This is a genomic window from Sinorhizobium fredii USDA 205, from assembly GCF_001461695.1.
In the GTDB taxonomy this organism is placed as follows: Bacteria; Pseudomonadota; Alphaproteobacteria; order Rhizobiales; family Rhizobiaceae; genus Sinorhizobium; species Sinorhizobium fredii.
In genome coordinates this window covers 57,672-160,086 of the sequence record NZ_AUTC01000066.1, presented here as the reverse complement: position 1 = coordinate 160,086, position 102,415 = coordinate 57,672, and the positions used below count along the sequence as shown (strand labels likewise).

The window sequence follows — 102,415 nt, the reverse complement described above, 5'->3', positions numbered from 1 at the left end:
TAGGTCAGATGCTGATCCATCATGCCGGTGGCGAGCACGAAGGTCCGGTCGACGGTCGACCCTTGAGACTTATGGATGGTCGCAGCATAGCCATGATCGATATTGCGATAGCTGTCCTCGCTGATGACAACATCCCGGCCGTTGTCAAGGCGCACCGTCAGCAGCGCACAGCCGCGTTTGTCGCCGGTCGAAACGACCGTGCCGAGCATGCCATTCTTGACGTATTGGGGCCCAAGCCGCCGTGCCCGCGGTTCGATGAAGCGGGCGTTTTCGAGGAAGATGATCCGGTCGCCGGCGGCGAACTCACGAGACCCACGCGCCGTCTGGAATTCCCGCGCAGCAGTCAGTGCGCCCTCGTCGATCATGACCTTGCGCAGGGATTCGTTGAGCTTCCGAACATCCTGGTTGGTGTGGGCGAGAACAAGCAGCTCTTCGCCGCGAAGCCGGCCCGGATGTTCGCCCGCGGCGGATTTCTGAAGCAGGTCACGGCGGGCATCGGTCCAATCGGAAACGATGCGGTCGACGATCTCGGCACGGGTTTCGGTCTCTACAATGTGGCCCTGCTGCGCGTAGGCATCAAGGCCCTCTTCGACTTTGCCGCGGGCGAAGAGACGGGATGCATCGCGCGCCCACTGCTCGCGCTGGCGGCGCACACCGGCAAGTTCCGCGAACCCGATCCGCTCGGTGATCGCCCGGAAGGCCGCGCCCGCCTGGATAGGCTGCAGCTGCATGGCGTCACCGACCAGAACAACCTTCGCCTGCGCCTCTTGGGCGATCTTCAGGACGCGGGCCATCTGCTGGGAGGAGATCATGCCGGCCTCGTCGATCACCAGCACATCGCCCCGATCGAGCTGTTCACGCCCCCCGGCCCACGCCAGTTCCCAGGAAGCCAGCGTGCGCGACCTGATGCCGGAACTGTCCTCCAACCCTTCGGCCGCCTTGCCGGCAAGCGCCGCACCGATCACCCGCCGGTCCTCGCTTTCCCAGGCGACGCGCGCGGCAGCAAGCAGGGTCGACTTACCCGCGCCGGCAAGACCGACCACAGCGGCCATGCCACTGTCGCCGGTGACGTGACGGACGGCATCGACCTGTTCCGCGTGAAGCTTGAATGGCTCTTCCGGATCGGCCGTTTCGACGTTTCGGATTGCAGCCGCAACTTGTTTCGTGGAGACGCCAAAGCCCTTGCGCTCCGACAGGGCCTGCGCCGACTGCGCCATGTCATATTCGATGCGCAGGATCTCTCGCGTGGTGAAGACCGCCGGCTCCGACGCCCTGCCAGTCTGCGCGTCAACCTCCTGCGGCTTCAGCAGCACCAGATCGTCCGAGGCCATAAGCCGCGCGCGGATATTGACGAAGTCCACTGGATCGTCGACGTAGCGATGCAGCGCCTTGGCGATATCCCTCTCTTCGAAGGTGGAGCGTTCGCTGCCGAGCTGCTTCAGCAGAAGCTCGGGATCGGCGATCAGCCGGTCGGCCATCTCCTGTCGGCGCGCAAGATCGGCCGGCGCGAAATACATTTCGACGCCCTTGCGCGCGAGCGCCGCCTTCTCCGGCCCGAGATGTTTCTGTGCGATGCCGTGAAGGCCCTGCTCGGCATAGGAGCGGCCGTCGAGCCGGATCTCATGCCCGGCAAGCGCAAGATGCCGATTGGCGGTTTCCGCCCAGGCGATCTTCCATGCCTTCATGGTTTCCTTATCGCCGGCCCAGAGCTGGTAGACGATCTTTCCGTTCGGCCGGTCCGGCGTGACGACACGCAACGGCTCGCCGTCTTCGCCAAGCACCGCCACCTTCTTCGGCCCGAACCCCTCCTCCGTCAGGGGCCTGAGCGTCGTCATCAAATGGATATGCGGATTGCCGTCCTTGTCGTGATAGACCCAGTCCGCGACCATGCCTTTGGACGTCAAATTGTCCCGGATGAACTCGCGCACCAGGGCGATGTTCTCCGCCCGGGTCAGTTCTTCGGGCAGCGCGATGATCAGCTCCCGGGCAAGCTGCGCGTCCGCTCGTGTCTCGTGAGACTCCACCGCATTCCAGAGCGCCTCGCTCGCCTTGGCGACGGATTGTCGGTCGATCGCCGCCTTCAGCCAGCCCGGGATCTGGTCCGGCAGCGCCAGTTCCTCATGCACCAGTTCAGAGGCCCCACCCCTGTAGCTGAAGGACGTGCCGGCTTGCTCGTCCATCATCCGGGCGCGATGGCGATAGGCGGCGGCCGAGACGATGCTTCGCCCCGCTCCCCTGCTGATCACCTGCGCTCTGACGAACATGATCGCCACGACCGTCTCCAGACCTCTCCGAGCACGTCGCGCCAGCGACGTATATTGCGCCCTCAAACCGATCGGACCGAAGGGCCGATACCGCTTCTCCGGAAGACGGCCATCGGCCGGCTTTCCGGCTGCGACGTTTTCGGGATGATACACACTAGCCTAGTTTACTATCATTTTCCAGATAGTATAATCGACGCCGATCAGATTGCTCGAACAGGAAAGGACATACCCGAATGGCCGCAAAATCATCGATTTCCGATATCGACGCCCAGATCGAAAAGCTGCGCGAGCGCAGACGAACGCTGATAGTAAAATCCGCCGAACGGTTTGCACGCGCCGCGACAAAATCAGGTTTGGCGGAGATGGAGATCGCCGACGAGGAGCTCGACGCGGTCTTCGAAGAGATCGCCGCGCGATTTCGCAAAGGGGAAAAGAAGGGGACTGCTGGCGCAACTGCTTCGCCGCGTCGACCGCCAAATGGCGGGTCTGGAACGACGGCGGAGGTTTCTCATGACGGCTGATCGCAAAAAGGAGGCCCGCGAGAAATTCCTGCTTGGCGGCATCGTCGTCAGGGCGGGACTGTCGAACGCCGACCGGGCGTTTCTGCTCGGCGGCCTCATCGAACTGGCAAGCGTCGCGCCCGGCTCTGCCGAGCATCGGCGGCTGCGCGATATCGGCGAGGAAGCCTTCAAGGCTCCCGCGCTGGATGCGGGATCATCCGGCATCGCGGAGGCGCCGGAATGGCACTGAAGGCAAAACCGCATCCGAGCCTGTTGCTCGTTCTGGTGCCCGTCGCCGTCACCGCCTTTGCCGTCTATGTCGTCGGCTGGCGCTGGCAGGCTCTTGCCGAAGGCATGTCGGGGAAAACGCAATACTGGTTCCTGCGGGTCTCGCCGGTGCCGGCGCTTTTGTTCGGGCCGCTCGCCGGCCTCTTGGCCGTTTGGGCCTTGCCATTGCACCGGCGAAGGCCGGTCGCGATGGCAGGCCTCGCCTGTTTTCTGACGGTCGCCGGCTTCTACGCGGTCCGTGAATTCGGCCGGCTCGCCCCATCCGTGGAGAGCGGCGCGCTATCATGGGACCGGGCACTGTCCTATCTCGACATGGTCGCTGTCGTCGGCGCGGTCGTAGGCTTCATCGCGGTGGCGATCGCCGCGCGTATTTCCACCGTCGTGTCCGAACCGGTGAAGCGCGCCAAGCTCGGAACCTTCGGGGACGCGGACTGGCTGCCGATGTCGGCGGCGGGAAAGCTGTTTCCGCCGGACGGCGAGATCGTGGTCGGCGAGCGCTACCGCGTCGACAAGGACATCGTCCATGAACTGCCCTTCGATCCGAACGATCCTGCCGCATGGGGGAAAGGCGGCAAGACCCCGTTGCTGACCTACCGCCAAGACTTCGATTCCACGCATATGCTCTTCTTTGCCGGGTCGGGTGGATACAAGACGACGAGCAATGTGGTGCCGACGGCGCTGCGTTATACCGGGCCGCTGATCTGCCTCGATCCTTCCACCGAGGTCGCGCCCATGGTGGTCGAGCACCGAACCCGCGTGCTCGGCCGCGAGGTGATGGTGCTTGATCCGACGAACCCGATCATGGGCTTCAACGTGCTCGATGGCATCGAGCACTCACGGCAAAAGGAAGAGGACATCGTCGGCATTGCCCACATGCTTTTGTCGGAAAGTATACGCTTCGAAAGCTCGACCGGCTCCTATTTCCAAAACCAGGCGCACAATCTCCTGACCGGCCTGCTCACCCATGTGATGCTGTCGCCCGAATATGCCGGCCGGCGAAACTTACGCAGTCTCCGGCAGATCGTGTCCGAGCCGGAGCCCTCGGTGCTGGCGATGCTGCGCGACATTCAGGAGCATTCCGCGTCCGCGTTCATCCGCGAGACGCTCGGCGTCTTCACCAACATGACCGAGCAGACCTTCTCCGGCGTCTATTCGACGGCGTCGAAAGACACACAATGGCTCTCGCTCGACAGCTACGCCGCGCTCGTCTGCGGTAATGCGTTCAAGTCGAGCGATATCGTCTCGGGCAACAAGGACGTGTTCCTCAACATCCCGGCATCGATCCTGCGCTCCTATCCGGGGATCGGCCGCGTCATCATCGGCTCGCTGATCAACGCCATGGTCCAGGCCGATGGCGGCTTCAAGCGCCGGGCGCTGTTCATGCTCGATGAGGTCGATCTCCTCGGCTACATGCGGGTACTCGAGGAGGCGCGCGATCGCGGCCGCAAGTACGGCATTTCCATGATGCTGATGTACCAGTCGGTCGGCCAGTTGGAGCGGCATTTCGGGAAGGATGGCGCGACGTCGTGGATCGACGGCTGCGCCTTCGCCTCCTATGCCGCGATCAAGGCGCTCGACACGGCGCGCAATGTTTCGGCGCAGTGCGGCGAGATGACGGTGGAGGTGAAGGGAAGCTCCCGCAACATCGGCTGGGACACGAAGAACAGCGCATCGCGCAAATCCGAGAGCGTCAACTTCCAACGCCGGCCGCTGATCATGCCGCACGAGATCACCCAATCGATGCGAAAAGACGAGCAGATCATCATCGTTCAGGGCCACAGCCCGATCCGCTGCGGTCGGGCAATCTACTTCCGGCGGAAGGACATGAACGAGGCCGCGAAGGCCAATCGCTTCGTCAAGCCGATCCCGTGATGAGCCGCCAGCCTCACATTGGGAGAAGCCCTATCGATCGGAACGGCGATACCGGGCGAACGGGTCCTCCGCGCCAGGCGGCGTGAACCAGTCGAGGAAAATCGTATAGCCGATCGCAAAGGCAACGAGCCCGAGCGCCATCAGACCGAACGCCCAGAAGGGCATGCCGTTCGCCGCTTCGGGATGGGCGTAGACGACGATCGACATCGGCACCATGACGATCGCCGTGAGCATCATGAAACCTGTGAACGGGCGGAACATGCAAAGGATATAGAAGGCGAGATACCACGCGCTGTAAACCGCCGCCCTGACGACGCCGAAGGCGATCGCGAACGGAAGCCTGACGATGAACCGAAGCGCGCGGAAAGTTCCGCTTCGGATCGTCGCGCCGGTTTCGCGTTGAGCGCTTTGAGGCTCTATCGACATGACGGGCTCCTCGGCGAGAGACTGTCAGGTTCCTGAGAGTCTATTCGCACCGTGGGATCAAAGCAAGAACATGATCGATGTCATTCACGCAACCGACGGGGAGCGCAAAGGGTATTCCCTTTGCTATGAGGCGGCCGGTCGATCCGGCCGGATTATTCCGCGAGAGGGGGCGTGACCGGAGGCGGAGACCTTTTTGCGGGCTCCGTGAGCGAAGCGAATAGCACCCGGTCGGCCGTCGGCCGGCTCGCCCAAACAACGATCTTCAGCCTCGACGATCGATCACGAAAATGAATCGGAGGAGGCCGACCGATTCATAAGTGTCGTTGGACGCGAAAGCCGGGACGGGCGATTCTTACGCCATGCTCACTCAGCCCTATCAGCTCTACATCGAACGCACGGATGCGACGAAAAACATGGCGCGCTTCTACGCGCTCGCGATCGAACCGACGCTGTTCGGTACGCCCTGCCTCACGCGGCGTTGGGGACGCATCGGGACAGTCGGACAGGCCATGGTGCATCACTTCGACAAGGAAGAGGATGCTGTCCGCTTGTTCCTCGATCTGCTGCGGACCAAACGGGCGCGCGGCTATCGACCGAACACACGTGTTCGGCGTGAACACATGGCCCGCGGGTTGCCCGCGGCGAGCGTACCGGATCCCTACCGGTGATCACTGGTACGAAGCGGAGCCCCGGGTCGACGCGCCGGTCGATCCGGCGTGCCGGCCCAGGCGCGAGGGCAAACGCCCCCCTCAGAAGGGCGGAGCGGCGTCGATGGCGCCCTCCTGTTCGGCGATCGCCGCCGCCAGTTCGGCCCCAGCCAGTTCCAGCTCCACTTCGATCTGGCGGCGTTCGGCGGGGTCTGCGTTCCTGAGCTCGGCGCGCAGTTCTTCAACCTGAATTTCGAGTGCAATCGTCATCGTCGTCATCTCCTTGGATAGTGTGAAAGATGACGCCCGGGGTCGTGAGGATCGGGCCGGGTCAAGGATCGCGTGAGCGACCGCCGGAGGCGGCGAGCGGAGGAACCGATTTTCTGACGGTGCCCTTCAGGGCACCGGCTGAAAATTGGAGGGGCCGCGATGTCCTTGAGGCGGCGCGATGCTCACGGCAGACTTGGCTATCTGAGCAGACAGGCTTTCCTCTCATGTGGCACGGCAGGAGGAGCAAAAGCGGGCTCGATGCCCGTTTTTGCTCCCGATGCTGCGCGAAACGATGAAGCCGGCCCCGATTGCTCGGGGCCGCTCGCTTGGCTCGTCAGTTCGGATTGTTCCAGAGGATCACCTTCTTGCTCGGATCGCCGCCGGGTGCCGGTGCCAGGTTGCCGAAGATCACGCCGATCTCGGGGGCCTCCAGCTTCACCGAGAGGTATTCCTCGCCGGTCTGGCGGGCGATGCGGTTCCAACCCGCGCCGATCTCGAAGCCGGTCTTGCGGTGGATGACGCGGTAATCGGGGGCTTCTTCGCTCGACTTGCTTGCGTTCGGGACGATGGCGATCGGGGCGTTGACCCGGATGGTGGCGAAGACGCCTTCGAGGATGCCGTCGGTCTTCTGCGTCAGGGTTGCGATCGTGGTGGCCATGGTACTGTCTCCTTCGGTTGCTCGGGACCATTCCCGATGGCGCGCGAAGAGACGGCCGACCTGCTGCGGTCAGCTCGGCCGAAATTTTTGCAAAATTCTATTTTCCGCCGAGAGAAAAGAACCGAAATCGAATTTTGCAAAAATTTCGGCCGAGTCTTACCCCTTTAGGGGTTGGCCGCAAAAGCAGGCGGTCGTCTATACGAGCGACATAAAACGGGAATGGTTCGGGGCAACTGAAGGACGCGACAAACCATCATAGCCGCCCGGCCCAGCGCTGCGGGGTATCGGCCGCGCATCCCTTGAACGTTTTGCCTCCAAGCCAGTCAATCGGGTACCCTCGCCCGCTCCCAACTACAGCAGGCACACGTCCCCTGTCGATATCATCCCTTTGTTGATCCGAGAGGTGGACACGGGGACGGTATGCCGCCTGCAGACCGTGCGGCAATACCGGGTGAAGCTGATCGCGTGGGCATCAGATGAGTGATCTTTCCCCCACTCGTCCGTCCGCGCCCGGCCATCTGAGCCGTCGGTGTTCGCCAGGCACATCGCCACGGGCAAGCGCGCCATCCGAGCGATCGGAGCCGGCTTGGTCAGCGGAACCAAGCCCGTCGGAGATCACGAGACAACTGGATCCGAGCAAGTGACGAACGGAATGCCATAGAGTGCGACATTCTGATCCTGGGAAACGAAATGCGCTCCCTCCGCCATGGCCTGCGCCACGAGAAGATGATCGAAGGGATCGCGGTGATGAAGCGGAAGAGCCGTAAGAGCGATAAGATGCGCATTTGTAATATCCAGCCGGTCGAATCCCTGACCCGGCAAGATCGCAAGAATCTCTTCTATATCGGCATCAAGTTTGCCAATCCGCAGCTTCACGGTGATTTCCCAAAGGGAGACGGCACTGACGAGGACGTCGTTCTCAGGATCGCCGATAAGGCCTCGCGCATGATTCCCCAGCTTCTCGTCGTCGTTCAGCCACCACAACAAGGCATGCGTATCGAGCAGCAGCCTCACGTCCCATCTTCCATGGACTTTAGAACATCCTCCGGCAGGCTGTCGAAGTCATCGGCAACTTTGATCTTTCCGCGCAATGCACCTGGTTTCCGTATGACGACGTCTGACGACGGCGGTCCGATTTCCGCAACGACCTTATGATGGGACGTCAGGACGAACCTCTGCCCGTCTTCGACCTGCTTGAGGAAGGACGTCAGGTTGCCGCGAAATTCCCGCACGCCGACGCGGCGGGGAGTTGATGTCTGCTGCCGGGATTGAGGCATGGCGAGGCTCCGTTTCAGTGGGAAATGTGTACACAATTTTCAAGAAATGCAAGCATCGCCTTAGCCATGTGGGGAAATGGCGCCTTAAGCGCCATCCCCCGCAGCCTGCCAGACCGGGATGCCGAGTCGGCGAGCTTTGTCAGCGAGATTGCCGGTGATGCCGGAGCCGGGGAAGATGATGACGCCTGATGGCATGACCGACACCATGTCGTCGTTGCGGCGGAAAGGTGCCGCCTTGGCGTGCTTCGTCCAGTTCGGCTTGAAGGCGATCTGCGTCACCTTTCGCGCCTCGGCCCAGCAGGCGGCGATACGTTCGGCTCCCTTCGGCGAGCCGCCATGCAACAGCACCATATCGGGATATTTGGCGAGAGCCTGATCGAGTTTCGCCCAGATCCGTTCGTGATCGTTGTAATCGATGCCGCCGCCGAAGGCGATCTTGGTGCCGGCCGGGATCAGCACCTCGGTCTCGGCGCGGCGGCGGGCGGACAGGAAATCTCTGGAGTCGATCATCGCCGCGGTCATATTGGCATGGCTGACCTTCGAGCCGGTGCGCGGGCGCCATGCCGATCCGGTCTGGGCTTCGAAGAGATCGGCGGCATAGTCACGCATGAACTCGAAGGCATTGCGGCGCTCGAGGAGCGTGATCCCCTCGGCGATGTGACGCTCGAGCTCGACGCTTTTCACCTCCGAGCCGTCCTGCTCGCTCTGTCCGCTTCGCTGCGCATCCTCATTGCGCTGAAGCTCGCGCTGAATGCGCTCGCCGGCGCGGTGGAAGAGGTTGACCGTCGACCAGAGCAGATCTTCGAGATCGGGCTCCAACCGCGTGTCGCCGAGCATCTCGAACATGGCGTCGAACATCGCGGCCAGCGCCGACTGGACCACTGGCTCCTCGGGCAACGGCCGCGGGTCTGGTTCGTCATGGAAGGGGCGATGGCCATAGATCTGCATCTCGTAGATGAAGCGGTCGGTCGGGGAAGAGGCGTGGTGGGGTTCGAAGGCGTCGTCGATGGGAAGGGACAGGTTCATGATGGTCTCCGTCGGTTTGGGCCGCGCCTCTCGCGGCCTGACGGCGATCCCTTCCATGCGGCGGGCAGACCGGAACCGCGGCGTGCCTCACGCCGCGGCCCAGCGAAGCGCCGGGCGGCTGAGGGAGGGTTTCTTGGCCCGCGAGGAGCGCCGGCTTCAGCATCGGCCCGAAAAGTGGGAACCGGTTTTCGGAACAGCCGATGCGCCAAGGAAGTGCCGGCGCGGGGAAGAAACCCGACCGACCCGCTGAAGGCCCGACAGCCGTCTGGTAAGGGTCGCCTCTCGGCAGGCCCGCGGGCGCGCGCCTACCCGAACGGCGACCAGCATGGACCGGCCTTCCCTGCCACGGCGCGCCCTCTCCCGCCTTTCCGTCCAGCAGCATCAGGTGGGCAGGAAGGCCTGGGCATCTTCCGGCGCGAGCTGGGCTCTCAGATGCCCAGTGAGCCGGTCGGGTCCGAGCCGGCGCAGATCCTCGTTGAAGTCGCCGAGTTCGGGGGTGAGCACGAGCGGCAGGATCCCGAGCGCCTGCGCGCGGCGGCTCAATCCCTCGATGCCATGCCGGCCGGCCGCATCGGCATCGGCAGCGATGTAGAGCCGCTGACAACCATGGGGCAGCCGAAAGGCGGAAAGGTGATTGGCGGTCAGCGTCGCGGCCATCGGCATGCCCGGCATCACGTGCGCGAGCGACAAGATGCTTTCGAGCCCTTCGCCCGCGACTATCACCGGCACGGGCGCATTACCGGGAAAACGGAAGCGCACGGCATTTCCGAGCAGCCCGCCGAGCGCGCGGCGGGGATCGTTCACCTTCGCCTTTCCGTCGCCCCCCGGATCGAGCCAGGTGCGATGCACACCGGTGATCGCGCCTGAGGGATCGGTCACGGCTGCGATCAGCGCCGGATAGCTCAACGTCCTGCCGGTCACGAGGTCCCGGTAAAAGCACGAGGGATGGAAACGGAGCGCCTGGTGCTGAGCTGCCCGCAGGATGCCCCGCTGGCGCAAATAGCTGTCGGCCAGTGAACGGCCAAGCGGCTTCGTCATCCGGAACAAGCGTCTTGCGCGTTCGCCTGCCGGTCTATCGACCGGCGGATCGGTGTGGGCGTCGCCCCTGCGGGACGACGCCGGATGGGGAAGGCTTAGGAAACGCCGCACCTCGTCTGCGACATCACGGAAGTCCACCAACCCGCAGGTTTCTCGAACGAGGTCGAGCAGATCGCCATATTGAGAGGTTGCTGCATCTGTCCACCGCCCAGCACGCGGGCCGGAGAGATGGACATAGAGCGACTTGCCCTTGCTGTTGGCGACGTCGCCGACAATCCAGTAGTTGCCGGCCCGATGGCCGGCGGAGAGGTAATGACGGCAGACCGCCTCGGCGTCGCGCGCGAGACGATCGGCCAATTGAGAAGCGGACAGCATGGCGATCATACCGGTCCAGTGACATCGACGATCGGATGCCGTTCGATGAGGCGAGCGACGATCGCCGATCCTTCCTCGGACGTCGGAATGAAGAACCTGAGCTTCCAGGCGATCATCTCTGAGAACAGACCCACGGATTTGAGCCTGTCCCGCATCCCGTCGGTGAAGCCATTGAGTTCGACACGATAGTCGTTCATCACCCGAACCCGGCGCAACGTCATATCCCCTGCGAGGGCAACGACCGAGGAGCCGCCGAGAAGCGATTGCCAGACCTGGTCGGCGTTGATGACCTCCGTCTGATCGAGCCCGAAATTCCGGCAAAGTCGGGAAAGGCCCTCCGAAGAGATCAAGCGGCCGACGATCCGCTCGCCCTCGTCGGTCTCCAGACGATAGACGCGGCAGAAATCCTGCGGCAGCAATTTCCAGATCGGCAATAGTAGACCGGAGACGACATGCATGGTCGTGATGGAAAACTCCGGGAGATTGGCCACTTCGGCATCCCATGCGGCTGAGAAGATCTGCTCGTCCGCTTCCTCCCAGTTCGTTTCTTCGAGCTGGCGCACCTCAAACCGGATTTCGTCCATCGGCCGGATGAGCGCGACGCGCGGCTGGACTGAACCGTCATCAAGCATGACCGAGCGGGTCGGAACCTGCACGGCCGGGCGGCCGGACTTGCCGTTGACCATCAGCTTGACACGTGGGTCACGGCCCACAAGTTTCAGGGCGTCGGCCAGCAGCAGCGGCGTATTGCGATCCATGCGCTCGATCGTCAGCAGATGCGACTGCGCGCCTGTGACCGGGTGGGTATAGACGAGTTGCCTAGCCTTCACCGTCATACGGTCCGCTGTCAGCGTCTCCAGCCCCTTGTCATAGACACCGGCGGCGATTGCGCCCTCGATCCGGGCAGCCAGCAACTGTTCGAAGGCGTCGAACAACAGGTTCTGCATAGCAACCGTCAGCGCCAGCATGCGGTTGAGGAAGGTGTGGATCGGCGGCAGTTCGTCCTTGAGACCACCTTCCTCGGCGGTCAATGAAAGGCCCGTAATCGTCTCGAATTTTTCCAGCGAGCAGCCATCGATCCCGCTACGGTGGATGAGCTTGTAGAACTGCCTGAGCGCGTCGCGGGCGTACTGGGATTCAAGATTGTCCTCGCTCCTGAACATCCCCTGCCCGCCGGTCTGGCGCTGACCCCGGGTAATCGCGCCGAGTGTGTCGAGGCGCCGCGCAATCGTTGACAGGAAGCGGCGTTCCGCCTTGACGTTGGTGGCGATCATGCGGAAGCGCGGCGGCTGTGCCTGGTTGGTGCGATGACTGCGCCCGAGACCCTGGATCGCCACATCGGCCCGCCAGCCGGCTTCAAGAAGATTGTGCAGACGCAGGCGTTGGTTCTTCGCGCCGAGATCAGCATGATAGGAGCGTCCCGTGCCGCCGGCTTCGCTGAAGATCAGGATCGGCTTTTCGTCATCCATGAAGGCGCGGGTCTCGTCGAGATTGGCGCTGCCCGGCCGACTTTCGACGGCGAAGCGGGCGATCGAGCCGCCGTCGTCGCGGCGGACAATCCGGCGCGTGCGCCCGGTGATCTCGGCAACGCGATCCGTCCCAAAATGCTGGACGATCTGGTCCAGCGCGGTCGGGATCGCCGGCAGGCTGCCGAGCCGTTCGAGCAACGCGTCACGGCGCACGACTGCTTCGCGGCACAGGACCGGGTTGCCCGCGGCGTCATAGACCGGCCGCGACAGGAGGTTGCCTTCGGCGTCGGAATATTCCTCGAAGAGCTGGGTCGGGAAGGAATGGTTGAGATATTCCGCGACGATCTCGCGCGGCGTGACGTCGACCTGAACGTCGCCCCACTCTTCGGTCGGGATCTCGGCGAGCCGGCGCTCGGTGAGCGATTGGCCGGTGGAGATGATCTGGACGATCGCCGCGTGGCCCTCCTCCACATCTTTGTCGATCGCGTTGATCAAGGCCGGTGTCTTCATCGAGGTCAAGAGGTGATTGAAGAAGCGCTGCTTCGAGCTCTCGAAGGCGGACCGGGCGGCGGCTTTGGCGTTTTTATTGAGCGTTCCCTTGCTGCTGATAATACCGCAGGCTTCGAGCGCTTCGTTGAGATTGTTGTGGATGATCTGGAAGGCCTCGGCATAGGAATCGTAGATGCGGACCTGTTCCTTGGTCAGTTCATGTTCGAGGATGTCATATTCCACACCTTCGAACGACAAGGACCTTGATGCGTAGAGCCCCATCGCCTTGAGGTCGCGGGCAAGCACTTCCATCGTCGCAACTCCGCCGTCTTCGATCGCAGCGATGAATTCGGATCGGGTCGAGAAAGGAAAGTCGGCGCTGCCCCAGAGGCCGAGGCGTTCGGCATAGGCGAGTGACTCAACCTCGGACGCACCGGTTGCGGAGACATAGACGACGCGGGCATCGGGCAGAGCGCGCTGCAGGCGCAGACCGGCGCGGCCCTGTTGCGAGGCGGCCTTTTCGCCACGCTCGGACTTGCCGCCGGCGGCATTCGCCATAGCGTGGCCTTCATCGAAGATGATGACGCCGTCGAAATCGTTTCCCAGCCAATCGACGATCTGCTGGACGCGCGATTGCTTGCCTTCGCGCTCGTCGGTGCGCAGCGTGGCAAACGTCACGAAGAGGATGCCCTCCTCGAGCTTGATCGCCTCCCCCTGCCGGAAGCGCGACAGCGGTGTGACCAGCAGCTTCTCCTGACCGAGCGCGCTCCAGTCGCGCTGTGCATCCTCGATCAGGGTTTCGGACTTCGAAATCCACAAATGGCGACGACGGCCCTGAAGCCAGTTATCCAATATGATGCCAGCAGCCTGGCGGCCTTTGCCGGCACCCGTGCCATCGCCCAGAAACCAGCCACGGCGAAAGCGAACAGCACCTTCGGTCTCGGGCGTGACAGCCTTGAGATTGTCGAAGCTGGCATCAACGGACCAGTGGCCGGCGAGATAGCCGGAATGAGCCTCGCCGGCATAGATCACGCTTTCAAGCTGGGCGTCGGACAGATCGCCATCGGTGATGATGCGCTTCGGCAGGTGCGGCCGATAGCTCGGCTTGGGCGGCGCGACCGATGCCATGGCGACGGATTCGACCAGTTTGTCCGGGTGGGGCTTTGCGTCCGGGATATGGATCGCCTGCAAGCGATAGGGTTCGTAGATGCCGTCGGCGACGTCGACGCGGGTGTTCGGCGCTGCATCGCGCAGTTCGTAGTCGAGCTCGACAACCTCGTCGTCGATACGGAGGGGCGGCGGGGATGTCGGTTGCTGTGCACGAACAGCCGGAGTTGTCCGACTTGCCGGAGCGATCACCGCTGCGGGACGGAAGGTGTCGGCGGCCTTGCGGGCGGCCATTTTCGCTGCGCAGGCGCGTACGATTCCATTGGAAAGCGCGCCGATCGAGTTGGGCGCGGTCGAGGGCGAGCGGGGCGGAAGGCCCGATATCCATGAAAGTAATGTTTCCAGATCGGGAGCGACACCGTGCGAGGCGATGAGGCTCTTGGGATCGGCGGCGGCGATCTTGTCGATCACCGTCAGCCGCGTCTCCATCGTCGTGCCGTGCCGGGCATAGACAGAGCCATCGATCGCGGCGCTGAACAGAACCGTGCCGCGCTCTTGCAGGCGGACGAAGGCGTCGTGCCATTTGGGATTGTCGGGTGAAAGGCTGGAACCGGTGATCGCCACTAGCCGGCCGCCAGGGGCAAGCCGCGCGAAGGCGGAGGCAAGATGACGCCATGCGGCGTCGGCCATGCGCCCTTCGACATGAACGCCGGCAGAAAACGGCGGGTTCATCAAGACGACCGTCGGACGAACCGAACGGTCGAGATAGTCATCGATGTGGGCGGCGTCGTGTTGCGACACCACCGAGCCTAAGAAGAGTTGCTCCAGCAGACCGTGGCGAACCGGCGCATATTCGTTGAGAGAAAGGCGCGCATGCGCGAGTTCGCCGAAGATCGCCATGAGGCCGGTTCCGGCAGACGGTTCGAGCACGGTATCGTCCGCCTTGAGGCCTGCGGCGTGGGCCGCGATAAGGCCAAGCGGCAGTGGGGTGGAAAACTGCTGGAGCTGCTGGCTTTCCTCGGAGCGGCGCGTATGGGTCGGAATGAGCGACGCGACCTTGGTCAGCATCGCCAGCGCCGCCTTGGGCACGTTCGTGCGAGCGGAAATCGCCGCGCCGAACTTGCGCAGAAACAGGACCTGCGCGACCTCGGTCGCTTCATAGGCGTCTTTCCATGCCCAGAAACCTTCGGCGTCGGAACCGCCGAAAGTGTCCGTGAGGATGGCGCGCAAATCGGCTGCGCCGATGGACTGCCCGCGTTCGAGAAACGGCAAAAGCTGATGGCCGGCGAGGAGAATTTTTCCTGCACGGCCGGCACGGTCGGCGGGAGCGAGCGACGTAGCGGCCGCGTTCGCGGCGCGGGAAGAGGTCACGTTCATGGGAAATCCTGTCGAGAGCCGGAAAGACCGGCCCGCCCGGACGCTCTCCAAACCCCGGCAGGCCGCCCCTTTCCCGCCCCTCTCTCCCTCCCGGGCGGACGGCGGCCAGCGCCCGGCTTTCAGCCGGGTGCGAGCTTCAGGTTGCCGAAGGCCGCAATGCCGGCGACCGACATCTCATGCAGAACGGCCTTGCCACCAGCGGCAATCCAGTCTGCGGCCTCCTCTGCGCTAAGCTGATGCACGTGAACAGAATGGCGCTCGGCAGTCGCGCGCTGTCGCTCGAAGGCTTCCTGATCCTCGAAGGCGTAGAGCGTGTCTCCCGGGCCGTCCCAATAGACGAGGGCAAAGCGGACAGGCCGTACGACCTCTGAGCGGAAGTTCAGAAAGACCGGCGCGGCGGCCGAGCGGGGGCGGTCGATTGCAGGCATGGTCATGATGCTCTCCTGAAAACGCGGCAAGGCCCGGCGCTCCGTTCGGAGCACCGGACCTGGTTGGAAACAGAAACGTGGAATCGACAGCGTTCGGCCCCGACGGGTCAGGGCGGGCCGGAGGCGACGCCGTCGGTAAGAACCTCGCCGGTGTGGCTTCGAGGAGCTTCAGGGCGGCCGTCGACAGCGACGTACTCGATCGTGAGGTGAGGGAACCCCTTGCCGTCCGGCGCCACATGGTCGTTCGGGCCTTCAACTCCGATGACGATCCCAGGGACCCGGGACGGGACGAGGCTCTCTCCCTCGCTCGCTTTGGTGGGCCCTCCCCCAATGCGGCCCTCCTCTCACCCCTCCGGGCGGCGCGTCCGACCGCAATGGATCGCGGCACCGCCAGGCCGAATGGCTCTTGCGTAGCCCCCGGAAGCAGGTTAATCGACGTGTTGTAATGTTATTACATACCAAATCGCCGGACACGATCCGAACCGGATAACCGAAAGGCTCCAAAGAATGCAGAAGACCATCAAAAAACTCGGCTACGCACTCAGTGTTTCCTCAGCGCTTCTTTTCGCGGGACAGGCTCTTTCCGAGGGGACGTCGGGCGCCCAAACATCATCCGGGCACGATCACGCCCAGAGCCATTCCCATGATGCGAAAGGATCCGTGTACGAAGGGTATTTCGAGGACGATCAGGTAAAGCCGCGCGCGCTTTCGGACTGGGAAGGCGATTGGCAGTCCGTCTATCCCTATCTGGTCGATGGCACGCTGGACCCGGTCTTGGCGGACAAGGCAAAGCACGGCGACAAGAGCGCCGGCGAATATCGCGCCTATTACGACGCTGGATATAAAACCGGCATCGATCGGATCGCCATCGAGGGCAGCAACGTCACGTTCTTCCGCGGAAAAGAGTCTATCAGCGGAAACTATGAAACGGACGGCCATGAAATCCTCACCTACAAGAAGGGCAATCGGGGTGTCCGCTACGTCTTCAAGAAGACCGGTGGTGATGGTACCGCTCCGCAGTTCATCCAGTTCAGTGACCACATCATCACGCCCGAGAAGGCGGGCCATTACCACCTCTATTGGGGCAATGACCGTGCCGCCCTGCTGAAGGAAGTCACCAACTGGCCGACCTACTATCCGTCACACCTGAACGGCAAACAGATCGTCGACGAAATGCTAGCTCATTGAACCTACCCGAAACGTCGGCTGACGGGCTGGAGTGCCCAGATGCCTGAGTTCCCCGGCGCGGGCGAGGAACCGATCCTGATCGGCCTCGCCACGCCGAACGCGGACCGGGGAAGTCGTCATCGACGACGCCGTTCACCCCGCCCATTGGTTCCAACCAAGCTGCGTTCCCCCGGCGCGCGCCGACGGCAGTCTCCGCGACCGTCGCGACCAGAGCCCGAAGGGCGCACGGGTTTTTACTGTCTGTTTTTTGATAGTAAGATGGACGCTACCCGTGTACGTTCGGCCGGAGCAAGAGGAGAACCAAGGTGCGTAACTTCACGATCGGCGATCAGACAGTGGGAGAATCCTCGCCGGAGTTTCGGGCGCTGCTTCCGCACGCCTACGAGCAAAGGCTTCGCCCGATGTGCATGTGCAAGGAGCCCCCGGTTGCGATGTATATCGCGCGCCTGGAGGATCAGTATCTCATCAAACGCATGCCGCTTTCGGGGCGCGACCACGATCCTGCGTGCCCCTCCTATGAGCCTCCCTACGAGCTATCCGGCCTCGGCCCCCTGATCGGCAATGCGATCCGGATCGATGCCGGCGGCAAGGCAGACCTGAAGCTCGATTTTTCCCTGACAAAACGCGGGCCACGATCGGCGCCCGGCGCACCGGCTGAAGCAGCGGAGCCGGGCATACGCAGCGAGCCCAAGAAACTGTCGCTCAGGGCGATGCTGCATTATCTCTGGGAGGCCGGCGAACTGACGGAATGGCGCTCGACGTGGACGGGCCGGCGCGGCTGGGGCCGGGTGCGCACGAGCCTCATCAATGCCGCCTCGCAGATGACCGCAAGGGGCGGTCCGTTGAGCGACATGCTCTTCGTTCCTGAGGTGTTTCATCCGGACGACAAGGACGGGATCGCTGCCCGGCGCGCCGCCGCACTCAAGAGCATACAGGCGACAGGTTCGGGACTGCGAAAACTCATGATGATCGTGGCCGAGGTGAAGGAGTTTTCCGCAGCCCGCGAGGGGCACAAGATAGTCGTACGGCACCTGCCCTTCCCGCTGATGATCGAGAATGGCGCATGGAGGCGACTCGCAGCGCGCTATGAGACCGAACTGGAACTGTGGCACTCGAGCGAGGCATTGCATCTGATCGTCATCGCCACCTTCGGCGTCTCGACCGCCGGCATCGCGTCGGTCGAGGAGGTCGCCCTGATGGTGGTCAACGAGCATTGGCTGCCGTTCGAGGACATCCACGAGCTACGGCTCTTGGAAAAGCTCAGCCACCTCAAGCGAAAGAGCGTCAAGGGCCTGCGTTTCAACCTACCTCGCGACGCGCCGATCGTATCGGCGACATTGCCGGAACAGAAGCCCGCCCCTGTCGCGATGTTCATCATCCCGGCAAGCGCCGGAGATGAATACGAGCAGGCACTCACCAATATGATCGACGCGAGACCGGAGATTGTGCCTTGGGTCTGGAGGGTGGCCGAGGGCGAGATGCCGCGACTTCCTTGATACGGGAACACGGAGCTGCGGGGCGTTGACAGGGCGAGACGAATAAGAACACCTGCGGCATTGACACCTATCCGTCTTTTTCAATCGGACCATCGTGAAGCCTGAAAAGAAACCGTTCGTCGTCGAGATCAAAAATCGGCGTCGCCTGTCCCGAAAAGAACATTCGATCTGGGGAAAAATCGACCTGAAAGCCGCTGGCGATCAGGTCGACGCCGAGCAGACAGCCGGTGAGAGTGATTTGGCAATGTCCATGCGGCCGTCCGAGGCTGCGACGGATCAGAACGCCACCGACATCAGCGCCTGATCGCATCGTAGACCAGCTTCGGTACCACCCATCCGTTCACGTAGAAATATCGCTTCGCCCGGAGACGCGCGATATAGGCGTCTTGCTCCTTGTGGGAGGCAAGACGGTTGAAGTGTGTCCGGGAATAATCGATCATTCCATTCCCTTCAGTCAGTTCCAACGGACCTTCCGCGGCCAAGGCTTGGATGTGGGATTGGAGCGTTCTGACAACGCCGTCGTAGCGGTACTTCTTAGCCAGGGCGGCCTTCAGCCGGCCCGACTGCATCGGAGAGAGTCCATCGGTGGTGAACATCAGGTATCTCCTCGATTCTCGGCGCGCGAACGATTCCGGGGAACTGACCTCGGCCAACGTCTCGGCGCATCTGGGTGGTTGCAAGCGATTAGCTCGGGCCGGCAGCTTCGCCTGGCCGGAAAATCACAGGCGCCGGAAAGTGTTGCGCGTAATGACATCCTGCCGTCGGCGCTTCACCGTCGCGATCACGTCTTGAAGGAAATCGTCCGGCTCCCCGTTGCGGTAAGGCCCGCTCTCCGACCAGACCAGCGTGTCCACCATTGCCGGGATGAAGTGGAAGTCGAACGTGAGGCCATCTCGCTCCAGGACGCCGGAAAGGTCGGCATACGCGTCGAGCGCAAGGGGCACGATCTCTGCGGCGCGGGATCTCATGGCCTGCCATCCGACCGCGTCCCAGACCTTGGACATCTGGACGATCCTGTCCGAGACGGGCCGGCGACCCTCGTGCAGCCCCCGGAAATACAGCATGGCTTCCCATATACAGAGAGCAGCCCGACCTCTCTTGCGGTGAACAGACGATCTGCATCGTCGCCGGCAGGAGCACGCAGACCGTCACTCGGCGCGAGCGACGATAGGGAAAGCTCGAGGGCCCGATCCTGCTGCCGGAAACGGGCCAACAAATCCTCGCTGCTGGTATGATGGATAGCCTTGGCGGTGATCAGCGAAACGCTGGCGCCGAAGGTTTCCGGGCGTTGCGAGGGGTGGTTCGTCCACTGGATCACCACCACTTCGCGCAGCCTCACTGACCGCGCCACGATGGCCTGCACCACGAACTGCCACGGGAATTCGCTCAAGTCGATGTCGACTGACGCTTCCGTATCGACGTTGCCGGACAGGGCTGGCAGAAGGGCTATGATGCGGCTGGCAATGAAGATGTTGAGCGCACTGTCGACGTGTGGCGCCGATGCGCGAAAGGCTTCGATTAGTTCGTGTCGCGTCACGCGGATCGGATTTGTCGCTCCGAAATCGGTGAACAGGACAAGGCCCGCTTCTGTTTCGCTGCATTCGAGCATATTGGTCAGAACCAGCATTTCGAGCGGTGTGATGTCGGCCAATGGGATGGGCGGGTGGCAGATGATCCTGGCTTCGATATTGGTCATGGCATTGCCTTTCGGTGAAATGCGAAAAGCCCGGCGCAATGGCCGGGCGATGAAAGGGATGGATGAGAGGCGCGAGCGAAGAATCCGCAGTCAGGCTGCGCTTTCCAGTAGCTTCCTCGCCTTGCCCTCCAGTTCGAGCCGCGTGTCCTGATGGGCTTTTCCGCGGGCAAGTGCCGTGATGCCCTGGACAAAATCGAAGATGCTCTCCGGTGGCCTCCCTTCTTCGGAAAGCACCGTCTCGATGATCTTGCCGGTTTCGGCCTTGGAGAAGCCGCGCTTGCGGAGGAAATCCGAGCGATCCTCGTCATTTCGCGCAACGACCCGTTCACGTGCGGCGCGAATGCCGGCGATGAAGGGCGCGGGCGAGGAATTGGCGAAGTTCGTCAACGCCGGGGCGGCTTCATGGGCAAAACGTTGCGCCGCGAACTTCGAGTGCCGGATGGTAATTTCCTCGAAATTTTCGGTGCCCCACAAATTGCGATTGGCACAAACCGCCCGCAGATAGAACGATGCTATGCCGAGTGTCTTGGACCCGACTTCGGAGTTCCAGGCATAGAACCCGCGGAAGTAGAGATCCGGCTCACCGTTCGGCAGGCGACCAGCCTCGATCGGATGCATGTCGTCGACGAGGAACAGAAACACATCGCGGTCGCTGGCATAGAGCGTGGTCGTATCTTTGGTGATATCGACGAACGGATTGTGGGTCATGGTTGACCAATCGAGCACGCCCGGTACCTTCCAGATCGTGTCGCCGGTTCCGTTGCCGGCGATGCTCATCACGGCGGCGACCAGATCTTTATCCCAGATGCGGCCGTATTCGGGGCCAGTCATCGCCCGCAGCTCGACGCGGCCGTCATCCATCTCCAGTGTTTTGACCAGTTCGGAGTTGTGGTTGAGGAGCCCGTGCTGAAGATTGATCGCGGCCAGCGGCGCAGGCAGTTGCCGCATATAGCTCGCAGGCGCTCCGACCAGGCTGCAAAGCTGACCGTAGCTCCAATGCGTCGGTGCAATCGGCTCACGCCCGCCGGGAACAATCAAGGCAAGACGCTCGGCATTGTCACGGGTGGCTTCCACGCGGACCTCCACGCTTTCAACCGTTCGAACACGGGCGCGATCGGTTCTGGCGCTGACCGCGCGATGAAGATCGGAGAGCGACAGATAGCGCTCATCGTCGGGACGCGAGAACCATTCGGATGAGACGCGGCCGATGCGTTCGCCGCGGGAAATATCGACCTTGAAGCCGGACGAGACCGGCCGCGGGCTGGAAATCATGGTGTTCATGCTCAAATCTCCTGAAACGAAGAAGCCCGGCTGATCGCTTTCGCGACAACCGGGCTGGTGGGGTGGATGAAGATGGCTCGCCGCCGAAGCGCCTGTCCGACGCGGCAAGCAGGCGGGACGCTCGGGTGCGCCACCCGAGAGCGGCGCGTATTGGATCTCAATCGATCGCCTGGAATATCTCGGCAGCTTCCGGATGGTCGGCCGAATAGGCGTAGAGACGGCCGTAGCCTTCAGAGAGATGTTCGGACTGATACTTGAAGGAGAGATGGGAGAAGGCGAACAGCGTGGCGATGATGCCGGCGGCCTCGGCGGACACCTCCCCCTGAAATCCGGTAATGTCGCCGATGATCCGAAACCGCGATCTGGATGTCGGAGCGAGAAACAGCGGCTTGCCCTCGTATTCGTAGAAATCCCAGAAGCCGCCGCCATAATCGAGCGGGCTCAGCCGCTCCATCAAGCTATAGACTGCGTTCTCGGCGACGATCATGAGTGAACGACCGAACAGGGTCGGCAGGAATTCCTGACGACGCGCTTCGGGGACGATGGTGGCGCTTTGGGGCGCAATCACGGGTGTCGACATCGATTTACTCTCCAGAGAGGCGACAGGGTTCAGGCCGGACAACCCCCTCTCCATCGCCCGGCCTCAACCCTCCCTGGCCCCTCTCTTCCCTCTCCTGCCGATCCCAGCCGCCCCTTCCCGGCGAGACTGCTCTGTCTCCAACGTTCAGAAATCAGAAAGGCCCGACACAGTGGCCGGGCCTCCAATTGAGCAATGGGTTTGGGAACGATTATTCCGCTGCTTCGAGGCGCTCGCCGTCATGCTCCGCACGATCGACGGATGCCTCTTCGGCATCGGCGCCTTCCGTCAGGAAGGCCGGCAGTTCGACGTGAGCACTTTCCACGGCATTGTCATCGATAATCCCGTCCGCATCCGCCACGGGGGCAGCAGCGGCCTCGGCCGGGATCTCGTCGACCGGGAGCCGCAGCACTTCAGGGAGCCATCCGCTTCCTTCCAGCAGCCGGGCGGCCTCACGCGCCATGTCGGGCTTCTTGAGGTGATCGATGAGTTGCGCCGACTGTTCGCCCTTCGCCTCGCGAACGGCTTGCAGGATATGTGCCTTCGTGACGAGCCCGAGATAGTTGTCTACCGTCGGCGTCCAGCCTGCCTCGACCATGCTGAAGCCGATCGAGTGGGCAAGCTGCTTCGCATGGGCGACTTCCCTCGAGCGCCGGTTCCAGGCTTGGATCGTGGCGTTCAGCGACAGGGAGACGCAATGGGCAAAGAGCGCCATGCGGCTGGCCTCGTCGAGAGCGATCAGATAGTCCCAGACTTCGTCGGCATTGCCGGGAAGATCATGGCCCCAGGACTCCTGCCGCTGTTCGATCTCCTTCGCCCAGACCGTATCGCCGAGCCCCTGCGTCTGGCTGAACGCGGTCTGCTGCGCGGTGATCTCCAGGCACGAGTCCGACCCGTATCTGTAGAAGGTTTTCAGGACGAACACATGCAGGGCCGCGACAAAGGCCATCACCGGATCATTGGCAAGCGCGTTGCGAAGCGCGACAGTACGGGCGGCCGTCAGATCCTCGATGATGCGGTCGGAGAGCGGACGAATCTTCCCGTCATCTTCCTCCGGTTCCTCGATACCCACAGGCTTGCCGTTAATCGAGACCCCGCCTGTTGCAGGAGCAGCAACGACATCGTCACCGCTTTTGCCGTTGTCGTCGCGATCATCGACATCACTGCCGGCCGTCTCGACGACAGGTTCATCTTCGGGCCGGACGAACCCCCGTTCGATCTTCAACTCACCATTGACGGCAAGCGAGATGAAGGCGCCACCGCGGGCGACTTCTTCGGGATCGAAGACATAAGGCCGATCGTTCAGGGCATCCAACGCGTTGCCGAGTTCCTCAAGCCGGGCTTCGGTTTCCTCGGAATAGTCTTCCGCCGCGGCATATTCGGCATCGCGCCTGTCATATTCCGCCTTTAGAGCGTCATGGCGTGCAAGCTCCTCCTCGGTGTACTCCACCCGTTCACCGTAGAAGCGGCGGAGGCCGGAGGTGTGGCCATAATGAAAGTCAAAGGCGGCATTGACCCATTTCCAGCCCTCTTCGGTCTTCAGCGCTTCGGCGTCGGCGGCCAGTTTCTCGAGCACGAGCTGTTCGAGCAGCGCTGGGTCCTGCAGCCACCCGCCATTATCCTGCTCGAACAGGTCGCGCATAACGACACCGCCGGCAGCCTCATAGGCGTCGATGCCGACATAGACGGCGCGTCGATCGGATGCCCGAACCGCGGTTTCGGTCAGCATCCGGCGGATATAGTAGGCGTCCTGATTATGGGACCGCGAGATCGTGTCCCAAACCTGCTCCTGCCGGAGGTGGTCATTGGTGATCGAAAATGCCATGACCTGGCCGAGCTTCATCTCGTCATTGGCATAGAGCTCGAGCAGGCGGGGCGAGACGGCGGCCAGCCGCAGGCGCTGCTTCACCGTCGCTACCGAAATGTGGAAGCGGGCGGCAATCTCTTCCTCGTCGAGCCCCTGCTCGCGCAGCGCCATCATACCGCGAAACTCGTCCAGCGGATGTAGATCGAGGCGCTTGACGTTCTCGGCAAGTGAATCCTCGACTTCGAGAGTTTCGCCTTTGCTGACGATGCAGGGAATTCCGGCGGTTTTGGACAGCTTCTTCTGGTTGACCAGCAATTCCAGCGCGCGGTAGCGACGGCCGCCCGCCGGAATACGATAGATGCCGGTCTCTTTGCCGTCTGCATCGACTTCGGCGCGAACATTGAGGCTGGTCAGAAGTCCGCGATGGGCAATGTCTTCGGCGAGCTCCTCGATCGATACGCCCGCCTTGGTCTTGCGCACGTTCTGCTGGCTGAGAACGAGCTTGTTGAAGGGTATGTCGCGCCCGGCGTTGAGGGTGATTTTCTGGTTGGCCTGTGCCATATCGTTTCTCCGTAGCGGGCTGGCCGGAGCCTCTCTCCGACAACCGCAACCCACCGCGAACGCCCCTTCCCCCTCTCCCTCCTTGCCGGTCCGCAACCTTCACCGTTCCCGAATGGCACCCGCCTCATTGCAAACCGCAGATGACTATCTTCCGCCCCGCCACCGCCATTCCCTATCCTACTCGCGGCCATCGGTCCCAGGGAGTCCGTAGAAGAAGTCAGGGGTATTCGCGCGGGCGGACGAAGAGATTCCAGGACAGGTTCAACGGGATGTCATAGATTCGGGTCGGAGCAGTACGCGCTGCTTTGGGGCGTCGAAACCCTGCTAGCGGTTGGTGCCACCCGAAAGGCGGAATTCTCGACACCCGGGGGCGGCGTGATTACGGCCGTTCAGCGAAAAATCACCGCGGGCGACACCCTCGGCCGCTGCAACCACTTCGCCGTCCCGACCGCGTTTCAACACGTCGACGCCCGTCCGGCCATCCAATCAAGCTTTGCGATGGAGACCTTGAGTTCGCACCCGCGAAAACGCATAGCTGCACTGCACAATAAGTGATAGCCGATCGCACAATCTATGGGCATAGTGCCTATAGCTGATGCAGATTGATGGCTTCTCCTCCCAGTGCCATCGCGTCGGCTGTTCCCCTCTGAAGGTTTAGGTACCTTCACACTTCAACGGGCCTCGGTTTTTCCGGCGGCCCGATTTTTTTATGCACTTTGGCTCAAAGCGTGTCCTGAACCGTCAGAGGTCAGTTCAATCCCAATCGTTGAGCGTCCCAGGAAAGAACCGGAGGAAAGGCGGCGGCCTATTTATGGGAGAACGAGGTGACAGGATAAATTGACTCTGCCGTCTTCGAGCGATGGAGCGGACCGCCTCTTTCACAAAAAACAGACCGCACTGCTGCGTCATTCGTTTACCCGAGCTCATTGTCAAAACGACCCGACGGCCTCCATTATCCGCCGAATTCGCTATAAGGCATGCACTCGACCAAATCAGGGGAGAATTCATGGAAACCGTGGAAATCACTGGCCGCAGCGACTTTGCTCTGTGGGCGATCCAGCGCGCGCAGGAAATCGTGACGGCCCAAGGTGCTGCCTTTGCAATGGCGGCGCGTGACATGAACGAAGAGGCCCTAGTGGAAACCGCGGCCGCGCTTGGCAAGGCCATCAGTGACGCCATGCTCGAAGTTTTCGATGGCTTGATAGGTGAGTGAAGGGCGTGAGGGGGAAAGCGATGCGTCCGTCGCACTGCCGAAGTTTCGATACAAGCTTTGGTGAGTAACGGCTGACAGAGTACAGTATTCACGCTCGAGGTGAGCGACGCTTGGTTTCGAGCTCGTATCCGCCGACGTCCTCGCTCAGCGACGCCAACCGATCGAGTGCCGACGCCCGCTTAGCATCTCGAGCGGCCTTGAATGCCGCAACATCCGTAGCCCGCAAGCGCCGGTGACTGCCCACCTTTTCCGCAGCAAGCTCGCCGGTATCGACCAATCGGACGAGATATTGCCTGGAAACGTTGAGAATGTCCGCTGCGGCCTGCGTCGACAGCATCTCTTCGTCAGGTAGCACCGTCACCGCTCGTCCCTCGGCGAGGAGTTCGGCGGCCCGATACATGACCTCGGCTAAGGCATTAGGAAGTTCCTGGCGCTCGCCATCCACATCAATAACCTGAACGATGCCTTGGCGCTTCTTCGAGTTGGCCAGCAATAGCGATGCGACGCGCGCAGCAGCCGACCTCTCGGGTGCCGGAATGGCATTCGAGGTTTTGGTGGAATTTTTATCCGGCGATGTGCGATGTGATACGGCCATGCCGACAATATGACGCATAAACGCTAAGCGGTCGAAGCTACGGTCATCGTGACGTCGAACATCCGCGATTTCGGCAACCTTCCCGATGGCATTGTTGCCCTGACTCCTGATGAATTCCTTTCGCAAATCTTCGCGAAAAATCCAACGGAGGTACTCGAGGCGATCACAGTTCAAGCGGCTGCGTACCGGCGACCAGCGCTGACCATACGGGAACTGATCGAAAGACTTGCGCTCACGTCACCTGGTTTCGCCGAGCAGGCGCTCGAAGCTCTTGATGACCGCTGATCTTAGTTTGTGACGACCAGGAGCCGGCGCGCCGGCGCTCTACTGGAAATTCCGGCTCTTGATCTTCAGTGTATCGATATGAAGATCCGGTGTGAACATATCCCTCGCCCGAACTCCCGGGACCGGTCGCTCGCGGGAATCGGGGCTCCCGGGAGAACCATGGGCGAATTCGTCGCCGCGGCCGGTCGGCGGCCGGAATGTGCCGTCGCGCTCGGCAAGGCTCGACAGATCAGTCGAGAGATCGAAGAGCTGCTGGGCGACCAGGTGCACCACGTCCCCTTCCCGCTGGATCCTGCCGTTGATTGCCATCATGCTGGCGCCGAGGACTGTCCGGCGCGACCGCTCGAAGAGCTTCGGCCAGACGACGACGTTTGCCACACCGGTCTCGTCCTCGATGGTGATGAACATCACGCCCTTTGCCGACCCTGGTCGCTGTCGCACCAGCACCAGCCCGGCCGCCATCAGCCATTGCCCGTCGCGCGCCGTCATCGCTTCGGCGCAGGTGACGATCCGACGCTTGGCAAGGTCGCTCCGCAGGAAACTCAAGGGATGATGCCGGAGCGTCAGCCCGATATGGCTGTAGTCCTCGACGACGTTGTGGCCTTCGGTCATCTGCCTGAGCTTGACTTCCGGCTCCTGCTGCTCGGCAATTGCCCGAGCCTCCCGTTCGGCCGCCGCCGTGAACAGCGGAAGCGGTTCGTCGCGCAGCGCCTTGATTGCCCAGAGCGCATCACGTCGCTCGAGTCGCAATGACGGCCGGAAGCCATCGGCTTCGGCGAGCTCGACGAGCGAGGCGACCGGCACGCCGCATCGCCGCCACATGTCGTCGACCGATGCGAAGGGCTCGTCAGCACGCGCGACGACGATGCGCGCCGCGTCGGCAATCGCCAGACCGCGCACCAGACGCATGCCGAGCCGGACTGCATGCCCATCACTGCCTGCAATCGGCTCGAGCGTGCAATCCCATCGCGACCGATTGATGCAGACGGGACGGACCTCAACGCCGTGCTTCCTCGCGTCGGCGACGATCTGCGCGGGAGCGTAAAAGCCCATCGGCTGCGAGTTCAGAAGCGCCGCACAGAAGACATCCGGAAAATGGCATTTCACGTAGTTGGAGGCGTAAGCGATCATCGCGAAGGACGCGGCATGGCTCTCGGGGAAGCCGTAGGAGCCGAAGCCTTCTAGCTGCGAAAATGTCTTCTCGGCGAACTCCGGCGAGTAGCCGTTCTTGATCATTCCCGAGACGAGCTTGTCCTTGAAGCGTGAAACGCCGCCCGTGAACTTGAAGGTCGCCATGGATTTCCGGAGTTGGTCGGCTTCGCCGCCCGTGAACCCCGCACAGACCATCGCCACCTTCATTGCCGACTCCTGAAACAGTGGCACGCCCAGCGTCTTATGGAGGACCGCCTCCAATTCGGGTGTCGGGTACTCGACCTTCTCCTTGCCCTCGCGCCGGCGCAGATACGGATGGACCATGTCGCCCTGGATCGGGCCGGGGCGGACGATCGCCACCTGGATGACGAGATCGTAGAAGGTTCTGGGTTTCATGCGGGGCAGCATGGACATCTGGGCGCGGGATTCGATCTGGAAGGTGCCGAGCGTGTCAGCCTTGCGGATCATCGCGTAGGTCGCCGGGTCCTCCTGGGGGATGGTCGCAAGGTCGAGATCCTCATGCTTGTGCTCGTAGATCAGGGCGAAAGCCTTGGCCATGCAGGTCAGCATACCGAGCGCCAGCACGTCGACCTTCATCATTTTGAGCGCTTCGACGTCATCCTTGTCCCATTCGATCACCTGCCGGTCGACCATGGTCGCCGGCTCGATCGGCACGAGATGATCCAACCGGTCGTGGGTCAGGACGAAACCGCCGGGATGCTGGCCAAGATGGCGTGGCGCGCCCATCAGCTGCTGGGCAAGTCGTAGAGTCAAGGCGAGCCGCCGGTCCTCCGGATTGAGGCCGAGGTCGCGGACCTGGCGCTCGCCGACCGTTTCCGACCAGGACCAGATGCCGGACGACAGCGCCTTGATCAGATCCTCCGGCAAACCCAGCGCCTTGCCGACATCGCGGATGGCGCCCTTGGCACGATAGCGCGTGACGGTCGAGCAGAGCGCCGCCTTGTCGTGGCCGTAGGTCTTGTAGATCCACTGGATCACCTCCTCGCGCCTCTCGTGCTCGAAATCGACATCGATATCGGGCGGCTCGTCGCGTTCCTGGGAGACAAAGCGCTCGAACAGGAGATCGTTGGTGTCGGGGTCGATCGAGGTGACGCCGAGCACATAGCAGACGGCGGAATTGGCGGCCGATCCCCTGCCCTGGCATAAAATGCCCTGCGATCGGGCATAGCGGATGATCGAGAAGACGGTCAGGAAGTAGGGCGCATATTTCATCGTCTCGATCAGAGCGAGCTCGTGGCGTATCGTCTTCTCGACATTCGCAGGAAGCCCTTCGGGATAACGTGTCTTGACGCCCTCCCAGGTGTAGTGCTCAAGCGACTGCTGCGCCGTCATCCCCGGGATCAGCGCCTCCTCGGGGTACTGATAGACCAGCTCTTCGAGCGAAAACCTGCAGCGCTCGACGATCTCCATCGTCCGCGCCAGCGCTTCCGGGTAACCAGGAAAAAGTCGAGCCATTTCCTCCGGCGGCTTCAGATAACGGTCGGCATGCCGCTCGCGCTCAAAGCCGACGTCGTCGACGGTGGTTCTGGTGCGGATGCAGGTGACGACATCCTGCAGCTGCCGGCGGCCGGGTTCATGAAACAGCACATCATTGGTCACGACCGTCTTTACCCGGTGCTTAACGGCAAGGTTCGACAGCTGGTGCAGTCGCAGCTGATCGTTGGGGCGCGGCGCAGGCAGAGCGAGACATAGGCGCGATCGCCAAAGACCTCGGCCATCTTCCTGAGCTGCACGGCGCAGACGTCGTCCGGCATGTCCGGCACCAGGATGCCGATCAGACCTTCGGCATAGAGCGCCACGTCGTCCAGATGCAGCACGCACTTTGCCTTCCCGCCCCGGCCCTTGCCCAAGGTCAACAGCCTTGTCAGCCGCGAATAAGCGGCACGATCGGTCGGATAGACGAGAATCGACATGCCGTCGGCCAAATCAAGCCGACAGCCGACAATCAGCCTGAGTCCCGTCGCGCGCGAGGCTTCCAGCGCCCGCACGATGCCTGCCAGGCTGTTGCGGTCGACAATGCCGAGCGCTTCAATGCCCATCAGTTTTGCGGTCGCAAACAGCTCCTCCGCCGAGCTCGCGCCGCGGAGGAACGAGAAATGCGTGGTGACTTGCAGTTCGGCATAGCGCATCAGGCAAACATCCCGTGCAGGAACCACTTATGCGATCCTGTTTCCGCGTCGACGCCGTCGCCGGCTCGGAAAATCCAGAAGCGTTCACCGACATCATCCTCAACGACGAAGTAGTCGCGGACCGCAACCCATTCGGAGCTGCGTTTCCACCACTCGCCAAAGATCCGTTCCGGTCCGTCGGCGCGCTTCACTCGCCGCCGCTTGCCACGCCAGGTGAACGAGACGGGCGGATGGTCCGGCAGAAGCGCGATCACTTCGATCGGTTCGGGACGCGCCAGAAGGCGCGGCGGCCTCGGCCAGTTGAGCGGCCAGGTGGCGCCGTCTTCCGCCGCCGTCGGCGCGATCCGCTGAACGCTGCGCTCGGGGACGTCGCTTGCGACCGGCGCCACGCGGAAACTCCGCTGTCCGCCGCGATTGCCGAGTACATCGATCAGCGGCGTCACGTCGGTTACCTGTTCTTCAATGAGCGACGACGCCGACTGTGCCTCGATCAGCGGCTCGGCAATGATTGCGGCCAGGCTGAGCTTCTCGATGCCGAAGCCGGGCTCGATCCTTTCGATGCGATCGCGGAAGAGCTTTGTCAGCCAGGCGATGTCGCGGACCGGCTTCGCCGTCCCGGCCCGAAGCGCCTGGATGGTGTTGTCGACCCGATGGACAATGAGATCGGCACGCCGCACGCCAAGCCCGCGCTTCACGAGTTCCAGACAGAGCTGCCGCACCAGGCGGCTCACATATTTCTCGATTGTCTCGGGTGCGCCGATCGGCTCGGCAAAGGATTTTTGAACCTCGACGAGGTCGACTGGCCGGATCGGATCGATCGGCTCGGCGACGCGGCCGAACATCTGGTCGAGACGGCGTCCGACCTCCGGACCGAAGCGCAGCGTCAGCGGCGCTCGTGGGATGGCGGCGAGATCGCCGACGGTCGCGAAGCCGAGGGTTCGGAGACTTGCGACGGTTTCCGCCGGCAGCCGCAGCGAGGAGAGCGGCAGCCGATTCACGGCCCTGGCTGTCTCGCCGCGGGGGACGATCACCGTCTCACGACTGGTGGTGCGGGCGATCGCATGCGCCGCACCCCAGGTCTCGGCGATCGCCGCTCGCGCTGCGAGACCCCGGCCGCGCAAGCGATTGACGAGACCCGACAGCATCAGTTCCTCGCCACCCTGGAGATGATCGGCGCCTTCGGTATCCATGATGATACCGTCAGGAGGATCCATGGCAACGACGGGCGAATATTGCGACAAGGCCCAGAGCGTCAGCCGTTCCAGGACTGCGAGGTCGGCCGCCGGATCGGCATCGATCATCACCAGGCCCTGGACCAGTGCCTGCGCCTTGGCGGCCGGCATGCCGATGCGAAGACCGAGTTCAAGAGCTGCCCGATCGGCCGCGGCGATCCATCGCTTCGATCCGCTCCTGGCGATCACCACCAGCGGCGTGTCAGGAGACAGCGAAGGATCGGTCCGTCTGATCCGGTCGGTCGGCAGTGTCGGAAGAAAGACGGATACGACCCTGGCCATCACACGCTCCGATGATGAATTCTCCTCCCTCTCCTGCTCTGACCCGCATCAGCTCCGCCAGCCAGCGCGCCCGACCGACGCCCTGCACAGGCAGAGGCTCGGACGGCAGCACCGAAATCCGCCAGCGGCTTGCCGCGGCCGTCGGCATGCCGAAGTCGGAAGCTTCGGTCTGGCGCCGCCACCGGCGGATCACCAGGCCCAAGGTTCCCGACTTTTCCGCCGCCAGCTGCAGCCGGCGCGATGCCGTCATCGGCAGGCGCACCAGCTCGGCGACGACGGCGCCGAGGCCGCCATAGCGCAAAGCCTCCTCGAAACTTGCGAGCACCGTCTCTTCCTTGTCGCACTCGACGAAAATGACGCGGTCGGGATGAAGCCCGACCTGGGCGAGCGCCGGAAAGAAAAGATCGAAGCGCGTCAGGCACCAGACCACCTTGCCGGTGGTGCGGGCAGCGATGCCGCCGATGAAGAGTGCCGCGGCCGCGCCGTCGACCGCGCCGTTTCCGCCGCCTGCCACTTCGTGCAGCGCGCCAAAGGCGAGCCCACCTCCCGGCAGCTGCGCATCAAGCTCCGGCACCCCAAACGGCAGAACACTACGTTTGCGTGAGCCTGCCCCTTCCAGGCTGGCGATTTTCTCGCGCAACTCGTCGAGAACGGCATTTGAAGTGGCGACGACTGCGGTCATGATCTCCTTTACGGCAACCCGTTTTCGGCTTGAGATGGTGAATTATGTTCTGTATTTGTTCTCAAAGCAAAAATGAGTCAATGCGCATGTGGCGCGCGGAAGTTGAGCGAGAGTGCCCATCGAAGAAATCGGTGAACGGATTCAATTCGATGGCAGGAATGGGAATTTTTTCGCATGCGCCGACGGCAGGCTGTGAACGATCTGGGTCCGAGACTGAGGGATCACCGGGCGCCGGCAATTGATTCACCTGTCGCCCATGTCATCGCCACTGCGCGCTTGAGCGCAAGCTGTTGGGAAAGCATTTGGTGCCGGTGTAAGCTTCGCGGCGATCCGCCGCCGCATGGCGAGGGGCTGCGAGCACATGCAAACGCCGGAGGGTGACAAATGCGGCGCGCACTTCCCATGTCTAGGCGATACAGATGGTCGTGACGAAAGCTAGGCCATGACAAACGACGAAGGGAGCGAGCGGCCGCGCAAGATCGTGCATGTGGATATGGATGCCTTCTACGCGTCGGTCGAACAGCGCGACAATCCCGAGCTACGCGGTCTGCCGGTTGCTGTCGGCTATCCTGCCGCCCGTGGGGTGGTGGCGGCCGCCAGCTACGAGGCACGGAGGTTCGGTGTTCATTCGGCGATGCCTTCGGTGACCGCGAAGCGCAAATGCCCCGACCTCGTCTTCGTCAGGCCGCGGTTCGACGTCTACAAGGCCGTCTCGTTGCAGATTCGCGCGATCTTCGCCGAATACACGCCGATGATCGAGCCACTCTCGCTCGATGAGGCCTACCTCGACGTCACCGAAAACCTGAAGGGCATGGAGATCGCCACCGAGATTGCCGCGGAGATCCGGGCGAAGATCAAGCAGGTCACCGGCCTCAATGCGTCGGCCGGGATTTCCTACAACAAATTCCTCGCCAAGATGGCATCCGACCTCAACAAGCCCAATGGTCAGGCTGTCATTACGCCGAAGAACGGGCCGGCCTTCGTCGAGCAACTCCCCATCAAGAAGTTCCATGGCGTCGGTCCTGCAACCGCCGAAAAGATGCATCGGCTCGGGATCGAGACGGGTGCCGATCTCAAAGAGAAGTCGTTCGAGTTTTTGGTCGAACACTTCGGGAAGTCGGGACCATATTTCTATGGCATCGCCCGCGGCATCGACAATCGCGAGATCAAGCCGAACCGCGTGCGGAAATCCGTCGGCGCGGAAGACACGTTCTCTGAGGACATTCACGCCTTTGAGCCGGCACGCGAAGGCCTTCAGCCGCTGATGGAGAAGGTGTGGGGTTACTGCGAGGCCAATGAGATCGGCGCCAAGACCGTGACGCTCAAGGTCAAATATGCCGACTTCACCCAGATCACTCGCAGCAAGACGGTTGCGGCACCTCTGCAAACAATCAGCAATCTCGAGGAGGTGGTCGGGCTGCTTCTCGCCCCGATCTTCCCGCCGCGCAAGGGAATTCGCCTGCTCGGCGTCTCGCTATCCTCGCTGGAACGGCAGACCTCTGGAGTGGCGCCGCAGTTGCGGCTGGCGCTTTAGACCGCCAGTGTCGCCTGGACAGGATCGGTCGAATGGCGCTTGACCCGGAATGTCCCTGCCCGCAACGGCCGAAGGATTTCCTCCTCGGGCACAGGCCCGTCGAGCCAGGCCATGCGTTGATCGCGTGTCAGCACCGCCATCTGCCGGTCGTGGAACGGCGCGAGATCAGCATTCGCCTCGATCGTCAGAATGGCATAGGCCTCCGGCCAGTCTTCTATCGCCGGCCGCCAGATCCCCGCGAAGTAGAACCAGTCGCCATTGGCGAGCGAGAAGCTGAAGCTCCTATGGCGAAACTCCGAGGCCGGCACCAGGCAGCGGTGGCTCGGAAACGTCCTCCCTTCCGATCGAACGACGTTGACGGCGCGCGCATCGCCGTCGCGGGGGCGCAGCCCCCACGGCAGCTCCACCATCTCCACATCGCCGTCATGGCGCCTTATGATCACACGGCGCTCATCGAGCGGGGCGTCAGAATGGAAAATGGTCGCACTCGTCATAGATGGAACATATCAGGAACACACTTGAGAGGCAATTAGACCTGAGACGGAGGAAGCATGTGCAATGATTATCGGCTGATGGTGGATGTCGCCTCGATCGTCGAGGACTTCGCCGAGCTCAAGATCAAGATCCGCTTCGGTGAAGGCGCGCCAAACCTCGAAGCCCGCGAGGACATCAAGATCACCGATCTCGGCCCAATCGTCAGAACGATCGACGGCGCCCGCGATCAGGCCGAGCTCGTGCAGCGGCGCTGGAGTTGGCCGGGGCCGAACAAGCGTCCGGTATATAATTTCCGGTCGGAGGGCCGGGAATTCAATTCCAATCGCTGCCTGATCATTGCTGACGGATTTTACGAGTTCACAGAACCCACGGATCCGAAGAAGAAGCGCAAGGACAAATGGCTGTTCACCAAGAAGGGCGAGCCGATCTTCTGCATTGCCGGCATCTGGCGCGACACGCCCGAGGTCGGGCAAGCTTTCACAATGCTGACGATGGAACCGGGACCGGACATCGCGCCGTACCACGACCGGCAGATTGTCATTCTGGAGCGTGATGCTTGGGCCAACTGGCTCGATCCGACCATCTCAGCCCAATCGCTGATCAAGCCGCTTGCCGCAGGCACACTGGCAGTGGAACAGGTCGGCTGACCTCGCACAAACTAGCAGTCGCCGCGCGAAGGAGGTCTCCATCACCCGCGGGTAAACCTTGGGTAGGACGATGCATCTCCGCGTCCCCTGCATCAGCTGAACAGCTTCCGCTGCCTGCGGAGGGTTAGACCGCCTTGGTAAAGCACCTGCCGGCCGGTTCGTAAAAAATTGGCCGGCCGATGATCTGCCTGGAGGCCAGAAGCAAATTCCTCAACCTAAGCACGCAGTCATTCTTGCAAAACAAGCTGGAATCAATTGCATTGCAGCTCAGGGGGAGGAAGGGATGCCCTACTTTACAGATAACAATCTCATTCTGAATCTAATTGGCGGGCCTAATACTGGCTTCCGTCCCGGTCAACTGGGCGCACTGCACTCAGCGCTGGCGCATTTTTCCGTTTACGATGAGCCAGCGATCCTTTCCTTACCAACGGGCTACGGTAAGACAGCGCTTCTGATGGCTCTGCCCTTTTTGTTGCGAGCGCGGCGGGTGTTGGTTGTGGAGCCGTCTGACGCCTTGCGCCAGCAGACGACCAGCCACTTCAAGGAGCTGTCCGTCCTTCGTCGGCTTGGCGTCGTCGCGGCGGCGACACCCAACCCGGCGGTGCTCGGTCAAAAAGGCGCACCCCGCGACGCTGACGCGTGGACGAAGGCCGCGGGACAGGACGTCGTCATCTCGACACCTCAGAGCCTCTCGCCAGCTGTCGCGCCGGAAGCCCCATCTGACCTCTTTGACCTGATCATCTTCGATGAGGCGCATCACGCGCCCGCGGAAACGTGGGCAGCCTTCCTTGCGCATTATCCGGAAGCGCGATTTGTCTTCCTGACCGCTACCCCCTTCCGCCGAGATCGAAAGGTGATCCCGGGGAGGATGGCCTATTGGTATCCGGTGTCGAAAGCCGCTAAAGAATCCGCTTTCGGGCGCGTCACCTTCACTCCGGCGCCGGTGCGCAATGCCAATGACGATGACGAGATCGACCGGGCGGTTGCACGAACGGCAGTCGCCCGGCTGCGCGCTGATCAGGCGGCTGGCTTCGATCATCGTATTTTCGCCCGCGCGGCGACGATAGCGTCGGCGCGGAGGTTGGTAGGCCTCTACGAAGAGACTGGCGCCCGGGTTAGAGCGATCGACAGTCACGCATCGAAGCGCACCCAGGACAAAGCAGAGGCCGAGCTGCTCGCGGGCGAGATCGACGGCGTGGTCTGCGTCGACATGTTTGGCGAAGGCTATGACTTCCCGAAATTGAAGATCGCAGCGCTGCACGCCCCGCACCGGTCGCTTGTTCCCACTCTGCAATTCATCGGTCGCTTCGCGCGCACGAACGATGCCTCGACTGGCGATGCAACGCTCGTAGCGCCGCTCTCGCGACTGAAAGAAGCGTCGGTCAAGCTGTTCAAGGAAGGCGTCGACATCGCGGAGCTGATCGATGATGTCGCGCGCGCTCAGATCGCGGAGGTGGAAGCCGACCGGGAGATGTTGGATTTCCTCAAGATCAACAAGCAGGCCGACTCCGACTACGATTCCGTCACGCCTCTCCTGCTGGAACTCTATGCGCACGCGCAGATCTTCGAGTGCCAAGCCCAACCGGATTTCTCGCTTTTTGGAGATGTCATTGGTCGCAACCTGAGGGTGGCCAAGCAGTGGACATCGGATGACGGGCTAGTGACGCTGCTTCTGACCGTAGACACCTCGCCGCCGAATTGGGCAACCTCAGATGTTCTGGTGAACGTGCGCCATGACGCATTCCTGCTGGCCTACAATCAGGCATCGCGCCTGTGTTACATAGGCTCGACTCGCCGAACGGCACGTATCTACCTCGACCTGATTCAGACGGCGCTGCCCGACCAGCATCGACCGATCAGTTACGAGCGCACGCGGCGTGCCTTGAGTGGGCTGAACAGCCTCAGGTTCTACAATGTCGGCCTAAAGAACACGGCCGTGAACTCCCAAGCCGAGTCTTATCGCGTGATGACTGGACCGGCGGCCGAGCGCGCAATTACAACTGGCGATTCACGCGCCTATTCGCAGGGTCACTTCTTCGGAAGCGGGGTGGGCGACGACGACGTGCGTGAGACGATAGGCGCCAGTAGCAGCTCGCGTATCTGGTCTAACCAACGCCTCTCCGTCGCTGAATACATCGAGTGGATCACCGAACTGAACGGAAGGCTTGGCGGCGGCGGCGGGATAGCAGCGTCGCAACTCGACATCATTCAGCACGCGCGCACCTTGCGGCAGCTGCCGGAGCACATCATTGCCGCCGGCTGGCACAAGCAAGCTTATCGCCTAGCGCCGCGTGTCCGGTGGAGAGCGGGAGCCGCCGCACCTTGGACCTATAGGATCGTCACCGATCTCGAACTCGCCAATTTCCAGGTGAACGGAGGGCGTTCCACCATGACCTTCGATGTCGTCTCGGATACCTTCAGCGGAAGCATTTCCTTCAACCTTGGTGGGGGAGCCTTGTTCACAAAGGCCGGGGCAAGCGATGTCGAAATTGTCACAGGTTATGACGAGTGGACGGACCTGGCGTCGTGGCTATCCCATCATCCTCCAGTCTTTTACGCGGCCGATAAGTCGTCATTCATTGGTGTCAATCTTATTGCTGCAGCAGCCGATGTCGTCACACAGCTTCGCGACGGCGATGCCGACGCTCTCGCGTGGGACAACTGCAAGATTGACATGGAGTTCGGGCCAGACCAGCCTGATGGACGGCTGACTGTCCATCAGGGGCTGGAGCGGCACCTGTGCGCATCGGACGATCTCATTGCGCTCGTTTATGACCACCGCAGCGGGGAAGCAGCTGACTATATCGCGTTCGTGCAAAACCCGGACGGCTCCCTTATTGTCAGGCTCTATCACTGCAAAGGCGCGGGCGGCGCACCCTCTGGCCGGCGCGTCGGCGATGTGTATGAAGTGTCCGGCCAGATGCTGAAATCAATCGCCTTCTGCGATGCCGCGGTGCTTACTCAGCACGTTGAACATCGCATCAATCCGGGTCATCACCGCAACCCTTCACGTTTTGTGAAAGGTGATTTCAACGCCATGAAGCGGGCGCTTGAGACCACCCCGCCGACGGGACTGACGTTTGAAATCTTCGGCGTGCAGCCAGGGATATCGAGGGCAGCCGTGGATGCACACCTCGCCGACTTGATGGTTTATGGATTGGACTACGCTCAGCGCGGCGGAGCCGCCAAGGCTCAACGGCTGACCAGCGCCTAAGGTACTTGCCATGTTCGGTGTGACGATCGGCGCTCACCTCTTAGATCGGCATTATCTGCCGCGCATCCGGGTGATTGCAGTTGAAAGGAATCGAACCAGCAACCAACCTCCTGGACCTAGATGCATGGAAACATCGGAAGGTCGAGACAGTACCAGCCTGGGTACTCACCGCGACGCGCCGTACAGGTGGCTACCGGCGAGACCCGCCTTCCCGATCAGCAATCGCCTTGACGACCTCAAAGTCCATCGCGGCACGCCGTTCGATACGGGCGACTTCGCTCGCACCTTTGGCCCAATGTCAGTATTCGCCAAGTTTGCCTTGAGCACGTCTGCGGAGCGCCATTCGTTGCGCCTCGTAACGAGCGCCAAACGGATCCGATGCAGCTAGCTGCTTCGCATCCTCTTGCCATCGGCGAAGGATTGCACGCCGGTGTTCGATCCATCGCCGCAAGAATCCGATCATGACTGACACCGCCGCGACGCGAGAAGCTCTGACCGGGGTATCCAGATCGCCGAAGTGTCGTCACCGAATGGCACGGCGATTCCCTCGAAGACGCATATCCCGACCCACGCGCAGATGACGGCGTCGAGCATATCCTCAAAGGCTTTCAGCTGCCACGGCGCCGCGTCAAACGGCGGCAGCACCAGTCTTTCCGAAACGCCCTGTACCTCCCCGTCGAGGGAGGTGACGATCGACCGCCAGGTTTCGAAGAGTCTGTTGCGCCGACTGGCAGGGGTTTCCGTTGGCCAGTAATTGCGGGTCTTACCCTGCTTGTAAGGCAGCCGCTTTTCGGCACGCATCAGTTCGACCAGGGCTGGATGCGGGTAGACCTCCAGCAGGCCCGGCGAGCAAACCTCTTTCGTCAGCAGCCCATAGCCGCAAAGCGCAAATCCGCTCCGCAGGTCATCGCTGATTTTACCGGGCCTGATCGCGCTCGGCGTATGCGTGCTACAATGACGGGCGCCATAGGCTGCCGAGACCAGATTGTCCGAAACCCGGCGCGCCGTAATCGGCTCCTGCGACAGACGAGATCCACGGCTGAGCCCGCAATTTTCCCGGCCGCGGCAAGGAGAGCGGCGGCCTCTGCGACCGAGCCGGATGGACGGGACGTGGAGATCCGATCATCTTCGGCGCGATCCAGAAGGTGGCGATAGGACGATCCCGCGAAGATCAGGCGCCAATTGCCGACCGCGGCGGAGACCAATGCGACACCGCTCGGCTGTGCCGCGGTCCAGGCTGCATCAATACCCAGAACGGTCGTCATCGCCCCTCCCGACCATTCAAACAGCCCGGAAGCGGTCGAACGCTGTCAGATATTTGACCGCTGGATCGGCATCCCAGCGATAGATCTCCGTCCGCAGGAAATGCAGCTCCTCTTCCAGCCTCTCTTCTGGCAATTCCGCCCACCAGGACTTCGGACGGCCGTCGGAGCCGTCAGACCAGCGGTAACCGCGCGCCTTGAGCTGATCCTTCATGTCGAACGGGCTGTTCTCTGCATAAATGCGAACCCGCGATCGCTGGCTGGCCTGATAGAGTTCCGCAAATGGCGCCGCAGTGGGGCCGGGCCGTGTCTGCCCGAGCACCTCCAGCAGTGCGAAGCAGTCATCGACCGCGCGGTGGCCATCGTGGAAATAGCCCGACTGGCCGATCAGGTAACCGAGCTTGCTTCCCTCGAAGCCGCGTGCCGACCAGTCGATCTCAGAAACCGAGCAAGCCCAAGCCTTGTTGCAAAACATCTGCGAGAAAGCTTCGCAAAAAGGTCGATCGAAGCCGGCATTGTGAGCAATGATCAAGTCGGCAGGCTCAGTGAGGGATTTGAGGCAGGCAACGTCGATCACCTGACCGGCGACCATATTGTCGGTGATCCCGGTGAGGCGGGTGATTTCGGCGGGGATCGGGCCAGTTGGCTGCTGAAGTCCGCCATAGACGCCCGTGACGTCGCCAATCGCGCCGCGTCATTGAAGGTGAAGGCTATCACGCCGATTTCGATGATTTCGTCGGAGCGATGATTGAGGCCGGTGGTTTCGATATCGAGAATGACGCCACGACGCGGAAATTCCGGCCTCGGGGGCTCGACGATCGGCCGCGGTCGGAGCTTTCGCAAGATGCGATAATTGCCGGTCGCTTGCAGATGACGGGCCATGGCCTCGTCATCCGAACCAATGCCCTCCTGCCCACTTTTTGCAATAACCTGCGGCCTGGCAACCTGCGCGGTAGGCAGAACAGGTGTTGCAAAGAAGTCGAGTTGCGAGGTCATTTTATTCCGATCCGATTGCGGCATGGCCGCGCACAATACGCATCGGCGTCGGGGCAAGCAACGACGACCCTGATCAGGCGCATTTCGCGCGGAGTTTGCGGCTAGGGAACTGCGAACAAGCGCTATTTAAAGCAAGGAAGTACTTTAGGCGCTGACGTCGAAAACGTAGGATGCTGACCAACGATTTGATGATTTTGAGAGCAGCCATGGACAATAAGGCGCAACAGCCAGACCGAGAACATCACTTCTACGTCTCAACCGCCAAGTTTCTATTCCACCACCCTCAGCACGGCGTTGTCGCTATCCGCGATCCGATACGACTAGCGGACGCCAAACGGCATGGGCTGAGCCCCATCATACTTTATGGGCTCACCGTTGCCGGCCTGCCGATCCGCTGGCTGACATTTTCCACCATGGAGAAGCACAAATCGTTGCGCGACGTGCTGCTGACGGCATGGGGAAACGCAGAGGGTTTGCGCGGTCTGCCGGATATTCTGCGTGTGAACCGCCATGTGGCACAGGCCGATCCGACACTGGCGGCGGATCCAAGATCGGCATCCGGCCTGAGGTTGCGGACGCCAAGGATAAAACAGTGCCCGCATCGTTGCGCTCAGCCCAGGATGCCTCCCTGTGGCTGTCAAAAAGACACGACCCGGTCGGTCTGTCGCTGGTCGCGTCCGTCGAGACCCTTTGTCGCGATGCACACGAGGATCACGATTGGAGGGCGGGTCGCGGTCCTCTCAGACTCAGCAACAGAAAACTCGAGGAGAAGATCGAGTCTTGGCTGGAATTGCCGATGCGAAAGCCGGCAGACATTCTCCTCGAAAAAGTGGACTGGGAAGCCGGTGCATGGCTGTCATCCTGGGAGACCTCACTCCCACCCGATCGGCCGCGTTATTTCAAACACGACGGATTTACCGGCAGGATATGGCTGCTTTCGGGAGAAGACCCATCAGAGGACGTCGATGACGACGACGACATCACGGCCTACGAAGAGTACGACAATGCGGCCGAAATCGCCAAAAACCTGGTCGCCTGCTGGCCCAATTCGCCCAGAGAGATCGCCACCGCAGCCGGGATTACCCTGCGGCAACTCCAGTGGTTCATCTCGGAGCGCTCCCTCCTGGACCGAGCGGCGCGCTTCGACCTCTTACGCCTGTTAGGCATCGAATATGACGAAGGGATGGGCGGCTACACGCCCGCAGGACCCTATGTCCTGATTGCCAGGAAGGCTCACGCGCTCGAAGCGGTCTATCAGGAGATTTCCGGCGGCGGTGATGCTTGCCCTTGCGAGATCGTTCCCACCCAAGGTCAGGCCGACCCGAGCTGGAGATACATCTTGATCAATGCATACGGGACACCGCCGACTTTTGTCATGGCGCCTCGGGGAGAGGCAATCACGGAGCGCCTTCCCGACCTGATCATGAACTACGAGGGCATCCGGCCCGTCTCCGCGTCCCTTTACCGGGATGTCGTCTCGACCTGCGCCCGCGCCTGTCAGACACCGCAGGCCAATGTTCGGGAGATGACAGAATTCGCAAGACGGTATGAACGGCATTGGACCGATTGCAAGTGGCTTTCGGACTGAACTTTCTGGTAGCACGTGAGCTCTGATGTCTGATCGTGTTCGAACACACCGGCCTGGATTTTTTGCCCGACTCCTTCCCCAAGGAAAATGGAAAGTGACGCTGAGCTCGTCGTTGCCGGCGGCCCTGCAGATCAACGTGAACGGCGCCGACAATCTTCCTTGTCTGGACGTCATAGCCATTTCCGTCGGCAAGGCTTTGCTGTGGCATTCGGTCGAAGTCCGGTCTCGCAATCGAATCTACAGCCTGCCCTGCCTCGGAGAAGAGGCAGCAACCCGGATTGCGGCAGACCTTTACAGCTTTATCAATAACCACCTCTTCGACTTGATCGGCTCCGACACCGAGCGCCTGAGCGAAGTGGATACGAAACTACAGTCTATCACCGAGGGTAACCGGCAATATCTGGCCCATGCCGACCTGGCCCGTGCGATTGCGAATGTAACAGGTGAAGCCGCGGCCGCGCTTTCGCACCCTCTGTTCGACCCGGAACTGATGCCGGCCACCCTTAAAGCGGCGCTGCCCCGATCGCTCACCTTCCTCACCGATCCGGATGTTCGCCACAGATATAATGATGCGTTTGTCTCGGCTGAGCTGTCGAGATACCGGTCGTTCTACGACAATCTGGATGGCCGGTCATTGTCCGATCAGCAACGCGAGGCGTGCATTCGATTGGAAGACAACAATCTCCTCGTCGCCTCTGCCGGCTCAGGCAAATCCGCCACCATGGTCGGCAAGGTCGCCTACGTCCTCGACAAGCAGCTCTATCGGCCTGAGGAAATCCTTGTGCTCGCTTTCAACAAGAGCGCCGCCGATGAACTGAAAGAGCGGATATACAGACAGCTCGCGGTCGATCCAGGAAATCCGGGATGTAAAGTGATCACGTTTCACGCCCTCGGTCGCGGAATTATCGAAGAGGTCGAAGGCCGTCCCCCTCAGCTTGCCGACTGGGTCGAACATCCCGCCGGCGAGGCCAGAGTGATCGAAGAGATCATAGACGAGCTGCTGCGTTCGGACGCGGAATTCGCCGGGCTTTGGGTCAACCTCCTCGTCCTTCATCCTAAGGCGGATATCCCGGCAGAGGTGTTCGATTCCGAGGCAGACTACGAGCGCTACCTGTCGGTGCGCCGGCGGAAAGGAAATGCGACCGTCGGCACGATGGCCGGCATCTATGTGAAGTCGCTCCAGGAGCAGACAGTCACCAACTGGCTCTGGCTGCACTCCGTCGAGTTCGAGTACGAACGTCAGATCCCGATCAACGAGGGAAACGGGGAAATCCGGTACGTCCATCCGGACTTCTATTACCCCGCCAGCAAAACGATCCATGAGCATCTGGCCATCAACGCTGACGGCACGTCCCCCTTCGCGGACTACGTCACCCATGCCGAAAACAAGCTGGCCGCATACCGCAAGGCCGGGATGGATGTATTCCGGACCACGTCGGCGCAAGCGAGTGATGGATCGCTGATTGCGGAACTCGAAGCAGAGCTTGCGAAACGGGGCATTCGGTTCGAACGTAAAAGCTATGCGGCGATCGTGAAAGCCCTCGAGCCGGTTGTCATCAAGCACTATCACAAGCTGATTGCGATCTGCATCAAACACATTCGCGCCGGCCACCTGACCCTGGACATGCTGCTTGAGCGCGCCAAATCGCTTCACGATCGCACCCGCGCCAGGGAATTTGCGCAGGTCGTCTGGAAGATCACCGAAACCTATTCCCAGAAGCTGGTAGAGGCCAACCGCATCGATTTCGACTCGATGATCGCCAATGCCACGCGGCTAGTGGAAACCGGACAATATGAGAGCCCATACTCCCTGATCCTCGTCGAAGAGTTCCAAGATATTTCCGAGCCGCGCGCGAAGCTGATCAAGGCGCTGAAACACCAGAAGCCGTTCACCAAGATCTTTGCGGTGGGTGACGACTGGCAGTCGATCTATCGCTTTGCCGGTTCGGACATTACGATATTCACGCAGTTCGAGGCGAATTTTGGGGCAAGTTGGCAAGGTCGTCTGGAGCAAACCTATCGCTGCAATCAGCTCATCGCCGAAACAGCGGCCAGCTTCGTCCAGCGCAATCCGATCCAGCTTAAGAAATCGGTGCGGTCGACACGGCCGGCTATCCCACGATCGATCCGGGTCATTCCAATCGACGGTGATCGCGGCAAGTCAGATTTTGCCGATTCATGCCTCCGATTGCTGAAGCGCCTCGATACCTTCCTTGGCGGGATTTCCGTACAGTGGCGGAGCGACGAGCACCAGAAGCTCAAGGTCATGGTGCTGTGGCGCTACAACCAGCTGGATCCGTTCAGGGGGGCGATGCCAAAATTCGAGCATATCGAAGTTTCGGGACTGTCGTTCCATCGAGCCAAGGGACTTGAGGCCGACTATACGATTCTGCTCGATGTCAGCGAAGGCGATTATGGGGTGCCAAGCCGGATAGAGGACGATGAGCTGCTCAATCTAGTCATGCCGCGACCGGAGACGTTTGAGTTTGCCGAGGAGCGCCGCCTTTTCTATGTCGCATTGACCCGCGCGAGCCGCGGTGTGTTCCTGCTGACGAACAGCCGTGAGCCATCCAGATATATTCGGGAGCTCTCAGAAATCGCCGGCGAAAACTTGCGTTTCGAGACGATTGATGGTGACACGCTAAATCCGTGTCCGGCGTGCGGCGTGGGCCAACTGGTAGAACGGAAAGGTCGCGACAACGGCCGCTTTCTCGGGTGCAACCAATATCCCGGCTGTGACCACACGCAGCTAATTGATCGACGAAGCGCCGAATGAACGGGTTTACGTTGCCTGCGCGGCTGCGCGAGGTCTGCAATCGCTCTTCCAGAGGTTCATCGTGTCGCCCGGAAACAACTGCTCTACCGGCGCTAGATCGCACGATACCGAGCGCATTTCGCGTCGGAAGTTATGCGCCCGGATTCCGGTCCAGAAAAGCGCCAATGCTCTGTCGGCTGTAAAAATGGCAGGACGCTCTCCGGGAAACAGCGCGAGGAGGTGAATTAATATTTCAAGCGAACGTATATCTGCGAGCGCGTTGTAGGCGTCCTCGTCAGAGTATGTCGCCCGAAACTTCAACATCTTCTTTGCGGGGCTGCCAGAGTTTGGAACCGCCACTGAGCTCAACGCCGCCAGAACAACCAAAGAACCGCGAGCCACACCGTAGCGATCGGCCGCATCAAGCACATCGGTCCATCGTTTGTCGAAAAGCCTGCGGCTCGTTGGAGCAGTGAGGACAGGCGAGAGATGAAGGAGGAACTTGCTCTTTCGCTCAAGCCCAGCACGGGTGTCTTCGATCAGGCCAAGAGCTCCCCTCAGACTGTCGTTGCCGACAACAAGCTCTGCCTTCGGAAGCGCTTTGCGGAGAAAGGCCGTCACTTCCGTCAGCTGCGCTTCTACGATCTGATGATCTGGAATTCTCCGGTCATTGCCTTCGATCGCGAACAGAAGGGGGTTAAGTCGCACCTCCTGCTCAGCAAGCAAGTCCAGAAAGTCCTGACCCGCGCCGACAACAGAGCCGCCCTCGAAACGTCCCTTTATCTGGCTGATGACATTTCTATCGGGCAGGATCGTAACGCCACCATCGGCGATCGCGAGACCAGACGGAAGCCAACCGCCACGCTGCAGGCTGACGGCCATCGAATTATGAGTGCTCTCGAGCGTCGCGTTTCCGCGTGCCAGACTATCGATCTCAATGCCCTCGATGTTCGTCTCAAGAATTCTGGCGTGACGCCAATTGAGCGGGACGGATAGAGGTCTATGCAGTTGTGCACCTGCCAGCTGGTCGTAGTTTAGTGGTTCCAGCTCGAGGCCACCGATACTCACGGAACGAGGCGGCTGACCGTTTTGCCCATCAAGCTCCAAAAATTTCATGACGAGGCCGGCGTTTGCGGCGTTGGGCGCGGACTTTTCAGTCACTACCCCGGTCATCTACTCGCTGCCTCGAATTTATCTAGCAACGATGTCGCAAGCTTTGTGCCCTGCAGGTAAAGGCCGATTTCGTCCAATGGGTTCTCCTCCAATCCCGATTGCGAGCCCCAGTTCAAGCTACTGACGACGATATGGTCGTTGTCCCACGCCAGGAACTTGGCGTGCAATTGCGGCTCCGGTACGCCAGTTAACTCGACGATGCCATTCAGACGTTCGCGGTGTTGTGCGACATGCCCCCGTTTGATCGGCCCCGACCGTCGCGAGTAGTAGACACGCACGTCACTCAATCGCTTGCCTGCGACCTCTGCGGGGTCGAACAGGGCGGGGACCATATTGGCTCCGACCTTATTCGTGCAGCAAACGAAACGCTCCTGCGCATCGTGCGCCGCAACGCGGAGAAGGCGCTCGTGGTCGTCGGCCCGAAGAATGGTTAGTCTGGCGGTAGGAGGCGGGGTTTCTGAAGACCATGAAAGACGGGCACGCTGACGCCGCAGTTCCGACGCCATAAACAAAAGCGTTTCCACGGATCGGCTGGCGCCGGAGAGTTTGGCAATGATCTCGCGGAGTAGATCCATTCCGGTCGCAACAGCGTTGGTTTCCCTGAGTTCTACGGAAACCTCGACAGCCGAAAACGGGGACGAAAGCCAATTGCAGGACCCCATCACCGCAATTGCACCACCATCGCCATCGTCTGCTAGGAGAAACTTTGCATGGCTGCCCACAGGATCTCTCTGGACGAGCAGATAGCCTCTCGTCTGCCGAACCGCAGATAGCCGAGTGTAGAGTTCCTGCATGGCTGATGCATGCTTGGCGCGATCAAGCGACGTTCCAAAGAACAGGTGACATTTGACGCCTCGTCTGCATGCATCCTCGAGGGCCTGCCATATCCTCTCGCGCCTCTCTTTGCCTTTCTCATCGGACTGCGAAGCGACAAACGTTGAAAGGACAAAGATGTGCGACTTTGCAGCGCCAACGATTTGCTCGAAGCGCTGCAAGTGCTGTTCGGACCCAACGATAAGCTGTTCGGTGGCAAACGACGTGTCGATCACCACAGGCTGGCTGACTGGCGGAGCAGCGGTCGTCGGCAAGATGCCGGTTTTTATTGTCGCCTTCAGGGCTTCCACGAGCTGGTCGCTCGCCCCTAGTGGCAGTATCCCGTCTTTCACATCGTCAAGATTGAGAACCAGGAATTTTCGTTCCAGGAACGAACTGTTGGCCTCGACACCCCGAAGCCATTCGCCCGGACGAAGTGTACCGGCCGTGAACTGACTGACGCGCTGCATCATCGAATAGTCCGTCTCCGGCGCTTCGCCCGATGGAAAAGCGACAATCGCGCCGCTGGCCGGGAGTTTCGAAACCGGGATCGTGTCCACATCTCGCGTCCTGAAGACAGACTGCCCGACCTTTTCATATACGACACTGATACCGATTTCGCGGTCCGTGGTTCGTTCAGGAAGCGCACGTCCCGCGCGAATGAAGCTATGCCCGACGCTGCTTGTGGCGAGCACTGGCTGTGGCGAAAGCCGGACTTCAACGAGGCCGAACTGCATAAGGCGGGCTACGGTCGAGCTCACAATCTGTCGCAGGATTCCCAAGTGTGCCGCGACGGCATCGATCGTTCCTGGGTTGCGATCAAGCGACAGCAGCACCATTTCCTCGATAGGGCTCCAGCCCCACGTGCGCTGAACGATGCCTGGCGCCCGATAATGCCATGCCGGAATGTAGATGTTGTTCATCGGGAGAGCTTCCCATTCTCATCGACCGTGATGATGGAAGCGCCCATACCAACCCCCGGAAATTCCGTCTCTGCAAGCCGCGCGATTTCATCGAGCATCCTTCGCAGGAAGCCTAGCTCATCATTCAGGCCGTCCGGATCGATCCCATTTACGGTGTTGCTGATAAACCTACGGCTGGTGGCAAGTATCAGCTTATGCTTGGCTCGACTGAGGAGCACATTCAGTCGCTGCGGGTTCTTGATGAAACCGAGGGCTCGCGTGCCAACGAGCACGTTGTTTCGAACGAGGCTGGCGACGATCACGTCTGCCTCACCACCCTGGAAGCTGTCACTTGTATAGATAAACTTTCCATCTCCGCGCGGGCTGGCGAAGCCAAAAAGGGTCTTCTCGGTCGTATCGATCTCGGGCTTGAGCAAGCGCTCGAAATGACTCACTTGAGCGGAATAGGGCGACAATACCGCCATCGTCGGCCGACGCCCGTCCGCGGACACGACTGGGCGCAACCTCTTCATGGCGGATACTATCGCCTTTACTTCCGACTCATTTCGGTAAGACCGCCTGACAGTGTGCTCGAACGCTTTGCGTTTGACGACGCTCAACGAGGGCATGTCGAGGATCACGACGGGAGATGCAGGGAAGCCCGCAATTGTTTCGACTGCTGGCTTACGCTGCTTCACGCGCTCCGATGGAACGAGCTCACCTTTATAGAAGGTGTTTGAGACAAGCTCGCCAATTGCTGGATGCATCCGGCTCTGTTCGCGCAAGGTGTTCGCGATCGAGCTCGGACGTTTAGCGTCTCCGGCTCTGAGGGCCTCTCGCTCGGCGATTGATCTGAATGGCTCCTCGAGGCGAGAAGCGGTGGCGAGAACATCGCTGAGCAAGAACTGATCCGCCTTGAGCGCGTCGAGGGCGATTTCCACTTCACCTGGCAGATCGGGGATCGCAGAAAGCTTTTCTTTGGCATCCCTCAGCAATTCGTTTGCGCGCTTGCCATCGTAGAACTTTTGGCGCTCGACCACATCGAAGGGCGACAATTGATTATGGTCGCCGATCATAACCCGGCGGTTACCGAGAAGGAGGGCGCCAATTAGCTCAGCACCATTTGCGCGCGCGGCTTCTTCGATGAAAACCCAGTCGAACTGTTCGCCATCGGCAATCATTTCCTCAAGGACATGGGATGAGGTCGTGGCTAAGGTGACGTCAGACGAGCGAAGCGTCAGATTGTCGGTGTCGCGCAAAGCACGTTCGGCGGTTGACTTTTCCGACCTGTCGACAGGATTTAGCGCCTGAGTGATCTGATGGAGCTGGTTTGCCATGACGGCCGCGCGTTCAGTGTCAGGCTTGGAGATGGAGCGTAACAACGCGACCGAGCTTTGCCGCAGGGTGCTCTCTTCTTCGCTGACCCGAGACCGTTCGACGCGAACGACAATTGTCGACTGCTCGGGCAGGAACTTCCGAAGCTCGTCCTCCATATGAATGAGCGTCTCATGGTTCTGGGCAGACACCAGAATGCGAGCATCGGGCGTTTGGTCGAGGATGCTTTTCACGAGGTGTGAAATCAAAAACGTCTTTCCCACCCCAGGTGGGCCGACGACGACGTTAATCGACCTCCCCGCGACGATCGACTGCCATGCCTCAATCTTCGATGGCTCCATATCTGCATCTGCCGGCGGCGAACCCGGAACAGCGATATCACGCAGCATGTCATCCATTGCCACCTGCGCCGGGTCGTCCAAAGCTCTGAGGAGCTCCACGTTGGCCCTGGCCGCGACAATGTTCTGCAGCCGCCGCCTGATGGCTCGCTCGGTTCCGTTATCCTTGCGAGGCCGGAGAAAGAGCAACTGTCCTGGCGGTACAGTCAGGTTCGTTGCAAAGGCGAACGCAAGTTTCCCGTTAACAAGGTTGCTTCCCTCATAACTGAGTTCCGGCAATCGTTCACGGCCGGTTGCCAGTTTGGCAGACTTCGATACGGTCCAATTCACCTTTCCGTCGTCGTATTTGAGTTCGCGCCACATTGCCTCCGCCGCAGGCCGCAATCCCATTATTTCACGCTGATCGTCCCGCATCGAGTCATCGCGAGGTGCGAGCATCACCACATTTTGCTCGCTATCGGGCGACGCAAGGACTTCGACGGGATACAGGCGAAACTGCTCCCTTAGTAGGGTAAAAGCCTCAAGGAGGAGAAGAGCGAACCACATAGGAACATCATTCGTCACCCCAATTGCTCGCACACGCTCTGAGAAGTCTCGCCATCGTCGTGCACCTGGACCAAGGTTCCGCACGCGCTCTTCGGCACTCGCGCGATTCCTGGCCAAATGTAAACGGTGAACAACATCCTCCGCGCCTTGTATCCAGTCGTTCGGGCGTCTTTTGTGCGCCGCCTCGATCATTCCAACTGCGTCGTTGACGATCTTCACGTTGTAGATCGCCAGATCGGTGAGGATGCGTATGCTATCTTGACCTGCCGGAATGAGACGAACCCCGGCTGTAAGCAGATCTTCCGCGACGAACTGCATAAGGGCAGCGACATCATGCGCCGGTATCGTCCCGGACGACAGAGCCGGTAAATCGCTCTGAAGGACGTTCCGTGAAGGATATAGGATGAGTTCTCCGTCAGAGCTCGACCCGACCCTGTCGAGCTCGGCGATGACTTCCCTTAATTCGCCAAGCACGATGCTGCCGTCAAAAAGCTGAAACTGCGGCGGGTTCGCCAAACGATCCAGCATTCGGCGTTCGATCGATAGCAACGAAGGAGGGGTATCTCCATCCAGGCCGAGTATAGCTGCGGCCACTTCGGCAAGATCGATCCAATCCTGTCGAAATGAAATCGCTCCAGAAGAGCGAAGGAGATGTCCGGAGGCTCCAAGGTCGCCGTCAGCAATGTGGACGCATGCTTCGAATCCCCCGAGACGACAGTCATCGCTATCGTCTGAGTGCGAGAAGATGGTGTGGGTGCTCACACCGCCATGCACGATGCCCGCATCATGGCACAGAGTAAGCGCCTCCGCGATCCGGACGATATTGCGCCAGAAAATAGCTCGGCTCGTGCTCGTGAGAAAGCGGCCCTGTCTTGCTCTCCTTCTATGCGACGTTCCGGAAATCGGGCTACCGGGATCAGCCATAACGATCGCGATTTCCTGCGCATCCTCGACGACCTCGAGCACTTCGACCAGAACTTCACGAGCCCGTCGTGAAGATAGAACACGTCGAATTCGCCGCAGCCCTCGATTAACAATTGCCTTCAAGTCGTCGTCCAGCGCAGTGCCAGTCTTCCGGAAGAGCCGCAGCAAGTATCGCTCACCATCCTCGAGCCCGACTGCTGGCCGCAGGTCGGAATCCCAACCGCCGCTCACACGGGCGAGAGAGTCCTCGGCAAATGTGAACCGGGATTCCAGTGAGAGTTTTTTATGTTGTTTGACCGTATTGACTGTCGTCATTCAGTTCCAGCCTGCCGATTTGCTTTTGACATAGCAGATTCGTCTAGTGGTTGCGTCCAGAATCCGATCTGAAACTAGTATCTTCCCAAACATCATGCCGCGTAGCCTTATCTAAGAATGCGCTTGTTCAATTCGGCATAGGATGGGAGCGTGGTGTCGCGACGTCCCGCGGCATAAAGCCTCCTGACACCATCTTCCATGGAATCGACAGCGGCTTCAAAAAGATGCGGCATTGCATCGGTTAGCCTGGGAAGTTCGAAGATGCGGTGAACAGCCAAGTGGGCGATCGCCATCTCTCGTGCCGAACTGCTCGTCCAGCCGCCGATTCCCGCCTTCCAAAAATGACTTTGGTCGACGATGCCATTGATCCAAAGCCAAGGGGCGAGCCGCTGAACACGATCATCCCAAATTCCCCACGTCGGAAAATAGTCCCGGGAGAAAATGACTTCAGAGCCGTCCTTCAGTTTCCAGACACCGTAGGGGAGCCAAAGGCGGGACGGGACGAAATCAGAGAGGGTCCTGCGCGGAGTCACGACCTCAAAGTCTGCGCGTTCACCAAACCCCGTGTCAAAGAACAGATATGTGGGACGGCCAGCGCGGCGAAGATAAGCCGGCGTGTTGGCGCCATATGCCTTGTCTTTCACGACTGTCCCCGGCCTCCCCCGCCCCGGGGGACCAAAAAGACGTCGCCGCCAGATCCAGGCGCGCAACGTCATCTGCTCGTCAAGCGACCAAGGTGTTTCACGCAAAAGGCGTGCCTTGGACACGGCGTACTGAACCTCGGCGTAAGGGAGACGGAGAGCATCGGCTAGCTCGAGAATGACACGCAGCGCATCTTCGAGACACAAATCGCCGGGTGATGTTTGTCGATCATGATGGCAGCTGCCGGAAAGATCGTGCCAATCGCGGTAGCCCAGCACACTGGCAAGCGCTTCATGCGCATACGAGAGCTTCAGATTGGTCGCAGCACGAACAAGATATTTGGCGGCCTGTTTTGGCCGATCGAGATTGGGAAGCTGGATTCGCATGGAACCACTCCAGCGGTGCAATCTATGGCGTGTCCACTCGGCCCGTGCACCTTGGAAAGAGGTTCTTGCGGGTTGATTCAGTCGTTCCTGCCCTGAGGCTTCGCCACTGTGGACGGCATGGCCGGATGATCCATACGTCCAATGTAGGTGATTCGATGCTCATCGCCAATGAGAGGACGGCAGCATCACCGTGCGAGCTTAAAAGAAGCTACAACACGTTGGATCTAAGCGACAAGATGCGACGTCGTTAACGGCAGCTCCAGCAGAGATTGAAAACTGTCAGAAAACTGCATATATTTCTGACAGGAGATTCATCGTGAAACGACTCGCTGAACAGATACTGACATATACCGAAAGCTTGCCCGAGGGCGCACCGATCGCAGCAAAAGGCCTGCTTCATCTCGGCAATCGAGCTGCGGTGGACCAGGCTCTATCGCGCCTGGCTGAGCGTGGCCGACTGATGCGTGCCGGGCGCGGCGTATATTTGCGCCCGGTTTCGAGCCGGTTCGGCGTCCGCGCGCCTTCGGTTGAGAAAACCGTCGAAGCACTCGCGCTCCAGCGTGGCGAGGTCATCGTGTCAAATGGAGCGTCGGCGGCCAACGCGCTGGGTCTCACAACTCAGGTGCCGGTTCGGTCGGTCTATCTGACATCCGGTCGCAGCCGGACAATGAATTTGGGCCAGCAGGTCGTCGAGTTGCGGCACGCACCGCGCTGGCAATTGGCTTTGGCCGATCGACCTGCCGGCCAGGCTGTGCGCGCGCTCGCCTGGCTGGGACCTGAGAAGGCGGAAGCGGCCTTGAAGACATTGAAGCGCAAGCTGCCATCTTCCACTTTCGGCGAACTCGTCGCGGCCGCGCCCCAACTCCCGAGTTGGCTCGCCAGAACGGTCGGCAAGGTCGCGCATGGCTGAGGCGTTCCTGAGATTGTCGGTCGACGATCGGCGCGAGGCGTTGGCCGTCGCCGCCGATCGATCCGGGCGCCCCGCCCATCTCCTGGAAAAGGACGTGTGGGTCGTCTGGACCCTCGCGACACTGTTCGGGTCCGATCTCGGCGAGCATCTCGTGTTCAAGGGCGGCACATCCCTGTCCAAGGCCTATGGCGTCATTCGGAGATTTTCCGAGGACGTGGATCTGACCTACGACATTCGCGCCATCGCCCCCGATCTGGTGGGCGAGAACGGCGAGGCCCTGCCAAGAAACCGCAGCGAGGAGAAGCGTTGGTCGAAGGCTGTCCGGCATCGACTGCCCGAATGGGTCGACGGGACGGTCCGGCCGCTTGTCGCCGGTGCGATCGATGCGCAAGCGCTTCCCGCAACGATCAGGGTCGAAGGAGATAAGCTGTTCATCGACTATGAGGCGACCTCGGCCGGGTCGGGCTATGTGGCGCCGAGCGTGATGCTGGAGTTCGGGGCTCGGTCGACGGGCGAGCCGGCAAGCCCACGTGATGTCATCTGCGATGCGGCGGGAATGATCGAAGGGGTCGATTTTCCGATGGCGCGCCCACGAGTGATGCATGCCGAGCGGACCTTCTGGGAGAAGGCAACGGCGATGCATGTTTTCTGCTTGCAGGAGCGGCTTCGTGGCGAGCGCTTCGCCCGCCATTGGCATGACGTCGTACGCCTGGATGAAGCAGGCATAGCCGCTAACGCAATGTCCGACCGTGACCTTGCCGATGCAGTTGCCCGCCACAAGAGCATGTTCTTCGCGGAGAAGGCAGCCGACGGTGCGACGATCGACTATGACGCCGCCGTCAACGGAAAACTGCAACTCGTGCCAATTGGCGAAGCACGCACAGCGCTCGCCACTGACTACAGCCGGATGGTCGAGGACGGGTTGCTGCTTGAGGACGCCGAGGCGTTCGAGGTGCTGCTAGAGCGGTGCGGGGACATCGCGGGGCGTGCCAACAGCGCGGCCGTAAAATGAAAGTTGGGGGAAAACGTGGGGCTATACGAGCGGTGGTGTCACGCCGCCAAGGAAAAGGACAAGCGCAGGCATTTCTGGATCTATGTCGAGAAGGATGGCGGCCGCGACGAGATTCGTGATGACCTCGCCGAGACCATTCGTTCGCATTACGACCGACTTGAACGGATCGCCGAAGACGTGAAGCGGCTCGGGTACAAGGTGGCCGCCAATATCCTCAGGGAGGCGATGCCCCAGACGCCCAAAGGTCGCTCCGGCGATCTCGGTGAGATTCTCGCGACCGAGCTGGTCGAGGAAGAGATCGGCCTGCGGGTCCCGGTGCGCCGCCTCCGCTACAAGGACGGCCGCAACATGGCCATGCGCGGCGACGACTTCATCGGCGCCGGATACGATGGGGCCGGCGAGAAGCTCTGGCTCCTGAAAGGCGAAGCTAAGAGCAACAAGGTGCTCGGCAAGGCCACGGTCACGAGCGCCCGCAAGGTGCTTAACCGCGACAACGGCCGCTGCACGCCCGATTCCCTGCTGTTTGTCGCCAACCGCCTGCTGGAGAGCAACGATCCAGATGACAACGCGCTAGGCCGCAGCCTCCGTGACGAGGTGGGCCTGAAGTCCCTTCGCTCCGATCGCATCGACCACATGCTCTTCACCGTGTCGGGTAACGGCCCCCGAAGGAGGACTTCGACGCCACGGGAACCAACCGGGACCACTACGTCGTGAACATACACGTCGAAGACCATCAAGACTTCATCGCGGCCATGTATAAGGAGGCTGAAGACCTTGGAGACGATTGACGAACTGACCGCGTTCCTGGCGACCGCGACCGTCGACGGCGTCCTTGGGCGCCTGCTCTATCGCGGTGCGGCGTGGTCGCTGATGCGCGAGAAGGGCGTGCTCCCACCGAACGCACCGCCCCTTGGCGCCACAATCGAAACCGATCTCGCTGAACACGGCTTCGCCCTGCTTCGGGGCGCGATGGCTCTGCGTTCTCAGGCCGATTCGTCGGAATTGACCAGCAAGGCCTTCGAGCGCGCCGCCAATGCCTTCGAAGCCCTGGTGCGCAACGGCGATCCGGAGTCACCCGATCGCGGTTTCCGTCGCACCATCGCCGCGGCGGCCTATCACCTGGCCGGGTTCTCTGCGGTCGCTTACTCCCTCTTCAACGAGACCACGGACGACCTCAACACCTCGCCGGGTGAAACGGCGATTCGACACCTGATCTTGCGCGATCTGGGTCAGCTGCGCGGCTTCGTTCGCGGATGGTTGGATGACGAGGCTCACGGCGATGAGCAGATCGCCGAGGCGCTGCGGGATGAAGAACCGGACGTCGACGAGGTGCTGTCGACGATCCTCAACACAACGATCTGCCGAGCTTTGGCGCATTTTGACTTCGCACTCGAGACGGGCGAGCCTGAGCCGATCGAAAGCGCCCGGACCTTGCTCCGCACCGCGGTCAGCCTTGCGGACAACGCCGAGAACGTTCCGCTGTGGTGGATCTCGAACCTCTGTCGCCACCTGATCGACGACCTCTGGCAGCATTCACTGCACCAGAACCTGCCAACCGAACCGCCAGAGGGTACAGAGGAAAAATATCCGGACCTGCGCCGGCTGTTCATCTCGTCGCTCTACGCGCGCAAGACATCCGAGGTGGAGCTATGGCCATCGCAGCGCGAAGCGGCCCGACGTTCCACGGATGTCACCGACGATTTGGTCGTCGCCTTGCCGACCAGCGCGGGCAAGACCCGGGTGGCCGAGATTGCCGCGCTTATGACCCTGTCGTCGGCGCGCCGGGTGCTGATCGTCACGCCATTGCGCGCTTTGTCGGCCCAGACCGAGCGCTCCTTCAGAAAGACCTTCGCGCCCCTCGGCTTCAGCGTCTCCTCCCTTTACGGCGCCAGCGGACTTTCGGTCGGTGATGAAGACGCCCTGCGCACCCGCGAGATCATCATTGCAACGCCCGAGAAGCTCGACTTCGCGCTGAGAAGCGACCCGTCGCTGATCGACGACGTCGGTCTGATCGTCCTCGACGAAGGTCACATGATCGGCCCGAGCGAGCGTGAAATCCGCTACGAGACGCTGGTGCAGCGCCTGCTTCGGCGGGCGGATGCAGCAGACCGCCGGATTGTTTGTCTCTCCGCCATCCTGCCGAGCGGTGACGAATTGGACGATCTCACCGCCTGGATACGCTCCGACGAACCGGGTAAGCCGGTGCGTTCCGACTGGCGTCCCACACGACAGCGGTTCGGCGCGCTCACATGGCGAGGCAAGGACGCACTGCTCCGGCTCGACCTCGACGATGATGGTCCCTTTCTCGACAAATTTGTCGTGGAGAAACCAGCACGAGGAAAGGAGAAAAAGCCCTATCCGCGCAAGAATTCGCACCTCGCCCTGTTCGCGGCATGGGAATTTGCAAGCCAGGGCAAGCGGACCCTGATCTTCTCCACCCAGGCGAATTGGGTCGAGAGCTACGGCAAACAGGCCATGGATCTCTGCAAGCGCGGCTATCTGCATTCCCTGTTGGAGGACGAAGCGTCGATCGCCCGGGCCTTGGAGGTCGGCAAAGAATGGCTGGGCGAAGACCATCCCGCCGTCGCCTGCCTCAAGCAGGGCGTCGCCATCCACCACGGCCGGCTGCCAAGTCCATTCTTGCGCGAGTTGGAAGTCCTGCTGTCCGAGGGGGTACTGAAGGTCATCGTCGCTTCGCCGACGCTCTCGCAGGGCCTCAATCTCAACGCCGCCGTACTGTTGGTGCCCGCACTGTATCGCGCCTCCGAGAAGATCAAAGGCGAGGAGTTCGCGAATGTCGCGGGCCGCGCCGGGCGTGCCTTCGTCGACGTCGAGGGGCTGATCGTTCATGTCATGTTCGACAAAATCGACTGGCGAAAAAGGGAATGGCGAAAGCTGGTCGCCTCCGCCAAGGCCCGCACACTGAAAAGCGGTCTCATCCAGATCGTCGCCGAGATCCTCGAACGCCTGTCCCGCGAGGGTGTCCTGGATCGTGACGACGCCTGGGAATATCTCGCCAACGCCCGCGAAGCCTGGAGATCGCCCGAGGAAGAAGCTGCGGTCGCAGAGCGCTTGGCCGCCGCCGTGGAGTATGAGGCCAATGGCGACGACGATGAAGAGGGCGGCGATGACGAGGAAGAAACCATCGACGAGGAGCCGCTCTCGCAGATCGTCGAACGCCTCGACGCGACCGTGTTCGGCCTGATCGAAGCGCTGGACGCCGATCGCGCGGATCTGCCGAAGCTCTTGGACGAGGCGCTTAAGGGGTCCCTCTGGGCCCGCCAGATCGCCCGCGAGGACGAGGACATCGCCCCTTTGCACAAGAAGGTGTTTGAGGCACGCGCCGACCTCATCTGGAAAAGCACCACGGCACAGACGCGACGCGGACATTTCGCCATGGGCGTTGGGCTTGAAGCCGGTCTCTCAATCGACGCGATGGCTGATGAACTGGCTACACTGCTCGATCGGGCAGACGAGGCGGCGCTGAGAGGCGACATCGACGAACTCGTCGACGCCCTCTGCGGTCTCGGCGAACGGCTGCTGTTCATGCGGCCCTTCATCCCCGACAAGGCCAATGCGCTACCGGCGAATTGGAAGGCCATCCTGCATAGTTGGGTGTCAGGCGAGGACGTTGCCAAAATCGGACCTCAGAACATGCGCGCAGTCGAAGAGGCCTTCACCTATCGCCTGGTCTGGGCGCTGGAAGCCGTGCGCACCCGCCGCATGTCCCTCGGCTGGTCGCCAGAGACGGTTGCCGGCGGCGGCGCCGCGGCGGTTGAAACCGGCGTCCCGCAATTCATGATGGCGATGCTGATCCGTGCGGGCCTTCCATCACGGCGTGCGGCTATGGCGGCGATCAAAGATGCCCAACCTGTCTTCGTCACACCCGCTGAGATGCGGGTCTGGCTGGAATCCGACGAGATCACGGCCTACACCGACGCTGGCGACTGGCCGACACCTGATACCGCCGCATTATGGGCGCGCTTCCGAACGGAAGCACTCAGCGGCGGCATCCAGAAGTGGTCAGTTGAAAACTATAAACGCCTGCTCGACATCGCGGCCGCTCCTCCTGCCGGCCTCTATCGGATCGTCACCGACGAAGGTGATGGGCGCACCTGGCTGGCGACGCCAGACTACCAACGGCTTGCCCCGTTCAAAAAGTCGGCTGTCGATCCCAAGCCCAGCCTCTTCTGGGGTCGGTTGCCGGGCAACACCAGGCTTGTGGAAGCCTTACGCGTCGGCCGTGGTAAGCTGCGCTGGCCGCCGGCGAATGAGTAAAGGGACCCGTAGCCATGCTCTACGCCTGGATCGGCCACAAGAAGCGCGCGCCCATCGCGAAGGGAGAGCGGACGATTTGCCGTGACTGCGGTGGCTTGCTGACCGCAGTTATGCCGGCTGAGAATACGCCGCATTGGCGGCACAAGGTCGGCGACTGCGATCCCTGGAGCGAGCCCGAGGGACCTTGGCATCTCGGATGGAAAGAACTTTTCGATATGTCATGCCGCGAGATCGCTTTGCGCGACCCGGTAACGAAAGAGTTGCACCGCGCTGACGTTCTCGTGGGCAGTGGCACTCCCCGCGCGACCGTTCTCGAGTTGCAGCACTCGTCGATCAGCGAGGACGAGCGCAATGCACGAGAGGCATTCTATCGGCGCGAACATAGAATGTTTTGGCTGGTCCACATCCACAGCGAAAGCTCGTTCCTTGGCACGTATTTCAGCATGTCGCTCGATTTCGGATCGCGGGTCGTAAACCTTGACGGTAAGGACTTCGCGATCATGTGCTGGATGGGGCCGAACAAGCAGTTCATCGAGAAGTGGAAGCGCGCGGCCGCCCACGTTTTCTTCAATGCAGGCCCTTATATCTTTTACCTTGCAGGCCCCGCCGTGGCCTCTCGTCTGGGAGGCCCCTTGAAGCGCGGCGAGTTCGCGCTCTGCGCCTTGACCCGCGATGAGTTTTTGCGTGCCGTCCGCTGGGAGGATAGTGCATCTTCTTGATGCGTTACGCGCAGCCGAAACGCTTCGCGAACGTTCTGAAGAGCTTGCGTCATACCCACCGCCCATGTTCATTGGTGTGATGGCGAGCATCAGCAACGCTGAAGAAGATCTTGAGCGCAGGGGCAGGATACCCAGGCGTAACCGGCGTCTTATAGAATTCCCCATGCCCGAAACCTCCCCCTCCTGGTCATCTCCCGCAGCCCGAGCTCCAAAACGATCCGCCGCGCCGCCTGCGGCGTCAGATCGAGCGTCTCGGCCACCACGCCAGCTGACACCAGCGGTTTTGCCATGACCAGCTCAACCAGTTCCGGCAACCTCGACGAGGTGCGGCGCCCCTCCAGCTTCCGCTCCATCATCTGTCGCGCCAGCGCCAGCCGGTTATGCTCTTTGAGGCCGATCTCTGCGGCCGCGGTCAACCCGTGGACGATGGCGAGCAGCCGGACCTCGCGATCGCGATGCCGGCGCCGGTCGACGGGGATGGTTTTGAGACCGAGATTGAACGCAACGAGATGCCCTGCTGATGTGACGCCGGCCTGGCGCAGGATCGAGGCCGCCAGCAGCCGACCGAGCCAGGGCGCATACTGCAACACTGACAACTCGTTCCAGGCATCGAGGGCAACGATCGCCTGCAGCACCGCCGGCAGATTTTGGGCTTCCCGCAGCACGCCGCGCCATTCTTCCAGCCGCTCGTCCTCGTCCCAGTCGAGATCGTAAACCAGCGGATCCCTTTCGCGCGTGCTTCCTCGGCCGGGCTTTTTCGCTTCCTCGATCGCAGCGTCAGAGCGGGCGAGCACAGCATCGATGGCGGCGAACTCCGCGTCGACGGCGCTCGCGCCATCATCGGCACCTTCCCCCTCCCCTCCTCCGAACGTTTCGACATTCCGCTCTGTACCGTCCTTCGTGCTGGCGCCATCAATTTCACCCGCAGCTAACGACGCGCCGGCGGCGAAGCCGCGCCCACTTACGGAGCGGAGGCCGTCGGTCGACAGTGCCCAGCCGGGCGGCTGTGCGGCAATGCGCCGACGGGTTTTCAAAACATCGCGGGCGATGGTGAGTTCGTGGGTCGGGGTGCGAATATCTTTTGTGGCGTCATGGAGGACGAGGTCCTCGAGATGGACGAGCTCGCCGTCGATCCAGAGGGAAGCGCAGGCGTCGGCAAAATGCATCCGCTCGATAAAGCCTTCGCCGACCGCCGACCGGGCGATGCGCTCGTCGAGACGGGCCAGCGCGATGCCGGCGTCCGAAATCGGTTTCAGCAGGCTCTGGATAGGTAGGGCGGCGATTTCGTAACGCATTGAAATCATGGTAAATGATTTGCTAAACGAACTCTATATCAAAGTTAGGGTTCTTCACTTCGTATGGTTGCCGGTTGGGCCTTTCACTTCCGATAAGTAATGCTTATCAGAAGTGAGGTTTTCGACGACGGAAATGGAGGTTGTCGGTAGGGTTTCCGGGCTTTTGGGCCGTTTCGGCAAGGTTGACCGGACTGGCCGCAGCAGAGTTTAGCGGCCGCAACTTACATGATCTCGTCACCGGGACGCCCCTGCAGACACCTGTCGCGAGCTTTTCGTTCTTCGGCCTTCTCCAGGAGCCCTAGTTTTCCAGCATTTCCGCCACAGAAGCCCGCTGGCGCGCGTTTGCCTATGCGGACGCTCCGTTGCTCGTCTCCGGTAGCGAATTGGAGCTGGCGAGCTGCTATTCTGAGCAACGATACGGAATCGGGCCAAAAATCCATGGCAAAATCGCCGAAGAGCAATGCCCTCCCCCACCCGCCGGCTGATTGGCGACGCACGTGTTTCCACCGAAGACCAGATCCATGACGCGCAGGTCGACGAGCTGCGGGCGCTCGCTCTCCATCCACCTCGGCCGCAGCAAGAATTCTGGCGCAAGCCAGGATGAGGTTGTCTATCTCACCGGCCGGCCGGTGGACGCGCTGAACGCCTGGCTGGCGGCCGCGAAGATCGACAGTGGTAGCGTGTTTCGGGCGATCGACCCGAAGGCGGTCAACGATGTCGTCAAGCGGCGGGTGACGATGGCCGGGCTGGAGGCGGAGGAGTTTTCCGCACACGGATTGCGGTCTTGATATCTCACCGAAGCCGCGAACCTCGGAGTTCCCCTGCCCGAAGCGATGGAGCAATCCCGTCACCGCTCCGTGCAACAGGCATCCAGCTACTATAACAACGCCACGCGACGACGCGGGCGGGCCGCTAGAGTGCTATCGTGTGCGTCAGCGCTGCCGCGGCCGACCGCGACTAGGCGTCGCCACCGAAGGGTGCACCGGCTATGCTCTCGGACGGGCCGCCTGTGCCTCACTCGGGACTTCCAGCTCGGCCTTCGCCGCAAAAACCGTCTCGTCACCGCGATCAGTTCGCGGTCGCCGGCGCCGATTTCCATGATTCCTCCCCGGCATTTCTCATGTGAGGCGGTGATCGACAACAATGTCGAAAATCGAGATCCGCCTATCCTTACGATGATGACCTGCTTGCGCAACGAAAGGCCCGGCGCGGGAGGAGGTGCGCCGGGCTTCAAAAGTGACTGACAGCTTGGGAGGAGGAGTGCTGTCCGTCGGACCGCAACGACTCGGGAGGAGGTGAAATCGCCTCGGTACTCAAAAGATAATGTTGCGATGCAGCAGCTTCAAGCCGCGACGCTGCACCGATGTCGCACACCTCCAGCTGCAAACAGGAAAGGCCGGGCGAACCCGGCCCTCCGCAATCCGGCTCAGGCCTGGAGGTTGTCAGCCGACATCTTGCCAGACTTGCGATCCTTCACTAGCTCATAGGTGATCTTCTGGCCGTCGTTCAGACCACGCATTCCTGCTCGCTCCACCGCGGAAATGTGAACGAAGACATCGGCGCTGCCGTCGTCCGGCTGGATGAAACCGAAGCCCTTCGCTGCGTTGAACCACTCTACCGTACCGGTCGCCATAACGTCTTCCTTTCATCATTGTCTTGCCGAGCGTCGGAGCTCGCCTGAAGCTTTTGTTTGCGCCAGCACTGATAGACGCTTCTGGCCTCAGGGGAAAGCCGAACGATCTGTCGCCGCATCCCGACACTCCCAGCCCTTCCAAATCGCCGGGCGGTGGCACTACTTTTTGTTTCGTTGTTTCACCCGATACTGATGGACCGCCCTCGGCCTGGCGAACTTCGAACTGGTTCGTCTCGCGGATCAGATCGCTGAGTTTTCGGAAACCGAAGGCGCGGGGGTCGAAATCGGGTGCCAGGTTCAGAAGCTGTTTGCCGACGGTGCCTAAATTGACCCAGCCGTCCTCGGTGTCCTCCTGCGACAGCACCTTCTTGATCAGCCGAACGTCGGCGTCGCTGACTGTAGCGTCTTGTCTACAGACGATGTGTTTTGCTCATCCTTGATCGCGCCGGGAAGCAGGTTCTCGGTGTAGACGAACCACCGGCAAGCCTGGCGAAAACTCTCCGGCGTCTTCTGCTCGCCGAAGCCGAACACATCGACTCCTTGCTCGCGGATACGAGCGGCCAGTCGTGTGAAATCGCTGTCAGAGGAAACCAGGCAGAAGCCGTCGAATCGGCCGCTGTGCAGCAAGTACATTGCGTCAATCACCAACGTTATATCGGAGGCATTCTTCCCGTCGTATAAGCGAACTGTTGCTGTGGAATGATGGCATGCTTTGCCAGCACGTCCGCCCACCCCTTTGAGCGCGTGCCGGAGAAATCGCCATAGATGCGCCGCACGCTTGCCTCACCGATCTTGGCGACCTCTTCGAACAGACCGTCGACGATCTTGGCCGAAGTGTTGTCGGCATCGATCAGGACCGCGAGGCGGGGCGACCGAGTTTCAGACGGCATTTCGCTTCCTCGCAGCCCAATCGCCAGGAGACCATTCAGACTAGCCAAACAACTTCGTCAGGTTCTGCCCGAAAACGCCCTTCCAATCCGTCCATTGGTGTGCGCCCAGCATGGGATCCGTGTTTGAGTCGTGTCGCGCAGTTGGGTAGCTCTGACTGATCAAGAACTCGGAAGCATCTCCGCGCACCACGTCGGTTTACCCGCCGCGCTGATGCCTCGACAACGATGATCATGAGGCCCTCTGCATTCCCGCCCCGTTCGCCCTTAGAAGCGCCATGAGCACGGGCCCCAACGAAAACTCGCCCCGCGCCGCCTTACGCGTCAGATCTCGGAGATATCCGCCGGGCGACTTGATGTGCCCTTCCCGCTCGAGGATACAGGCGATCGCTGCGGCGGCATTGTCGGGCCCCATGACCTCGCAGGCCTCCTGGTAGGCCGACGGGCTGACCCCCAGCATCGACCGGACGACGACCGCGGCGGCCATCATGTCGCGCCAGTTGCTGATCGTGCCGCCTGGTCCGTACATCGTAATTTCGGGGCAGGCCCGCAGTATCATGCCAAGTGGGAAATTCCGGATCGGCTCCCGCTTGGGCGGATCATCATCCGCCGGCTTCGCCCCCTGCTCTTTTCCAGAGCTAGGTTCAAATTCATGGATGGAGTCGGATTTTGAATTCTGTATGTGGCGCTCACCATGAGCATCATTGGTGCTGATATTTTCGTCTTTATTCTGCATTTCCAGGATGTTGACGACCTCCCCCTGCAGGAGCTCCATCTCGTCCAGGATTGACGTGACGTCGCCCAGCGTCGGAGAGCGCGGAATCCTGCTCACGAGGCCTATGTAGATCTCCTCAATGGTCTCCCAGTCGCCCGACGCGCCTTCCTCGATCGCAGCGGAAATGAGCTTTCGGACGTCACGGCGGCAAATCGTCAGACTTTCCTTGGCTCGGCGCAAGGCCGCTCGATCGGCCGCGACCTGCTGCGCCATCTGTGCGAACTCTTCGGCACGCAAAAGGAGTGGTGAAATATCGAAGCCAAATGCACTTTCGATCTCACCTGTCCTGTCCTTTCTAGCGTAGCGCTTGCCGTTGGCACTATCCTTCCGGACGATCAGACCTGCCTCGACAAGAATGGCTAGGTGCCTTCGAAGCGTGGCGCCGGCTATGCCATGCGCACGGAGTGTCAGCTGGGCATTCGATGGAAAGACAATCAACTGCGCATCCTGGCGAAGCTCGTTGTCAGGATAGAAGGTAAGCAACGCGTCAAGCACTGCAAGGCTGCGGTCCTGTAATCCGAGCACTTCCCGTGCTTCTGATACATCCCGAAAAACTTTCCACTTGTCAGCCGATTTGCCGGGCTTGATCTCGGTCGTCGCAATCTGTCGCCGTACCAAGGCAAGCGTCATCGGCCGCCGCCCGAAGGGCGTCGTCACATTCCCACTCTGCATTTTTCTTCACCTTCTAAGAGGCAAAAGAAATCCGCCCGCCTATCGACGGCTACGACTCTTGACAGTGATTCGTGGAAATGCGATTCTCGATTTGCTCAGAATACGAGAGAGGCTTCCACGACGAGGGTCGATTGGGGGCCTTTTTCTTTTACGGTTTAGTCTCCTTGCACTTTCTCTTCCTTCCTGAATTCCTCGTAGAGGCGCTCCAGGTTTTCAGTGAGAAACCTTCCAAATTTCCCGGCATCCTTCGCCTTCAATGAAAGCGAAAAGCTCTTGCCAGTGTTCTTGAATTCCGCGGACAGGCTCTTGTCCTTCGGCTGCCATGTGGTAGCCGCAACAGCACGTTTTGCGGGCTTCCTTGCTCGCTTGAGTTCATTGAGAACCAGATCGAAGCGGCGATCGGAAGGCGTTTCTGGGAAACTCCCGTCGGCCGTCACTGCAAGTGCGGTAGCCAAGTTTTCAGGCCGCTCGATCAATTGGGCAAGCTCAAGCCATCGATCACGTCCCACACCTTTCGCAGCCCCAATGGCAGATGAGACTTCCACCGGGATCCTGCCGGTGACTGACAGCATTCTCGTCAGCATAGGGGGATCAATTGACAGCGCCAGCTCTATGGTTCGCCGCTCGTAGCCGAGATCCAGGAGCTGTTGGGCGAAAGTAGCGCGTTCGATGAACGACAAGTTTTCGCGCGCCGAATTTTCCTGGCCTTGGGCAACAACGTGGTCGACATCCGCGACCTCTTTAACAACCGCTCTAACTGTTCGATTGAGGAGCTTGGCGGCTCGCACGCGTCGATGTCCAAAGACAATTTGATAACGGCCTTCGTCTACTGGATGGGGCCGCACAAGGACCGGTGTATCCTGCCCCCGCTCCCGGATAGCCTCAACGAGTTCGTTGAACGCTAACTCGTCATCGTCCATGCGGTCAGACACAAACGAGCTGTCGATCTCTTTCGGGTCGAGTTCTACAACCGCCTCGCCCTGCAAGATCTGTTCCGCCTTGGCCGCCTTCTGTGCAAGCTCCCCGAGGGAACTGATCATTGACCGGGAGGCTCCTCGACTTGCGTAACCAGGGGTGGCTTTTCTCTCGGACCTTGCTCCGTCTCCACTGGTTATGTTGGCGAAGACATCCTTACGAGCCATCACGTCCACTCCGATCTTGGCCTAACTCAGTGAAACCATTGGCAAAAAAACCAATGTGTACGGCTGACAATTTTCTACGCATGTCGCCGCCCCCAAGCCTGATGCATCAACTCGATAACCTCCGAATTAACCAGGTCCATCGCCTCGCGCGCTCGGTCATAGGTAGCTGGGGTAAATTGAGAGCGCTCCACTTCGTAGAGCGTCTGTTTTGTTAGTCCGGCGTCCGAAACGGCCGTCGACTTCACCATGTGGTTTTTCATCATCTGCCGAGCAAACATCGACTGCATGAAGCCGACCATCTGCTGCTGCGGAATGTCCATAGGCTCGTACCGGGTAATCAGGTACCGGAACCAATCCAGACTAACCGTTACACCCGCTCCCTCGATGCTCTTCAATATGTCGCCTAGCATAAGCAGGAACTGGGACATCGACATGATGTCCAGCATTTGGGGATGTACAGTTATGAGGACCGACGTGGCAGCCGTCAGCGCGGTAAGTGTCAGGTAGCCGAGCTGGGGAGGGCAGTCCACAACCACCACGTCGTAGCGATCGTCGACCTCGGCCAGCGCGGTGCCTATTCTCGTATAAAACAGCTTGCCTTCAGACGAGTCCTTCCGCTGCATTGCGAGCGGTGTTTCATACTCGTACTCCTGCAATTCCAAATTCGCTGGCACGATGTCGAGGTTTGGGAAGTTTGTGGGCTGTATAATCTCGATGATCGACCTGCGATTGTCATCATATCGAAGGGACTCATAAAACGACGGCTTCTCATCAAGCTCAGGCTGGATTCCATATAAAGCCGTCATTGAGGCTTGTGGATCGAGGTCGACCGCAAGGACACGATAGCCTTTGAGTGCCAAGTGCTGTGCAAGGTGAGCCGATGTCGTCGTCTTTCCCGAACCGCCCTTGAAATTCACAACCGCAATGACTTGAAGCTTTTCGCCCTTGTTGCGGTGGGGGACCCTATCCAGGAGCGACCGCAGCTCGTTCATCTGTTCAGCACTGTAGTATCGACGGCCCGTGGCAGTGACCGTTGGCTCGACACCTTTTCCTTGTAGGTGTAGCTTTTTCAAGTAGCTCTGGGAGACTCCGACGAAATCCGCCACCTCCGCTAGCGAGAATTGACGTAAGGTCTTCTGCGCGTTTGGTGGGAATTTTTCGATTCGAAGCATGTCGAGCTTGCTTGAAATTTCGCCGCCTTGATCCAGAATCGTGTCGGCAAAACTCAGTAATGGCTCTGAAACTGGCTTTGTCACGTTCATTTTTTCAGATGCCCTCAGTCACGATATTTTGCGGAAAATTAGAAATTATCGTCACTGTGCCCCGATTCCCTCCTGCTGACAAGAAAAATAGAGTTAACAAATACTTAACAACCGCACTTGCGAGCGGCGCAGCCCACGGGCTCGAAACCGAATTCTCTTCAACGAAACAAAGGGTTAGGTTGCGGCGCCTTAAAAATGGTCCTTAGTTTGTTCTCCTGTGAATCCTACAGGAGTAGCCCGACCGCGCCTGACGAGACGGCCCGTGCTGCTGGTTTGGGGTTCAACCTTCGCGACTCACCCAACCAAAAACCTTGTCGAAGTCTACAACTGCCCAGCGATTCTGATCCGTGCTCATCTCCGCGACGATTTTCAACGACGAAGACAAGCATGCAGGTTATTGCGATTTCCGCGCACCCAGATCTTCGCGGGAAGCAACTTCTTGAACAGCACCACAGGCGCCGAGCGCGAGTCTTTTCCGATCGGCTAGGCTGGGAGGTGAGCGTTCTCGACGGTGGGGAATCGGATGCTTTCGATGGTCTCCAACCGACCTACATCATCACCGTGTCGGACAGCGGCCATGTGGCAGGATGCGCCAGACTTCTCCCAGCACTTGGCCCGGCCATGACGTCTTTCCCTCGCTTCTTCCGAACGAGGGACTGAAGGCCCATCCCTTTCTGATCGAGAGCTCTCGCTTCTGCGTCGACACGGGTCTCGATGAGGGAAGGGGAGGCGGTATGGTCCATGAGACGACGTTGACGATGTTCGCAGGCATCATCGAATGGTGCATGGCGCATGACTACACCGATATTGTCACCGTGACCGATCTTCGATTCGAGCGAATCCTCGCTCGAGTCGGATGGCCACTGCTGCGATTGGGTGAGCCCAAGAAGATCGGCGTTACGATGGCCGTGGCGGGCACGCTGCCCGCCAATTCGGAGACATTGTGAGGCTTTGCCCTTTCAGTTACCGCTTTGAACTCACCGCTTTTGGCCAGCTGCGAACTCGTGTGAACCCTTTGGTGGCGCATAGCGTCAACCCGGCAGTTGCCGAACGGCTCTCGCGCTGATGAGCGAGCGGCTGATTCGCGGAAGCTCGGATGGAGGATCGCGTCAAACCGGCCGCAAATGTCTTTAGTTGGAAAAGGCGGCGTTCTTCAGCGGGAAACCTAACGCTATGACCTCAAGAAGAACGCTGTGCGTATCGAGAACGACGGTTGCGCCTCGATTCGTAACCTAACGCCTGACAGACCTAGCGACACAGGATGTTCGTGTCAGAAAACCGTCACTACGCTCCTGACTTTCCCTGCTCTGCTCCCAACCTTAAACGGTCGAAAACTTCCGGACAGAACTCAAACTGTCGGGCAGTTCCGCGCCCCATGGAGTTCTTTACGATCGTCTCTGTAAGTATGCCGCGCTCAACGAGTGGATCGATCGATTCCGCCACGGCATTGCGCGTCAATCCGGTGATTTTGACGATATTTGAAAGCGTTAGCTTCTCGTGGCTCTGATGCATCATGTAGAGAACCGTCATCATCCCGAGCTGCTTCAGCCGCGATTGTGGCGTCTCTCCGTCAATCGGTTTGTCGAGAACTTCCTGCAAGGCGTAAGCCGCAAACAGCTGGCTTTGCCAATGTGCGTTGAGTGCGCTTGTCATCTTTTATACTGTCAGTTATATGATCGTAAAACGAGTCGCGAAGTGGCAAAACTTGCTGGCCTCTGCGCGCAATCGCGTCGGTGAAGGGTGGTGGTCATGAACAAGTCTCTCGTGCAGGCAGCCGTCGCTGCAGCCAGCTTAGCGTCATTCTATCTTGTTTTCGACGGCAAAGCGCGCGCGGATGAGTGGGGATGCCAGGTTATCCTGTGCCTTTCCAATCCCGGCGGTCCGACGCAGTATGCGGAGTGCCGGCCGCCGATTCATAAGCTCTGGCGCGCGCTTGCAAAAGGACACTCTTTCCCCACCTGCAGCGGCGTTGGGTTCCGCGCCTCGCGCCCCGGATACGAGCCCTATTACTGCAACGACGGCTACCGCCTGACAACGCGCTATGGTGATCGCGGGCTTGAGGCGAGCTGCATCTCGACCGGGCCACAGACTGTCTCAACTGATGAATGCTATTCCAACAATGATCGGATCACCTCGGCAACGTGGCGGCGGAGCGAAGGCCGCAGAGAGTGCCAACGCTATGTGACGACGCGGCCGAACGTCCGCCCGCAGCCTCATTACATCGACGTGACCATCGACGGCGTCGGCAAACAAAGAGTGTGGTACTGAGCCATGCCTGTTGCTTTCCTCGATCTGGCGCAAACTTGCGCACCCGTAGTTGCGGCCGAGACACTCGCCGGCGTCGTCAGCCTTGAAAGCCAATTCGAGCCCTTCGCCATCAGGATCAACAGCGGCGTTCCGCTCTCGGAGCAGCCCACTACCAAGGCGGAGGCGATCGAGATTGCCACGTCGCTGGCGGCCGAGCGGCAGGACATCCAGCTCGGTCTCGGCGGCATCGGCACAGAAGAACTCGGGAAGCTGAAGCTCTCGATCTCCGACTCCTTCGATCCCTGCCTCAACCTTCAGGCTACCGCGACACTGCTCGACGGATATTACCGGCTCGCAATGAAGGCCGGCGCGGATCCGAACCAAGCCGAACAGGTGATGCTGCAATCCTACTACGGACGGGACGATCCCTCCGTCGGCGCCATGGTCCAGTACGACGAGCAGGTCCGCCAGGAAGTGAAGCGGCTCGGCACAACCCTCGCGGCTCTCATGATCGGAGATGGCGGGCAGGGGAGGGGGATCACCGAAGAGAGCCCTGTCGATGTGGCGGTGGAGAAGGCGAGGGACGACCGGTCTGCCGACGAGGCGGCATCGGCGGCGTCCTGGGATGTTTTCAATTCGCGACGGCAATCTTCCGTCCTCGTGTTTCAGAACAGTCAAATGGAGCAGAGTGAATGACCTTCAGTTCCCGTATCCGCCCGATCGCCGCCTCGACCCTGATGGCCGTCGCCATGGTGGTCAGTCTGGTCGAACCGGCGTTCGCGCAAGCCGCCGGCATCGAGACCGTGCTGCAGAACATCGTCGACATGTTGACCGGCAACATCGCCAAGCTGCTGGCTGTGATCGCGGTGATCGTGATCTGCATTGCCTGGATGTTCGGCTACATGGATCTGAGACGGGCAGGGTTCTGGATCATCGGCATCGGCGGCATCTTCGGCGCCACCGAACTCGTCAACACCATCGTCGGAAGCTGACGCCATGGCGAACGCACGGCCGGCGCTCGAGGAAGACACGCTGTTCATTGCTTGCACCCGCCCGGCGATGATCGCCGGCGTGACGATGGAAGCGATGGGCATGAACGTCATGCTGACGACCATCCTTTACATCGTCGCCGGCTCGATCGCTTACGCGCTCGTCGGCGTCGTCTTCCACCTGGTGTTCCGCGCGCTCGTCAAACACGACCACAACATGTTTCGCATCTTACTGGCCTGGGTGGAGACACGCGGCCGGTCCCGCAACAGCGCCTATTGGGGCGGGGCAACGCTTGCACCGCTGAAGCTCGCCCGCAAATACGACGAAAGGGACCTCGGACTTGCCTAGCCTGACCACACTCAGATCTCGCGAACTCGGTCCGGAGACCTTCATCCCCTATGTCCGCCACGTCGACGAGTCGACGATCGCGCTCGATTCCCGGGCGCTGATGGTGATGATCGCGCTCGAAGGCGTCTCCTTCGAGACCGCGGATGTTCTCGACCTGAATGCCCTCCATCGCGACCTCAACACGCTCTACCGAAACATCGCCGACGAGCGTCTTGCCTTATGGACGCATCTCATCCGCCGTCGCGACAACAGCTATCCGGAAGGCACGTTCACTACGCCGTTCTCGGCGGCGCTCAACGACAAGTATCGCGCGCGAATGGTGGGCGAGGACCTGTTTCGCAACGACCTCTATCTGACCATCCTCTGGTCACCGGCACGCGATCCGGCAGACAAGGCGGCAAAGCTGCTGTCGCGCCTGCGCCGAGCCCGTCGCGCAGGGGCGGAACTCGACGAGGAGGCCCTCAAGCACCTTCGCGACAAGGTCGTCGATGTCACGGCGGCTTTGAAACGCTTCGAGCCCCGCGTGCTGTCCCTCTACGAGCATGACGGCCTGTTGTTCTCGGAGCCGAGCGAAGTGCTGCATCAGTTCGTCGGCGGACGACGCGAGCCGATCCCCCTGACCGAGGGCCGCATTGCGTCGGCGATCTACTCGGATCGTGTCATCGTCGGCCGCGAGACGGTCGAGATCCGCCCCGAAGCAGAAAGCCGCTATGCCGGCATGCTGAGTTTCAAGGAATATCCGGCCCGCACCAGGACCGGCATGCTCGACGGCGTGCTCACCAGTCCTTTCGAACTGATCCTGGCGCAATCCTTCTCCTTCGTCTCGAAGGCGGACGCCCGTGTCATCATGGGCCGCAAGCAGAACCAGATGGTCAGCAGCGGCGACAAGGCGGCCTCGCAGATCGAGGAGCTTGATGGGGCGATGGACGATCTGGAGTCCAACCGGTTCGTGCTCGGCGAGCACCACCTGACGCTTTCCGTCTTCGCCCCATCGGTGAAGGAACTGACCGACAACCTCGCCAAGGCACGCGCCAGCCTGACCAGTGGCGGCGCAGTCGTCGCGCGCGAGGATCTTGGCCTTGAGGCGGCCTGGTGGGCGCAGCTGCCGGGGAACTTCCGCTATCGCGCCCGGTCCGGCGCGATCACCTCCCGGAACTTCGCTGCCTTGTCGCCCTTCCACTCCTATCCGATCGGCCAGAAGGACGCCAACGAGTGGGGGCCCGCCGTCGCCCTGCTCAAGACGGCGTCCGGGTCACCGTACTACTTCAATTTCCATTACGGCGATCTCGGCAACACCTTCGTCTGCGGACCGTCGGGCGCCGGCAAGACCGTGCTCCTCAACTTCATGCTATCGCAACTCGAGAAGCACGACCCGCATGTAGTGTTCTTCGACAAGGACAGGGGGGCGGACCTCTACGTGCGCGCCGCCGGCGGCACCTATCTGCCCCTCAAGAACGGCATTCCGACCGGATGCGCCCCCTTAAAGGCGCTCGAACTGACGCCGGAGAACAAGGTGTTCCTGACGCGCTGGGTCGGCAAGCTCGTCGGCTCAACCACGCGGGAACTGAGCGTGACCGAACTCCGCGACATCGCCGCCGCAATCGACGGCCTTGCCGATCTGCCGGTCGAGCGTCGGACGATCGGCGCGCTCAGGACCTTTCTCAACAACACCGATCCGGAAGGGATCGCGGCAAGGCTGCGGCGGTGGGAGAGGGGAGGGCCACTCGGTTGGGTCTTTGACAACGTCATCGAGGATATCGGCTTCGGCGAATTCGGCATCGGCGGCAAGTTCGTCGGCTACGACATGACCGACTTCCTCGACAACGAGGAAATCCGGACCCCGCTGATGGCCTACCTCTTCCATCGCGTCGAGCAATTGATCGACGGCCGGCGGATCATCATCGTGATCGATGAGTTCTGGAAGGCGCTCCAGGACGAGGGGTTCCGGGACCTCGCCCAGAACAAGCTTAAGACCATTCGAAAGCAGAACGGACTCATGCTCTTTGCCACGCAGAGTCCACGGGATGCGATTGTTTCGCCGATCGCTCACACCATCATCGAGCAATGCCCGACGCAGATATTCCTGCCGAACTCCCGCGGCAATCATGCCGACTATGTCGATGGCTTCAAGCTGACGGAGCGCGAATACGAGCTGGTCGCGCGCGAGCTCTCGGTCGAGAGCCGGCGGTTCGTGTTGAAGCAGGGACATAACAGCGTCGTCGCCGAGCTAGACCTCAAGGGCTTCGACGACGAACTCGCCATCCTCTCCGGCCGAACCGCCAACGTCGAACTTGCCGATGCGATCCGTGCCGAGGTCGGCAACGATGCCAAGGATTGGCTTCCGATTTTCCAGCAGAGAAGGAGTGCAAGTTGATGGCTTCCTATCGACTTCATTGTGCTTCGATTGCCTCCGTGCTCATCCTTTCCGCCAGCGGTGCGGCAGGGCAGGGGATCCCGGTGATCGACCAGACGGCGATCGCCAAGCACATTGAGACGATCGCTGAGCTCAAGTCGCAACTCGATGCGCTCAATCAGCAGATCGAGCAGGCACAGCAGCTCTACGGTTCGCTCAACAAGCTCACCGACATGGCAGATGTTGCCAGCGTCTTGAACGATCCGGCCATTCGCAAAGCGCTGCCGGCGGACTTCAGCGCCATCGAGGGCCTGTTCAAGGCCAACGGTACGGGCGTCTTCGCTGACTCAGCCTCAAAATTCCTCGAAGGTAATACGACCTATCGAACCAACGCCGACGACTTCTACGCGCAGGAGCTTTCGCGCATCCAGAACAAGAACGCCGGTCAGATGAGCCTCGGCCAACAGATTTATGATGCCGCGACCAAGCGTATCGACGGCATCGACCAGCTGCGCGAGAAGATATCGACGGCAGGCGACGCCAAGGATATCGCCGACCTGCAGGCTCGGCTTCAGGCCGAACAGGCCTTCCTTCAGACCGATGTGTTGCGGATGGAAGGCTTGCGCATGGTGCAGCAGGCGCAGGTTCAGGTCGATGAACAGCGCAAGGCCGAGGACTGGCGCCAGCGCATGGATGCGATCAAGGCGGCCCTGCAATGAGAAGATCGCTGCTTCTTCTGACGATGTTTGGCCTGGCCGCCTGCTCGGAGCAGGAGCGGACCTACACGGTTGAAGAACTGGTGGCGGACGAAGCGCTGCTTTCCAGCATCGTCACGAAGTGCCGCAACAATCCAGGAGAGCTCCGCGATACCGCGACTTGCCAAAACGCGGAAAGCGCCGACGGCAAGCTGCGGCTCCAGCGCATGCGGCAATCGTTGGGAGGTTGATGCCCATGTATGAGGTGTTCGCCTTCGTCGACGAGCAGTTCAAGACACCGCTGGAGAACTTCATCTCCACCGGAACGTCGAACATCTCCGAGTGGGTCTCAGGCCCTCTGACGGCAGCGGTGACCCTCTATATCGTGCTCTACGGCTATCTCGTTCTTCGCGGCTCGGTCCAGGAACCGATCCTCGACTTTGCATTTCGGGCGATCAAGCTCGCCATCATCGTCATGCTGGTGAAGAACGCCGGCGAGTACCAGACCTATGTCACCAACATCTTCTTCGATGTGCTTCCGCGCGAGGTGTCCCAGGCGCTGAACAGCGGCACGGCGCCGAGCGCATCGACCTTCGACAGCCTGCTCGACAAGGGACAGGCCTCAGCCACCGATATCTGGTCACGTGCCTCCTGGCCGGTCGATATCGTCACCGGCGTTGGCGGCATGATGGTGATCGGCGCGAGCTTCATCGTCGCCGCAATCGGCTACATCGTTTCGCTTTACGCGCGTCTGGCGCTTGCCATCGTGCTCGCGATCGGCCCGATTTTCGTGGCGCTCGCAATGTTCCAGTCGACGCGACGCTTCACCGAGGCCTGGATCGGCCAGCTTGCGAACTTCGTGATCCTTCAGGTTCTCGTCGTCGCCGTCGGCTCCCTGCTGATCACTTGCATCGACACCACCTTCACGGCGATCGAGGGATATAGCGACGTGCTGATGCGGCCGATCGCGCTTTGCGCCATCTGCCTCGCCGCTCTCTATGTCTTCTATCAGCTTCCCAACATCGCCTCGGCGCTTGCCGCCGGCGGGGCGTCGTTGACCTACGGCTACGGCGCCGCACGCGACGCCCACGAAAGCACGCTCGCCTGGGCGGCGTCCCATACCGTCCGTGCGGCCGGACGTGGCGCCCGAGCCGTTGGTCGAACCTTCACCTCGAAAGGCTCCGGATCATGACGCTTTTCGCACGAACAAGAAAAAGGCTCTCCAGGAATGATCAGAACATTTCCGCTGCTCTGCATGGCGGCCGCCTTAAGCGGCTGCGCATCGCTGACCTATCCGCTCCCGAAATGCGACGGCTATTCGCGCCGTCCTCTCAATCGTTCGATGTGGCAGTGGGAAGACAATAGCAACCTCAAACAGAAACAGTCCGATGCGCGACCGGCGGCGTCTCAGTCCGTCGCCACCGCGTATGTCGACGAGGGCAAGGAACCTCCCACCTTTGCCCATCTCGACATCGACGCATCCTATCGTCCTTGTGAGGGTTGACGCGATGGTCTCCGGAGATGAACTCAAGACATATTTCGAGAAGGCGCGACGCTTCGATCAGGACCGCATGATCCAGGTCGAACGCTCGGCGCGCATCGCCTGGTCCGTTGCCACCGTAGCCGGCATTCTTGCCGGTGCTTCGATCTTCGCCGTCGCCGGCCTCACGCCGCTGAAAACGGTGGAACCGTTTGTCGTGCGGGTCGACAATTCAACGGGCATCGTCGATGTCGTCTCGGCGCTGACATCGACGGCCGGCACTTACGACGAAGCCGTCACCAAATACTTCGCCGCGAAATACGTCCGGGGCCGCGAAGGCTATGTCTGGAGCGAGGCGGAGGAAAATTTCCGCACCGTCGCCTTGTTGTCGACGCAGCCGGAGCAGGCTCGGTTTTCGGCCTTCTATCGCGGCAGCAATCCGGAGTCGCCGCAGAACACCTATGGGCGCGGCGCCACCGCGCGGATCAGCATTGCCTCGATCTCGCTGATCAATCCGAATGTCGTATCCGTCCGATTTATGCGCACGATCACCCGCGGGGAAGAAGTCCGGACAACCCATTGGGTTGCGACGCTCACCTTCTCCTATGTGAACGCGCCGATGTCATCGACGGATCGGCTGGTGAACCCTCTCGGTTTTGCGGTCAGCGAATACCGGGCCGATCCGGAGGCCATCAACTGATGCGGACTATTTTCATCTGCACTCTCCTCCTTACGGTCTCCGCCTCCACGGCGCCTGCCCTCGAAATTCCGCGCGGCGCGTCGCAGGACAACCGTATCCGTTTCGTCGACTACCAGCCCTACAACATCACCCGCATCATCGGTTCGCTGCGCTCCTCGGTGCAGGTCGAGTTCGCGGCCGACGAGGAGGTCGCGCATGTCGCGCTTGGCAACAGTGTCGCCTGGGAGGTCGCACCGGTGGGCAACATCCTGTTTCTCAAACCGCGGGAAAATCAGCCGGTCACCAATATCTCCGTCGTGACCACCCGCCGTGACGGATCGACCCGCAGCTACCAGATGGAATTGACGGTGCGGGATGGCAAGGTGGAGGTCGGCCAAAACACCTACTTCTACGTCAAGTACCGCTATCCCGCCGACGACGCCGAGCGCCGGCGCCAGGCGGCGGCGGCGCGAGCGATCGCCGCGGGGGCGAAGGAGGCCGACAATGTGCTGGCGATCCACGAGGCTTATGGCCCTCGGAACTGGCGTTACTCCGCGCAAGGGGCGCAGGCACTGGAGCCACAATCGGTCTACGACAATGGCAAGGTCACGACCTTTGCCTTCGTTGGCAACCAGGAAATGCCGGCCATCTACATCGAGAACTCGGACGGCAGCGAGAGCCAGGTTCCGAAGTCTGTCGACGGCAACCTGGTTCTCGTCCACGCGATCAGCCGCAAGTTCATCCTGCGCAGGGGAGGGGACGTGCTCTGCGTCTTCAACGAGGCCTACGACCGCGTCGGCATCAATCCGGACACCAATACGACCTCGCCGTCGGTCGAGCGGGTTGTGAAGACCGACGCCAGCGCGGCGCAATAGGAGGCTGTCATAGTTCAGAAAGACGAAAGCCGGATACCCGGCGAGCGGGCCGAAACGGTTGCCGGCAGGAGGATCGACAACAATCCCGTCCTGAAGCGCGGCGCGGTTGCGGCTGCCGTCGTCGCCTTTGTCGGCTTCGCCCTATGGTCGATGAGCGGGGAAGGGAAACGGCAGGACAATGCCCAGCCGGAGCGGGTGGTCATCCGCCAAACGACGAACTTCGAACCGGCCAAGGAGAAAATGGAACCCGTTCAGCCAGTGCCGGAAGTGAAGCTACCAACCCCCATCGTGACCGAGGAGGTCAAGGAGGAAGATCCACTGCTCGACTCGGCGCGGCGGGCGCCCGTCATGGCCTATAGCGGCGGACAGAAAAACGCGACATTGCACCGTGACACCGAAAATCCTCCCATTTCGGCGGACAGCAATTTCGTGCCGTTCGATGGAAGCATGATGGGCCCGAATACGGCCAATGTCGATGAACAGAGGTTCAACGGGTTGCTACGACCGACCAGGCTTGAGGGCTCGCGCGCCGGCACGCTCGGCAACCGGAATTTCATCGTTGCGATGGGAACCTCGATACCCTGCGTCCTGGAAACGGCACTAGCGTCGGATCAGCCCGGCTTCACCAGCTGCGTTATCAACCGGGATGTCCTCTCGGATAATGGCCGGGTCGTGCTGATGGAAAAAGGCACTCAAGTTCTCGGCGAGTACCGCGGCGGCCTCCAGCGAGGACAGAAGCGCCTCTTCGTGCTCTGGAACCGCGCGAAAACCCCGAATGGCGTCATCGTCCCATTGGCCTCGCCGGCGACGGATGCGCTCGGCCGCGCCGGCGTAGACGGCTATGTCGACACGCATTGGTGGGAGCGGTTCGGAAGTGCGCTTCTCCTTTCCATCGTTGGCGACGCCACGAGTTATGCGAACAGTCGGCTGCAGGACAGCGACGTCGACGCGCAGAACACGACGAGCGCCGGCCAGCAGGCCGCGGCGATCGCTGTCGAGCAATCGATCAACATCCCGCCGACGCTCAACAAACATCAGGGTGAACTCGTCTCGATCTTCGTGGCGCGCGATCTCGACTTTTCCGGTGTTTATAGATTGCGGGCGACCGAGCCGAGGAACAAGGTCCTCGACCGGGCGGTGCTCGGCGACTTCGGCCCGCGATCAACGCTCGTGACGAAGTAGGGTAAGGGCGATGACCGAAGGTTCCGACGCGACGGTCGTTCGTGAACTGCTCTCTCCGTTCGCGCCGTTCCTCGATGACAAGTCGCTCTACGAAGTGATCGTCAATCGGCCCGGGCAGGTGTTGACTGAGGGTGCCGGCGGGTGGCGGACCCATGATCTGCCGGAGCTTTCCTTCGAAAAACTGATGCGCCTTGCCCGAGCCGTGGCCAGTTTTTCCAACCAATCCATCGATGAAACGCGGCCGATCCTGTCGGCGACCCTGCCGGGGGACGAACGAATCCAGATCGTCATTCCACCGGCCACCACGAGAAACACGGTCAGCATCACCATCCGGAAGCCATCCTCGGTCGAATTCACGCTCGACGACTTGGAGCAGAGGGAGTTTTTCTCCGAAACGCGGGCGACCAACGACCGGGCGTCGACGCAGGAACAGAATTTGCTGGCACTATACCGTACCGGTCGCTTCAAGGATTTTCTGCGGGAAGCCGTCATCGCACGGAAAAATATCATCATCTCAGGCGCAACCGGATCGGCCAAGACGACGCTGTCGAAAGCGCTGATCAAACATATTCCGGAGCATGAGCGGATCATTTCGATCGAGGACACCCCCGAGCTGGTTATTCCGCAGCCCAACCACGTGCGCCTGTTCTATTCGAAAGGCGCCCAAGGACTTTCGAGTGCCCGCCCCAAAGAACTACTGGAATCTTGTCTCCGGATGCGGCCAGACCGCATTTTGCTGCAAGAGTTACGTGATGGCACGGCCTTCTACTATGTCCGCAATGTCAACTCCGGCCATCCCGGATCGATAACGACCGTGCATGCCGATTCCGCCAAGCTCGCCTTCCAACAGTTGACGCTGCTTGTGAAGGAATCCGAAGGAGGACGTAACTTGGATCGCGAAGACATCGATCGATTGTTGAGGGTCTCGATCGACGTCATTGTCCAATGCAAGCGAATGGACGGTCGGTTTCGAGCAACAGAAATCTACTTTCGAGCCTGACACATCTTCCGTCGGCGTCAGCAACTACCGCCCACGACCAGAAGACAGCTACGCCTGCGTAGATGATCTTGCGAGATGACGGCGATGGGGTTTTGGTCTGCACCCCGCCTAAAGCTTTGACCGGAAACTCTGCGCCGGAACTGCGTTAAGCAATTGCCCACATTCAGCCGCCATTGCACCGAACGAACCACCTGCATCCAAATTGGGGCCTGCGGTTCGAAGCCACTCAAGGCGACGGACGTTAGGAAGGCAGTCATTCAGCTCGACCTGCGATCTTCGCGTTCTGTCACGGATGGTTACGTTGGGGAAATGCCGCTGTGAACGGCAGTCGCTAGCAATGAAGCAAGATCGGACGCTCCGTCCGCGAGTTCTGGGGATCGCGAAAATCCCAGACGGCCGATCTTTGCCCAAAGGTTCAGAGCGCCTCTGCAGATAAGGGCAGCTTTGTTGAGTCCGTCTATCGCTCGGACGAAAACAGACTTCTACGTTGTGATGGAGAATGCGGCCGAAACGCTGCTGGTAGAGACGGCAGAGATTGCGGGAAAGCGTCTCGGCAAGGGTGTCGCAGATCGTGTCCGGGTGGCCCAGGCCTTTCCGTTCCACGATCTCGACCGGATTATCCACTACGATAAGGTCCGATATCGTCAGCGCAAGCATGGCTGATCTCCTTTCGCCTAAGACCGACGTCACGCATTCTACTGCCGCTTGCCGCCTGGGCTTCAGAGCCTGCCGGAGCGGGCAATCGCGCGCAGAAGGCGAAGCGTGAACCAAAGCGCGAGCGCAAAGGCGACCGCCGCGAATACCGGAACCTCGCCGAAAATACGCGGTCCCGCAGTTTCCATGAGCAGCGCCCCCGACACGAAGAGACCTGAGGCAATGAGGCCGAGCACGAACCGGTTGCTGCTCCTTTCAAGCTTTTCATGCAGGCCCTTGAGTTCGCGCACATGCAGAGTAAGCCCCAGGCCGCTGCCTTCCCGAGCGAGCTGTTGGACCCATGTGCTGAGCATCGACGGCAGGTCGCGCGCAGTGTCCGCTGCATCGAGCCTCAGGCGATTGAGCGTGGTTGCCCAATCGGCCTGCTTCATCGCCGCTTCCAATACGCCAGGGGCCTTGGTCTGCAGGGCTTCCAGAAGCTGAAAATCAGGATCGAGGATGCGGACGGTATGCTCGGCGAGAAACATCGCCCGCATCAGGATAAGGAGGTCCAGCGGGACAAAAACGTTTTGCGCCTGTCCGAGTCGCGTCACGCGCAGGAACGCCTCTGCCAGCGACCAGTCCTTGAGCGGCAGCGCCGCATAGTCGCCGATGATCTCCACCAGGCCGCGGCGAAATTCGCTCCGGTCCAGTTCTCCGCCCAATATGCCGAGATCGATTGCAGCCTCGAGGAGCCAGTCGGCGTCCTGACGAACAAAGGCCATGGCAAAGGCGGCAAGCTTGCGGCGCATGGCCCGGTCAAGAAATCCGACGATTCCGAAATCGTGAAGGCAGATCCGCCCGTCTCCGGTGACGAAGAGATTGCCCGGATGAGGATCGCCGTGAAAGACCCCCAACACGAAAATCTGATGCAGGTAAGCATCGACGAAGATTCCCGCGAGGCGAGGGCCGTCCGATCTCAAGGATGCGTCGTCGATCCGTAAGCCGTGGCTTCGCTCCTGGACGATCACCGTCTCCGAGACCAGATCGTCGACCACGTCCGGAATCTTGAGCGTGGGCCAATCGGCGAAGGCCGTCACGAAGCGCCTGATGCTTCTTGCCTCGCGGCAAAAATCGATCTCCTTTAGGAGGTTAGTCCATATCTCCGTGACGATGCGCAGCGGCTGATAGTGGCGCAGGCGAGAAATGATCACCGCAGCCACGCGCGCCAGCCAGAATAGTGAACGCATGTCCTGATTGATCTGGCGTTTCAGGCCGGGTCGGCGAACCTTGATGATGACGCTCCGCCCGTCCCGAAGGCGAGCGCCGTGCACCTGCGCGACGGACGCCGCAGCAAGCGGTGTCTCCTCGAACTCGGCAAACATCTTGGCTACGGGCCGGCCAAGGCCGCGCTCGATCTCTTGCACGGCGACGCTCGTCGGGAAGGCCGAGACGTGGTCCTGCAATTTCTGCAAGGCGACGACGTAGTCATCTGGCACTATGTCCCGGCGTATGCTGAGCGACTGGCCGAACTTGATAAACGTCGTGCCCAGGCGTTCGAGACTGAGGCGAAATCGTTCGGAGGAGGGCGGACTCGAGGGGAGAAGGCGAAGACCCCGCAGGGCGGTTCCCAGTGCGAACGCCATGGCCACGTAGACGATGTGAAAGATACGGAATATCGGCATCTAACATATCAAACGGTTGCCCGTGCCTCATCTCGTATGCTGATGTTCTCATCTTCGGACGCTGCCGAGGCGTAAGATGTCGTGACCGCGGTCATGAAGGCGATGGCGAGGAGCGTCAGCAGGCATTGCCGCCATACCGACCGATAGTCGCGCGCCAGAACAACTGCGGTCGCTTCGGACCTGCAACCTCTCGAATGCAACATGGCCGTTCTCCTCAAAGATCCGGCTTTGGCGGCGTCGCCTCTGTTATTTCCGCCCCGCGGCATCCGTTTTCGAAAGGCGCGTGAAGCTGCCTATACGGACGGCTGGGCGCGATCGAGTCATGATTGGATTCTCTCCATCTGAGCGGATCGGTCATTGAGCGAGATCAAACCCGCAGCGGCGAATTATGTTTGATAATGCCTCGTCAGGAGGGGTGCGCCGGGACAACGCTGCACGGTGCTGATCTTATCATTACGGCCGCCAATTCTTTGATCGGGATCAATCGCCCGCTGCGCCGGAAGGCGTATGCTGCGAGGCGACATGGGAGTTTGATGCGATGCTGGCCAAAGACATCATGACCAAGAAGGTGCTTTCGGTAAGTCCCGAGCACAGTATAAGCCATGCTGCACTTACTATGCTCGAAAATCGAATAAGCGGACTGCCTGTATGCGACGACGACCGCAAGTTGGTTGGCATTTTGTCGGAGGGCGATTTGTTGCGGCGTGCAGAGCTGGGATCGGCAGCATGGCCGAGCGCCATCCGAGACAAAGCCGAACCGGAGGCCTTCACCAAGACACATAGCTGGCGCGTCGGTGACGTGATGACCCAGCGTGTCGTCACGGTTGATGAAGACGCGCCTCTCGGCCGCATCGGCGCGATAATGGCTGCCAACCAGATCAAGCGGATTCCAGTCATGCGAGCTGAAGAGATGGTCGGCATCATAAGCCGAAGCGACATTCTTCGGGCGATCGCTGCCGCCGTGCCTGATGCGATAGCCGGAGGTGACGAGGCGATGCGGCGTGCCGTCCTGGCGCGGCTTTGTTCCGATCTCGGGCTCGACGGAGGGGCAGTCGAGGTGACTGTCGAGAATGGAACCGTCAGCTTGTGGGGGCAGGTCGAAAGCGAAGCGGAACGCGAGGCGGCCCGAGTGGCTGCCCAGACGATCAGCGGTGCGGGGGGCGTCAGGAACAAGTTGCGTATTATCGCTACCTGAGCGCCTAATCGACGATGCTGCGGGTGTGGTTTTAGCCGGTACTGCCCACCACAGTAAATGGCAATTGCGTCGCCCGGCAGGTCATCCGTCCGCTTGTCATCCGAAGATTTATACTGGGCGAGCCGCCACTCAGGATGATCGAGGTCCGAGTGACCGCGGCAGATGAACCGATCATCTTTGCAGGCGCCGTCACCGAAACCCCAAGCCAGGAGCTCTCCCGATGACCGATAGCCTTTCGCCCGACCTTCTGGACCGGATCGACGCCTATTGGCGCGCCGCAAACTATCTTTCGGTCGGCCAGATCTATCTTCGCGCCAACCCGCTTCTGAAGCAGAAGCTCACGCTTGCGCATGTGAAGCCGCGCCTGCTCGGCCACTGGGGGACCACACCGGGCTTGAATTTCCTCTATGTCCACCTCAATCGGCTGATTCAGGTGCATGACCTCAACATGATCTATGTCACCGGGCCGGGGCACGGAGGCCCTGCCCTTGTGGCGAACACCTATCTCGAGGGAACCTACTCCGAGCTCTATCCGGACGTTGGGGAGGACGAGGCCGGTCTTAGGAAGCTCTTCACGCAATTCTCCTATCCGGGAGGTATTCCGAGCCATGTGGCGGCCGAGGTGCCGGGTTCGATCAACGAAGGCGGCGAGCTCGGCTACTGCCTTATGCATGCTTACGGCGCGGTCTTCGACAATCCTGACCTGATCGCTGCCTGCGTCGTCGGCGACGGAGAGGCAGAGACGGGAGCGCTCGCGACGAGCTGGCACTCGAACAAATTCCTCAACCCGGCACGAGATGGAGCCGTTCTCCCGATCCTGCATCTCAACGGCTACAAGATCGCCAATCCAACCGTTCTCGCCCGCATCAGCCATGAGGAACTGGAGGCGCTGTTCAGGGGCTACGGCTACAAACCGCTGTTCGTCGAGGGCGCGGATCCGCGACAGATGCACCAGCTTATGGCGGCAGCGCTCGACAAGGCCCACGGAAAGATTGCCGAGATCCAGCGGCAAGCCCGCAGCGCCGGATTTTCCGACCGCCCTGCCTGGCCCATGATCATCTTCCGATCGCCGAAGGGCTGGACCGGGCCGCGCGAGGTCGACGGCAACAAGACCGAAGGTTCCTGGCGTTCGCATCAGGTGCCGCTCGCAAAGCTCGCGGACGTGCCGGAACATCTCGACATCCTCGAAGGGTGGCTGAAGAGCTATCGGCCCTCAGAACTGTTCAATGAGGATGGCAGGCTTCGTCCCGACCTAAAGGACCTCGCGCCAAAGGGCGAACGCCGCATGGGAGGCAATCCGAACGCCAATGGCGGCCTTCTCCTCAAAGACCTCGATCTGCCGGATTTCCGTCGATACGCGGTGGAGATCGACATTCCGGGCACCCAGACCGCGGAGTCGACCCGCGTCGCCGGCCATTACCTCCGCGACGTTCTGAAACTCAACGCGGAAGACCGGAACTTCCGCATCTTCGGGCCCGACGAAACCGAATCGAACCGGCTGTCGTCCGTCTTCGAGGCGACAGATCGCGCCTTCATGGGCGAGATCCTCGAGAGCGACACGCAGTTATCGCCCGACGGCCGTGTCATGGAGGTGCTGAGCGAACATCTCTGCCAAGGCTGGCTGGAGGGCTATCTGCTGACAGGTCGGCACGGCTTCTTCTCCTGCTACGAAGCCTTCATCCATATCGTCGACTCGATGTTCAACCAGCACGCAAAATGGCTGAAGGTCTGCCGCGAGATTCCCTGGCGAAGGCCGATCGCGTCGCTCACCTACCTGCTGACCTCGCATGTCTGGCGGCAGGACCACAATGGCTTTTCGCATCAGGATCCCGGTTTCATCGATCATGTGGCCAACAAGAAGGCCGACATCATCCGCATCTATCTGCCGCCGGATGCGAACTCGCTTCTCTCGGTGGTCGATCACTGCGTGAGGAGCCGCGACTACGTCAACGTGATCGTCGCAGGCAAACAGCCGCAGTTGCAGTGGATGGACATCGACGCGGCCGTCGCGCATTGCCGGACCGGCCTTGGCGTGTGGGAGTGGGCGTCCAATGACGAACACGACCCCGATGCGGTGGTCGCCTGCGCCGGCGATGTGCCGACCATGGAGGCGCTTGCGGCCGTGATGATCCTGCGCGAAACATTTCCTTCGCTGCGGCTGCGCGTCGTCAACGTCGTCGACCTGATGGCGCTGCAGGCGCCCAGCCAGCATCCTCACGGCATTGCGGACGATGCATTCGATCGGATGTTCACGACCGACAAGCCGGTGATCTTCGCCTATCACGGCTATCCCGCGCTCATTCACCGGTTGACCTATCGCCGCGCCAACCACGCCAACTTCCATGTCCATGGCTACCAGGAGGAAGGCACGACTACGACCCCGTTCGACATGGCCGTTCTCAATAGGCTTGATCGTTTCCATCTCGCCGAGGCGGTGGTCGAGCGCGTGCCGTCGCTCGCAGCGGCGCGAGAAGGCTTCGCCCGTTTCGTCGAAAGCAAGCTCGCGGAACATGATGCCTACATCCGCGACAATGGCGAGGACTTGCCGGAGATACGGAGCTGGCGATGGTTGGCATCCGCCGCTGACGCGCAGTGACGGATGCTTGGAGAACTTGATCTGCGTCAATGTAGATCGTCCCAGACGTCGTACCTTGAAGGAAGTCCTTTACCGAAGGTTAGGAGAGGCGAAATGGCGACACTGCGGACGATCCTGCTGGCGAGCACAATGCTTATGCTTGGCACGCCAGGCTTTGCAAAAGACGCGCACCATCCCGAGGCCACAGCCGGGCAGATCAGCGAAGAAGCTGTGCAGCCGGCGGTTCCCGCCGCAAATCCGGTCGCCGGGATGCCAGGCGGCATGATGTGCGGTGACATGATGGCCGGCATGATGCGGATGATGGCCGGCGGACAAGACCCCATGGGCATGATGGGCGGCCAAGCATCTGCGGGGCAGACCGGCATGAGTGCGATGGCCCAGATGATGGCCCCCGAACACATTGAGGGACGTATCGCGTTCCTGAAGACGGAACTCAAGGTAACGCCTCAGCAGGAGGCGTCTTGGAACGCCTTCACCGAGGTTCTGCGCGCCAATGTCGGCGGCTTGCCGGACGGCATGATGCAGATGCCGGGCGCTATGAGCGACCAGGGCGGTGCCGCCGCGACCCCACTGCAGCGCATCGAAGTCAGGGAAGGCATTCTGAACAGCCGCCTCGAAAGCGTGCGCAAGTTGAAGGCTGTTCTCGCGCCTCTCTATCAGTCGTTCGATGGAGCGCAGAAACAGAAGGCTGACAGACTGCTCGTGCCTCCGATGATGGGCATGATGTAAGAGGGAGACCATTCGTATGAGCAGCGGCGGCAGCCAACGCCGGTTTGCACGGCGAACATGAGAGAGATGTTGCGGAGCCTGCAGGCTTCTGGCGCTCCAAGACAGGGATCGTGCTGATCGGTTTTCTACTGATCGGCGGATTTCTTCTCGTCTCCGAGCATCGCGTGCACGCCCTCGGCTTTCTTCCTTATCTGCTCGTCCTTGCCTGTCCCCTGCTGCATATTTTTCATCATGGTCATGGCGGCCATGGCGCACACAAGCGCGGTCTGTCGCACCGCGGTGCACCCGAGGTCCGCTGAGGCGCATGCGGGATTAAGGCGACCGCTCCTGCGTCCCGCGCGCCCGCGGAGGAGACAATGACGGAGACGATATTTCGCGCGCGGTCCCTCGCGAGAACCTGCCTGACCGGCGAAGTTGCCGTGCAGGCACTGCGTGATCTCAGTCTCCTGACCGTTTACGAAAGCGTCGCCCTCGTCACCGAGATTTCGCCCAACCCCATCCAGCCTCACGAGGCGCTGGCGCCCGTTGGACTCGATGCCCGGCGAAACCACTTTCCCGCACAGCTCTCGGGGGGAGAACAGCAGCGGGTGGCCATTGCGCGGGCGATAGCCAAACGCCCGGAGGTATTGCTCTACGACGAACCGGCGGGCGCACTGGATTCCAAGACTGGGATCCGCGTGATCGACGCGCTGATCAACGTCAACACCCAGCTTGGCACCACGACGCTCATCATTACCCACAACGCAAGCATTCAGGCGGTCGCCGATCGTGTGCTCTTCTTTGCTGACAGAACGATTTCGAGAATTCAAGTGAATGAGCGGCGGCTCACCGCCGAGGCATTGACCTGGTGATGCATGGCCACGCTCGACACCAAATTGCAGCGGGATCTGAGGCGGCTCTGGGGTCAGGTCCTCGCCATTGCCCTAGTGATAGCCGGCGGTGTCGCATCCCTCGTGCTGTCGATCGGATCGTTCAGGTCGCTGGATGAGACGCGCACCGCCTACTACGAACGGTACGAGTTCGCTGATGTCTTCGCGGAGGTGACAGGGGCTCCGAATACGCTTGTCGCTCAGATTGCCGAGATCTCGGGCGTCGCCGCGGTCGAGGCCCGCATCGCCGAATTCGCGCTGCTCGACATCCCGGACTTTCGCGAGCCGGCGACTGGCCGTTTCATATCGCTTCCGGAGGATCGTCCACCGCAGCTCAATCGGCCCTATATGCGAGCCGGCCGTCTGCCTGGCCCAAGTCAGTTTAATGAGGTGATGGTCAATGAGAGCTTTGCGAAAGCTCACGCCTTTGAGCCGGGAGACCGGTTCTCGGCCACGCTAAACGGCCGCAGGCGTGAGCTTACCATCGTCGGTATCGCATTGTCGCCGGAATACGTCTACGCGATCGGACCGGGCGACCGGATGCCCGACGATCGCCGCTTCGGTGTGATCTGGATGTGGGAGCGCGCCCTGGCCGAAGCCTACGGTCTCGATGGCGCGTTCTCCTCGGTCAGCCTCAAGCTGATGCCGGATGCGGTTGAGACCGAGGTCATCGGCGCACTCGACGACCTGCTCGATCGCTACGGCGGCGGTGCCGCCTACGGACGCAAAGATCAGACGTCACATGCCTATCTCGATCACGGCCTCGATATGCTCCGGAACATGAGCCGCACGCTGCCGCCGATTTTCCTCATCGTCAGCGCTTTCCTCGTGAACCTGACGCTAAGCCGACTGGTCGCACTCGAACGGGAGCAGATCGGGCTGCTCAAGGCGTTGGGGTACTTCAATACCAGCATCGTTGCCCACTATCTGAAATTCGTCGCCGCGATTGCCTTCATCGGCATCGCGATCGGTAGCGCGGCGGGGACCTGGCTCGGCGTCTACGTGACGCGGCTTTTCGGCGAGTACTACCGGTTCCCATTCCTCGTCTTCGCCGACAATCCCGATGTCTATGTCCTCGCCGCGGTCCTCAGCATAGCTGCTGGGATCGGCGGGGCGTTTCGGTCCCTTCGCGAGATCGTCTCGTTGGCCGCTGCAGTCGCGATGCAGCCTCCGACTCCTCCGTCATTCCGGCCCTTGCTGTTCGGATGGCCCGCACTTGGCTCCGTCGTCTCACCGCGTACGATGATGATGCTCAGGAACGTTTCGAGGAAGCCGATCCGGGCGGCCCTTGCGACGCTCGGCATGGCCTTTGCGACTGGCATTCTCGTCGTTTCACTCTTCGTTGGGAATGCCATGGAGGAACTGATCGACGTGACCTACTTCATGGCCGATCGCCAGGATGCCACGATCAGCTTCGTGGAGAAGCGGCCCGAGGCCGTCCTGTTCGACGTGAGCAGACTGCCCGGCGTGCTCGCGGTCGAACCCTATCGCCAGGTTCCTATCCGCATCCGAAAGGGAAGCCGCGAGCGCAGGACGCTGCTCTCCGGCAGGCCCGCCGGAGCGGACTTGAGCCGGATCATCGACGTTGATCTGCGCACTGTCAGTCTGCCGGAGGCAGGGGTGGCGATTTCCGCCTATCTGGGACGCCTTCTCGATGCGCGCGTGGGCGACACCGTCGAAGTGGACCTGCTCGACGGCCGGCGACGGACGATTCAACTGACCGTAGCCGCCCTGGTGGAGGATTATTTCGGCATTGCCGCGATGATGGATGCCCAAGCTCTTTCCCGCTTGTTGCGCGAGGCCCCGACGGTGAATGGCGTCCATCTCAGCGTGGACGACGGCAAGCTTGATCTGCTCTACGGGGCCATAAAGCGGATGCCGACGGTTGCGGGGGTAGCGCTGCAGCGTGTGTCCCTCGTGAATTTCCGTCAGAGCCTGGCGATCATTGTGACGACGATGGCGGGCATCTATACGGGGTTGTCCGTCGTGACCGCCTTCGGCGTCGTCTACAACAGCGCCCGCATCTCGCTTTCGGAGCATGCGCGAGAGCTGGCGACCCTGCGCGTCCTCGGCTTCAGCCAGGGCGAGACGATGCGCATTCTTCTGCTCGAACTGGCCGCTATCGTCGCGCTTGCCCAGCCGCCGGGTTGGGCGATCGGTTACGGCCTTTCATTGGTGATGAACAAGCAGCTTGCCGGGGAGCTCATGCGCGCGCCCCTCGTCGTCGAGAATGCCACCTATGTGCTGGCGACCGCGGTCATCTTCTTCGCGGCACTGATTTCGGCGCTTGTCGTCGGGCGTCGCGTCTACGAGCTGGACCTGGTGTCCGTGCTCAAAACCAGGGAATAAGGCCATGCAAGCGAAATGGCTGAAACGGGCCGGATGGCTCACCACTGTCGGGGCGGCGGCGGCTGCCGCCGTCTGGTTCGCCTGGCCGCGGCCGATCCCCGTGGACATGGCCGCCGCTGTGAGGGCGCCGATGGCGGTGACGATCGACGAAGAGGCAAGAACACGCGTCCGGCATGTCTACACGGTCACCGCGCCCGTGACCGGAAAGGTTCTCAGAATCTCCCTTCCGGACGGCCATGACGAAACATCCCTTCACGTCGGCGATGAAGTGATTGCGGGCAAGACGGTAGTGGCGATCATGCAGCCGGTGACCCCAGGCCTGCTCGATGTACGCTCCAGGGCGGAACTGCAGGCAGCCGTCGTCGCCGCGAATGCTATCATCACCTTGGCGGAGGCAGAAATCCGCCGTATCGAAGCGGCAGTCAGGTTCGCTCGTGCCGAACTTGCGCGCGCCGAGGGGCTTGCACGCACCAACACGATTTCTGCACGTGACTTGCAAAGGGCCAGGTTCGATCTCGATACCATTGAAGCGCAACTCGCGACTGCCAAGGCACAGCTTGACGTTCGGCGGCGAGAGCAGGCGGTGGCGTCGGCACGCCTCACCGGATCGCCCGAGGCGGATGTAAGCACCGGCGAAGGCTGCTGCGTCCAAATCCGCGCACCCGTGAACGGCCGTGTGCTCAGGATCGTCCAGGAGGACGAAGCGGTCGTTCAGGCTGGCGCGCCGCTCATCGAGCTCGGTGATCCGAAGGACCTCGAGATAGTCGCGGATTTCCTCTCGAGCGAGGCCGTCCAGATCGACCCCGGTGCTGCGGTCATCGTTGACGGCTGGGGTGGACCGGCCCTGCGCGACCGAGTGAAGCGCATCGATCCCGCCGGCTTCGTGAAGGTTTCGGCTCTCGGAATCGAGGAGCAGCGTGTCGGCACCGTTGTCGATCTCGTCGATCCGCCCGACTCCTGGTCTCGGCTTGGCCATGACTTCCGGGTCATCGTCCACGTATCCATTTGGGAATCGGAAGACGCCCTCGCGATACCCGTGAGTGCGCTGTTTCGGCGGGGGGACGACTGGGCTGTCTTTGCGGTGAGCGACGGTCGCGCCCGAGCCACGATCGTCCGCACTGGACAGCGAAACAGCAGGATGGTGGAAGTGTTGTCGGGGCTCTCGCCAGGGGACCGGGTCGTGCTCCATCCGAGCGACCGTGTGGCCGACGGCACGATGGTGGCAGAGCGGCACAATCGCGCTTGACGCCGCCGTACCCTTGACCGGACCACTTCGCCATGGAGATCGTCGGAGGCCCCGCGGCTGAGGTCCGGTTCGCGCAAGGAAACCGACATTGATGCTGGAGCCTCGTTAGTCGTTTATTGCCTCTTCCTGGAAGCGGCATGAATGGCTGATCGCTTTGCTGTGCAGCTCACCTGCTGCGGTTCGCTCCGGCGGCCGGCTTTACCCATCCACAAAGTGCCTCCACATCACGCTTCACCCAAGCGGAGGGAATACACTTTCAATTTGCCGAGTAGTTCGGAAGACGCTGGCGGTGTGATAAGCGGTAAACCAACATGCCGATCAGCATTGCCGCAACGAAGAGAACGGCCTCCCATAGAAGCGGCTGTCGAGCAAGGGAGCCGAGCCGCGGCTGCGGATGATGTTGGCCACGGCAGAAGGGATCAGCGCGCCACCCATGACAAAGGCCAGCGTCGGGTCCCAGTTACCCGCGACATCGAGGAACGCCAGCACACGTCCGGGATTGATCATGTCGGAGATTACCAGACCCGCCCCGAAGATGAGCCCGCACACGATCGCTGCTAACATCTGGGCCCTCATGGCTGGACTCCAACGAGATGGCGGGTGACGAAGACCGTCGCGCCCGCAACGGCTATGAAGATTGCTGTGGCGGCAAGCGAACGCGGCGAAAGCCGCGCAAGCCCGCAAACGCCGTGGCCGCTCGTGCAGCCCGATCCGAGCCGGGTGCCATAGCCAACGATGAGTCCGGCGGCAATCAGCAGTGCTGGCGAAGACGTGAGCGTGATGTCGGGGTGGCGGACGAGCGTGGCCGTCAGCCAAGCGCCTGCGATGATGCCGGCGAGGAAACCCAGTCCCAACTTGCTGTCGCCGTCATGGGTCAAGCCGGCTGCGGCGGCCGCGAGGCCGGAAATCCCGGCTATCCTTCCGTTCAGCAGAAGGTAGAGGCCTGCCGACAGGCCGATCAGGAGGCCGCCTGCCAGGGGCCAGAGATAGTTTATTTCAGTCATTGCGCTCACACTACGTTCTCAGGTCGGACGTCGTTCTCCTCGGCCGGAGTAGAATCAACTAAGGTCGTTTCGCCTTGATGTACGCGACGAGATCGGCAATCTCGGAACGTGTCAGCGACAGATTGGGCATGCGGGAGTGGTGAGGAGCAGCCAAGAAATCCGAAAGTTTCGCCTCATCAAACGGCTCCGATTTACCAATTTGAGCGAATGTCGGAACCGTATCAGAGCCGCGCATTTGTCCAGGTGCAACGACGTGACATTCGCTGCACCAGCGTTGAGCGATGCCGCGGCCGCGGAGTCGATCGGCCGCGGCGCTCTCGCCGACGACCATCGAAAGGAGAGCAACGGTGACAGCGCTTTGAAAACCGCTTATTCGCTTCATTGCAGCCAGGTCCTATTGGGGTCACCTGCAACTCGCGTTCGTGTCACCGGCCAGGGTTGCAAGCAACACATCTCAAGCCGCGTCCGGGTGAAGAGCTTTCCAAGCAGACACATCAGTCGCAGTTACTGTCACGCACCCAGCAGACGTGAGCTCTTTGCCATCGAATTTGTGAGACGCGATTTCGCTGAAGACTGAGACATATTCCTGCAGGCGGCACTCGTTGCACAGCGGCGGATCGGCGATGTCGAGCAGCGCTTCCTTCGTAACAAGAACGATCTCGTCGCCTCCGACGTCTCTTCCCATGATCAGAAGCGCCTCGTCACCCGATGCCTTCATCATTCCACTGACCAACTTCAAGGGCATTTTCGTCCTCCCGGCACGCGTGCGAGTGGAGCCACCAATCTGTGTTCACTCAAGCATTATGCTTCGCGCGCACAGAAACTCCTTGATCAAGCTCAAAGTCGGTCTCCAATCGCGAGCCTCTCGTAAAGGTAGATCGGGCGATCTGTTCGTGTTGCACTCAAGCGACCGGGTCGTTAGCAGAGGAGAATGCGCTGAGGGGCCGCCGCGTTCAAACGGCCTTGGGTAACTGGCGACCTTTCTATCTGACCAGCAGGAATGAGTTTCCCCGCTTTGAGGTTGAAGTCAGCGCGCCCGTCTGCCGAAGTCGCGCATGTCTTTGATCCAGCGAGAGCGCTCCTTCTCGTCGGCAAACGAGAGGCCATAGAAGCTCTCGCGAATAGGCTTGATTCCGGCGAAGCCCAGCATACTACGCTCGAAACTGCGCACGCCATAGGCGCCGAAATACCACCGATAAAGAAGCACCGGCATTCCCATTGTGACGATTATGCGGGCGGAGCGTCCGGCCAGCAGCCGCTTCGGAAAGCCGCCCTTCTTGTATTCCATTGCAAAGCCCGGCCTGAAGATGTGCTCGAGAAAGCCCTTGAGCAGGGCGGGCATCGTTCCATGCCAAAGAGGAAACAGAAAGACCCAGTGTTCTGCCCAGCGCATATCCTCACGCGATTGCTCCAGGCCGGGTGGCAATGCCCCGGTCTCGAAATCCTCCTGGGTTCGCAGCAGCGGGAACTCGAGCTTGGCCACCTCTATGCGGCGCACCTGGTGTCCCGCTGCCGTGGCAGCATCGGCATAAGCGTCAGCCATGGCGTGCAGGAGGTGCTGCCCGGCTGGGTCCGGATGGCCCTGGACAATTGTGACGCGCCTGGTCATCTGCTGTCTCTCTCATGACCGCGTCGACGACGGTGCGGGCGAATTTGGCCAAACAGACGGCCCGCCACGGGACCCGGAAGGTTGCATTGTGCCTGTCTGAGCAAGGAAATCGCTGACCGCCTTCTTAACGTCCTCCCCATCTCCAACGAGCAGATGCCCGCCGGTGTCGTAGACGACCAACTTCGCGCCCGGAATGCTGCCGGCCGCGAATTTGGCTGCGGGGAGCGTGTTGAAAAGATCATCCTGGGCCGAGACGACCAAGGTGGGAGCGGCGATCTTCTCGAGAGGCAGCCGGTGGAGATCGGGCGCACTATCGATGTTAATGCCGGGGAAGCGCCGCGAAAGCGGTTCGACGCTGCGGATAATGGCCATCACGCGATTTCGGTCGTTTTCGGGGGCCGCTTCAACAACTTCAGGGGGCACCCCGAGGAAGCGGATGAGAATTGACGGAGCAAGCTTTTCGGTCGCCCACCAGGCGAAATCGGCGCCGGTATTGACCAGCCAGAAGACAAACGCGCTGCCACGACTCCCCTCGACCATCACTGGACTCTCGGGCGCGTAGGTTCCAGGGACAATCAGAATGAGCGCTGACACCCTATCCGGATGGCGAAGCGCCAGTTCGATTGCCGAGCGTGCGCCCGCCGAGACACCGACGACCACGGCTTTGTCGATCTGAAGCTCGGAGAGCAGCGCCCTATGGGCGTCCGCTTGGGCGGCGGGCGACGCATCGGACGGAATCGGCGTCCCCAGATACCCGAAGCGCGACGGAGCGATGACGCGAAAGCCGTTTCCGACAAGATCGGCAACGTTGGTCAGCCCCTGATCCCACCCGCCACCTGCACCGTGGATGGACAGGAGCGGAGTGCCTTCACCTCGCTCGGCATATTCGATCGGACCTGCGGCCGTATTCGCAACTCGCGCGCCACTGGCGACCGCAAAACGCGCGCGGTCGATGTCATTGCTGTAGGACAGGAAAACCAGCCCGCCTGCGACCACGACAGCGATAGAGACCGCTGATAACTCCCACCCGATCCGACCCATGGCCGCCATCCTTGGAATTCAAACTTGCGGATATCCTAGTCGGGTTGAGCCCGAAGGACTTTGATGTCCCTCAAACGGACCGATGAGATGCACAGCGATCGGCCGATTTCGATCCGCTCTTTCCTACTGCTCGTCCTCGAGCAAGCGATAGATTTCCTGCTCCTGGGCAAAGTGTAGCCGGGTGATCGCTTCGAGCCCGTGGAGCAGCCGCTGGATCTCGTAGCGCTGCGCCGGGCTCGGCCCGTGCGCGCCGAGGGCCTTTCGAAGGGAGGTCAGGCTGTGGACCTGACGCTGAATCTCCATGTGAGCCCTACTCATGCCGGCAAGGGCATCCGGCGTGGCCGCCCGACTGCGCAGTCTCGGATAGAGTTCCTCGTCGTCCTGCCGCTCGTGCGGCAGAAGACGTCGACGGAGCAGGGCGTCCAGGTCCGCAAGCTCCTTACGGACTTCCGTTTTCGGCAGATTCTGAATGCGTTCGGTCGTATGGCGTAGCTCGTCCACCACGTCCATCAGGGCACGATGCTCGGCTTCGAGCTGTATGAGCTCCGCGTGCGGTAATTGTGTTGTTTTCCGCCAGCCGCGCTTAGGGTTTCCAAGAGCGCGCAGCGCGTTCAAGATGGCGACGACGTCGATCGCTTCTTGCAGCAGTGCACCCTGAACCGGTGTCAGGTAGCCGAAGGCAGCCGCAAACATGCCAGCGACGGACAGGCCCATGCCCATATAGACGCTCTGGAGGGCTATGCTGCGTGACCGGTGCGCGATGCTGATGGCGCTGACGAGGCGATCGAGCCTGTCCACCAGGATCACGACGTCCGCCGCTTCCGAGGAGGCAGCCGCCCCGCGCGCGCCCATAGCCACCCCAACATCGGCGGCTGCGAGAGCCGGCGCATCGTTGACGCCATCGCCCACCATCATCACCGGTCCTGCCGATCTTTCCGCTTCCACAATCCGAGTTTTGTCCTCCGGCTTCAATTCGGCGACAACGCTGTCCAACCCGAGGAAGGACTGAAGGCTTTCCGCGAGCTCGGTGCGATCCCCGGTCGCAAGCACGATCCGATCGACGCCGGCCTCGCGCAATCGCCTCAGCACGCTGCCGGCCTCCGGCCTGACCTCGTCCGCAAGCAGAAACGCCCCCGCCAGAATTCCGTCCTTGGCGGCGAGAACCGAAACGGTGCCATCCCTCCTGATCCACTCCCGGATCTCTCGCGAGAAGGCGGTCTCCTCGATCCTGGCGCTGACGAAATCCCAGCCGCCTACCGCGATCTCGTGGCCGTCGATGCGGCCGGTCACGCCGGAGCCCGCCTCTTCACGGGATCCAGATGGTGCGGCCAGCCGCAATCCCCGCTCTCTTGCGGCTGCGACCAGCGCGCGGGCGATGACGTGGTGCGAGCCCTGATCCAGCGATGCGGCCAGACGCAGCACTTCCAAAGGGTCGAGATCGGTGCGGGACTTGACCTCGATAAGACGGGCCCGGCCATCGGTAATTGTCCCGGTTTTGTCGAGGATCACCGTCTTCACGCGCGCAAGCATCTCGAGCGCGCCGCCGCCCTTCACGAGCACGCCTTTGGCGGCGCAGCGGGAGACACCGGAGACAATCGCCACCGGACCGCGAGAATGAGAGGGCACGGTGTCGCAACGACCAGGACCGCGAGCGCCCGGATCGCTTCGCCACTCTCGGCCCAGGCGCCGCCGGCGAGAAGGAGCGTGATCGTGAGAAACACCAGCGCGTAGCGGTCGGCAAGCCGAACCATCGGCGCCTTCGCGGCTCTTGCCTCCTCCACCAGCCTGACAATTGCCGCATAGGTACTATCGCTCGCCGAATTCGCGGCGAGCATTTCGAAGGCGTCGCCAGCGTTCGTCGTGCCGCTCGTCACCGGCTCGCCGGATCGGCGGCGGACCGGCAGGGCTTCGCCCGTCAAGGCCGCCTCGTCCAGAACGGCGACGCCATCCATCACGTTTCCATCGACCGGCACGACTTCGCCACGGCGCACCAGGATCCGGTCGCCAGGTTTCAACTCTTCGACGGAAACCTCCTGCAACTGCCCATCCGCGTAGCGAGCGGCGATGCGCGGTACCCGATTGAGTAGCGCCGTCAGTTCTCGGCGTGCGCGCCTTTGAGCAAAATCCTCGAGCGCCTGTCCACCCGTGTACATCAGTGCGACGATGCTGCCGGTCAGGTATTCGCCGAGAAGAAGGGCGCCGCCCATCGCCAGCGCTGCGATGAGATCCAGCCCGAATTCCTTCCTTCCGAGACTGATCGCGATCTCGGTAAGGAGGCTCGCAAGGATGACCGCGGTGCCGGCAGCCCAGGACGAGGCGCTGAGATCGGGCCGGTCCGCGAGCCAGGCGACTGTGCCGGAGAGCAAGGCTACAGCGATGACGGCAAGGAGAAGGCGCTTGCCCAGCGCTTCTCCTTGCCAAAACGGCTCGAAAACTCGGCTTCTAGTCAAGGTGCTCTCCGACAGATCTCGTGAAAGATATAAGATAACAGGATCGTTGCCTTGATCCCGCGCAATGCCCCGCAGGAATGCTAACCGCGGCCGAGCGTATCGTGAGCTTGCAACAGCGGGCGGTGTTTGCTTTGCTTGGAGGGGTTTCATTTTGGATCATCACAAATGACGGTACAGCGGCGGCGGCGCATCATTAAGCGTCAGAGGAGTTCTGTTGGTTTGGCGCTTGTCGCTGCAATATCGTTCCTCGCAGGCATGACGGATGCCATAGGGCTTATGTCCCTCGGGGATTTTGTGTCGTTCATGAGTGGCAACACGACTCGCGCATCCGTCGCCCTGATCCAGGGCGACGTCGCGCGGGGAGTGCTTCTCATCGGGGGCCTGATCACCTTCGTGATAGGGAACGCCGCGGGAGTGATGGTCTCGATCAGGTTCAGGCCGCAAGCTGTTTTGCTGTTTGTATCCGTTCTGCTCGCATGCGCAGCCCTGTTATCCGATCAAAGAGAGCTCCGGTTCCTTTTGCTTATTCTGGCGATGGGAGCGATCAACGCCTCTGTCGAGCAGATCGAAGGGCTGCCGGTTGGCTTAACATATGTTACCGGGGCACTGTCACGCTTCGGACGAGGTTTGGGACGCTGGGCGATGGGCATCCGCAACACGCATTGGGTCATCCAAATCGTGCCGTGGCTCGGCATGATGGCAGGAGCCATTTCAGGGGCAGCCCTTGTTCAACAAGTGGGCAACCCTGCCCTATGGTTACCGTCGGCTGCAGCCCTGTCATTGACAGCAGTCGCGATCCAAATACCCCGGCGCTGGCAAAGCAGGTTCATTCAACACCGTTAGTGTATTGGCGCAAGTGAGCTTACCGAGGGCCCACTTACGCGCGCTGGCCGGCCGCTCCAAATCGGATATGCTGTCCGGCCTGATTCACCGGAGTAAATGCCTCAAGACTTGCGCTTCCAGGGGCGGCGACAATACAGCGCCGTGCGTCTTTTCAGACGCGCTAAGGTCCTGTAGCACTTTGAATTGCTGCATGTTGCACGGGGGCGAAGCCGAAAGCGAATGGAAGCTCTTATTCTCCGTTTAGGGCTTGCTCTGGCAATAGGCCTGCTCGTGGGACTTGAGCGAGGATGGCGGGAAAGGGAAGCGCCGGCAGGCAGCCGCACGGCAGGCATCCGCACCTATGGTATTTCGGGTCTGCTTGGGGGGATCTTGGCGGCACTGTCCGATGCGCAGCGGAGCGACCTCATCTTTGCCGCAGGTTTCATGAGCTTCGCGCTGAGTTTTACCTGGTTCAAGCTGCGCGAGGCGCGACACGATGAGGATTTCAGCGTCACCGGCGTCATTGCCGGATTAGCGGTTTTCGCGCTCGGCGGATTGGCGGTGACTGGCGATTACAGGGTGGCGGCGGCGGGCGCGGCTGCACTCGCTGGCGTGCTCGCCAGCCGCGAGCTAATGCACAACCTTCTCAAGAAACTGTCATGGATCGAACTGCGTTCGGCTCTCGTGCTGGCGGCGATGACCGCGATCGGGCTGCCTCTTCTCCCAAACCATGCCATTGACCCCTGGGGCGGTTTTAATCCACGTGAAATCTGGCTCTTCACGGTCCTGAGCGCCACCATTTCATTTATCGGCTACGTCGCGGTTCGCTTGCTTGGCTCGTCAAGAGGATTGTTGGTGGGCGGCTTGGTGGGCGCGGTTGTTTCGTCGACTGCCGTGACGGCTAGCTTCGGTCAGAAAGCACGCTCTGGTGAGGAGCCTACGGCATTGGCGGGAGCGGCAAGCATAGCAGCCGTCGTATCGCTACTGCGGGTGCTGGCGGTCGTCCTTCTCGTCTCCCCGCGCGTCTTGCCCGTGGTCGCCGTACCGATCATCGCGGCTGCGGCCATTTTCGCCGCCGGTGGTGCCGCTCTGATGACCAAATCTCCACCTACCGCCGACGAGCCGGTCAATTCGCGGAATCCGTTTGAGCTCGTTCCGCTTCTTATCTTTGCAGGCCTGTTTGCCCTGACCGCTACGACCGGCGCGGCCTTGATGACCGGTATGGGCAATAATAGCTTGATCGCGATTTCGGCCGTGTCAGGGTTATTCGACGTCGATGTGGCGATACTGACGGCGCTTCGCGCCGGCGGCGGAGCGGCACCGCTGCAGATTGTCGCGGCCGCAGTGCTCGTCGCAGTACTCGCAAACGCAGGCGGAAGGGTATTGGTTGCGATGACGTCTGGAACACTACGCTATGGGGCATCGCTCGCCACTGTATCGCTTCTCGCCGCAGGTACCGGAGTCGCGGTTTATTTCTTCATTGTCCGCTAAATGAGCGTCCAGTCTTCACCGCTGCCGTTGCGGAGAGCGAGATCGAAGGTTCGGGGTCTCACTCATTTTAGTCTCTCCAGCTTCTATGCGGTCGGCGCGCCGCAGCGCAATAGCGCCTACGTCTATTCAAACGCACAAAGGACGCTGTAGCACTTTGAATTCCTGCGTGTTTTGTCCTTAAATCAGCTACGATTTAAAACATCGCCGCTGCAGCTCTGGATCAGTCCGGTGGCCCCGTGTTGCGAAGACTGCGTATGAGCATCAGGACCCTCTCAGCGAGAGATATTGTGCATGCGGCGACGAATCCTTCATTCTTCATCTCAGCCAGATAGGGCAGCCGGATGCCGTCCGGGCGCAGAACGACGCCACCGGCAGCTTCGATCAATGCTTGTCCGGCGGCGCTGTCCCAAACCATCGTCGGTGCAAGCCGGAGATAGAGATCTGCTTCGCCAGCGGCGATGAGAGCGAACTTCAACGAGGAACCGACCTGCCGAACATTGGTCGATTGCAAGTGCTTAACAACCTCTGCTGTGTGCGGATCAAGGTGAGAACGACTGGTGAGAATCAGCGGCTGCGCGCGTTGGTCGGCCACCACACCGCCGAGAATTTCGCGGGTGTCCTCGTGATCCATGACGACGAGCTTCCCCGAGCCGCTGGTGAAGAACATTCGGTCAAGCGCCGGCGCGAAGATGATTCCGGCAGACGGTGCCCCATTCTCTATCAGAGCGATATTGACGGTGAAATCCTCTCGTCCTGAGATGAATTCCTTGGTCCCGTCCAAAGGGTCGACGAGGAGGCAAGTGGAAGGAATACCCGCTTCATAGCTCGACGCGTCTTCTTCACTTACGAGCCGAATGGCCGGAAAGAGGCCTGCGCAGGTTCGCCGTATGATCGCTTCACTCTCAAGATCCGCAACAGTAACGGGTGAGGCGTCGTTTTTGAAGCGGAATGGGAGCGGCGTCCTGCGATGCGCTAAGATAGCTGCGCCTGCCGCTCTGACCACCGGCAGAAGACTCTCAACGAGATCCTTTCTTGCCTTCTCATCCACTGTCGTATTTCCTCCCGAGCCGCGAAAGCCTGATCGTACCGCCATTGCGTCATGGTTCCTTGACTCTCATCAATGAGGCGCAGGCTTGTGGCGTTCATCATCGTTTCATTCTGCGACGCGACGAGAGTTCGCGCTCCGTCACGATGAATTACAGATCGGCGAGACAGTCCCAGCCGGACAGAAAGGCGCCTTTTATGATTACCCAGGATCAGGCGGAGGTCGTCGCCTTTTTGAGCGCGCCTCACGTGCGTGGCGCGGATAAGGTGGAGATCATCGAGACGCACATCTCTTGCATCTTCCTTTCCGGCGATCGCGCTTACAAGATGAAGCGAGCGGTGAAGCTGCCCTATGTAGATTTCTCGACGGCGGAATTGAGGCTTGCAGCCTGTGAAAAGGAGGTGGCTCTGAACAGCGCCACTGCACCGGGCTTGTACCTCGGCGTGCGGCGGATCATGCGCGGCCGCGATGGCCGGCTTTCTTTCGACAAGGGCGACGAGCTTGTCGACGCGGCCATCGAAATGGTCCGTTTCGATCAGGCGGCGTTGTTCGATCGCATGGCCGTTGGCGGCAAGCTTGATGCCGAACTGATGGCCCGGACGGCACGCATGATCGCCCGCTTTCATAAGGGGGCCAAGATCGTTCATCAGGGACCCGGCTCCGCGAACATTGCCGCCGTGCTCCGTATTAATGCCGCCGGTTTTGCCACGAGCCGGCTATTCGACCCCGTCGAGCTTGCCGATTTCGAACAAGCTTTCGAGCGCAACCTGGTAGCTTATGCACCGCTTCTCGATGCGCGTGAGGCCGCAGGCAAGGTCAGGCGATGCCACGGTGACCTGCATCTGCGCAATATCTGCCTGTTGAATGGCGAACCGCGGCTGTTCGACTGCATCGAGTTCAACGACCAGATTGCCACTATCGATACGCTCTACGACCTTGCCTTTCTGCTGATGGATCTTTGGCATCGCGGTTTTCCGCAATTCGCCAATCTGGTCATGAACCGGTATCTCGACGAATCGGGCGACGAGGATGGCTTCGTGCTGCTGCCTTACTTCATGGCGATCCGCGCTGCCGTGAGGGCGCATGTCACAGCAACCCAGATTGAAGAAAGCGGCGAGCGGTCGGACGCGCTCGCCGTCGAGGCTCGATCCTATTTCGACCTGGCGCTCTTCCTGCTGGAAAAGAGGTCGCCCCGGTTGATCGTCATTGGCGGATTGAGTGGTTCCGGCAAAACGACTGTGTCAGAGATATTGGCTGCGCAAATCGGTTCGCCTCCGGGCGCGAGAATTATCGAAAGCGATCGTATCCGCAAGGCGATGTACGGAGTTGTGGCCGAAACGCGACTCTCTGCGGACGCCTATCGTCCGGAGATTTCCGAGAAGGTCTACGGCGAGATGGCGTGCCGCACATTCTCGATCCTGCGCGCAGGAGGATCCGTGGTCGCGGAAGCCGTCTTCGACAAGTTCGCCAATCGTCAGCGCATCGAGGCGGCAGCGAGCGAGGCACATGTGCCATACACAGCTATCTGGCTGGACGCGAGCCCATCCGTCCTTCGCGGCCGCGTTGCCGAAAGGACCGCAGGGCCCTCCGATGCGGATCTGAATGTCCTTTGCCGGCAACTGGCTTACGACGTGGGGGACCTTGATTGGCACCGGATGGATGCCGATCGCTCGGCGGACAACATCGTCGCGGATATCCTGAAGCTCAGCCGTGATTGACTGTGGTGCTGAACTCACGAGGCGCGCATGTCGGCGGGCCTGCTGCGGACCCGCCATTTGTCGAATTCCATGACGAAGAAGATTGACGATGCGGCTAGGAGCAGCATCGCCCATTCCAGCAGCGATATGGGCGACAGTCGCAGGACCTCTCGCAACCAAGGGGTATACATGGCGGCGATGTGGAGTGCCTGTGCCGCTACAATAGAGGCAAGCAGAAGGGGATTGGCAAGGAACCCTAGCGCGAAAATGGATTTGCGCTCGGAACGGCTCGTGAGGGTCTGGAAGTTCTCGAAAAGGACGAACAACAACAGCAGCAGATTGCGGGCTTCGGTTTCGCCATAACCCTGCTTCAGCAGAACGTAGAACATCGCGAAACCTCCCGCGCCCATAACGAGCGTGGATTGCCATATGCGCCGGATCATTAGCCGATCGAAAATCGGTTCGGACGGCCGGCGCGGCGCGCGGCTGAGCTCGTCGCCCTCCGGGTTTTCGCTGGCCAGCGCAATGTCCTGGATGCCGTTGGTCACGAGATTGAGCCAGAGCAACTGCACGGGAAGAAGTGGCATAGGCATGCCGAGGGGAATCGCCAGCAGGAACAGCAGCAGTTCCGCAGCACCTGTCGACATCAGCATGAAAATGACTTTGCGAATGTTGGCGTAGGCGACGCGGCCCTCCCGGATGCCGCTGACGATCGAGGCGAAGTTGTCGTCGGTGATGACGATGTCGGCGCTTTCCTTGGCGACCTCCGTGCCCTTGCGCCCCATCGCCACGCCGATATGCGCGTGCTTCAGCGCCGGCGCATCATTGACGCCGTCGCCGGTGACGGCGACGAAATGCCCGTTGCGGGCCAGCGAGAGGACGATCGCCAGCTTTTGCGAGGGGGCAACACGCGCATAGATGCGACCATCGCGGGTCAGCCCGTCGAGACTTTCCTGTCCCTTTTCCTCGGCCCTGCGGACTTCTTCGCCGGTGACCACCTGATTATCGGTGAAGATCAGTCCGGCCTCTGAGGCAATTGCCGCCGCGGTTCTCGGGTCGTCGCCGGTGACCATCGCCACGTCCACGCCTGCTGTGTGGCAATCGCGAATTGCTTGCGGTACCTCCGGCCGCACTGGATCCTGCATTCCGGCAAGGCCCAGGAAGACCAGATCGACGAGGAGATGCCGGCCGAAGCCTCCATCTGCCTCGATCGCCGTCTCGCCCTCCGCGAAGGCCAGCACCCGCAGGCCACGCGCGGCCATCTCTACCTTTTGCCTGAGGAGGAGCTCCCGATCGATCGGTTCGGCACGACCAGCCATATCCATGCGGTCGGCCATGTCGATCAAGGTTTCCGCGGCGCCTTTGACGAAGATGCGAATACTGTCTGCGTGGCGGTGGAATGAGGCAGCATATTTGAGGTCCGGCTCATAGGGAATGCGGGCGACGAGAGGATAGTCGTCCTCGATCGCCTCGCGCGGCAGCCCTGCCTTGTGGGCGGCTGCCAGCAATGCAACATCGACCGTATCGCCGACGGCGGTCCAGCCGTTCGCTTCCTTGACGAGCGATCCTTCGTTGGGCAGCGACGCGGCCTTAAGCAAGGCAATGGCACGTTTCCGCGCCTCTGCGGGAGGGGTTCCGTCGCCCCGGATCGTGCAGGCGTCCAGATCAGCACCCGTATCGCAGACGATATCGGTGCCGTCCGGCAAGCGGATATCGGTCACGGTTAGCTCATTGAGCGTCAATGTGCCGGTCTTATCGGTGGCGATCATGGTGCAGGAGCCAAGCGCTTCGACTGCCGGCATTCGGCGTACGATGACGTGTGCTTTGGCCATACGGCGCATGCTGATTGCCAGCGCGACCGAGATCGCTATCGGCAGGCCTTCAGGGATCGCGCTCACCGCGAGGCCAACGGACATCATGAACAGCTCGTTGAGCGTCATCGCGCGC

The 102,415-nt window shown here is 61.0% G+C and carries 81 protein-coding genes and 10 pseudogenes (1 of these 91 running past the window's edge); 44 read left to right on the top strand and 47 right to left on the bottom strand.

Features of this window, described 5'->3' with window-relative positions; translation table 11 throughout:
* The coding region (gene traA, locus N181_RS08690) for a Ti-type conjugative transfer relaxase TraA (protein ID WP_081318986.1) at positions 1-2,273 on the bottom strand (2,273 nt) is incomplete at its 3' end.
* A 224-nt stretch (positions 2,274-2,497) separates the two neighbouring features.
* Here traA and N181_RS08685 point away from each other — a divergent pair.
* The 3 genes from N181_RS08685 to traG are packed head-to-tail and all read left to right on the top strand — an operon-like array spanning position 2,498 to position 4,924.
* Positions 2,498-2,785 carry a TraC family protein gene (locus N181_RS08685; protein ID WP_015633561.1) on the top strand — a complete coding sequence of 96 codons (288 nt, stop codon included), beginning with the start codon at positions 2,498-2,500 and terminating at the stop codon, positions 2,783-2,785.
* Positions 2,775-3,014 carry a conjugal transfer protein TraD gene (locus N181_RS08680; protein WP_014857690.1) on the top strand — a complete coding sequence of 80 codons (240 nt, stop codon included), beginning with the start codon at positions 2,775-2,777 and terminating at the stop codon, positions 3,012-3,014. Before N181_RS08685 ends, N181_RS08680 begins: the two co-directional genes overlap by 11 nt.
* On the top strand, positions 3,005-4,924 hold the full coding sequence (gene traG, locus N181_RS08675; RefSeq protein ID WP_014857689.1) for a Ti-type conjugative transfer system protein TraG: 1,920 nt from the start codon (positions 3,005-3,007) through the stop codon (positions 4,922-4,924). Before N181_RS08680 ends, traG begins: the two co-directional genes overlap by 10 nt.
* 30 nt (positions 4,925-4,954) lie before the next feature.
* Here the strand turns inward: traG and N181_RS33995 are convergent, their stop codons facing one another.
* Entirely contained in the window at positions 4,955-5,350 is a 396-nt protein-coding gene (locus tag N181_RS33995) for a hypothetical protein (protein ID WP_014857688.1), read from the bottom strand.
* A gap of 323 nt (positions 5,351-5,673) precedes the next feature.
* On the opposite strand from N181_RS33995, the gene N181_RS08665 reads away from it, so the two are divergent.
* A complete protein-coding gene (locus tag N181_RS08665) occupies positions 5,674-6,018 on the top strand; it encodes a WGR domain-containing protein (protein WP_223843493.1) in 345 nt (114 codons plus the stop codon).
* Positions 6,019-6,099: 81 nt separating this feature from the next.
* On the opposite strand, the gene N181_RS33990 is transcribed toward N181_RS08665, so the two are convergent.
* The 8 genes from N181_RS33990 to N181_RS08625 form a co-directional block, all read right to left on the bottom strand.
* Positions 6,100-6,267 (bottom strand): hypothetical protein, encoded by a 168-nt coding sequence (locus N181_RS33990; RefSeq protein ID WP_015633560.1) that lies wholly within the window; start codon positions 6,265-6,267, stop codon positions 6,100-6,102.
* A gap of 334 nt (positions 6,268-6,601) precedes the next feature.
* Positions 6,602-6,925 (bottom strand): DUF736 domain-containing protein, encoded by a 324-nt coding sequence (locus tag N181_RS08660; protein ID WP_014857684.1) that lies wholly within the window; start codon positions 6,923-6,925, stop codon positions 6,602-6,604.
* Between the two features lie 615 nt (positions 6,926-7,540).
* Entirely contained in the window at positions 7,541-7,939 is a 399-nt protein-coding gene (locus N181_RS08655) for a type II toxin-antitoxin system VapC family toxin (protein WP_014857681.1), read from the bottom strand.
* On the bottom strand, positions 7,936-8,202 hold the full coding sequence (locus N181_RS08650) for a type II toxin-antitoxin system Phd/YefM family antitoxin (protein ID WP_015633558.1): 267 nt from the start codon (positions 8,200-8,202) through the stop codon (positions 7,936-7,938). The genes N181_RS08655 and N181_RS08650 overlap by 4 nt, the downstream gene beginning before the upstream one ends.
* An 84-nt stretch (positions 8,203-8,286) precedes the next feature.
* The gene (locus N181_RS08645; RefSeq protein ID WP_015633557.1) at positions 8,287-9,228 is read right to left on the bottom strand and encodes a DUF2493 domain-containing protein; all 942 of its coding nucleotides are present in this window, start codon (positions 9,226-9,228) and stop codon (positions 8,287-8,289) included.
* Between the two features lie 381 nt (positions 9,229-9,609).
* Positions 9,610-10,650, bottom strand: a complete 1,041-nt coding sequence (locus tag N181_RS08635; RefSeq protein ID WP_015633556.1) for a DUF7146 domain-containing protein — start codon at positions 10,648-10,650, stop codon at positions 9,610-9,612.
* Positions 10,647-15,083 carry a strawberry notch-like NTP hydrolase domain-containing protein gene (locus N181_RS08630; protein WP_060563330.1) on the bottom strand — a complete coding sequence of 1,479 codons (4,437 nt, stop codon included), beginning with the start codon at positions 15,081-15,083 and terminating at the stop codon, positions 10,647-10,649. Before N181_RS08630 ends, N181_RS08635 begins: the two co-directional genes overlap by 4 nt.
* A 119-nt stretch (positions 15,084-15,202) precedes the next feature.
* Positions 15,203-15,517, bottom strand: coding sequence for a hypothetical protein (locus tag N181_RS08625; RefSeq protein WP_014858017.1), 315 nt, complete (start codon positions 15,515-15,517; stop codon positions 15,203-15,205).
* A gap of 501 nt (positions 15,518-16,018) precedes the next feature.
* Between N181_RS08625 and N181_RS08615 the strand changes: the two genes are divergently transcribed.
* The 3 genes from N181_RS08615 to N181_RS33010 all read left to right on the top strand — a co-directional run bounded on the left by N181_RS08615 (position 16,019) and on the right by N181_RS33010 (position 18,499).
* Positions 16,019-16,699, top strand: a complete 681-nt coding sequence (locus N181_RS08615; RefSeq protein ID WP_014858015.1) for a ZinT family metal-binding protein — start codon at positions 16,019-16,021, stop codon at positions 16,697-16,699.
* Between the two features lie 305 nt (positions 16,700-17,004).
* Positions 17,005-18,195: a DUF1173 domain-containing protein gene (locus tag N181_RS08610; RefSeq protein ID WP_014858014.1), complete on the top strand. Its 1,191-nt coding sequence runs from the start codon at positions 17,005-17,007 to the stop codon at positions 18,193-18,195.
* Positions 18,196-18,289: 94 nt separating this feature from the next.
* Complete coding sequence (locus N181_RS33010) at positions 18,290-18,499, top strand: hypothetical protein (protein WP_037462502.1); 210 nt, start codon at positions 18,290-18,292, stop codon at positions 18,497-18,499.
* Here the strand turns inward: N181_RS33010 and N181_RS08600 are convergent.
* From N181_RS08600 to N181_RS08580, 6 genes are all read right to left on the bottom strand, one after another.
* On the bottom strand, positions 18,489-18,791 hold the full coding sequence (locus tag N181_RS08600) for a hypothetical protein (RefSeq protein ID WP_014858012.1): 303 nt from the start codon (positions 18,789-18,791) through the stop codon (positions 18,489-18,491). The two genes, N181_RS33010 and N181_RS08600, sit on opposite strands and share 11 nt — an antisense overlap.
* Before the next feature lie 123 nt (positions 18,792-18,914).
* Complete coding sequence (locus N181_RS31430) at positions 18,915-19,199, bottom strand: hypothetical protein (protein WP_141322091.1); 285 nt, start codon at positions 19,197-19,199, stop codon at positions 18,915-18,917.
* Positions 19,160-19,891, bottom strand: coding sequence for a hypothetical protein (locus N181_RS34685; protein ID WP_223843485.1), 732 nt, complete (start codon positions 19,889-19,891; stop codon positions 19,160-19,162). The genes N181_RS31430 and N181_RS34685 overlap by 40 nt, the downstream gene beginning before the upstream one ends.
* Before the next feature lie 90 nt (positions 19,892-19,981).
* Positions 19,982-21,172: a hypothetical protein gene (locus N181_RS08590; protein WP_014858009.1), complete on the bottom strand. Its 1,191-nt coding sequence runs from the start codon at positions 21,170-21,172 to the stop codon at positions 19,982-19,984.
* A 157-nt stretch (positions 21,173-21,329) separates the two neighbouring features.
* On the bottom strand, positions 21,330-21,752 hold the full coding sequence (locus N181_RS08585; RefSeq protein ID WP_014858008.1) for an antirestriction protein: 423 nt from the start codon (positions 21,750-21,752) through the stop codon (positions 21,330-21,332).
* Between the two features lie 208 nt (positions 21,753-21,960).
* Positions 21,961-24,117: a ParB/RepB/Spo0J family partition protein gene (locus tag N181_RS08580; RefSeq protein ID WP_014858007.1), complete on the bottom strand. Its 2,157-nt coding sequence runs from the start codon at positions 24,115-24,117 to the stop codon at positions 21,961-21,963.
* A 1,006-nt stretch (positions 24,118-25,123) separates the two neighbouring features.
* Between N181_RS08580 and N181_RS08575 the strand changes: the two genes are divergently transcribed.
* Positions 25,124-25,330, top strand: a complete 207-nt coding sequence (locus tag N181_RS08575) for a hypothetical protein (RefSeq protein WP_015633553.1) — start codon at positions 25,124-25,126, stop codon at positions 25,328-25,330.
* An 88-nt stretch (positions 25,331-25,418) separates the two neighbouring features.
* Here the strand turns inward: N181_RS08575 and N181_RS08570 are convergent, their stop codons facing one another.
* Positions 25,419-26,099 carry an excisionase family DNA-binding protein gene (locus N181_RS08570; protein ID WP_014858004.1) on the bottom strand — a complete coding sequence of 227 codons (681 nt, stop codon included), beginning with the start codon at positions 26,097-26,099 and terminating at the stop codon, positions 25,419-25,421.
* On the opposite strand from N181_RS08570, the gene N181_RS35640 reads away from it, so the two are divergent.
* Positions 26,016-26,210 carry a VapC50 family PIN domain-containing toxin gene (locus N181_RS35640; RefSeq protein WP_474198932.1) on the top strand — a complete coding sequence of 65 codons (195 nt, stop codon included), beginning with the start codon at positions 26,016-26,018 and terminating at the stop codon, positions 26,208-26,210. The two genes, N181_RS08570 and N181_RS35640, sit on opposite strands and share 84 nt — an antisense overlap.
* Before the next feature lie 39 nt (positions 26,211-26,249).
* Here N181_RS35640 and N181_RS08560 read toward each other — a convergent pair.
* The 3 genes and pseudogenes from N181_RS08560 to N181_RS08550 form a co-directional block, all read right to left on the bottom strand.
* A pseudogene (locus tag N181_RS08560) lies at positions 26,250-29,512 on the bottom strand (error-prone DNA polymerase).
* Positions 29,512-31,026: a Y-family DNA polymerase gene (locus N181_RS08555; protein ID WP_014858002.1), complete on the bottom strand. Its 1,515-nt coding sequence runs from the start codon at positions 31,024-31,026 to the stop codon at positions 29,512-29,514. The pseudogene N181_RS08560 and the gene N181_RS08555 overlap by 1 nt, the downstream one beginning before the upstream one ends.
* Positions 30,947-31,708: an ImuA family protein gene (locus tag N181_RS08550; protein WP_014858001.1), complete on the bottom strand. Its 762-nt coding sequence runs from the start codon at positions 31,706-31,708 to the stop codon at positions 30,947-30,949. The genes N181_RS08555 and N181_RS08550 overlap by 80 nt, the downstream gene beginning before the upstream one ends.
* Positions 31,709-32,150: 442 nt before the next feature.
* Between N181_RS08550 and dinB the strand changes: the two genes are divergently transcribed.
* Entirely contained in the window at positions 32,151-33,242 is a 1,092-nt protein-coding gene (dinB, locus tag N181_RS08545) for a DNA polymerase IV (protein WP_014857998.1), read from the top strand.
* Here the strand turns inward: dinB and N181_RS08540 are convergent.
* Positions 33,239-33,736, bottom strand: a complete 498-nt coding sequence (locus N181_RS08540) for an SOS response-associated peptidase family protein (RefSeq protein WP_014857997.1) — start codon at positions 33,734-33,736, stop codon at positions 33,239-33,241. The genes dinB and N181_RS08540 overlap by 4 nt on opposite strands.
* A 57-nt stretch (positions 33,737-33,793) precedes the next feature.
* On the opposite strand from N181_RS08540, the gene N181_RS08535 reads away from it, so the two are divergent.
* Both N181_RS08535 and N181_RS08530 read left to right on the top strand, forming a co-directional pair.
* Positions 33,794-34,384, top strand: coding sequence for an SOS response-associated peptidase (locus N181_RS08535; protein WP_014857996.1), 591 nt, complete (start codon positions 33,794-33,796; stop codon positions 34,382-34,384).
* A gap of 283 nt (positions 34,385-34,667) precedes the next feature.
* The gene (locus N181_RS08530; RefSeq protein WP_014857994.1) at positions 34,668-37,598 is read left to right on the top strand and encodes a DEAD/DEAH box helicase; all 2,931 of its coding nucleotides are present in this window, start codon (positions 34,668-34,670) and stop codon (positions 37,596-37,598) included.
* 459 nt (positions 37,599-38,057) lie between these two features.
* Here the strand turns inward: N181_RS08530 and N181_RS08525 are convergent, their stop codons facing one another.
* Positions 38,058-38,399 carry a DUF429 domain-containing protein gene (locus N181_RS08525; RefSeq protein ID WP_014857992.1) on the bottom strand — a complete coding sequence of 114 codons (342 nt, stop codon included), beginning with the start codon at positions 38,397-38,399 and terminating at the stop codon, positions 38,058-38,060.
* Between the two features lie 480 nt (positions 38,400-38,879).
* Positions 38,880-39,856: pseudogene (locus tag N181_RS08520) on the bottom strand (3'-5' exonuclease).
* Between the two features lie 796 nt (positions 39,857-40,652).
* Between N181_RS08520 and N181_RS08515 the strand changes: the two are divergent.
* A complete protein-coding gene (locus N181_RS08515) occupies positions 40,653-41,444 on the top strand; it encodes a hypothetical protein (RefSeq protein ID WP_234892836.1) in 792 nt (263 codons plus the stop codon).
* A gap of 94 nt (positions 41,445-41,538) precedes the next feature.
* Positions 41,539-44,220 carry a UvrD-helicase domain-containing protein gene (locus N181_RS08510; protein WP_244425033.1) on the top strand — a complete coding sequence of 894 codons (2,682 nt, stop codon included), beginning with the start codon at positions 41,539-41,541 and terminating at the stop codon, positions 44,218-44,220.
* Between the two features lie 6 nt (positions 44,221-44,226).
* On the opposite strand, the gene N181_RS08505 is transcribed toward N181_RS08510, so the two are convergent.
* The 4 genes from N181_RS08505 to N181_RS08490 form a co-directional block, all read right to left on the bottom strand.
* On the bottom strand, positions 44,227-45,372 hold the full coding sequence (locus N181_RS08505) for a hypothetical protein (protein WP_014857986.1): 1,146 nt from the start codon (positions 45,370-45,372) through the stop codon (positions 44,227-44,229).
* Complete coding sequence (locus N181_RS08500) at positions 45,369-47,108, bottom strand: phospholipase D-like domain-containing protein (RefSeq protein WP_014857985.1); 1,740 nt, start codon at positions 47,106-47,108, stop codon at positions 45,369-45,371. The genes N181_RS08505 and N181_RS08500 overlap by 4 nt, the downstream gene beginning before the upstream one ends.
* The gene (locus N181_RS08495; protein ID WP_014857984.1) at positions 47,105-50,545 is read right to left on the bottom strand and encodes a DEAD/DEAH box helicase; all 3,441 of its coding nucleotides are present in this window, start codon (positions 50,543-50,545) and stop codon (positions 47,105-47,107) included. The genes N181_RS08500 and N181_RS08495 overlap by 4 nt, the downstream gene beginning before the upstream one ends.
* 107 nt (positions 50,546-50,652) lie before the next feature.
* Positions 50,653-51,573, bottom strand: a complete 921-nt coding sequence (locus N181_RS08490) for a hypothetical protein (protein ID WP_014857983.1) — start codon at positions 51,571-51,573, stop codon at positions 50,653-50,655.
* 316 nt (positions 51,574-51,889) lie between these two features.
* Here N181_RS08490 and N181_RS08485 point away from each other — a divergent pair, with 316 nt between their 5' ends.
* From N181_RS08485 to N181_RS08465, 5 genes and pseudogenes are all read left to right on the top strand, one after another.
* Positions 51,890-52,483: a DUF6088 family protein gene (locus N181_RS08485; protein WP_014857981.1), complete on the top strand. Its 594-nt coding sequence runs from the start codon at positions 51,890-51,892 to the stop codon at positions 52,481-52,483.
* On the top strand, positions 52,476-53,495 hold the full coding sequence (locus N181_RS08480) for a nucleotidyl transferase AbiEii/AbiGii toxin family protein (RefSeq protein WP_014857980.1): 1,020 nt from the start codon (positions 52,476-52,478) through the stop codon (positions 53,493-53,495). Before N181_RS08485 ends, N181_RS08480 begins: the two co-directional genes overlap by 8 nt.
* Before the next feature lie 15 nt (positions 53,496-53,510).
* Positions 53,511-54,283, top strand: a pseudogene (locus N181_RS08475) (HamA C-terminal domain-containing protein).
* A complete protein-coding gene (locus tag N181_RS08470; protein WP_014857978.1) occupies positions 54,270-57,773 on the top strand; it encodes a DEAD/DEAH box helicase in 3,504 nt (1,167 codons plus the stop codon). Before N181_RS08475 ends, N181_RS08470 begins: the two are co-directional and overlap by 14 nt.
* Before the next feature lie 14 nt (positions 57,774-57,787).
* Positions 57,788-58,492, top strand: coding sequence for a competence protein CoiA (locus N181_RS08465; RefSeq protein WP_014857977.1), 705 nt, complete (start codon positions 57,788-57,790; stop codon positions 58,490-58,492).
* A 149-nt stretch (positions 58,493-58,641) separates the two neighbouring features.
* Here the strand turns inward: N181_RS08465 and N181_RS08460 are convergent, their stop codons facing one another.
* Entirely contained in the window at positions 58,642-59,796 is a 1,155-nt protein-coding gene (locus tag N181_RS08460) for an RHE_PE00001 family protein (protein WP_014857976.1), read from the bottom strand.
* 542 nt (positions 59,797-60,338) lie between these two features.
* Here N181_RS08460 and N181_RS34675 point away from each other — a divergent pair.
* Positions 60,339-60,710: pseudogene (locus tag N181_RS34675) on the top strand (tyrosine-type recombinase/integrase); the annotation flags it as partial.
* Positions 60,711-61,213: 503 nt separating this feature from the next.
* On the opposite strand, the gene N181_RS08445 reads toward N181_RS34675, so the two are convergent.
* The 6 genes and pseudogenes from N181_RS08445 to repA all read right to left on the bottom strand — a co-directional run bounded on the left by N181_RS08445 (position 61,214) and on the right by repA (position 66,158).
* Complete coding sequence (locus N181_RS08445; protein WP_015633548.1) at positions 61,214-61,420, bottom strand: cold-shock protein; 207 nt, start codon at positions 61,418-61,420, stop codon at positions 61,214-61,216.
* Positions 61,421-61,670: 250 nt separating this feature from the next.
* Positions 61,671-61,784 (bottom strand): annotated as a pseudogene (locus tag N181_RS34670) (OST-HTH/LOTUS domain-containing protein); the annotation flags it as partial.
* 8 nt (positions 61,785-61,792) lie between these two features.
* Positions 61,793-62,310 (bottom strand): annotated as a pseudogene (locus N181_RS08440) (NYN domain-containing protein).
* A 229-nt stretch (positions 62,311-62,539) separates the two neighbouring features.
* Positions 62,540-63,754 (bottom strand): plasmid replication protein RepC, encoded by a 1,215-nt coding sequence (gene repC, locus N181_RS08435; protein ID WP_015633547.1) that lies wholly within the window; start codon positions 63,752-63,754, stop codon positions 62,540-62,542.
* A gap of 155 nt (positions 63,755-63,909) precedes the next feature.
* Positions 63,910-64,896, bottom strand: a complete 987-nt coding sequence (repB, locus tag N181_RS08430) for a plasmid partitioning protein RepB (RefSeq protein ID WP_014857971.1) — start codon at positions 64,894-64,896, stop codon at positions 63,910-63,912.
* A 74-nt stretch (positions 64,897-64,970) separates the two neighbouring features.
* The gene (gene repA / locus N181_RS08425) at positions 64,971-66,158 is read right to left on the bottom strand and encodes a plasmid partitioning protein RepA (RefSeq protein ID WP_014857970.1); all 1,188 of its coding nucleotides are present in this window, start codon (positions 66,156-66,158) and stop codon (positions 64,971-64,973) included.
* A 387-nt stretch (positions 66,159-66,545) separates the two neighbouring features.
* On the opposite strand from repA, the pseudogene traI reads away from it, so the two are divergent.
* Positions 66,546-67,224: pseudogene (gene traI, locus N181_RS31400) on the top strand (acyl-homoserine-lactone synthase).
* Positions 67,225-67,442: 218 nt separating this feature from the next.
* Here the strand turns inward: traI and rctA are convergent.
* A complete protein-coding gene (rctA, locus tag N181_RS08415; RefSeq protein WP_014857967.1) occupies positions 67,443-67,811 on the bottom strand; it encodes a conjugative transfer repressor RctA in 369 nt (122 codons plus the stop codon).
* Positions 67,812-67,907: 96 nt separating this feature from the next.
* Here rctA and N181_RS08410 point away from each other — a divergent pair, with 96 nt between their 5' ends.
* The 13 genes from N181_RS08410 to virB11 are packed head-to-tail and all read left to right on the top strand — an operon-like array spanning position 67,908 to position 78,007.
* The gene (locus N181_RS08410; RefSeq protein WP_014857966.1) at positions 67,908-68,426 is read left to right on the top strand and encodes a hypothetical protein; all 519 of its coding nucleotides are present in this window, start codon (positions 67,908-67,910) and stop codon (positions 68,424-68,426) included.
* Between the two features lie 3 nt (positions 68,427-68,429).
* A complete protein-coding gene (locus N181_RS08405; protein ID WP_014857965.1) occupies positions 68,430-69,101 on the top strand; it encodes a lytic transglycosylase domain-containing protein in 672 nt (223 codons plus the stop codon).
* Positions 69,098-69,397, top strand: coding sequence for a TrbC/VirB2 family protein (locus tag N181_RS08400; protein ID WP_014857964.1), 300 nt, complete (start codon positions 69,098-69,100; stop codon positions 69,395-69,397). The genes N181_RS08405 and N181_RS08400 overlap by 4 nt, the downstream gene beginning before the upstream one ends.
* A 4-nt stretch (positions 69,398-69,401) precedes the next feature.
* On the top strand, positions 69,402-69,743 hold the full coding sequence (locus N181_RS08395; protein ID WP_014857963.1) for a VirB3 family type IV secretion system protein: 342 nt from the start codon (positions 69,402-69,404) through the stop codon (positions 69,741-69,743).
* Positions 69,736-72,117: a VirB4 family type IV secretion/conjugal transfer ATPase gene (locus tag N181_RS08390; RefSeq protein WP_014857962.1), complete on the top strand. Its 2,382-nt coding sequence runs from the start codon at positions 69,736-69,738 to the stop codon at positions 72,115-72,117. Before N181_RS08395 ends, N181_RS08390 begins: the two co-directional genes overlap by 8 nt.
* The gene (virB5, locus tag N181_RS08385; RefSeq protein ID WP_014857961.1) at positions 72,117-72,815 is read left to right on the top strand and encodes a P-type DNA transfer protein VirB5; all 699 of its coding nucleotides are present in this window, start codon (positions 72,117-72,119) and stop codon (positions 72,813-72,815) included. Before N181_RS08390 ends, virB5 begins: the two co-directional genes overlap by 1 nt.
* On the top strand, positions 72,812-73,042 hold the full coding sequence (locus N181_RS08380; RefSeq protein WP_014857960.1) for an EexN family lipoprotein: 231 nt from the start codon (positions 72,812-72,814) through the stop codon (positions 73,040-73,042). Before virB5 ends, N181_RS08380 begins: the two co-directional genes overlap by 4 nt.
* Positions 73,043-73,047: 5 nt before the next feature.
* A complete protein-coding gene (locus N181_RS08375; protein WP_014857959.1) occupies positions 73,048-73,983 on the top strand; it encodes a TrbL/VirB6 family protein in 936 nt (311 codons plus the stop codon).
* A 36-nt stretch (positions 73,984-74,019) separates the two neighbouring features.
* Entirely contained in the window at positions 74,020-74,295 is a 276-nt protein-coding gene (locus N181_RS08370; protein WP_014857958.1) for a hypothetical protein, read from the top strand.
* Between the two features lie 4 nt (positions 74,296-74,299).
* Complete coding sequence (locus N181_RS08365) at positions 74,300-74,971, top strand: VirB8 family type IV secretion system protein (protein WP_014857957.1); 672 nt, start codon at positions 74,300-74,302, stop codon at positions 74,969-74,971.
* The gene (gene virB9, locus N181_RS08360) at positions 74,971-75,825 is read left to right on the top strand and encodes a P-type conjugative transfer protein VirB9 (protein ID WP_014857956.1); all 855 of its coding nucleotides are present in this window, start codon (positions 74,971-74,973) and stop codon (positions 75,823-75,825) included. Before N181_RS08365 ends, virB9 begins: the two co-directional genes overlap by 1 nt.
* 9 nt (positions 75,826-75,834) lie before the next feature.
* A complete protein-coding gene (gene virB10, locus N181_RS08355) occupies positions 75,835-77,007 on the top strand; it encodes a type IV secretion system protein VirB10 (protein ID WP_037457198.1) in 1,173 nt (390 codons plus the stop codon).
* Between the two features lie 10 nt (positions 77,008-77,017).
* Entirely contained in the window at positions 77,018-78,007 is a 990-nt protein-coding gene (virB11, locus tag N181_RS08350) for a P-type DNA transfer ATPase VirB11 (protein WP_014857954.1), read from the top strand.
* Between the two features lie 108 nt (positions 78,008-78,115).
* On the opposite strand, the gene N181_RS31395 is transcribed toward virB11, so the two are convergent.
* The 3 genes from N181_RS31395 to N181_RS08340 all read right to left on the bottom strand — a co-directional run bounded on the left by N181_RS31395 (position 78,116) and on the right by N181_RS08340 (position 80,528).
* Positions 78,116-78,577: a methionine adenosyltransferase gene (locus N181_RS31395; RefSeq protein WP_244428340.1), complete on the bottom strand. Its 462-nt coding sequence runs from the start codon at positions 78,575-78,577 to the stop codon at positions 78,116-78,118.
* A gap of 149 nt (positions 78,578-78,726) precedes the next feature.
* Positions 78,727-80,325, bottom strand: a complete 1,599-nt coding sequence (locus N181_RS08345) for an ABC1 kinase family protein (RefSeq protein ID WP_014857952.1) — start codon at positions 80,323-80,325, stop codon at positions 78,727-78,729.
* Between the two features lie 8 nt (positions 80,326-80,333).
* Positions 80,334-80,528, bottom strand: coding sequence for a hypothetical protein (locus tag N181_RS08340; RefSeq protein WP_014857951.1), 195 nt, complete (start codon positions 80,526-80,528; stop codon positions 80,334-80,336).
* Between the two features lie 335 nt (positions 80,529-80,863).
* Here N181_RS08340 and N181_RS08335 point away from each other — a divergent pair, with 335 nt between their 5' ends.
* From N181_RS08335 to N181_RS08305, 7 genes and pseudogenes are all read left to right on the top strand, one after another.
* Positions 80,864-81,520, top strand: coding sequence for a CBS domain-containing protein (locus N181_RS08335; RefSeq protein WP_014857948.1), 657 nt, complete (start codon positions 80,864-80,866; stop codon positions 81,518-81,520).
* Positions 81,521-81,740: 220 nt separating this feature from the next.
* Positions 81,741-84,116 carry a phosphoketolase family protein gene (locus tag N181_RS08330; RefSeq protein WP_014857946.1) on the top strand — a complete coding sequence of 792 codons (2,376 nt, stop codon included), beginning with the start codon at positions 81,741-81,743 and terminating at the stop codon, positions 84,114-84,116.
* Between the two features lie 93 nt (positions 84,117-84,209).
* Positions 84,210-84,845 (top strand): Spy/CpxP family protein refolding chaperone, encoded by a 636-nt coding sequence (locus N181_RS08325; RefSeq protein WP_014857945.1) that lies wholly within the window; start codon positions 84,210-84,212, stop codon positions 84,843-84,845.
* Between the two features lie 110 nt (positions 84,846-84,955).
* The gene (locus N181_RS08320) at positions 84,956-85,144 is read left to right on the top strand and encodes a DUF2933 domain-containing protein (RefSeq protein WP_369983760.1); all 189 of its coding nucleotides are present in this window, start codon (positions 84,956-84,958) and stop codon (positions 85,142-85,144) included.
* 147 nt (positions 85,145-85,291) lie between these two features.
* Positions 85,292-85,696, top strand: a pseudogene (locus tag N181_RS08315) (ATP-binding cassette domain-containing protein); the annotation flags it as partial.
* Positions 85,697-85,699: 3 nt separating this feature from the next.
* Positions 85,700-88,063 (top strand): ABC transporter permease, encoded by a 2,364-nt coding sequence (locus N181_RS08310; RefSeq protein ID WP_014857942.1) that lies wholly within the window; start codon positions 85,700-85,702, stop codon positions 88,061-88,063.
* Positions 88,064-88,067: 4 nt separating this feature from the next.
* Positions 88,068-89,309: an efflux RND transporter periplasmic adaptor subunit gene (locus tag N181_RS08305; RefSeq protein ID WP_014857941.1), complete on the top strand. Its 1,242-nt coding sequence runs from the start codon at positions 88,068-88,070 to the stop codon at positions 89,307-89,309.
* 256 nt (positions 89,310-89,565) lie between these two features.
* Here N181_RS08305 and N181_RS08300 read toward each other — a convergent pair.
* The 7 genes and pseudogenes from N181_RS08300 to N181_RS08275 form a co-directional block, all read right to left on the bottom strand.
* Positions 89,566-89,885: pseudogene (locus tag N181_RS08300) on the bottom strand (DUF6691 family protein).
* Positions 89,882-90,313 carry a YeeE/YedE family protein gene (locus N181_RS08295; RefSeq protein ID WP_014764615.1) on the bottom strand — a complete coding sequence of 144 codons (432 nt, stop codon included), beginning with the start codon at positions 90,311-90,313 and terminating at the stop codon, positions 89,882-89,884. Before N181_RS08295 ends, N181_RS08300 begins: the two are co-directional and overlap by 4 nt.
* 58 nt (positions 90,314-90,371) lie before the next feature.
* Positions 90,372-90,695 carry a c-type cytochrome gene (locus N181_RS31390; RefSeq protein ID WP_014857939.1) on the bottom strand — a complete coding sequence of 108 codons (324 nt, stop codon included), beginning with the start codon at positions 90,693-90,695 and terminating at the stop codon, positions 90,372-90,374.
* Between the two features lie 72 nt (positions 90,696-90,767).
* Complete coding sequence (locus tag N181_RS08290) at positions 90,768-91,058, bottom strand: hypothetical protein (protein WP_015633543.1); 291 nt, start codon at positions 91,056-91,058, stop codon at positions 90,768-90,770.
* A 282-nt stretch (positions 91,059-91,340) separates the two neighbouring features.
* Positions 91,341-91,922 carry an NAD(P)H-dependent oxidoreductase gene (locus tag N181_RS08285; protein WP_014857937.1) on the bottom strand — a complete coding sequence of 194 codons (582 nt, stop codon included), beginning with the start codon at positions 91,920-91,922 and terminating at the stop codon, positions 91,341-91,343.
* Positions 91,923-91,934: 12 nt separating this feature from the next.
* Complete coding sequence (locus N181_RS08280; protein WP_086018071.1) at positions 91,935-92,972, bottom strand: alpha/beta fold hydrolase; 1,038 nt, start codon at positions 92,970-92,972, stop codon at positions 91,935-91,937.
* Between the two features lie 114 nt (positions 92,973-93,086).
* A pseudogene (locus N181_RS08275) lies at positions 93,087-95,413 on the bottom strand (heavy metal translocating P-type ATPase).
* A gap of 165 nt (positions 95,414-95,578) precedes the next feature.
* Between N181_RS08275 and N181_RS08270 the strand changes: the two are divergent.
* Together N181_RS08270 and N181_RS08265 are read left to right on the top strand one after the other, a co-directional pair.
* Positions 95,579-96,256 carry a YoaK family protein gene (locus tag N181_RS08270; RefSeq protein ID WP_014857934.1) on the top strand — a complete coding sequence of 226 codons (678 nt, stop codon included), beginning with the start codon at positions 95,579-95,581 and terminating at the stop codon, positions 96,254-96,256.
* 219 nt (positions 96,257-96,475) lie between these two features.
* On the top strand, positions 96,476-97,726 hold the full coding sequence (locus tag N181_RS08265; RefSeq protein ID WP_014857933.1) for an MgtC/SapB family protein: 1,251 nt from the start codon (positions 96,476-96,478) through the stop codon (positions 97,724-97,726).
* A 220-nt stretch (positions 97,727-97,946) separates the two neighbouring features.
* On the opposite strand, the gene N181_RS08260 is transcribed toward N181_RS08265, so the two are convergent.
* On the bottom strand, positions 97,947-98,774 hold the full coding sequence (locus N181_RS08260; protein WP_037456727.1) for a 3'(2'),5'-bisphosphate nucleotidase CysQ family protein: 828 nt from the start codon (positions 98,772-98,774) through the stop codon (positions 97,947-97,949).
* A gap of 194 nt (positions 98,775-98,968) precedes the next feature.
* Here N181_RS08260 and N181_RS08255 point away from each other — a divergent pair, with 194 nt between their 5' ends.
* Positions 98,969-100,489, top strand: coding sequence for a bifunctional aminoglycoside phosphotransferase/ATP-binding protein (locus N181_RS08255; protein WP_037461162.1), 1,521 nt, complete (start codon positions 98,969-98,971; stop codon positions 100,487-100,489).
* Positions 100,490-100,503: 14 nt separating this feature from the next.
* On the opposite strand, the gene N181_RS08250 is transcribed toward N181_RS08255, so the two are convergent.
* Positions 100,504-102,415: the 3' portion of a cation-translocating P-type ATPase gene (locus N181_RS08250; RefSeq protein WP_014857930.1), read on the bottom strand. Its footprint extends 779 nt past the window's final position; only the last 1,912 of its 2,691 coding nucleotides appear in the window; its start codon lies off the right edge, out of view; it ends in the stop codon at positions 100,504-100,506.

Coding starts and splice junctions, on each gene's coding strand:
- N181_RS08335 (WP_014857948.1), top strand. CDS start 80,864: ATGCTGGCCAAAGACATCATGACCAAGAAGGTGCTTTCGGTAAGTCCC.
- virB5 (WP_014857961.1), top strand. CDS start 72,117: ATGGCTTCCTATCGACTTCATTGTGCTTCGATTGCCTCCGTGCTCATC.
- N181_RS08580 (WP_014858007.1), bottom strand. CDS start 24,117: ATGGCACAGGCCAACCAGAAAATCACCCTCAACGCCGGGCGCGACATA.
- N181_RS08305 (WP_014857941.1), top strand. CDS start 88,068: ATGCAAGCGAAATGGCTGAAACGGGCCGGATGGCTCACCACTGTCGGG.
- N181_RS08445 (WP_015633548.1), bottom strand. CDS start 61,420: ATGGCGACCGGTACGGTAGAGTGGTTCAACGCAGCGAAGGGCTTCGGT.
- N181_RS08375 (WP_014857959.1), top strand. CDS start 73,048: ATGTATGAGGTGTTCGCCTTCGTCGACGAGCAGTTCAAGACACCGCTG.
- N181_RS08410 (WP_014857966.1), top strand. CDS start 67,908: ATGAACAAGTCTCTCGTGCAGGCAGCCGTCGCTGCAGCCAGCTTAGCG.
- N181_RS08400 (WP_014857964.1), top strand. CDS start 69,098: ATGACCTTCAGTTCCCGTATCCGCCCGATCGCCGCCTCGACCCTGATG.
- N181_RS08490 (WP_014857983.1), bottom strand. CDS start 51,573: ATGCGAATCCAGCTTCCCAATCTCGATCGGCCAAAACAGGCCGCCAAA.
- N181_RS08645 (WP_015633557.1), bottom strand. CDS start 9,228: ATGAACCTGTCCCTTCCCATCGACGACGCCTTCGAACCCCACCACGCC.
- N181_RS08255 (WP_037461162.1), top strand. CDS start 98,969: ATGATTACCCAGGATCAGGCGGAGGTCGTCGCCTTTTTGAGCGCGCCT.
- N181_RS08505 (WP_014857986.1), bottom strand. CDS start 45,372: ATGACCGGGGTAGTGACTGAAAAGTCCGCGCCCAACGCCGCAAACGCC.
- N181_RS08285 (WP_014857937.1), bottom strand. CDS start 91,922: ATGACCAGGCGCGTCACAATTGTCCAGGGCCATCCGGACCCAGCCGGG.
- N181_RS08625 (WP_014858017.1), bottom strand. CDS start 15,517: ATGACCATGCCTGCAATCGACCGCCCCCGCTCGGCCGCCGCGCCGGTC.
- N181_RS08365 (WP_014857957.1), top strand. CDS start 74,300: ATGGTCTCCGGAGATGAACTCAAGACATATTTCGAGAAGGCGCGACGC.
- N181_RS33990 (WP_015633560.1), bottom strand. CDS start 6,267: ATGACGATTGCACTCGAAATTCAGGTTGAAGAACTGCGCGCCGAGCTC.
- N181_RS08270 (WP_014857934.1), top strand. CDS start 95,579: ATGACGGTACAGCGGCGGCGGCGCATCATTAAGCGTCAGAGGAGTTCT.
- N181_RS08660 (WP_014857684.1), bottom strand. CDS start 6,925: ATGGCCACCACGATCGCAACCCTGACGCAGAAGACCGACGGCATCCTC.
- repC (WP_015633547.1), bottom strand. CDS start 63,754: ATGCAGAGTGGGAATGTGACGACGCCCTTCGGGCGGCGGCCGATGACG.
- N181_RS08680 (WP_014857690.1), top strand. CDS start 2,775: ATGACGGCTGATCGCAAAAAGGAGGCCCGCGAGAAATTCCTGCTTGGC.
- N181_RS34685 (WP_223843485.1), bottom strand. CDS start 19,891: ATGACCAATATCGAAGCCAGGATCATCTGCCACCCGCCCATCCCATTG.
- N181_RS08555 (WP_014858002.1), bottom strand. CDS start 31,026: ATGGCCAGGGTCGTATCCGTCTTTCTTCCGACACTGCCGACCGACCGG.
- N181_RS08590 (WP_014858009.1), bottom strand. CDS start 21,172: ATGAACACCATGATTTCCAGCCCGCGGCCGGTCTCGTCCGGCTTCAAG.
- rctA (WP_014857967.1), bottom strand. CDS start 67,811: ATGACAAGCGCACTCAACGCACATTGGCAAAGCCAGCTGTTTGCGGCT.
- N181_RS08615 (WP_014858015.1), top strand. CDS start 16,019: ATGCAGAAGACCATCAAAAAACTCGGCTACGCACTCAGTGTTTCCTCA.
- N181_RS08310 (WP_014857942.1), top strand. CDS start 85,700: ATGGCCACGCTCGACACCAAATTGCAGCGGGATCTGAGGCGGCTCTGG.
- N181_RS08280 (WP_086018071.1), bottom strand. CDS start 92,972: ATGGCGGCCATGGGTCGGATCGGGTGGGAGTTATCAGCGGTCTCTATC.
- N181_RS08340 (WP_014857951.1), bottom strand. CDS start 80,528: ATGTTGCATTCGAGAGGTTGCAGGTCCGAAGCGACCGCAGTTGTTCTG.
- traG (WP_014857689.1), top strand. CDS start 3,005: ATGGCACTGAAGGCAAAACCGCATCCGAGCCTGTTGCTCGTTCTGGTG.
- N181_RS08480 (WP_014857980.1), top strand. CDS start 52,476: ATGGCTGAGGCGTTCCTGAGATTGTCGGTCGACGATCGGCGCGAGGCG.
- N181_RS08465 (WP_014857977.1), top strand. CDS start 57,788: ATGCTCTACGCCTGGATCGGCCACAAGAAGCGCGCGCCCATCGCGAAG.
- N181_RS08265 (WP_014857933.1), top strand. CDS start 96,476: ATGGAAGCTCTTATTCTCCGTTTAGGGCTTGCTCTGGCAATAGGCCTG.
- N181_RS08650 (WP_015633558.1), bottom strand. CDS start 8,202: ATGCCTCAATCCCGGCAGCAGACATCAACTCCCCGCCGCGTCGGCGTG.
- repB (WP_014857971.1), bottom strand. CDS start 64,896: ATGGCTCGTAAGGATGTCTTCGCCAACATAACCAGTGGAGACGGAGCA.
- N181_RS08330 (WP_014857946.1), top strand. CDS start 81,741: ATGACCGATAGCCTTTCGCCCGACCTTCTGGACCGGATCGACGCCTAT.
- N181_RS08395 (WP_014857963.1), top strand. CDS start 69,402: ATGGCGAACGCACGGCCGGCGCTCGAGGAAGACACGCTGTTCATTGCT.
- N181_RS08530 (WP_014857994.1), top strand. CDS start 34,668: ATGCCCTACTTTACAGATAACAATCTCATTCTGAATCTAATTGGCGGG.
- virB9 (WP_014857956.1), top strand. CDS start 74,971: ATGCGGACTATTTTCATCTGCACTCTCCTCCTTACGGTCTCCGCCTCC.
- N181_RS08495 (WP_014857984.1), bottom strand. CDS start 50,545: ATGACGACAGTCAATACGGTCAAACAACATAAAAAACTCTCACTGGAA.
- N181_RS08685 (WP_015633561.1), top strand. CDS start 2,498: ATGGCCGCAAAATCATCGATTTCCGATATCGACGCCCAGATCGAAAAG.
- N181_RS08460 (WP_014857976.1), bottom strand. CDS start 59,796: ATGATTTCAATGCGTTACGAAATCGCCGCCCTACCTATCCAGAGCCTG.
- N181_RS08600 (WP_014858012.1), bottom strand. CDS start 18,791: ATGTTCACCACCGATGGACTCTCTCCGATGCAGTCGGGCCGGCTGAAG.
- dinB (WP_014857998.1), top strand. CDS start 32,151: ATGACAAACGACGAAGGGAGCGAGCGGCCGCGCAAGATCGTGCATGTG.
- N181_RS08525 (WP_014857992.1), bottom strand. CDS start 38,399: ATGCGTGCCGAAAAGCGGCTGCCTTACAAGCAGGGTAAGACCCGCAAT.
- N181_RS08380 (WP_014857960.1), top strand. CDS start 72,812: ATGAGAAGATCGCTGCTTCTTCTGACGATGTTTGGCCTGGCCGCCTGC.
- N181_RS31390 (WP_014857939.1), bottom strand. CDS start 90,695: ATGAAGCGAATAAGCGGTTTTCAAAGCGCTGTCACCGTTGCTCTCCTT.
- N181_RS08575 (WP_015633553.1), top strand. CDS start 25,124: ATGGAAACCGTGGAAATCACTGGCCGCAGCGACTTTGCTCTGTGGGCG.
- N181_RS08630 (WP_060563330.1), bottom strand. CDS start 15,083: ATGAACGTGACCTCTTCCCGCGCCGCGAACGCGGCCGCTACGTCGCTC.
- N181_RS08290 (WP_015633543.1), bottom strand. CDS start 91,058: ATGCCCTTGAAGTTGGTCAGTGGAATGATGAAGGCATCGGGTGACGAG.
- N181_RS08500 (WP_014857985.1), bottom strand. CDS start 47,108: ATGAACAACATCTACATTCCGGCATGGCATTATCGGGCGCCAGGCATC.
- N181_RS08550 (WP_014858001.1), bottom strand. CDS start 31,708: ATGACCGCAGTCGTCGCCACTTCAAATGCCGTTCTCGACGAGTTGCGC.
- N181_RS31430 (WP_141322091.1), bottom strand. CDS start 19,199: ATGTCCAAGGTCTGGGACGCGGTCGGATGGCAGGCCATGAGATCCCGC.
- N181_RS08295 (WP_014764615.1), bottom strand. CDS start 90,313: ATGACTGAAATAAACTATCTCTGGCCCCTGGCAGGCGGCCTCCTGATC.
- repA (WP_014857970.1), bottom strand. CDS start 66,158: ATGAACGTGACAAAGCCAGTTTCAGAGCCATTACTGAGTTTTGCCGAC.
- N181_RS08370 (WP_014857958.1), top strand. CDS start 74,020: ATGATCAGAACATTTCCGCTGCTCTGCATGGCGGCCGCCTTAAGCGGC.
- N181_RS08635 (WP_015633556.1), bottom strand. CDS start 10,650: ATGATCGCCATGCTGTCCGCTTCTCAATTGGCCGATCGTCTCGCGCGC.
- N181_RS08585 (WP_014858008.1), bottom strand. CDS start 21,752: ATGTCGACACCCGTGATTGCGCCCCAAAGCGCCACCATCGTCCCCGAA.
- N181_RS08405 (WP_014857965.1), top strand. CDS start 68,430: ATGCCTGTTGCTTTCCTCGATCTGGCGCAAACTTGCGCACCCGTAGTT.
- N181_RS08345 (WP_014857952.1), bottom strand. CDS start 80,325: ATGCCGATATTCCGTATCTTTCACATCGTCTACGTGGCCATGGCGTTC.
- N181_RS08515 (WP_234892836.1), top strand. CDS start 40,653: ATGCGAAAGCCGGCAGACATTCTCCTCGAAAAAGTGGACTGGGAAGCC.
- N181_RS33995 (WP_014857688.1), bottom strand. CDS start 5,350: ATGTCGATAGAGCCTCAAAGCGCTCAACGCGAAACCGGCGCGACGATC.
- N181_RS08325 (WP_014857945.1), top strand. CDS start 84,210: ATGGCGACACTGCGGACGATCCTGCTGGCGAGCACAATGCTTATGCTT.
- virB11 (WP_014857954.1), top strand. CDS start 77,018: ATGACCGAAGGTTCCGACGCGACGGTCGTTCGTGAACTGCTCTCTCCG.
- N181_RS08540 (WP_014857997.1), bottom strand. CDS start 33,736: ATGACGAGTGCGACCATTTTCCATTCTGACGCCCCGCTCGATGAGCGC.
- N181_RS08535 (WP_014857996.1), top strand. CDS start 33,794: ATGTGCAATGATTATCGGCTGATGGTGGATGTCGCCTCGATCGTCGAG.